The 115,343-nt window shown below is 61.1% G+C and carries 105 protein-coding genes and 1 pseudogene (2 of these 106 cut by a window edge); 50 read left to right on the top strand and 56 right to left on the bottom strand.

Features of this window, described 5'->3' with window-relative positions; translation table 11 throughout:
• A protein-coding gene (locus PSH86_RS06810; RefSeq protein WP_116831644.1) for a hypothetical protein crosses the window boundary here: on the top strand, positions 1-364 show its 3' portion. The gene continues 263 nt to the left of window position 1, outside the view; the window shows 364 of its 627 coding nt (coding positions 264-627); its start codon lies beyond the left edge, outside the window; its stop codon occupies positions 362-364.
• A gap of 210 nt (positions 365-574) precedes the next feature.
• On the opposite strand, the gene PSH86_RS06805 is transcribed toward PSH86_RS06810, so the two are convergent.
• Complete coding sequence (locus PSH86_RS06805; protein ID WP_109755944.1) at positions 575-1,207, bottom strand: TetR family transcriptional regulator; 633 nt, start codon at positions 1,205-1,207, stop codon at positions 575-577.
• Positions 1,208-1,475: 268 nt separating this feature from the next.
• On the opposite strand from PSH86_RS06805, the gene PSH86_RS06800 reads away from it, so the two are divergent.
• Genes PSH86_RS06800 through adeC form a run of 3 tightly spaced genes read left to right on the top strand, consistent with a single transcriptional unit; the run spans position 1,476 to position 7,255 of the window.
• Positions 1,476-2,633, top strand: a complete 1,158-nt coding sequence (locus PSH86_RS06800) for an efflux RND transporter periplasmic adaptor subunit (protein ID WP_109755945.1) — start codon at positions 1,476-1,478, stop codon at positions 2,631-2,633.
• 3 nt (positions 2,634-2,636) lie between these two features.
• Positions 2,637-5,801 carry an efflux RND transporter permease subunit EmhB gene (emhB, locus tag PSH86_RS06795; protein WP_109755946.1) on the top strand — a complete coding sequence of 1,055 codons (3,165 nt, stop codon included), beginning with the start codon at positions 2,637-2,639 and terminating at the stop codon, positions 5,799-5,801.
• Positions 5,798-7,255: an AdeC/AdeK/OprM family multidrug efflux complex outer membrane factor gene (gene adeC / locus PSH86_RS06790; RefSeq protein ID WP_109755947.1), complete on the top strand. Its 1,458-nt coding sequence runs from the start codon at positions 5,798-5,800 to the stop codon at positions 7,253-7,255. The genes emhB and adeC overlap by 4 nt, the downstream gene beginning before the upstream one ends.
• Positions 7,256-7,466: 211 nt before the next feature.
• Here adeC and PSH86_RS06785 read toward each other — a convergent pair.
• Positions 7,467-7,816: pseudogene (locus tag PSH86_RS06785) on the bottom strand (DUF6124 family protein).
• A 674-nt stretch (positions 7,817-8,490) separates the two neighbouring features.
• Between PSH86_RS06785 and PSH86_RS06780 the strand changes: the two are divergent.
• Complete coding sequence (locus PSH86_RS06780; protein WP_232200742.1) at positions 8,491-9,744, top strand: OprD family porin; 1,254 nt, start codon at positions 8,491-8,493, stop codon at positions 9,742-9,744.
• 272 nt (positions 9,745-10,016) lie between these two features.
• On the opposite strand, the gene pcaC is transcribed toward PSH86_RS06780, so the two are convergent.
• The 11 genes from pcaC to pcaR all read right to left on the bottom strand — a co-directional run bounded on the left by pcaC (position 10,017) and on the right by pcaR (position 20,919).
• The gene (gene pcaC, locus PSH86_RS06775) at positions 10,017-10,409 is read right to left on the bottom strand and encodes a 4-carboxymuconolactone decarboxylase (RefSeq protein ID WP_109755800.1); all 393 of its coding nucleotides are present in this window, start codon (positions 10,407-10,409) and stop codon (positions 10,017-10,019) included.
• 10 nt (positions 10,410-10,419) lie between these two features.
• Complete coding sequence (pcaD, locus tag PSH86_RS06770; RefSeq protein ID WP_305488779.1) at positions 10,420-11,220, bottom strand: 3-oxoadipate enol-lactonase; 801 nt, start codon at positions 11,218-11,220, stop codon at positions 10,420-10,422.
• Between the two features lie 12 nt (positions 11,221-11,232).
• Positions 11,233-12,597 (bottom strand): 3-carboxy-cis,cis-muconate cycloisomerase, encoded by a 1,365-nt coding sequence (locus tag PSH86_RS06765; RefSeq protein ID WP_305488776.1) that lies wholly within the window; start codon positions 12,595-12,597, stop codon positions 11,233-11,235.
• Between the two features lie 45 nt (positions 12,598-12,642).
• Positions 12,643-13,938, bottom strand: a complete 1,296-nt coding sequence (locus PSH86_RS06760; RefSeq protein ID WP_109755792.1) for an MFS family transporter — start codon at positions 13,936-13,938, stop codon at positions 12,643-12,645.
• 192 nt (positions 13,939-14,130) lie between these two features.
• Positions 14,131-14,697: a protocatechuate 3,4-dioxygenase subunit alpha gene (gene pcaG, locus PSH86_RS06755; RefSeq protein WP_109755791.1), complete on the bottom strand. Its 567-nt coding sequence runs from the start codon at positions 14,695-14,697 to the stop codon at positions 14,131-14,133.
• Position 14,698: 1 nt separating this feature from the next.
• The gene (gene pcaH / locus PSH86_RS06750; RefSeq protein WP_116831638.1) at positions 14,699-15,403 is read right to left on the bottom strand and encodes a protocatechuate 3,4-dioxygenase subunit beta; all 705 of its coding nucleotides are present in this window, start codon (positions 15,401-15,403) and stop codon (positions 14,699-14,701) included.
• Between the two features lie 37 nt (positions 15,404-15,440).
• Positions 15,441-16,646, bottom strand: coding sequence for a 3-oxoadipyl-CoA thiolase (gene pcaF, locus PSH86_RS06745; RefSeq protein ID WP_176689583.1), 1,206 nt, complete (start codon positions 16,644-16,646; stop codon positions 15,441-15,443).
• On the bottom strand, positions 16,643-17,425 hold the full coding sequence (locus PSH86_RS06740) for a CoA-transferase subunit beta (protein ID WP_176689584.1): 783 nt from the start codon (positions 17,423-17,425) through the stop codon (positions 16,643-16,645). Before PSH86_RS06740 ends, pcaF begins: the two co-directional genes overlap by 4 nt.
• On the bottom strand, positions 17,419-18,279 hold the full coding sequence (locus PSH86_RS06735; RefSeq protein ID WP_109755787.1) for a CoA transferase subunit A: 861 nt from the start codon (positions 18,277-18,279) through the stop codon (positions 17,419-17,421). Before PSH86_RS06735 ends, PSH86_RS06740 begins: the two co-directional genes overlap by 7 nt.
• Before the next feature lie 310 nt (positions 18,280-18,589).
• Positions 18,590-19,936 carry an MFS transporter gene (locus PSH86_RS06730; protein WP_163855045.1) on the bottom strand — a complete coding sequence of 449 codons (1,347 nt, stop codon included), beginning with the start codon at positions 19,934-19,936 and terminating at the stop codon, positions 18,590-18,592.
• A gap of 140 nt (positions 19,937-20,076) precedes the next feature.
• Entirely contained in the window at positions 20,077-20,919 is an 843-nt protein-coding gene (gene pcaR, locus PSH86_RS06725) for a pca regulon transcriptional regulator PcaR (RefSeq protein WP_003184507.1), read from the bottom strand.
• 564 nt (positions 20,920-21,483) lie between these two features.
• Between pcaR and PSH86_RS06720 the strand changes: the two genes are divergently transcribed.
• Together PSH86_RS06720 and PSH86_RS06715 are read left to right on the top strand one after the other, a co-directional pair.
• Positions 21,484-21,684 carry a hypothetical protein gene (locus tag PSH86_RS06720; RefSeq protein WP_003198635.1) on the top strand — a complete coding sequence of 67 codons (201 nt, stop codon included), beginning with the start codon at positions 21,484-21,486 and terminating at the stop codon, positions 21,682-21,684.
• A gap of 366 nt (positions 21,685-22,050) precedes the next feature.
• A complete protein-coding gene (locus tag PSH86_RS06715) occupies positions 22,051-23,526 on the top strand; it encodes an inorganic phosphate transporter (RefSeq protein ID WP_109755785.1) in 1,476 nt (491 codons plus the stop codon).
• A gap of 253 nt (positions 23,527-23,779) precedes the next feature.
• Here the strand turns inward: PSH86_RS06715 and ccoM are convergent, their stop codons facing one another.
• From ccoM to PSH86_RS06700, 3 genes are all read right to left on the bottom strand, one after another.
• Positions 23,780-23,896 (bottom strand): cytochrome c oxidase subunit CcoM, encoded by a 117-nt coding sequence (ccoM, locus tag PSH86_RS06710; RefSeq protein ID WP_025212288.1) that lies wholly within the window; start codon positions 23,894-23,896, stop codon positions 23,780-23,782.
• Positions 23,897-24,041: 145 nt separating this feature from the next.
• On the bottom strand, positions 24,042-24,203 hold the full coding sequence (locus PSH86_RS06705) for a hypothetical protein (RefSeq protein ID WP_003184513.1): 162 nt from the start codon (positions 24,201-24,203) through the stop codon (positions 24,042-24,044).
• Between the two features lie 93 nt (positions 24,204-24,296).
• Positions 24,297-24,638, bottom strand: a complete 342-nt coding sequence (locus PSH86_RS06700; protein WP_109755784.1) for an aspartate-semialdehyde dehydrogenase — start codon at positions 24,636-24,638, stop codon at positions 24,297-24,299.
• A 229-nt stretch (positions 24,639-24,867) separates the two neighbouring features.
• On the opposite strand from PSH86_RS06700, the gene rapA reads away from it, so the two are divergent.
• Positions 24,868-27,714 carry an RNA polymerase-associated protein RapA gene (gene rapA / locus PSH86_RS06695; protein ID WP_109755783.1) on the top strand — a complete coding sequence of 949 codons (2,847 nt, stop codon included), beginning with the start codon at positions 24,868-24,870 and terminating at the stop codon, positions 27,712-27,714.
• 245 nt (positions 27,715-27,959) lie between these two features.
• On the opposite strand, the gene PSH86_RS06690 is transcribed toward rapA, so the two are convergent.
• The 4 genes from PSH86_RS06690 to PSH86_RS06675 form a co-directional block, all read right to left on the bottom strand.
• The gene (locus PSH86_RS06690) at positions 27,960-28,802 is read right to left on the bottom strand and encodes a cache domain-containing protein (protein ID WP_305488761.1); all 843 of its coding nucleotides are present in this window, start codon (positions 28,800-28,802) and stop codon (positions 27,960-27,962) included.
• A gap of 246 nt (positions 28,803-29,048) precedes the next feature.
• The gene (locus tag PSH86_RS06685; RefSeq protein ID WP_163855047.1) at positions 29,049-29,924 is read right to left on the bottom strand and encodes an ATPase; all 876 of its coding nucleotides are present in this window, start codon (positions 29,922-29,924) and stop codon (positions 29,049-29,051) included.
• Positions 29,925-30,031: 107 nt separating this feature from the next.
• A complete protein-coding gene (locus PSH86_RS06680) occupies positions 30,032-31,024 on the bottom strand; it encodes an NAD(P)-dependent oxidoreductase (protein ID WP_305488758.1) in 993 nt (330 codons plus the stop codon).
• A gap of 87 nt (positions 31,025-31,111) precedes the next feature.
• The gene (locus PSH86_RS06675; protein ID WP_109755779.1) at positions 31,112-32,011 is read right to left on the bottom strand and encodes a LysR family transcriptional regulator ArgP; all 900 of its coding nucleotides are present in this window, start codon (positions 32,009-32,011) and stop codon (positions 31,112-31,114) included.
• 98 nt (positions 32,012-32,109) lie between these two features.
• Between PSH86_RS06675 and PSH86_RS06670 the strand changes: the two genes are divergently transcribed.
• From PSH86_RS06670 to PSH86_RS06655, 4 genes are all read left to right on the top strand, one after another.
• Positions 32,110-32,712, top strand: a complete 603-nt coding sequence (locus PSH86_RS06670; RefSeq protein ID WP_109755778.1) for a LysE/ArgO family amino acid transporter — start codon at positions 32,110-32,112, stop codon at positions 32,710-32,712.
• A gap of 175 nt (positions 32,713-32,887) precedes the next feature.
• Positions 32,888-33,484 carry a superoxide dismutase gene (locus PSH86_RS06665; protein WP_116831632.1) on the top strand — a complete coding sequence of 199 codons (597 nt, stop codon included), beginning with the start codon at positions 32,888-32,890 and terminating at the stop codon, positions 33,482-33,484.
• A 294-nt stretch (positions 33,485-33,778) separates the two neighbouring features.
• Positions 33,779-35,830 carry a bifunctional diguanylate cyclase/phosphodiesterase gene (locus tag PSH86_RS06660; RefSeq protein ID WP_116831631.1) on the top strand — a complete coding sequence of 684 codons (2,052 nt, stop codon included), beginning with the start codon at positions 33,779-33,781 and terminating at the stop codon, positions 35,828-35,830.
• Positions 35,831-36,003: 173 nt separating this feature from the next.
• Entirely contained in the window at positions 36,004-37,347 is a 1,344-nt protein-coding gene (locus PSH86_RS06655; protein ID WP_109755775.1) for an imelysin family protein, read from the top strand.
• A 263-nt stretch (positions 37,348-37,610) separates the two neighbouring features.
• Here PSH86_RS06655 and PSH86_RS06650 read toward each other — a convergent pair whose 3' ends face one another.
• The 4 genes from PSH86_RS06650 to PSH86_RS06635 all read right to left on the bottom strand — a co-directional run bounded on the left by PSH86_RS06650 (position 37,611) and on the right by PSH86_RS06635 (position 40,199).
• Positions 37,611-38,849, bottom strand: coding sequence for an RNA polymerase sigma factor (locus PSH86_RS06650; protein ID WP_232200737.1), 1,239 nt, complete (start codon positions 38,847-38,849; stop codon positions 37,611-37,613).
• A complete protein-coding gene (locus PSH86_RS06645) occupies positions 38,849-39,325 on the bottom strand; it encodes an SRPBCC family protein (protein WP_116831629.1) in 477 nt (158 codons plus the stop codon). Before PSH86_RS06645 ends, PSH86_RS06650 begins: the two co-directional genes overlap by 1 nt.
• Positions 39,326-39,352: 27 nt before the next feature.
• Positions 39,353-39,697, bottom strand: coding sequence for a YciI family protein (locus tag PSH86_RS06640; RefSeq protein ID WP_003198606.1), 345 nt, complete (start codon positions 39,695-39,697; stop codon positions 39,353-39,355).
• Positions 39,698-39,764: 67 nt separating this feature from the next.
• The gene (locus tag PSH86_RS06635) at positions 39,765-40,199 is read right to left on the bottom strand and encodes a nuclear transport factor 2 family protein (RefSeq protein ID WP_212801981.1); all 435 of its coding nucleotides are present in this window, start codon (positions 40,197-40,199) and stop codon (positions 39,765-39,767) included.
• A gap of 141 nt (positions 40,200-40,340) precedes the next feature.
• Between PSH86_RS06635 and PSH86_RS06630 the strand changes: the two genes are divergently transcribed.
• On the top strand, positions 40,341-40,826 hold the full coding sequence (locus PSH86_RS06630; protein WP_116831628.1) for an N-acetyltransferase: 486 nt from the start codon (positions 40,341-40,343) through the stop codon (positions 40,824-40,826).
• Positions 40,827-40,955: 129 nt separating this feature from the next.
• On the opposite strand, the gene PSH86_RS06625 is transcribed toward PSH86_RS06630, so the two are convergent.
• Entirely contained in the window at positions 40,956-41,444 is a 489-nt protein-coding gene (locus PSH86_RS06625) for a GyrI-like domain-containing protein (protein WP_109755770.1), read from the bottom strand.
• An 80-nt stretch (positions 41,445-41,524) separates the two neighbouring features.
• Positions 41,525-42,187, bottom strand: coding sequence for a LysE family translocator (locus tag PSH86_RS06620; protein ID WP_109755769.1), 663 nt, complete (start codon positions 42,185-42,187; stop codon positions 41,525-41,527).
• A 206-nt stretch (positions 42,188-42,393) separates the two neighbouring features.
• Between PSH86_RS06620 and alaC the strand changes: the two genes are divergently transcribed.
• Positions 42,394-43,611: an alanine transaminase gene (alaC, locus tag PSH86_RS06615; protein WP_109755768.1), complete on the top strand. Its 1,218-nt coding sequence runs from the start codon at positions 42,394-42,396 to the stop codon at positions 43,609-43,611.
• Between the two features lie 119 nt (positions 43,612-43,730).
• Here the strand turns inward: alaC and PSH86_RS06610 are convergent, their stop codons facing one another.
• Complete coding sequence (locus PSH86_RS06610) at positions 43,731-45,083, bottom strand: GntP family permease (RefSeq protein ID WP_109755767.1); 1,353 nt, start codon at positions 45,081-45,083, stop codon at positions 43,731-43,733.
• A gap of 91 nt (positions 45,084-45,174) precedes the next feature.
• Entirely contained in the window at positions 45,175-45,708 is a 534-nt protein-coding gene (locus tag PSH86_RS06605) for a gluconokinase (protein ID WP_109755766.1), read from the bottom strand.
• A 215-nt stretch (positions 45,709-45,923) separates the two neighbouring features.
• Between PSH86_RS06605 and PSH86_RS06600 the strand changes: the two genes are divergently transcribed.
• The 3 genes from PSH86_RS06600 (at position 45,924) to PSH86_RS06590 (ending at position 48,379) form a co-directional block, all read left to right on the top strand.
• Positions 45,924-46,955 (top strand): LacI family DNA-binding transcriptional regulator, encoded by a 1,032-nt coding sequence (locus PSH86_RS06600; RefSeq protein ID WP_109755765.1) that lies wholly within the window; start codon positions 45,924-45,926, stop codon positions 46,953-46,955.
• Between the two features lie 156 nt (positions 46,956-47,111).
• Positions 47,112-47,666, top strand: a complete 555-nt coding sequence (locus tag PSH86_RS06595; protein ID WP_212801980.1) for a hypothetical protein — start codon at positions 47,112-47,114, stop codon at positions 47,664-47,666.
• 290 nt (positions 47,667-47,956) lie between these two features.
• Positions 47,957-48,379, top strand: coding sequence for a GNAT family N-acetyltransferase (locus PSH86_RS06590; protein ID WP_109755763.1), 423 nt, complete (start codon positions 47,957-47,959; stop codon positions 48,377-48,379).
• A 129-nt stretch (positions 48,380-48,508) separates the two neighbouring features.
• Here PSH86_RS06590 and def read toward each other — a convergent pair whose 3' ends face one another.
• The 3 genes from def to PSH86_RS06575 form a co-directional block, all read right to left on the bottom strand.
• Positions 48,509-49,048, bottom strand: coding sequence for a peptide deformylase (gene def / locus PSH86_RS06585; protein WP_109755762.1), 540 nt, complete (start codon positions 49,046-49,048; stop codon positions 48,509-48,511).
• Positions 49,045-49,995: a YihY/virulence factor BrkB family protein gene (locus PSH86_RS06580; RefSeq protein WP_116831625.1), complete on the bottom strand. Its 951-nt coding sequence runs from the start codon at positions 49,993-49,995 to the stop codon at positions 49,045-49,047. Before PSH86_RS06580 ends, def begins: the two co-directional genes overlap by 4 nt.
• A gap of 175 nt (positions 49,996-50,170) precedes the next feature.
• Positions 50,171-50,362, bottom strand: a complete 192-nt coding sequence (locus PSH86_RS06575; protein WP_058545733.1) for a CsbD family protein — start codon at positions 50,360-50,362, stop codon at positions 50,171-50,173.
• A 195-nt stretch (positions 50,363-50,557) separates the two neighbouring features.
• On the opposite strand from PSH86_RS06575, the gene PSH86_RS06570 reads away from it, so the two are divergent.
• From PSH86_RS06570 to PSH86_RS06560, 3 genes are all read left to right on the top strand, one after another.
• A complete protein-coding gene (locus PSH86_RS06570; protein ID WP_030139341.1) occupies positions 50,558-50,935 on the top strand; it encodes a hypothetical protein in 378 nt (125 codons plus the stop codon).
• A gap of 338 nt (positions 50,936-51,273) precedes the next feature.
• Entirely contained in the window at positions 51,274-53,172 is a 1,899-nt protein-coding gene (locus tag PSH86_RS06565) for an MAC/perforin domain-containing protein (RefSeq protein ID WP_109755760.1), read from the top strand.
• A 36-nt stretch (positions 53,173-53,208) separates the two neighbouring features.
• Positions 53,209-53,409 (top strand): hypothetical protein, encoded by a 201-nt coding sequence (locus PSH86_RS06560; RefSeq protein ID WP_109755759.1) that lies wholly within the window; start codon positions 53,209-53,211, stop codon positions 53,407-53,409.
• Positions 53,410-53,561: 152 nt separating this feature from the next.
• Here the strand turns inward: PSH86_RS06560 and fadD1 are convergent, their stop codons facing one another.
• Together fadD1 and fadD2 are read right to left on the bottom strand one after the other, a co-directional pair.
• On the bottom strand, positions 53,562-55,253 hold the full coding sequence (gene fadD1 / locus PSH86_RS06555) for a long-chain-fatty-acid--CoA ligase FadD1 (RefSeq protein WP_109755758.1): 1,692 nt from the start codon (positions 55,251-55,253) through the stop codon (positions 53,562-53,564).
• A gap of 367 nt (positions 55,254-55,620) precedes the next feature.
• Positions 55,621-57,309 carry a long-chain-fatty-acid--CoA ligase FadD2 gene (fadD2, locus tag PSH86_RS06550; protein WP_109755757.1) on the bottom strand — a complete coding sequence of 563 codons (1,689 nt, stop codon included), beginning with the start codon at positions 57,307-57,309 and terminating at the stop codon, positions 55,621-55,623.
• Between the two features lie 215 nt (positions 57,310-57,524).
• On the opposite strand from fadD2, the gene PSH86_RS06545 reads away from it, so the two are divergent.
• Positions 57,525-58,469: an alpha/beta hydrolase gene (locus PSH86_RS06545; protein WP_305488729.1), complete on the top strand. Its 945-nt coding sequence runs from the start codon at positions 57,525-57,527 to the stop codon at positions 58,467-58,469.
• A gap of 44 nt (positions 58,470-58,513) precedes the next feature.
• Positions 58,514-58,984 carry a MaoC family dehydratase gene (locus tag PSH86_RS06540; protein ID WP_092166033.1) on the top strand — a complete coding sequence of 157 codons (471 nt, stop codon included), beginning with the start codon at positions 58,514-58,516 and terminating at the stop codon, positions 58,982-58,984.
• Between the two features lie 129 nt (positions 58,985-59,113).
• Here PSH86_RS06540 and PSH86_RS06535 read toward each other — a convergent pair whose 3' ends face one another.
• The 4 genes from PSH86_RS06535 to PSH86_RS06520 all read right to left on the bottom strand — a co-directional run bounded on the left by PSH86_RS06535 (position 59,114) and on the right by PSH86_RS06520 (position 62,868).
• Positions 59,114-59,977, bottom strand: a complete 864-nt coding sequence (locus PSH86_RS06535; RefSeq protein ID WP_109755755.1) for an HlyD family secretion protein — start codon at positions 59,975-59,977, stop codon at positions 59,114-59,116.
• Between the two features lie 9 nt (positions 59,978-59,986).
• Positions 59,987-60,193 (bottom strand): DUF1656 domain-containing protein, encoded by a 207-nt coding sequence (locus tag PSH86_RS06530; RefSeq protein ID WP_003198565.1) that lies wholly within the window; start codon positions 60,191-60,193, stop codon positions 59,987-59,989.
• Positions 60,180-62,180 carry an FUSC family protein gene (locus PSH86_RS06525; RefSeq protein WP_109755754.1) on the bottom strand — a complete coding sequence of 667 codons (2,001 nt, stop codon included), beginning with the start codon at positions 62,178-62,180 and terminating at the stop codon, positions 60,180-60,182. The genes PSH86_RS06530 and PSH86_RS06525 overlap by 14 nt, the downstream gene beginning before the upstream one ends.
• Before the next feature lie 223 nt (positions 62,181-62,403).
• Positions 62,404-62,868: a PA2169 family four-helix-bundle protein gene (locus PSH86_RS06520; protein WP_109755753.1), complete on the bottom strand. Its 465-nt coding sequence runs from the start codon at positions 62,866-62,868 to the stop codon at positions 62,404-62,406.
• 206 nt (positions 62,869-63,074) lie between these two features.
• Between PSH86_RS06520 and PSH86_RS06515 the strand changes: the two genes are divergently transcribed.
• Both PSH86_RS06515 and PSH86_RS06510 read left to right on the top strand, forming a co-directional pair.
• Positions 63,075-63,311 (top strand): DUF3820 family protein, encoded by a 237-nt coding sequence (locus PSH86_RS06515; protein WP_027912035.1) that lies wholly within the window; start codon positions 63,075-63,077, stop codon positions 63,309-63,311.
• 17 nt (positions 63,312-63,328) lie between these two features.
• Positions 63,329-64,516: an aminotransferase class V-fold PLP-dependent enzyme gene (locus tag PSH86_RS06510; RefSeq protein ID WP_109755752.1), complete on the top strand. Its 1,188-nt coding sequence runs from the start codon at positions 63,329-63,331 to the stop codon at positions 64,514-64,516.
• Positions 64,517-64,751: 235 nt separating this feature from the next.
• On the opposite strand, the gene PSH86_RS06505 is transcribed toward PSH86_RS06510, so the two are convergent.
• Genes PSH86_RS06505 through zwf form a run of 3 tightly spaced genes read right to left on the bottom strand, consistent with a single transcriptional unit; the run spans position 64,752 to position 67,604 of the window.
• A complete protein-coding gene (locus tag PSH86_RS06505; protein ID WP_109755751.1) occupies positions 64,752-65,417 on the bottom strand; it encodes a bifunctional 4-hydroxy-2-oxoglutarate aldolase/2-dehydro-3-deoxy-phosphogluconate aldolase in 666 nt (221 codons plus the stop codon).
• Between the two features lie 17 nt (positions 65,418-65,434).
• On the bottom strand, positions 65,435-66,148 hold the full coding sequence (pgl, locus tag PSH86_RS06500) for a 6-phosphogluconolactonase (RefSeq protein ID WP_163855071.1): 714 nt from the start codon (positions 66,146-66,148) through the stop codon (positions 65,435-65,437).
• On the bottom strand, positions 66,135-67,604 hold the full coding sequence (zwf, locus tag PSH86_RS06495; RefSeq protein WP_305488718.1) for a glucose-6-phosphate dehydrogenase: 1,470 nt from the start codon (positions 67,602-67,604) through the stop codon (positions 66,135-66,137). The genes pgl and zwf overlap by 14 nt, the downstream gene beginning before the upstream one ends.
• A gap of 196 nt (positions 67,605-67,800) precedes the next feature.
• Between zwf and PSH86_RS06490 the strand changes: the two genes are divergently transcribed.
• Positions 67,801-68,661 carry a MurR/RpiR family transcriptional regulator gene (locus PSH86_RS06490; RefSeq protein WP_170842276.1) on the top strand — a complete coding sequence of 287 codons (861 nt, stop codon included), beginning with the start codon at positions 67,801-67,803 and terminating at the stop codon, positions 68,659-68,661.
• Positions 68,662-68,802: 141 nt separating this feature from the next.
• Here PSH86_RS06490 and PSH86_RS06485 read toward each other — a convergent pair whose 3' ends face one another.
• From PSH86_RS06485 to edd, 11 genes are all read right to left on the bottom strand, one after another.
• Positions 68,803-69,657 carry a D-hexose-6-phosphate mutarotase gene (locus tag PSH86_RS06485; protein WP_109755748.1) on the bottom strand — a complete coding sequence of 285 codons (855 nt, stop codon included), beginning with the start codon at positions 69,655-69,657 and terminating at the stop codon, positions 68,803-68,805.
• 283 nt (positions 69,658-69,940) lie between these two features.
• The gene (locus PSH86_RS06480) at positions 69,941-71,287 is read right to left on the bottom strand and encodes a carbohydrate porin (protein ID WP_305488715.1); all 1,347 of its coding nucleotides are present in this window, start codon (positions 71,285-71,287) and stop codon (positions 69,941-69,943) included.
• 130 nt (positions 71,288-71,417) lie between these two features.
• A complete protein-coding gene (locus PSH86_RS06475) occupies positions 71,418-72,578 on the bottom strand; it encodes an ABC transporter ATP-binding protein (RefSeq protein ID WP_109755746.1) in 1,161 nt (386 codons plus the stop codon).
• 2 nt (positions 72,579-72,580) lie between these two features.
• Positions 72,581-73,426, bottom strand: coding sequence for a carbohydrate ABC transporter permease (locus tag PSH86_RS06470; protein ID WP_003198539.1), 846 nt, complete (start codon positions 73,424-73,426; stop codon positions 72,581-72,583).
• Complete coding sequence (locus PSH86_RS06465; protein ID WP_060738869.1) at positions 73,419-74,327, bottom strand: carbohydrate ABC transporter permease; 909 nt, start codon at positions 74,325-74,327, stop codon at positions 73,419-73,421. Before PSH86_RS06465 ends, PSH86_RS06470 begins: the two co-directional genes overlap by 8 nt.
• 90 nt (positions 74,328-74,417) lie before the next feature.
• Entirely contained in the window at positions 74,418-75,719 is a 1,302-nt protein-coding gene (locus tag PSH86_RS06460) for an ABC transporter substrate-binding protein (protein ID WP_109755745.1), read from the bottom strand.
• 116 nt (positions 75,720-75,835) lie between these two features.
• Complete coding sequence (locus tag PSH86_RS06455) at positions 75,836-77,095, bottom strand: AGE family epimerase/isomerase (protein WP_163855075.1); 1,260 nt, start codon at positions 77,093-77,095, stop codon at positions 75,836-75,838.
• Between the two features lie 247 nt (positions 77,096-77,342).
• Positions 77,343-78,812 (bottom strand): ATP-binding protein, encoded by a 1,470-nt coding sequence (locus PSH86_RS06450; protein ID WP_109755743.1) that lies wholly within the window; start codon positions 78,810-78,812, stop codon positions 77,343-77,345.
• On the bottom strand, positions 78,802-79,533 hold the full coding sequence (locus PSH86_RS06445; RefSeq protein WP_109755742.1) for a response regulator: 732 nt from the start codon (positions 79,531-79,533) through the stop codon (positions 78,802-78,804). Before PSH86_RS06445 ends, PSH86_RS06450 begins: the two co-directional genes overlap by 11 nt.
• 182 nt (positions 79,534-79,715) lie before the next feature.
• Positions 79,716-80,675, bottom strand: coding sequence for a glucokinase (locus tag PSH86_RS06440; protein ID WP_305488705.1), 960 nt, complete (start codon positions 80,673-80,675; stop codon positions 79,716-79,718).
• Positions 80,672-82,498 (bottom strand): phosphogluconate dehydratase, encoded by a 1,827-nt coding sequence (gene edd, locus PSH86_RS06435; protein ID WP_305488702.1) that lies wholly within the window; start codon positions 82,496-82,498, stop codon positions 80,672-80,674. Before edd ends, PSH86_RS06440 begins: the two co-directional genes overlap by 4 nt.
• Before the next feature lie 230 nt (positions 82,499-82,728).
• On the opposite strand from edd, the gene gap reads away from it, so the two are divergent.
• From gap to PSH86_RS06400, 7 genes are all read left to right on the top strand, one after another.
• Positions 82,729-83,730, top strand: coding sequence for a type I glyceraldehyde-3-phosphate dehydrogenase (gene gap, locus PSH86_RS06430; protein ID WP_109755739.1), 1,002 nt, complete (start codon positions 82,729-82,731; stop codon positions 83,728-83,730).
• A 203-nt stretch (positions 83,731-83,933) separates the two neighbouring features.
• On the top strand, positions 83,934-84,455 hold the full coding sequence (locus PSH86_RS06425; protein WP_109755738.1) for an RNA polymerase sigma factor: 522 nt from the start codon (positions 83,934-83,936) through the stop codon (positions 84,453-84,455).
• A 98-nt stretch (positions 84,456-84,553) separates the two neighbouring features.
• Positions 84,554-85,516: a FecR domain-containing protein gene (locus PSH86_RS06420; protein WP_116831619.1), complete on the top strand. Its 963-nt coding sequence runs from the start codon at positions 84,554-84,556 to the stop codon at positions 85,514-85,516.
• Positions 85,517-85,635: 119 nt separating this feature from the next.
• Entirely contained in the window at positions 85,636-88,230 is a 2,595-nt protein-coding gene (locus PSH86_RS06415; RefSeq protein WP_305488695.1) for a TonB-dependent receptor, read from the top strand.
• Positions 88,231-88,399: 169 nt separating this feature from the next.
• Positions 88,400-88,990 (top strand): biliverdin-producing heme oxygenase, encoded by a 591-nt coding sequence (locus PSH86_RS06410; protein WP_305488693.1) that lies wholly within the window; start codon positions 88,400-88,402, stop codon positions 88,988-88,990.
• A gap of 135 nt (positions 88,991-89,125) precedes the next feature.
• Positions 89,126-89,551, top strand: coding sequence for a YbaN family protein (locus PSH86_RS06405; RefSeq protein ID WP_305488690.1), 426 nt, complete (start codon positions 89,126-89,128; stop codon positions 89,549-89,551).
• A 34-nt stretch (positions 89,552-89,585) separates the two neighbouring features.
• Complete coding sequence (locus PSH86_RS06400; protein ID WP_305488687.1) at positions 89,586-90,932, top strand: CoA transferase; 1,347 nt, start codon at positions 89,586-89,588, stop codon at positions 90,930-90,932.
• A gap of 92 nt (positions 90,933-91,024) precedes the next feature.
• Here the strand turns inward: PSH86_RS06400 and arcD (PSH86_RS06395) are convergent, their stop codons facing one another.
• Positions 91,025-92,452 (bottom strand): arginine-ornithine antiporter, encoded by a 1,428-nt coding sequence (gene arcD, locus PSH86_RS06395; protein ID WP_305488684.1) that lies wholly within the window; start codon positions 92,450-92,452, stop codon positions 91,025-91,027.
• A gap of 392 nt (positions 92,453-92,844) precedes the next feature.
• Between arcD (PSH86_RS06395) and arcD (PSH86_RS06390) the strand changes: the two genes are divergently transcribed.
• The 6 genes from arcD (PSH86_RS06390) to PSH86_RS06365 all read left to right on the top strand — a co-directional run bounded on the left by arcD (PSH86_RS06390) (position 92,845) and on the right by PSH86_RS06365 (position 98,604).
• On the top strand, positions 92,845-94,272 hold the full coding sequence (gene arcD / locus PSH86_RS06390; RefSeq protein WP_116831614.1) for an arginine-ornithine antiporter: 1,428 nt from the start codon (positions 92,845-92,847) through the stop codon (positions 94,270-94,272).
• 31 nt (positions 94,273-94,303) lie between these two features.
• On the top strand, positions 94,304-95,560 hold the full coding sequence (gene arcA, locus PSH86_RS06385; RefSeq protein ID WP_305488678.1) for an arginine deiminase: 1,257 nt from the start codon (positions 94,304-94,306) through the stop codon (positions 95,558-95,560).
• Positions 95,561-95,643: 83 nt separating this feature from the next.
• Positions 95,644-96,654 carry an ornithine carbamoyltransferase gene (locus tag PSH86_RS06380; RefSeq protein WP_305488676.1) on the top strand — a complete coding sequence of 337 codons (1,011 nt, stop codon included), beginning with the start codon at positions 95,644-95,646 and terminating at the stop codon, positions 96,652-96,654.
• A gap of 158 nt (positions 96,655-96,812) precedes the next feature.
• Positions 96,813-97,742: a carbamate kinase gene (arcC, locus tag PSH86_RS06375; protein ID WP_305488673.1), complete on the top strand. Its 930-nt coding sequence runs from the start codon at positions 96,813-96,815 to the stop codon at positions 97,740-97,742.
• 64 nt (positions 97,743-97,806) lie between these two features.
• Positions 97,807-98,166, top strand: a complete 360-nt coding sequence (locus PSH86_RS06370) for a DUF5064 family protein (RefSeq protein ID WP_116831612.1) — start codon at positions 97,807-97,809, stop codon at positions 98,164-98,166.
• Between the two features lie 261 nt (positions 98,167-98,427).
• Positions 98,428-98,604, top strand: coding sequence for a hypothetical protein (locus PSH86_RS06365; RefSeq protein WP_162843733.1), 177 nt, complete (start codon positions 98,428-98,430; stop codon positions 98,602-98,604).
• A 7-nt stretch (positions 98,605-98,611) separates the two neighbouring features.
• On the opposite strand, the gene PSH86_RS06360 is transcribed toward PSH86_RS06365, so the two are convergent.
• The gene (locus PSH86_RS06360; RefSeq protein ID WP_003198494.1) at positions 98,612-99,505 is read right to left on the bottom strand and encodes a helix-turn-helix domain-containing protein; all 894 of its coding nucleotides are present in this window, start codon (positions 99,503-99,505) and stop codon (positions 98,612-98,614) included.
• A 175-nt stretch (positions 99,506-99,680) separates the two neighbouring features.
• Here PSH86_RS06360 and pobA point away from each other — a divergent pair, with 175 nt between their 5' ends.
• The gene (gene pobA / locus PSH86_RS06355; protein ID WP_305488669.1) at positions 99,681-100,871 is read left to right on the top strand and encodes a 4-hydroxybenzoate 3-monooxygenase; all 1,191 of its coding nucleotides are present in this window, start codon (positions 99,681-99,683) and stop codon (positions 100,869-100,871) included.
• 62 nt (positions 100,872-100,933) lie between these two features.
• Positions 100,934-102,451, top strand: coding sequence for an MDR family MFS transporter (locus PSH86_RS06350; protein WP_305488666.1), 1,518 nt, complete (start codon positions 100,934-100,936; stop codon positions 102,449-102,451).
• A 136-nt stretch (positions 102,452-102,587) separates the two neighbouring features.
• Here PSH86_RS06350 and PSH86_RS06345 read toward each other — a convergent pair whose 3' ends face one another.
• Positions 102,588-103,937: an MFS transporter gene (locus PSH86_RS06345; RefSeq protein WP_109755724.1), complete on the bottom strand. Its 1,350-nt coding sequence runs from the start codon at positions 103,935-103,937 to the stop codon at positions 102,588-102,590.
• Positions 103,938-104,302: 365 nt separating this feature from the next.
• Between PSH86_RS06345 and PSH86_RS06340 the strand changes: the two genes are divergently transcribed.
• Positions 104,303-106,480, top strand: a complete 2,178-nt coding sequence (locus PSH86_RS06340) for a hypothetical protein (protein WP_109755723.1) — start codon at positions 104,303-104,305, stop codon at positions 106,478-106,480.
• Between the two features lie 298 nt (positions 106,481-106,778).
• On the opposite strand, the gene PSH86_RS06335 is transcribed toward PSH86_RS06340, so the two are convergent.
• On the bottom strand, positions 106,779-107,084 hold the full coding sequence (locus tag PSH86_RS06335) for a DUF2288 domain-containing protein (protein WP_053119051.1): 306 nt from the start codon (positions 107,082-107,084) through the stop codon (positions 106,779-106,781).
• 338 nt (positions 107,085-107,422) lie between these two features.
• Here PSH86_RS06335 and PSH86_RS06330 point away from each other — a divergent pair, with 338 nt between their 5' ends.
• From PSH86_RS06330 to PSH86_RS06290, 9 genes are all read left to right on the top strand, one after another.
• Positions 107,423-108,550, top strand: a complete 1,128-nt coding sequence (locus PSH86_RS06330; protein WP_109755721.1) for a branched-chain amino acid ABC transporter substrate-binding protein — start codon at positions 107,423-107,425, stop codon at positions 108,548-108,550.
• A 228-nt stretch (positions 108,551-108,778) separates the two neighbouring features.
• On the top strand, positions 108,779-109,702 hold the full coding sequence (gene livH / locus PSH86_RS06325) for a high-affinity branched-chain amino acid ABC transporter permease LivH (protein ID WP_109755720.1): 924 nt from the start codon (positions 108,779-108,781) through the stop codon (positions 109,700-109,702).
• Positions 109,699-110,952 carry a high-affinity branched-chain amino acid ABC transporter permease LivM gene (locus PSH86_RS06320; RefSeq protein ID WP_109755719.1) on the top strand — a complete coding sequence of 418 codons (1,254 nt, stop codon included), beginning with the start codon at positions 109,699-109,701 and terminating at the stop codon, positions 110,950-110,952. The genes livH and PSH86_RS06320 overlap by 4 nt, the downstream gene beginning before the upstream one ends.
• Positions 110,949-111,716, top strand: a complete 768-nt coding sequence (livG, locus tag PSH86_RS06315; protein ID WP_014336890.1) for a high-affinity branched-chain amino acid ABC transporter ATP-binding protein LivG — start codon at positions 110,949-110,951, stop codon at positions 111,714-111,716. Before PSH86_RS06320 ends, livG begins: the two co-directional genes overlap by 4 nt.
• Positions 111,717-112,418, top strand: a complete 702-nt coding sequence (locus PSH86_RS06310) for an ABC transporter ATP-binding protein (protein ID WP_109755718.1) — start codon at positions 111,717-111,719, stop codon at positions 112,416-112,418.
• Positions 112,419-112,615: 197 nt separating this feature from the next.
• A complete protein-coding gene (locus tag PSH86_RS06305) occupies positions 112,616-112,921 on the top strand; it encodes a DUF2282 domain-containing protein (RefSeq protein WP_109755717.1) in 306 nt (101 codons plus the stop codon).
• Between the two features lie 25 nt (positions 112,922-112,946).
• Positions 112,947-113,816, top strand: a complete 870-nt coding sequence (locus tag PSH86_RS06300) for a DUF692 domain-containing protein (RefSeq protein ID WP_109755716.1) — start codon at positions 112,947-112,949, stop codon at positions 113,814-113,816.
• The gene (locus PSH86_RS06295; RefSeq protein ID WP_116831609.1) at positions 113,813-114,571 is read left to right on the top strand and encodes a DUF2063 domain-containing protein; all 759 of its coding nucleotides are present in this window, start codon (positions 113,813-113,815) and stop codon (positions 114,569-114,571) included. The genes PSH86_RS06300 and PSH86_RS06295 overlap by 4 nt, the downstream gene beginning before the upstream one ends.
• Entirely contained in the window at positions 114,568-115,044 is a 477-nt protein-coding gene (locus PSH86_RS06290) for a DoxX family protein (protein WP_163855092.1), read from the top strand. The genes PSH86_RS06295 and PSH86_RS06290 overlap by 4 nt, the downstream gene beginning before the upstream one ends.
• 35 nt (positions 115,045-115,079) lie before the next feature.
• Here PSH86_RS06290 and PSH86_RS06285 read toward each other — a convergent pair whose 3' ends face one another.
• Positions 115,080-115,343, bottom strand: partial view of a LysR family transcriptional regulator gene (locus tag PSH86_RS06285; protein ID WP_176688524.1) — the final stretch only. The gene runs 651 nt beyond the window's last position; the window shows 264 of its 915 coding nt (coding positions 652-915); its start codon lies beyond the right edge, outside the window; the stop codon is at positions 115,080-115,082.

The raw sequence follows: 115,343 nt of genomic DNA, 5'->3' as shown, positions 1-115,343 counted from the left end.
CTTGGATTTTGAAATCGGTGAACGCACGCTGCAGTTGAATGCGGACGAACAACACGCCACACAGATTCGTCCCTGGGATATCCAAGCCTGGAAGTTCGACCTCGCATATACCCGACGCCTGGGCAGTCGCAGTAAAGAGATGTTCAAACACTTCATTGTGTTCGGCGATGAAGAGTTTGGTTTTCGCTTTGACTTCGGTCTGCGCGTCAATACGTCCTTCGGTGTTATATCACCGACGCTGACACCCGTCCGGAGCCACACACTGACCTCGATTGGAATGAGCCCAATCCAATGCACGACACGAATCACTCGCACAGCCAGTGAAGAGCCCTATGGTTTTACCGTGGAACTCACGCTGAGCTGAAAATCCGGCCTCGCCAGGGCAGTCTGGCGAGGCATCGGCCGATCCGTTCGGATGACCCTGCCGAGCGGATTTTTCCCGCCCTTCACCAGAGCGAAACAAATTTCCTACAAAATTCGCCGCCGATTGCCTATCAACCGCGCCAGTGTCGGTTTATAAAAGCATCCTTACGCGCTCGTATTGACACAAACCGACGCAATTACGCATTTTGTTTCATTTGCGCAGGCTGGGGCTCAGGCGCAGCATGTCCAGCCCGATCTCCACCCAGCGCTCGGCCTCACCCGCCAGGGCGAAGCTGTCGGGGGCCAGCAGCCACTGGTACAAAATGCCATCGATGTAGGCATGAATGGCGACTGCGGCCCTTTCAGGGTCCAGATCATCCGGCAACTGGCCGCGTTTCATCGCATTGCGCAACGACAGGGCGATGCGCACATTGCAGTCGAGGCTGACCTCGCGCCGCTGCTGGCGCAGATCGCACATTTCATCGGTGAATTCACACTTATGGAACAGAATCTCATTAATGCGGCGGGTTTTCGGGTCCAGGGCCACCTGCTGGAACAACTGGACCAGCAGTTTGCGAATACAGCCCAGCGGATCAAGCTCCTCTTCACTCTCACTGGCACGGGCCAACTCGTCGAGCGGCTCGTGCAGGGTGTCGAGCATGGCCTGGAGCAGGTCTGCCTTGTTACTGAAATGCCAATAGATGGCACCCCGCGTCACACCCGCCAGTGTCGCGATGTCGGCCAGGGTCGTACGCGCCACGCCACGCTCGAAAAAGGCCTTTTCGGCCGCTTCGAGGATCTGGCTGCGAGTCTCCTGGGCTTCCTCTTTGGTACGACGGACCATGGCAGTAAACACCTCAATCAGGATGCGGTCAGCAATGCGTAAGAATCAGCTGAACAAAATATGAGGCGACGTCTCTTTGGAACGCGTCCCCGATCTACGCTGGCCTTTGTCAGGCTTTTGTAAATCCGGATGTTACGCAATCTGGCTGTTTACAAACAACCGTGTACGTAAGTATATTTCTTAGCATCCTACTAATTGAAAAAATGCTCCTTTTTTACCCTTCCACCTTTCAAGTGCGCCAGTTACGCGCCTGGACCCGAGGATTTCCATGCAATTCAAGCCAGCTGTTACTGCTCTGGTCACTGCCATCGCCCTGGCATCGCTGCTCAGCGGATGCAAAAAGGAAGAGGCTGCACCCGCTCCTCCCCCTCCTCAGGTCGGCGTCGTAACCCTCAAGACCCAGCCCTTCACCCTGACCTCGGAGCTTCCGGGGCGCACCAGCGCATTCCGTGTCGCCGAAGTTCGCCCACAGGTCAACGGCATCATCCTCAAGCGCCTGTTCAAAGAAGGCGCTGACGTCAAGGCCGGCCAGCAGCTGTATCAGATCGACCCGGCCGTCTATGAAGCGACCCTCAAGAGCGCCGAGGCCAACCTGCGCTCCACCAAGTCGATTGCCGACCGCTACAAGCAACTGGTGGATGAACAGGCGGTGAGCCGTCAGGAATACGACACCGCCGTGGCCAATCGCCTGGAGTCGGAGGCCAACCTGCAGACTGCCCAGATCAACGTGCGCTACACCAAGGTCTATGCACCGATTTCCGGTCGCATCGGCCGCTCCTCGGTCACTGAGGGAGCATTGGTGAGCAACGGCCAGGCCGACGCGCTGGCGACCATCCAGCAACTGGACCCGATCTATGTCGACGTGACGCAGAGCTCGGTCGAACTGCTGCAACTGCGCCGCGAACTGGAAAGCGGCCGCTTGCAAAAGGCCGGCGAAAACGCCGCCATGGTCAAGCTGACCCTGGAAGACGGCAGCCTGTATCCACACGAAGGCAAGCTGGAGTTCTCCGAAGTGTCGGTCGACCAGACCACCGGTTCCGTGACCTTGCGCGCCGTGTTCCCCAACCCTGACCACACCCTGTTGCCGGGCATGTTCGTCCACGCGCAATTGCAAGCTGGTGTGAACAGCGCGGCGATCCTGGCACCACAGCAAGGCGTGACCCGCGACCTGAAGGGTACGCCGACCGCCCTGGTCGTTGGCGCTGACAACAAGGTCGAACTGCGTCAGCTCAAGGCCAGCCGCACCGTCGGCAGCCAATGGCTGATCGAAGACGGGCTCAAGGCCGGCGATCGCCTGATCACCGAAGGGTTGCAGTTCGTACGCCCTGGCGTGGAAGTCAAAGCCACCGAAGCCACCAACGTTGGCACCAAGAACCCGGTCCCCGCACAGGCAGCTGATAAAGCCGCCGGCGGCAAAGGGGAGTAAACCATGTCGAAATTCTTTATCGACCGTCCGATTTTCGCCTGGGTGATCGCCCTGGTGATCATGCTGGTCGGGGCTCTCTCGATCCTCAAGTTGCCGATCAACCAGTACCCGAGCATTGCACCGCCGGCCATCGCGATCCAAGTGACCTACCCGGGCGCGTCCGCGCAAACCGTGCAGGACACCGTGGTACAGGTGATCGAGCAGCAGCTCAACGGCATCGACAACCTGCGTTATGTGTCCTCGGAAAGTAACTCCGATGGCAGCATGACCATCACGGCCACCTTCGAGCAAGGCACCAACTCCGATACCGCGCAGGTCCAGGTCCAGAACAAACTGAACCTGGCCACCCCGCTGCTGCCGCAAGAAGTGCAGCAACAGGGCATCCGCGTGACCAAGTCAGTGAGAAACTTCCTGATGGTGATCGGCGTGGTGTCGCGCGACGGCAGCATGACTCGGGAAGACTTGTCCAACTACATCGTCTCCAACATGCAGGACCCGATCTCGCGCACCGCTGGTGTCGGTGACTTCCAGGTCTTCGGCGCCCAATACGCGATGCGGATCTGGCTCGACCCGGCCAAGCTGAACAACTTCAACCTGACCCCGGTGGATGTGAGCACGGCCATTTCCGCGCAGAACGTCCAGATCGCGTCCGGCCAGCTCGGCGGCCTGCCGGCCATGCCCGGCCAACAACTGAACGCCACCATCATCGGCAAGACCCGCCTGCAGACCGCCGAGCAGTTCAAGGCGATCCTGCTCAAGGTCAACCCGGACGGCTCGCAAGTGCGTGTCGGCGATGTGGCCGATGTCGCCCTGGGTGGCGAGAACTACAGCATCAATGCCCAGTTCAACGGCGCTCCGGCCTCCGGCCTGGCCGTGCGGCTGGCAACTGGCGCCAACGCCCTCGATACCGCCAAGGCCCTGCGCAAGACCGTCGACGACCTCAAGCCGTTCTTCCCCCAAGGCCTGGAAGTAGTGTTCCCCTACGACACCACCCCGGTAGTGAGCGAATCGATCAAAGGTGTGGTTGAAACCCTGGTCGAGGCGGTCGCCCTGGTGTTCCTGGTGATGTTCCTGTTCCTGCAAAACTTCCGCGCCACCATCATCACCACGATGACCGTGCCGGTGGTACTGCTGGGCACCTTCGGGATCCTCGCGGCGTTCGGCTTCAGCATCAACACCCTGACCATGTTCGGCATGGTGCTGGCCATCGGCTTGCTGGTGGACGACGCCATCGTCGTGGTGGAAAACGTCGAACGGGTGATGAGCGAAGAAGGCCTGTCGCCCAAGGAAGCCACCAAGAAATCCATGGGCCAGATCCAGGGCGCCCTGGTGGGCATCGCCCTGGTGCTCTCGGCGGTACTGCTGCCGATGGCATTCTTCGGCGGCTCCACCGGTGTGATCTACAAGCAGTTCTCCATCACCATCGTTTCGGCCATGGCCCTGTCGGTCATGGTGGCATTGATCTTTACGCCGGCCCTGTGCGCCACCATGCTCAAGCCAATCCCCAAGGGTGAGCACGGCACACCGAAACGCGGCTTCTTCGGCTGGTTCAACCGCACCTTCGACCGTGGTGTCAGGAGCTACGAACGGGGCGTGGGCAACATGCTCAAACACAAGGCCCCGTATCTGCTGGCCTATATCATCATCGTGGTTGGCATGGTCTGGCTGTTCACCCGCATCCCGACGGCGTTCCTGCCGGAAGAAGACCAGGGCGTATTGTTTGCCCAGGTACAGACACCGGCGGGTTCCAGCGCCGAACGTACCCAGGTGGTGGTGGACAAGATGCGTGAGTTCCTGCTGCGACCCAGCAAGGACGGCGGCGAAGGCGATGGCGTGGCCTCGGTGTTCACCGTGACCGGCTTCAACTTTGCCGGCCGTGGCCAGAGCTCCGGCCTGGCGTTCATCATGCTCAAGCCGTGGGAAGAACGTAACGCTGACAACAGCGTGTTCAAGATCGCCGGTCGGGCCCAGCAACACTTCTTCACCTTCCGCGACGCGATGGTGTTCGCCTTCGCACCGCCAGCGGTGATGGAACTGGGTAACGCCACCGGTTTCGACGTGTTCCTGCAGGACCGTGCCGGTATCGGCCACGACAAGCTGATGGAAGCCCGCAACCAGTTCCTGGGCATGGCGTCCCAGAGCAAGATACTGGCCCAGGTGCGTCCGAACGGTCTGAACGATGAACCGCAATACCAGTTGGAAATCGATGACGAGAAGGCCAGTGCCCTGGGCATTACCCTTTCGGAAATCAACAACACCCTGTCGATTGCCTTGGGCAGTAGCTATGTGAACGACTTCATCGACCGTGGTCGAGTGAAACGGGTGTACGTCCAGGGCCAGCCGAATGCGCGCATGAGTCCCGAAGACCTGAAGAAGTGGTACGTGCGCAACAGCGCCGGAACCATGGTGCCGTTCACTGCGTTCGCCAAGGGTGAGTGGGTCTACGGCTCGCCGAAACTGGCCCGTTACAACGGCGTGGAAGCCATGGAAATCCTCGGCACCCCGGCGCCTGGATACTCCACCGGTGAAGCCATGGCCGAGGTTGAGGCCATCGCCAAGAAGCTGCCGGCCGGTGTCGGTATTTCCTGGACGGGCCTGTCCTACGAGGAACGTCTGTCGGGCTCCCAGGCGCCAGCGCTGTACGCCCTGTCGCTGCTGATGGTCTTCCTGTGCCTGGCGGCACTGTATGAAAGCTGGTCGATTCCGATCGCGGTCATGCTCGTGGTGCCACTGGGGATCATCGGTGCCTTGATGGCGACCAGCCTGCGTGGCCTGTCCAACGACGTGTACTTCCAGGTGGGCTTGCTGACAACCATCGGTTTGGCGGCGAAAAACGCCATTCTGATTGTAGAGTTCGCCAAGGAGCTCCATGAACAGGGCCGAACCTTGGTGGAGGCCGCCATTGAAGCCTGTAGGATGCGTCTGAGACCGATCATCATGACGTCCCTGGCGTTCGTCCTCGGCGTGGTTCCGCTGGCGATTTCCACGGGGGCAGGTTCAGGCAGCCAGCACGCCATCGGTACCGGCGTGATTGGCGGTATGCTCACCGCGACCATCCTGGCAATCTTCTGGGTGCCACTGTTCTTCGTGACCGTGTCGTCGATAGGCCGTCGCAAAAATACCGATGGGCACGACACTCCTGAAACTTCCAAAGAGGCTGGCCAATGAGCAAGTCGCTACTCTCCCTGACCATCGCCGCCGTCGTGCTCAGCGGTTGCTCGCTGATCCCCGACTATCAGCGGCCCGAAGCACCGGTCGCGGCGCAATACCCGCAAGGGCTGGCCTACGACTCGGCCAATGCGCCCGGCCAGGCCGCCGCCGAGCAAGGCTGGAAACAGTTTTTCCATGACCCGGCGTTGCAACAGCTGATCCAGGTTGCCCTGGAAAACAACCGCGACCTGCGTGTCGCGGCGCTGAACATCGATGCCTATGCCGCGCAATATCGCATCCAGCGCGCAGACCTGTTCCCGGCGGTCTCGGCCACCGGTTCCGCCAGTCGCCAGCGCGTGCCGGCACGGGCCTCGCAAACTGGTGAAGCGGCCATCAGCAGCTCCTACTCGGCCACCCTGGGCATCAGCGCCTACGAGCTGGACCTGTTCGGCCGGGTTCGCAGCCTGAGCGAGCAAGCGCTGCAGAGCTACTTCGCCACCGAAGAAGCCCGTCGCAGCACCCAGATCAGCCTGGTGGCCAACGTCGCCAATGCCTACCTGACCTGGCAGGCCGACAAGGAACTGCTCAAGCTGACCCAGGAAACCCTCGGGGCCTACGAGCAAAGCTTCAAGCTGACCTCACGCAGCGCCGAAGTCGGCGTGGCCTCGGCCCTGGACCTGAGCCAGGCGCGCACCGCGGTAGAAAATGCCCGCGTGCAACTGGCGCGCTACACCCGCCAGGTCGCCCAGGACGAAAACAGCCTGACCCTGCTGCTGGGCACCGGCCTGCCGGCCAACCTGAACACGCAACCGCTGAGCGATGACCTGCTCAGCGAAGTGCCGCCCGGGTTGCCGTCGGACTTGCTGCAACGTCGTCCGGACATTCTCCAGGCCGAACGCAACCTGCTGGCTGCCAATGCCAACATCGGCGCCGCGCGGGCCGCGTTCTTCCCGAGCATCAGCCTGACGGCCAACGCCGGCACCTTGAGCCCGGACCTGTCCGGCTTGTTCAAGGGCGGTTCGGGCACCTGGACCTTCGCTCCGCAAATCAACCTGCCGATCTTCAACGCCGGCAGCCTGCGGGCGAGCCTGGATTACGCGAAGATCCAGAAAGACATCAACGTTGCCAATTACGAGAAGGCCATTCAGACGGGGTTCCAGGAAGTCTCCGATGGCTTGGCCGCACGCCGGACCTACAACGAACAGTTGCAGGCCCAGACCGCCTACGTTGCTTCCAACCAGGACTACTACCGCCTGGCCGAGCGGCGCTACCGCATTGGTGTCGACAGCAACCTGACCTTCCTCGACGCCCAACGCCAACTGTTCAGCGCGCAACAATCGCTGATCACCGACCGCCTGGCGCAACTGACCAGCGAGGTCAATTTGTACAAGGCACTGGGCGGTGGCTGGAACGCCGAGACGGGCAAGAACGAACCGGTGAAAGAAGAAGCGCCGAAGATGAAGCTGTTCTGATTGATGTTTGAACGCTGAACATGAAGCCCACCGAAAGGTGGGCTTTTTGTTTGTGTGCGCTTTAACGCTGGCCTATGTGGGAGCAAGGCTTGCCCGCGATGGAGGCGATGCGGTCTTTCAGGAACCGAGGCGCCTGTTTCGCGAGCAAGCTTTGCTCCCACAGCCCAGCGGGGCGATGCGACGCTTCGCTAAATCCCCTCGCCATACTTGGTTAACGCGGGTCGACGAGATCCAGCGCTCGATTGGCCAACAACTCACTCAAGTCAATCATCTGCACCACGCCGAGCGCGACATGCCGCCGAGAGCCTTTCAGGTCGAACGCCAGGTCGTTGACCATCGCACTGGCCGAGGCCAGGGTTTCGCTGAGATTTGCTAGTAGGCACTCGGTGTCGAGGGTATCGATGACGGTGAAAACTTGAGTTGAGGTTTGGGTTTGGGATCAGGGTGGGTGCCCAGATGGTAATCGAGTGCTCGGTCTGCGGCCTCTTGGAGCTTTTCTGGATCGGGGTCGTTGTAGGGGAAGGTGCTCTCTGATGGCGAAGAAGGATGGTGTTTGTTCATAACGGCGCTCCTGCATCAATTGGAGCCCGAGACGTTGGGTCCGGGCGCTGGCGCCTAACGAATTCGGCGGGCTTGCAGTCCCGGTCGCTGGATTGGCAGCGACATGAACAAGCTAGAGATGCCGCTTCCGAACAGCAACCTTAAAACCTCGTCGGAAAAGTCACCGCGTCTGTCAGACCGACCACGAATTCTGTGGGAGCGAGCTTGCTCGCGATGGCGGTAGACCAGACTGCATCAGCGTTGGATGTACCGCCGTATTCGCGAGCAAGCCCGCTCCCACATTGGGTCAGTGGCGACCTATGAATTTGCGGCCACCGCAAATCCCTGTGGGAGCGAGCCTGCTCGCGATAGCGGTGGATCAGCCTGCATCAGTGTTGGATGTACTGCCGTGTTCGCGAGCAGGCTCGCTCCCACAGGTTCTTCATCCAGCCAATCGGCCCTTTTTTGCTGTTCGATAATCGCCCAAAACCCGCAAACGCCAATTGAAGCGATCCCAGGCAGCCCTTCACCATCCCTCGCACAAAACCAATAACAACAGGTTCGACGCCATGCCCCTACGCTCCGCCTCACCCGGCTGATCCCTCGATCGCCTAAACACCCAAGTTACACCACACCGTCTGCAACCCAAGGTTGCGGCAACGACCCGTTTTGCCCATAAAAATCAGAGACACGCCATGAAACCCACACAGCACTTGCTCCCCAGCCTCATTGCCGTAGCCCTGACCACTACCGCCCTGCCCGTCCTGGCCGCAGAATCGGGGTTCGTCGAAGATGCCAAGGCCACGCTGAACCTGCGCAACTTCTACTTCAACCGCAACTTCACCAACCCGAACAATGCCCAAGGCAAAGCCGAGGAATGGACGCAGAGTTTCATCCTCGACGCCAAGTCCGGTTTCACCCAGGGCGTGGTCGGTTTTGGCGTGGATGTGCTGGGCACGTACTCGCTCAAGCTCGACGGCGGCCGTGGCACGGCGGGTACGCAGTTGCTGCCGGTGCACGATGACGGCCGCCCGGCCGACGACTTCGGTCGCCTGGGCGTGGCTCTCAAGGCCAAGGTGTCGAAGACCGAACTGAAGGTCGGCGAATGGATGCCAGTGCTGCCAATCCTGCGCTCCGACGACGGCCGCTCCCTGCCGCAAACCTTCCGTGGCGGCCAGGTGACCTCCACCGAAATCAGCGGTTTGACCCTCTACGGCGGCCAGTTCCGCGCCAACAGCCCGCGCAACGACGCGAGCATGGAAGACATGTCCATGAACGGCCGCGGCGCCTTCACGTCCGACCGCTTCAACTTCGGCGGCGGCGAATACGCCTTCAACGAAAAACGCACCCAGGTCGGCGTCTGGTACGCGGAACTGTCCGACATCTACCAGCAGCAATATTTCAACCTGACCCACAGCCAGCCCATCGGCGACTGGACCCTGGGTGCCAACCTCGGCTACTTCACCGGCAAGGAAAACGGCAGCGCGCTGGCCGGCGACCTGGACAACAAGACCGCGTTCGCCATGCTCTCGGCCAAATACGGCGGCAACACCTTCTACGTCGGCCTGCAGAAAGTCGGCGGCGATGATGCCTGGATGCGCGTCAACGGCACCAGCGGCGGCACCCTGGCCAACGACAGCTACAACTCCAGTTACGACAACGCCAAGGAAAAATCCTGGCAGTTGCGTCACGACTTCAACTTCGCCGCCGTCGGCGTGCCGGGCCTGACCCTGATGAACCGCTACATCAGCGGCGACAATGTGCACACCGCCACGGTCGACGATGGCAAGGAATGGGGCCGGGAAAGTGAGCTGGCCTACACCGTACAGAGCGGCGCGCTCAAGAGTCTGAATGTGAAATGGCGTAACTCGACGATGCGTCGGGACTACAGCACTAATGAGTTCGATGAAAACCGGTTGATTGTCAGCTATCCGATCAGCTTGCTGTAAGAGCCAACATGGGGTGGAGGCTGTACCGGTGTGGGAGCGAGCTTGCTCGCGATGGCGTCATCTCATTCAAGATCGATGCAAGCTGACCCGCCGCTATCGCGGGCAAGCTCGCTCCCACAGGGGGATCAGTGTCGGGCACAAAATTTGTACTCACTGAAGATCCAGTGTGGGAGCGGGCTTGCTCGCGAAGGCGGTGGTCCATCCAACATCATCGCCAACTGGCCCACCGCTTTCGCGAGCAAGCCCGCTCCCACAGGAATTAGCGGTGGATGTTAAGACCGGGATTCGACACCCAGCTCATCCCACACCGACTCGGCCAGGTGGAAGGTGGCGTTGGCCGCCGGGATGCCGCAGTAGATGGCGCTCTGCATGATCACTTCCTTGATCTCGCTGCGGCTCACGCCGTTGTTGGCGGCGGCGCGCAGGTGCAGCTTGAGTTCCTCATTACGGTTCATGCCGATCAGCATGGCGATGGTGATCAGGCTGCGGGTGTGGCGCGGCAGGCCCGGGCGGGTCCAGATGTCGCCCCAGGCGTGACGGGTGATCATCTCCTGGAATTCGCTGTTGAACTCGGTCAAGGCATTGAGGCTGCGGTCGACATGGGCATCGCCCAGCACCGCGCGGCGTACCTGCATGCCTTCGTCGTAACGTTGTTTCTCGTCCACAAAAAACTCCTCAGGCTCGGCCAGAATCAAGCAGGAAATCCAGCACCCGGGCGCTGAACGCAGCGCCGGCCTGGACGTTGGACAGGTGCGCGGCATAAAACTCGGCGTACTCGGCGCCACTGACCCGCTCCTGGATAAAGTGCCCACCCGACGGCGGCGTCACAGCATCTTCAGTGCCGGCAATCACCAGCAGCGGCACCTGGATCGACGACAGTTGCTCGCGAAAATCGGCATCGCGCACCGCCGCACAGTTGGCCGCATAGCCCTGGGGCGAAGTGGCGGCGAGCATGTCAGTGATTTGTTTCACCGTCGCAGGCTGCGCCTCGGCGAAGTCTGGGGTAAACCAACGGGCAATCGAGGCATCGCGCAACGCCACCATCGCCGCCTTGCCATCACGCAGCACGGTTTCGATGCGCGGGTTCCATACCGAGGGGTCACCGATCTTCGCGGCAGTGTTGCACACCACCAGTTTATGTAGCCGCTCACCGGCATTGATCCCCAACCATTGGCCGATCAACCCGCCCATGGACAAGCCACAGAAATGCACCTTGTCGATGCCCAACTGATCAAGCATCGCCAGCACATCGCGGCCCAGTTGTTCGATGCTATAGGGCCCTTCGGTGACCAGCGACTGGCCATGGCCACGGGTGTCAAAACGCAATACGCGAAAGTGTTCGCTGAAAGCCGGGACCTGCGCATCCCACATGTGCAGGTCAGTGCCGAGAGAGTTTGAAAGCACCAGCACCGGGGCGTCTTGCGGCCCGTCCAATCGGTAATTCAGATCGCCCTCGGCGAGTTTGACGAATCCCACAACAATCTCCTTTCAGGCGTTCAAGGCAAGGTGTTCGGCCACCGCTCGGGCGACCCAGGTCTGGGCCTGGCCGAGGTAGTGAGCGGGGTTGAGTAGATGATCGATTTCAGCAGCGGACAACTGTGCAGTGACCTGGGGTTCGTCCCCCAACACATCGCGCAGATGCCGTTGTTCGGCCACGGCACGCTTGCAACATTGCTCCAGCAGATGATGCGCCGTGTCGCGCCCCACCCGCTGGGCCAGGACGATGCTCACCGCTTCGGCCAGCACCAGCCCCTGGGTCAGTTCCAGGTTGCGGGCCATGCGCGCCGCGTCGACTTCCAGCCCCTCGGCCAGCAATCGCGCCTGTTGCAAGGCACCGGACACCAGGCAGCAGATCTCCGGCAGGGTTTCCCATTCGGCGTGCCACAGGCCCAGGCTGCGCTCATGTTCCTGGGGCATGGCGCTGAACAATGTCGACAACAGGCCAGGCACTCGCGTCGCTGCGCTAATCAGCACCGCCGCGCCCACCGGATTGCGTTTGTGGGGCATGGTGGACGAACCGCCCTTGCCCGGCGCCGACGGTTCGAACGCTTCGCCAGCCTCGGTCTGCATCAACAGGCTGATGTCGCGGCCCAGCTTGCCCAGGCTGCCGGCGATCAAACCCAACACCGAGCCGAACTCCACCAGGCGGTCGCGCTGGGTGTGCCACGGTTGTTCCGGCAGGTTCAGTTGTAGCTCGGCAGCCAAGGCTTCGGCGATGGGTAAGGCGTGTTCGCCCAAGGCGGCGAGCGTTCCAGAGGCGCCGCCAAATTGCAGCACCAGCAAGCGCGGCTTGAGTTCTTTCAGACGTTGCCGACTGCGGGTGATCGCCCCCAGCCAACCGGCGATTTTCATACCCAGGGTCACCGGCGTGGCATGCTGCAACCAGGTACGCCCGGCCAGCGGAGTGGCGGCGTAGCGTTCGGCTTGGCGGGCCAGGGTGCCGGCCAGCTGGGCCAGTTCTGCCTCGATCAAGCCCAACGCCTGGCGCAGTTGCAGCACCAGCCCGCTGTCCATCACGTCCTGGCTGGTTGCCCCCAGGTGCACGTAGCGTTCGGCTTCAGCATCCTCGGCGGCGATGCGTTTGCCCAACGCCTTGACCAGCGGGATCGCCGAATTGCCGGCACCGGCGATCGCTTCGCTCAAGGCCGAAAAATCGTAAAGCTGGGCACGGCAGGCCTGCTCGATTGGCGCCACCGCGCTCTGGGGAATCAAACCCACCCGCGCTTCGGCCCGGGCCAATGCCGCCTCGACGTCGAGCATGGCCTGGAGCCGGCCCGCATCGCAGAACACCTCGCGCATGTCGCGGGCGGTGAAGTAGGCATCGAACAGTTGATTGCCCAGTCGGTCGCTCATAAACAGTCCTTGGGAGCGCCGGCCTCAAGGGCCGGCGCAGTTGAGTCAAAGGTCGTGATGCAAGTATGCCGGTTGCTTGGGCAGGCGCAGGCTGAACAGGAACGCCACCACCATCATCACCGTGACATACCAGTAAAAGGCGTTCTCCATGCCCTGTGCCTTCAGGCTCAAGGCGACGTACTCGGCCGAACCGCCAAAAATCGCATTGGCCACCGCGTACGCCAACCCTACTCCCAGCGCCCGCACTTCAGGGGGAAACATTTCCGCTTTCACCAGGCCACTGATCGACGTGTAGAAACTGACGATCGCCAGCGCCAACGTAATCAGGACGAACGCCAGGAACGGGCTGCTGATGCTTTTGAGGGTCAGCAGGATCGGCACCGTGCACAACGCCCCCAGGCCACCGAACCAGAGCATGGAATTACGCCGGCCGATCTTGTCCGCCAGCATGCCGAACAGCGGCTGCATGCACATATAGAGGAACAACGCACCAGTCATGATGTAGCTGGCGGTCTTGGCGTGCAGGCCGGCGGTGTTCACCAGGTATTTCTGCATGTAGGTGGTGAAGGTATAGAAAATCAGCGAGCCGCCAGCGGTGTAGCCCAGCACGGTGATGAACGCGGCCTTGTGGTCGCGAAACAGCGCCGCGATGCTGCCGGCGTCCTTGTTCTCGCGCATTTCCTTGCTGCTGGTTTCCTTCAGGGAGCGCCGCAGGAACAGGGAGATCAACGCAGCCAGGGCGCCCACCACGAACGGGATCCGCCAACCGTAGGCGCGCAGTTCGTCCTCGTTGAGAAACTGCTGCAGGATCACCACCAACGACACCGCCAGCAGTTGCCCGCCGATCAGCGTCACGTACTGGAACGAAGCAAAAAAACCACGCTGGCCCTTAAGGGCGACTTCGCTCATGTAAGTAGCGGTGGTGCCGTACTCGCCACCCACCGACAAACCTTGTAGCAAGCGCGCGAACAACAGCAGCACCGGCGCCCAGACGCCGATGTCTTTATAGGTGGGCAGGCACGCGATGAGCAACGAGCCGAAGCACATCATCAGCACCGAAATCATCATCGAATTCTTGCGCCCGTGACGGTCCGCCACCCGGCCGAAAATCCAGCCACCGATGGGTCGCATCAGGAACCCGGCGGCGAACACACCTGCCGTGTTGACCAGTTGCACCGTGGGGTTGTCCGACGGAAAAAACGCCGGCGCGAAATAAATCGCACAAAACGCATAGACATAGAAGTCGAACCATTCGACCAGGTTGCCGGATGAGGCACCGACGATGGCGAAGATGCGCTTGCTGCGTTCTTCACCGGTGTAGTGGCTGATTGGGATGGTCATGGGCTATTCACTCGTTGGGGACTGGACAGAGTCTAGACACACTTCGTAACAGTCCCGTTCCACAGTATTGCATTGCCTGTGCCGCCGCCATGTGGGAGCGAGCCTGCTCGCGATGAGGGCGGCACATTCAATAATGGATGCAAGCTGACCCACCGCTATCGCGAGCAGGCTCGCTCCCACAGGTGTAATCACTCAATAATCGAAGAACACCGTCTCGGCATCCGTGCCCTGCAGGATCACGTTCCACTGATACACACCCGAGGCATCGGGTTTGCTCACAATGGTGGCACGACGTTCCTCGGGCACGCAGGCCAACAGCGGGTCGGTTTCGTTGGTCGGCTCGCCATCGAAGTAGATGCGCGTCAGCAAATGCTTGACCAACCCGCGGGCGAACACCAGCACTACCAGGTGCGGTGCCTGGGTCGTGCCGCTCAACCCTGGCACTGTGCCCGGCTTGATGGTGGTGAAGCGAAAGCGCCCTTCAGCGTCCACCGGCACCCGACCGAAGCCTTCGAAATGCGGGTCCAGGGGCTTGTCCTGGTCGTCTTCGGGGTGGGCGTATTTACCGGCGGCGTTGGCCTGCCAGACTTCCAGCATGGCGTCGTTGACGAATTCACCATTGCCGTCGACCACCTGCCCGGTGATCGCCACGCGTTGGCCAAGGGTTTGGGCAACAGTCAGGTCTTCACGGTTCAGCCAGGTCAGGCCGATATGGTAGTAAGGGCCAACGGTGTGGGATGTGGTGGCGGTGAGCGTCATCTTATTTCTCCATCGGCGTGGCATCGCGGCCGCGCAAGACGATGTCCCAGCGGTAACCGAGGGCGTAGTGAGGGACGGTTTTTTCCAGGTCGAAACTGGCGATCAGGCGTTCCTTGGCGCTGGTGTCCGGCACGCAGTTATAGATCGGGTCGTAGGCCAGCAACGGATCGCCGGGGAAATACATCTGCGTCACCAGGCGCGTCAGAATGCTCGGCCCGAACAGTGAGAAATGGATATGCGCCGGGCGCCAGGCATTGTGGTGGTTGCCCCACGGATAAGCACCGGGCTTGATGGTCTGGAACTGATACCAGCCGTCGGCGTCGGTAATGGTGCGACCGGTGCCGGTGAAGTTCGGGTCCAGCGGCGCGTCATGGTTGTCACGGTCATGGTTGTAGCGACCGGCGGCGTTGGCCTGCCAGATCTCCACCAGGATGCCCGGCACCGGCTGGCCGTGCTCATCCAGCACCCGTCCGTGAATGATGATCCGTTCCCCCAACGGCTCGCCGGCATGCTGGGCGGTCAGGTCGTTGTCCTTCTCCTGCACGCGGTCGGCGCCTATGGTCGGACCGGTGATCTCCGACAGCGAGTGAGGCAAATACACCAACGGCTTGGATGGCGAGCGCAGGTTGGTGGACTGGTACGGCGGGTGCAGATACTCCGGCTGGGTGCCCGCTTGAGGGCGACGATAACCAGGCTTGTCAGTCATGTAGCATTCCTCGGTTTCTTATTAGTAGAACGACGCGTCAGACGCGTTCGATTGCCAATGCCAGACCCTGGCCGACGCCGACGCACATGGTCGCCAGGCCTTTCTTGCCACCGGTCTTTTCCAGGTGGTGCAGCGCCGTCATCACCAAGCGCGCCCCGCTCATGCCCAACGGATGGCCCAGGGCAATGGCGCCGCCGTTAGGGTTGACCTGCGGCGCATCGTCCGCCAGCCCCAGTTCGCGCAGCACCGCCAGGCCCTGGCTGGCGAAGGCTTCATTGAGTTCGATCACATCGAAATCGGCGACCGCCAGGCCCAGGCGCTCAGTGAGCTTGCGCACCGCCGGCACCGGGCCGATGCCCATCACCCGTGGCGCCACGCCGGCACTGGCCATGCCCAGCACTTTGCCCCGTGGCGTCAGGCCGTGTTTCTTCACCGCTTCGGCCGACGCCAGGATCAACGCCGCCGCGCCATCGTTCACACCCGAGGCGTTGCCAGCGGTGACGGTCTTGTCCGGGCCATTGACCGGTTTGAGTTTGCTCAAGGTTTCCAGCGTGGTGTCGGCGCGAGGGTGCTCGTCCTGCTCGACCACAGTTTCGCCTTTCTTATGGGCAATGCGCACCGCAACGATTTCCTCGGCGAAAAATCCTGCGGCCTGGGCCGCTGCCGTGCGTTGTTGGCTGCGCAGGGCGAAAGCATCCTGGTCGGCGCGCGACACGGCGTAATCGTCGGCCACGTTGTCCGCCGTCTGTGGCATCGCGTCCACACCGTACTGGGCTTTCATCAATGGGTTGATGAAGCGCCAGCCGATGGTGGTGTCTTCCAGTTTCATGTTGCGCGAGAACGCCGAGTCGGCCTTGCCCATCACGAACGGTGCGCGGGACATCGACTCCACGCCGCCAGCGATGGCCAATTCCATTTCCCCGCTGGCAATGGCGCGAAACGCCGTGCCGACGGCGTCCATGCCCGAGGCACAGAGGCGGTTGAGGGTCACCCCGGGAATGCTCTCTGGCAGACCTGCCAGCAACAGCGCCATGCGCGCCACGTTGCGGTTGTCTTCACCCGCCTGGTTGGCGCAGCCCAGGAACACCTCGTCCACCGAGCTCCAGTCCACCGATGGGTTGCGCTCCATCAGCGCCTTGATCGGCACGGCCGCCAGGTCATCGGCGCGCACGGCGGACAAGCCGCCGCCGAACCGGCCGATAGGGGTTCGAATCGCATCACAGATATACACGTCGCGCATCAGGCTTCTCCCGGTGCCTGGCCGTGGGCCGCCGCGGTACGAGCTTCAAGATCGCGCAATGCGCGCAGCTCCACCTCGGTCGGTTCGGCGGTGGTTTGCACCTGGTCGGCGAAACGGATCGCCCACCCGGTGGCGGCAATGACTTGCTCGCGGGTCACGCCGGGGTGCAGCGCGGTGACCACGAACTCATGGCTGCCGGCTTCCGGCTCCATGATGCACAGGTCGGTGATGATCCCCACGGGACCGGCACCTGGCAGGCCCAAGCGCTTGCGCGAATCGCCACCCTCGCCATGACCGACCGAGGTGATGAAGTCCAGCTTGTCGACAAACGAACGTGCCGACTGCTTGAGGATGATCAACACGCTCTTGGCCGAACCGGCGATTTCCGGTGCGCCACCAGCACCCGGCAGGCGGACTTTCGGCTGATGATAGTCGCCCACCACCGTGGTGTTGATGTTGCCGAAGCGGTCGACCTGGGCAGCGCCGAGGAAACCGACGTCAATACGCCCGCCCTGCAACCAGTAGCGGAAAATCTCCCCGGTCGGGACGACGGTATCGGCGGTTTCCGCCAGCTCACCGTCGCCAATGGACAACGGCAGCACGCTGGGCTTGGCACCGATCGGACCGGACTCGTAGATCAGCACTACATCCGGCGACGAGGTCAGCCGCGCCAGGTTGGCCGCTTTCGACGGCAGGCCGATGCCAACGAAGCATACGGCGTTGTTCTGCAAGCGACGCGCCGCGGCGACGGTCATCATTTCATTGGTGGAGTAAGTCATGATTTCACCTGCGAAGCGGCTGCCAGTCTGGCCTGGAACTCACTGAAATCCTTGGTGCCATGGATGTATTCATCGATCCATGCAGTAAACGTCTCACGATCCCGGGCGATCGGATCCCACGCCTGGTAGAAACGATTGTCACGTTCGGTGTAGCCATGGGCGTAGGACGGATGGGCCCCGCCCGGTACCAGGCACACGGCGCTCAACGCCCAGGTCGGCAGGACACAGGCGTTCATCGGCGCATTCAGGTCGTCGACGATTTCCTCCACGGTGACGATGCAACGCTTGGCGGCCAGGGCGGCTTCTTTCTGCACACCGAGAATGCCCCACAGCAACACATTGCCCTTGCGGTCGGCTTTCTGGGCGTGGATCACCGTGATGTCCGGGCGCACCGAAGGTACGGCGGCCAGGACTTCACCGGTGAAGGGACAGGTCACGCTCTTGATCAACGGGTTGACCTTCGGCAGGTCGGAGCCGGCGTAGGCCCGCAACACCGCGAACGGTAGGCCGGAGGCGCCAGCGACGTAGGCGTTGGCCAGGTCGGCATGGCTGTGTTCCTCGATCTCCAGCGGGTGCGGCCATTGTTTCTCCACTGCATCGCGCAGGCGGTGCAACGACCCGACGCCAGGGTTGCCGCCCCAGGAAAAAATCAACTTGCGAGCACAGCCGGCGCCGATCAACTGGTCGTAGATCAGGTCAGGCGTCATGCGCACCAGGGTCAGGTCTTTCTTGCCCTGACGAATGATTTCATGACCCGCCGCCGTCGGAATCAGATGAGTGAAGCCTTCGAGCGCGACGGTATCGCCGTCGTTGACGAATTGCTTCACCGCGTCGTGCAGCGAAAGGATTTCAGCCATGGGGCAGGCTCCCGTTTTCCAGTAGACCGACATGAAGAAAAAGGCGCGAGGTTAGGCGCCGGAGTGACTGAAGATTAAGCTGCGGGAAAAGGCCGAACAATCCGATAATCGACTGAGTGTTCGTTTATCGAACAGATTGTTGTTTGGCTATCTATTTACTCTCACGTCGAAAACATACAGAGACCGTGGCGAGGGAGCTTGCTCCCGCTGGGGCGCGAAGCGACCCTGACTTTAGGGCTGCTACGCAGCCCAGCGGGAGCAAGCTCCCTCGCCACAGGTATGGACTCAGGGTTTCGTGCAGGTGAATAACTCAGGTCGCATCCGCATGGCTGACCATGCCCTTGATCACCACCGCCGTGGTCGCCAGGGCCGCCGGGATCACCAAGGCGGTCAGGACCTGTTCGAAATTCCAGCCCAGGCCCAGCAGGGTCGCGCCCATCCAGGCGCCGAGGATTGCACCGAAACGACCGATACCCAGCATCCACGACACACCGGTGGCACGGCCCTGGGTCGGGTAGAAACGCGCGGCCAGGGATGGCATCGCCGATTGCGCGCCGTTGACACACATGCCCGCCACCAGCACTAGCGTGGCGAGCAAGGTGATGTTGCCCAGGCTCTGCCCCACCGCGTAGGCAAACAGCCCGGCCATCAGATAGAAAAGGCCGATGACCTTGTGCGGATTGAACCGGTCCATCGCCCAGCCCACCCCGACAGCGCTCAACACGCCGCCAAACTGAAACAACGCACCGATAAACGCAGCTTGTTCCATGCTCGCGCCGCTGTCGCGCATCAGGGTCGGCAACCAACTGGTCAACAGGTAGACGATCACCAGGCCCATGAAATAGGTCAGCCACAGCAATAACGTACCGACGCTGTAGGTGCCGGAGAAAATCACCGCCAGCACGTTGCGGGCCTTCACGGTTTTCTGTTCCGGCACACTGAAGCTCGCCGCTTGGGCGACGATGGCCGGATCGATCGGCGCCAAGGTCTTGCGCACTTTGTCGCTGCCGCGATTGCGCACCACCAGGTAACGCGCCGACTCCGGCAGCCACAACAGCAGGACGACCGTCAGGATCAATGGCAGGATCCCGCCGATCAGCAACAGGCTGTGCCAGCCGAACGCCGGGATCAGCTTGGCGGAGATGAACCCGCCGCCGGCCATGCCCAGGTTGAAGCCGCAGAACATGCTGGTCACCAACAGGGATTTCTTGCGCTCCGGGGTGTATTCCGAGAGCAAGGTGGTAGCGTTCGGCATCCCGGCGCCTAATCCCAGGCCAGTGAGGAAGCGCAACACCAACAATTGATCGACGCTGGTGCTGTAGGCCGACGCCAGGCTGAATGCGCCAAACAGCAGGACCGCGCCCACCAATACGACTTTTCGCCCGAAGCGGTCAGCCAATGGCCCGGAACCCAGCGCGCCGAAGACCATGCCGATCAGCGCGGCACTCATCACCGGGCCAAGGCTGGCGCGATCGATCCCCCAATCCTGGGACAGGGCCGGGGCGATGAAACCCATGGCCGCCGTATCGAGGCCGTCGAGGAAGACAATCAGGAAACAGAGAATCACCACCCGCCATTGGTAGCGCGAAATGGGCTGGGCATTGATGAAGGACTGCACATCGAGGCAGGAGCCTACGGAGGTCTGGGGCTGGTTCATTTTATTTTTATTCCACGCAAGAAACGCAGGCGAACGGACAGAGACCGGCGAAACTCGCCGGATGACGCTGCGCGACATTAATGAGGCCAGGCAAAGACCGTCAATTCATCGCCGCTGACTGTGTGCGTTTATCGAACAGCTTAAGTGAACAGCTGCGCGCTCAAGTCGCGACTGGCCCCCAACAGACCGGGCAGGAAGCGTTGTTCCAACTCATTGCGGCTGACCCGTCCGGCGTGGGTACTGACATTCAGTGCCGCTACCACCTGGCCGGAAGCGTCGTAGACCGGCACGGCAATCGAACGCAGGCCCTGCTCCAGTTCCTGGTCAACGATGCACCAGCCCTGCTGCCGTACCTGTTGCAGGCACTCAAGCAACGCTTCGGGGGTGTGCAAGGTCCGGCTGGTCTTGGCTTGCAGGTCGGCGTGGTCGAGGTAGTCACGCAACGATGCATCATCCAGGGCGGCCAGGAGAATCCTGCCCATTGAAGTGCAATAGGCTGGCAGACGCCCGCCAACCGATAGATCGACCGAAATCAGGCGCTGGGTGGTGGCGGACCGGGCGATATAGAGGATGTCGTCGCCTTCGAGCGTCGCCATGTTGCAGGCTTCGTGCAATTGTTCGCTCATGCGGTCCAGGTACGGCTGGGCGGAAACGGCCAGGGGCGTCGAGGACAGATAGGCGTGCCCCAGGGTCAGCACTTTGGGCAGCAGCGAATAGGTGCGCCCGTCCGTGGTGGCGTAGCCAAGCTTGATCAAGGTATGCAGGCAACGCCGGACGGCGGCGCGAGGAATTTCCGTGCGGTGGCTGATCTGGGCGATCGTCAGGTGCCGCTTGCGCTCCTGGAAGGCCTGGACTACGGCCAACCCGCGGGCCAGGGACGTCATGAAGTCGGGATCACCGGTCAGGGCCTGGATCCGTTTGGCCGGCGAGGCGACGATCGGTGGCGCGACTGAAGTGAAGGCATTGCGCAATTGGTCGTTCATGTCTGGTCCTTCCCCGGGAATGACGGCTATTACAAGCGGCTGCCTGACGGATCGACAAGAGCCGGACCGCCAACAGCGTTCGATTATCGAACCAACGACCGATAATCGCAATCCTGTCGCCAGCCGGCGAACTCGCGATAACAAGTTGAGCGACAGTGGCAGCGGTTTGAGGTGAAGAATGCGGGCGATATTGAACTTGTCGCCTTGAACGGTATCAGGATACCGGCACTCGCCAGCATCTTCTGAAACCTCATTGACACAAGTTTGGACATACAAACATCGACTCACACAACAGCAGGCCCTTTAAATTTTTCCCGATAGTGTTATTCAGCTAGACCGCTATAATGCAATTCAGCGACGGTGCGGCCAATCGACCGCTCCCATACGCAGGCGCCGTGGTTTATACCGTGGTGCCCGAAGCATCTTCAAGGATCGCTTCCCCTGTATTGGCAACAACACGAAGCCCTGATGCTACGTCAGCTGTCAGCTCTGGTGCCGTGGCCGTCTGCATGTCTACATGCAGTGCGTATCACCAGATTCAATTTCAATTAATTAGGTAGAACTGTGACGAAAGACGAACTGCGCGCGGAACTTGAGCGCCAGGAACAACGTTACAAGGAAGTTTACGGCGGGGAAATCACCACCTACGCCGCGCAACCTGAACCGGAACGCAAACCCTGGCGTAAGCGCGCCACCGTTCAGGACCAGGCCTTCACCCAGGAACTCCAGAAGATGGAAAAAGAACTCAAAGCCGAAGAGCAGTGACGCTCTGGGCCAGATGTTCTTGTGAAGAGGTCTCCGGTCGCCACCCAGGCTGGAAACCGTAGTGCACGCCCGCCATGAGCGGGCCGCCATCCTTTCCCCGCCCGACGGCTGGGAAGCGTCTATGGCCGACCTTCTTTCAGATATTTCATACAACCGCGTGAGGCGCTCGTCAGCTTGCGACGATCCTGTTCGGGTGCGCTTTGCGCCCCTGAATCAAAGGGTTACGTACCCCGCGGAAAACCTGGCACCAGAGGCTTTCCTACAAATTATTTCGTTGAAGAATGTTACCGATGAGCAGGCAATGCATCGATTGCCAAGGTTTTCTGGCATAATCGCGCCCCCTTACGACCGGGTCAGAAAACCTTCATGATCGATTTATTCAGCGGACTGGATGCTTGGGTGCTTGTGAGCCTCTTGCTCGCCCTGGCTTTTGTCCTCGCCTTCGAGTTCATCAACGGCTTTCATGACACCGCTAACGCGGTTGCCACTGTTATCTACACCAAAGCCATGCCGCCCCATCTGGCGGTGTTCTTTTCCGGTGTGTTCAATTTCCTCGGTGTACTGCTGGGCGGCGTGGGGGTGGCGTACGCCATCGTTCACCTGCTGCCCGTGGAGCTGCTGATCAATGTGAACACCGGACACGGGCTGGCCATGGTGTTTTCGCTGCTCGCAGCGGCCATCACCTGGAACCTGGGCACCTGGTACTTCGGTATCCCGGCGTCCAGCTCCCATACCTTGATCGGCTCGATCCTCGGCGTGGGCCTGGCCAACGCGTTGATCAACGATATCCCGTTGGCCGACGGGGTGAACTGGCAGAAGGCGATCGATATCGGCGCCTCCCTGGTGTTCTCGCCCATGGCCGGCTTCCTGATCGCCGCCCTGGTGCTGATCGGCCTGAAGTGGTGGCGTCCGCTGTCGAAGATGCACAAGACGCCGGAGCAGCGCCGCAAGATCGACGACAAGAAACACCCGCCGTTCTGGAACCGCCTGGTGCTGGTGATCTCGGCCATGGCCGTCAGCTTTGTCCACGGCTCCAACGATGGTCAAAAAGGTATCGGCTTGATCATGCTGGTGCTGATCGGCATCGTGCCTTCGCAGTTCGTCCTCGACCTGAGCAGCACTACCTATCAGATCGAACGGACCCGCGATGCGACCTTGCACCTGAGCCAGTTCTACCAGCGCAACAGCGAATCCCTGGGGGAATTCCTGGCTCTGGGTAAAAGCGTGGAAGGCGATCTGCCGGAGAAATTCCGCTGCAACCCGCAACAGACCGAACCCACCATCGACGCGCTGCTCAGCACCCTCAAAGGTGTGGCGGACTACCATTCGCTGCCGTCTGAAAGCCGTATCGAAGTACGTCGCTACCTGCTCTGCCTGGATGACACGGCGAAGAAGGTCGGCAAGTTGCCTGGCTTGGCCGCCCGTGAAAAAGACGACCTGAACAAGCTGCGCAAGGACCTGACCGGTACCACCGAATACGCCCCGTTCTGGGTGATCCTGGCGGTCGCCCTGGCGCTGGGCCTGGGTACCATGGTCGGCTGGAAGCGTGTGGTGCTCACCATCGGTGAGAAGATCGGCAAACAAGGCATGACCTACGCCCAGGGTATGTCGGCCCAGATCACCACCGCGTGCATGATTGGCATGGCGAACATCTTCAGCCTGCCGGTCTCCACCACTCACGTACTGTCCTCGGGCGTGGCTGGCACCATGGTCGCGAACAAGAGCGGCCTGCAAGGTGGCACCGTGCGCAACATCCTGCTGGCCTGGGTATTGACCCTGCCGGCAACGGTGGCGCTGTCGGCCGGGTTGTTCTGGCTGGCGTCCAAGGCCTTGGGTAGCTGATTCCCGCGGCTTACAAAAAAGGTGCGATCCTTGCGGGTCGCACCTTTTTTTATGCCCAAAACCACCACTTTCCTTGTGGGAGCGGGCTTGCTCGCGAAGGCGTTGGGTCAGCTACCTGTACAGTGGTTGACACACCGTTTTCGCGAGCAAGCCCGCTCCCACAGGAGTTCGGTGTAGGCCTGAAAAATCGCCAAAAAAAAGGGCGACCGAAGTCGCCCAAAATGCCTTGCGTGCTCGTTGTAGCCGGAAAGACCTACGGTTTTTTCCGCTTGTGTGCGTCTTTCCAGATGAATAATCCAAAGCCTGCGAAAAATACGAACATGAGGCCGACCGTCAACACCCCGGCAAACACCACATTATCGAAAAACATGACCGACCTCCTGGTCTTGCCCCTGTTGCGATGGGTTCAAGTTAACCAATCAGGCCTGGATGAAAATTGACCGGGGTCAATAACGCCCGCAACGGGGCGCGAAGGTGGGAAAACAACTGATCTGCATCAATAAATCGAGGGGGGTTCAGCGCTTTTTCGGTTTGTTTTTCGGCTTTTTCTTGGGCTTGCCCAAAGGCATGGCCTGTTCGAAAGCCTGACGGACTTCGTTGAGGCGTTTTTCATTGAGGTCGTGAACGCGCTTGGCGCGCTCGGCACTGAGGTCGATCAGCTTGTCGTCTTGGCTCATGGCGTGTGGGCATCGTGCAGTGAATTGCGGTGTGCCCATGATGCGTGCTGTTGGCGGCGTTGACCAGCCTGTGCGGGAGGGCAAACGCCTGAATCAGATCTGGATATCGACCCACAGGCCCTGGCGGGACTCTTCGTCTATCAGCGGCACCACCGGCACGGTGTTGTCGGCATTGAGTTCGGTACCCGGTACGGCTAGGTGTTCTTCAGGGTCTTGATCGGCCTCGCGGCGGCGCCTTTGGCGCTCCTGCTGGCGACGCTGTTCTTCGCGCAACAGCAGCGCGGCCTCTTCCGGGTCGCGATTTTGCAGGTCGATGGTGCTTTCGTTAGAGCTCTGCTGCACCGGGACCACGGGCGGTATGTCCGGTCGCTGGCGAACCGGATCCTGTTGAGCGGTGATGGGTACGGCGCTCAAAGGGAGCATGGGTGGCAACATAAAGGTCTCCTGTCTTCAGGTTGTCGGCTAGGATAGTGGCAGCTTGAACCGCCGGTCTGAAACTTGTGACCCAGTTGGCATTGCTGCAATCCCCGGGGCGGAGCTTGTTTGATCGCAGGGCAAGCTTAAGTTCCGTGTCGTCGGTAATGAATCAGCGTGCGTAAATCCTTTGGTCTGAAGGTTCCTTCCGTTAAGATAACCGGCTTTTTCAAGGCGGGAGTCAGGCAGCATGGCGCAGCAGTATCAACCGGGGCAACGCTGGATCAGTGACAGCGAAGCCGAGCTGGGTTTAGGCACCGTTCTGGCACAGGACGGCCGCTTGTTGACCGTGCTCTATCCGGCCACTGGCGACACCCGCCAGTACGCGCTACGGAATGCGCCGCTCACCCGTGTACGGTTTTCCCCGGGCGATGTGATCACTCACTTCGAAGGCTGGAAAATGACCGTGCGCGAAGTCGATGATGTCGATGGGCTGCTGGTCTACCACGGCCTCAATGGGCAGAACGAAGTCGTCACCCTGCCGGAAACCCAGCTCTCGAATTTCATCCAGTTCCGCCTGGCCAGCGACCGTCTGTTCGCCGGTCAGATCGACCCACTGGCCTGGTTCTCCCTGCGCTACCACACCCTGGAGCACACCAGTCGCCAGTTGCAGTCTTCGCTCTGGGGCCTGGGCGGCGTACGCGCACAGCCAATCGCCCACCAGTTGCACATTGCCCGTGAAGTGGCCGACCGCATCGCACCACGGGTGTTGCTGGCGGACGAAGTCGGCCTGGGCAAGACCATCGAAGCCGGACTGGTGATCCACCGTCAACTGCTCTCCGGCCGTGCCAATCGCGTACTGATCCTGGTGCCGGAAAACCTCCAGCATCAGTGGCTGGTGGAAATGCGTCGGCGTTTCAACCTGCAAGTCGCGCTGTTCGACGAAGAACGCTTCATCGAAAGCGATGCCAGCAACCCGTTCGAAGACACCCAGTTGGCCCTGGTGGCGCTGGAGTGGCTGGTGGACGACGAGAAGGCCCAGGACGCGCTGTTCGCCGCCGGCTGGGACCTGATGGTGGTCGACGAAGCTCACCATCTGGTTTGGCACGAAGACCAGGTCAGCCCGCAGTACGCCTTGGTCGAACAGCTCGCCGAGACGATCCCGGGCGTGCTGCTGCTGACCGCGACCCCGGAACAACTGGGCCAGGACAGCCACTTCGCCCGCCTGCGCCTGCTGGACCCCAATCGCTTCCATGACCTGAAGGCCTTCCGCGCCGAGAGCGAAAACTATCGCCCGGTGGCCGAAGCCGTGCAGGAATTGCTGGACAAGGGCCGTCTCTCGCCCGAAGCCCACAAGACCATCCACGGCTTCCTGGGCAACGAAGGCGAAGCCTTGCTGACCGCCGTCAATGACGGCGATGTCGAAGCCAGTGCCCGCCTGGTCCGCGAATTGCTGGACCGCCACGGCACCGGCCGCGTGCTGTTCCGCAATACTCGCGCCGCGGTGCAGGGCTTCCCGGAGCGCAAGCTACACGCCTACCCGCTGCCCTGCCCGGACGAATACCTCGAGCTGCCGTTGGGCGATCATGCCGAGCTGTACCCGGAAGTCAGCTTCCAGGCCCAGCCGGACGCCAGCGAAGAAGAGCGCTGGTGGCGTTTCGACCCGCGGGTCGAGTGGCTGATCGACACGCTGAAAATGCTCAAGCGCACTAAAGTGCTGGTGATCTGCGCCCACGCCGAAACCGCCATGGACCTGGAAGACGCCCTGCGCGTGCGTTCCGGCATCCCGGCCACGGTGTTCCACGAAGGCATGAACATCCTGGAGCGCGACCGCGCGGCAGCCTATTTCGCCGACGAAGAATTCGGCGCCCAGGTGCTGATCTGCTCGGAAATCGGCAGTGAAGGCCGTAACTTCCAATTCGCCCATCATTTGGTGCTGTTCGACCTGCCGTCCCACCCGGACTTGCTGGAGCAGCGCATCGGCCGTCTGGACCGGATCGGCCAGAAACACACCATCGAGCTGCATGTGCCGTACCTGGAAACCAGCCCGCAAGCGCGCTTGTTCCAGTGGTATCACGAAGCCCTGAATGCCTTCCTCAACACCTGCCCGACCGGTAACGCCTTGCAGCATCAGTTCGGCCCGCGCCTGCTGCCCTTGCTGGAAGAAGCCGACGATGGCCAGTGGCAAGCGCTGATTGACGAGGCCCGCGCCGAACGCGAGCGCCTGGAGGCTGAGCTGCACACCGGCCGCGACCGTTTGCTGGAGCTCAACTCCGGCGGCGCGGGTGAAGGCGATGCGCTGGTGGAAGCCATTCTCGAGCAGGACGACCAGTTCACCCTGCCGATCTACATGGAAACCCTGTTCGACGCGTTCGGCATCGACAGCGAGGACCACTCGGAAAACGCCCTGATCCTCAAGCCAAGTGAAAAGATGCTCGACGCCAGCTTCCCGCTGGGCGACGACGAAGGCGTGACCATCACCTACGACCGCAACCAGGCGCTGTCTCGCGAAGACATGCAATTCATCACCTGGGAGCATCCGATGGTGCAAGGCGGCATGGACCTGGTGTTGTCCGGCTCCATGGGCAACACCGCCGTGGCGCTGATCAAGAACAAGGCCCTCAAGCCTGGCACCGTGTTGCTGGAATTGCTCTACGTCAGTGAAGTGGTAGCCCCACGCTCACTGCAACTGGGCCGTTACCTGCCACCGGCCGCCCTGCGCTGCCTGCTGGACGCCAACGGCAACGACCTGGCCGCCCGGGTCTCGTTCGAAACCCTGAACGACCAGCTCGAAAGCGTGCCCCGTGCCAGCGCCAACAAGTTCATCCAGGCCCAGCGCGACCAACTGACGCCACGGATCAACGCCGGTGAAGAGAAAATCGCCCCGCGTCATGCCGAACGCGTGGCCGAGGCCCAGCGCCGCCTGGCCGCCGATACCGACGAGGAACTGGCGCGCCTGACCGCCCTGCAAGCGGTCAACCCGACCGTGCGCGACAGCGAACTGGTGGCCCTGCGCCAACAGCGTGAGCAGGGCCTGGCGATGCTTGAGAAGGCCGCGTTGCGCCTGGAGGCGATTCGGGTGTTGGTAGCGGGCTGATTGCCGCAGCAACCCGAAAAAAGGCCCGCAGCGATGCGGGCCTTTTTTTGTGGAACCTGCCATACACAGAACTGTTTAGACCGGAGACATGATCACTGTGGCGAGGGGATTTATCCCCGCTGGGTTGCGCAGCAACCCTCTGCGTTCTAACTGATGATCGTGTTGGTTGATGGATTATGGGGCTGCTGCGCAGCCCAACGGGGATAAATCCCCTCGCCACATATACACGCGCCTCGGTGCCAGCCTCAAGGACTGTAATACCCCACCGCCACCAGGAAATGCCCGACCTTCTTCAGGTACGCGTGCTTGTCCTCGACCTTGCCGGTCACCGGGTTCTTCCAGCGATATTCATACTCCCCCACGTCCTGCTTGCCGATCATGGCCAGGATCGGTTCCCCCACTGGCTTGCCATCGGGGTCCTTGACCTTGGCGAAGTCGGTATTGATCAATCGCAGGTTGGTGCCGTGGCCGACATAGCGCCGGGTATTGAGATCGACGACAAAGACATACAAGTCATCCTGCAGATAACCGCCCTTAAGGGAGTTAACCGCCGTCAGCGTGGCTTTTTCGTTTTTCAGTAAATCGCTCGAAGCCTTGTCGAGCAAGGCCCTGGCCTGCTCGGCAGAGGCCCGTGGCAGGTAGTAGCCGACGGCCAGGATTCGCTCGCCGACGCGTTGGAAATACACATGCTTGCGCTCGACCTTGCCATCCGCCCAGTTCTGCCAACGGTACTCGGCTTGCTGGATGCCACTGGCCTCGGGGGTTTTCAAGGCGTCCTTGAAGGCTTTGCGCAGATCCGGTCCCAACACTTCGGAAACGTCTCGCCCGATCAGCGCCGAGGAAGGCCCGCCGCTGGCGAGCATCACACCCTGGGTGTCCACCACGAAGACGTAGCGATCCTTGTCGACGAATTCCCCTTGACGACTGAAGGCGGCAAGCGCTTTGTCACCGTTGTCATGGTAGTAAGCCAAGGCCTTTTCCAGCAGTGTCCGGGCCGCCTGGCCATCGTCGGGCGGTGCGGCGTGAACCGGTGCCAACCCCAGCACAAGCATTGCGCCCAGCCAGGCCATCCTGTGAAAAAAACCCATACGCATGCCCCTCGTTCTTGTTGGTGTTTCAAGAGCGTAGACGGCGTGGGGTGATGTACGAGTATTCAGGGGATTGCTGGGGGAAATCAGTGGATATGGACATTGACTGAGATGGCGCTATCGCGAGCAAGCTCGCTCCCACACTGGACCGCGTTGGTGGGGGCGAGCTTGCTCGCGATGGCGGTGGCACATTCACCCATGATGCCACTGGCCTGCGCTATCGCAGGCACGCTCACTTTCACTGGCTCACTGAGCCCGAGCGTTGAGCTGCTGCTGCAAATGCTGGATCTGCGCTTGCAAAGTGTTGATGTTACGGGTGACCTGGCCGCGAAAGGCGTCGAACTCGGCGGTGTTGCCACCCTTATCCTGCTGGCTCTTGAGCACGATCACGTCCTGTTCCAGACGGTCGATGGCAGAATTGGAGGTGGCTCTTTTCAGGGCGGTGATGTCGGCGCCGATGCTCTTGAGCTGGGCATCCAGGGCACCGCCCTCGCCCTGGCTTTTCAGGGCGGTAACTTCAGTCGCCAGCGTCTTGACCTGGGCCTGGAGCTCCTTGTTGGCCGCTTGCAGTTGAGTGTTGGTGTTCTGCTGTTCAGAGGCCTGGGCAATGAGCTGGGCCAGTTCCTTGTCCAGGTCGGCGGACGGGCCGAAGGTGGCTTGCTGTTGCTTGTACTGCTCCAGCAGTTTGTTGTCGAATTGCTTGCCCTGATCCTGCAACTTGCTTTCCAACTGCTTGATCTGCAGTTTCAAGGCCTCACTGTCGCTCATCACATTGGACTGACCGGCGACGACCTTGCCGGAAAACTCCTGCAGGCGCCCCGCCGCATCTTCACTGATCCGGGCGAAGCTTTCCTGGGTAGCCACCAATTGCTGCTCCATCATGGAAATCTGCTGGAAGCTCCACCAGGCCAGGAAACCGAACGCACACAGCAGCGCGCCGACCAATGCCCACAGCGGCCCGGTGCTGGGACCCTTGACCTTGGCCGCAGCCACGGGCGCCGGGCGCGCTTGCACGTGGGGCTGGCGGTTGGGCAGGAAATCATCGTCATCGGGAATGTCGGCCCGCATCCGCAGGCTCGGTACATCATCGAAGTCGTCGTTGGCATCGTTACGCATGGGCATGGATTCAACCTTTGAGAAACCGGTGATGGCGTGATGCGGCGAGTATAACCCCCTCGCCCGCCGCACCGATTGACCCCGAACATGACACTCGGTTCATGACGGGCCGATCAGCGGGCATTTTGGACCCTCCACCAAGCGCAAAATTCATCGAGGGCGGTCCACAGGCTGACTTGCGGATCGTAATCCAGATAATGCCGCGCCCGGCTGATGTCCAGGGTGAAACTTTTGTTCATGACCTGCATGCCCAGGCGCGACAGCGTCGGTTCGGGGCGGCCCGGCCACAGCTTGCAGAAACCTTCATTCAAGGCCGCGACACTGTAAGCCAAGCCGTAGGAACGATAACGCCGGACCTGTGGGACTTCCATCTGACGCATCACATAATTGACCGCGTCCCACAGCGGAACCGGTGCCCCGTTGCTGATGTTGTAGGCCTTGCCCAAGGCTGAATCGGTCGCCAGCAGGCTGCTGAGCAACGCTTCATTGAGGTTTTGCACGCTGGTGAAATCCACCCTGTTCAACCCGTTGCCAACAATGGCCAGGCGCCCCTTGCGCTGCATTTTCAACAGGCGCGGGAAAATGCTCATATCACCGGCGCCGGTCACGAAACGCGGGCGCAGGGCCAGCACTTCGAGGCCGAATTCCTGGGCGCCGAAGACCTTCTGCTCGGCCAGGTACTTGGTGGCGGCGTAGGGGTGCTTGAAGCGCTTGGGCACTTGTTCTTCGGTCAGCCCGAGGTGATCACGGCCGTCGAAGTAGATGGACGGCGAGGACAGATGAACCAGGCGGCGAACCTTCTGCTTGAGGCAGGCCTCGACGACATTTTCCGTCACCTGGACATTGCCCTGGTGAAAATCCTGGTAGCGGCCCCAAAGCCCCACGGAGCCGGCGCAATGCACGACGGCCTCGACATCCAGGCACAAATCGCGGGCCAGCAGCGGGTCGCTCAGATCCCCTTGGACAAACTGTGCACCGCGCCGCACCAGGTGCTCCACGCTCTCGGCCCGGCGACCGTTGACCCGTACATCCAGGCCTTGCTCCAGGGCGAAACGCGCAAAGCGCCCGCCGATGAAGCCGCTCGCGCCGGTGACCAGAATTTTCATGAATGCTCCTAAGAAATGCGGTTACGAGCCTCGAGCTACAACCTGCAAATTAATCTGTGCGCTGCTTATTTAGTTGCAGCTTGACGTCTATTGCGGCTCCCAAGGCACCAGCCATTGCCGGGAGGATTGAATCAACTGTTCGGTCAATGAACCGAGCAACTGCCCGCCGTTGCGCCAATAATGCCAGTACAGCGGCACATCGATCGGTTTATCTGCCAACAGCTCCACCAGCTCGCCTCGTTCCAGTTGCCCACGCACTTGCAGCTCCGGCGCCAGCCCCCAGCCGAGGCCGGCCTCGGCAAGACGGATGAATCCTTCGGACGACGGGCACAGATGGTGTTCGAAACCGCCCTCCACCCCCAGGGACGCGAGGTAGCGGTGTTGCAGGAAATCGTCCGGGCCAAACACCAGTGCCGGCGTATGGGCCAACTGATCAGCGCGCGCGCCATCGGGGAAATGCCTGGCTATGAACGCCGGACTGGCCAGGGCCCGATAACGCATGGCCCCCAGCAATACGCTGCGGGCGCCAGCCACAGGACGCTCACTGGCGCAAACACACGCCGCCACTTCGCCAGCGCGCATGCGCTTGAGGCCGACGGTCTGGTCTTCTACCACCAAGTCGAGCAACAGATGATGCCGGGCGCAGAAATCGCCCACAGCCGCTGCCCACCACGTCGCCAGGCTGTCGGCATTCAAGGCGATGCGCAGGCGTTCGGGCAGGCCCTCTTCATCCAGTGCCGGTACCAAACTTTGCAGGTCACGCTCTAACAGACGCACCTGTTGCACATGGTTGAGCAAGCGGCGACCGATCTCGGTCGGCGCAGGCGGCGTGGCACGCACCAGTACGGGCTGGCCGACCCGCGCCTCGAGCAGTTTGATGCGCTGGGAAATCGCCGATTGCGACAGCCCCAGTACCTGGGCGGCCCGCTCGAAACCGGCTTGCTCGACGACCGCCGCCAGGGCGGAAAGCAATTTGTAATCGAACATCAGTTTTCCTAATGAGCAATCAGCAAGATTGGTTTTTCTTATACAGCTTGCCACCGGAGAATGGCCAGCATTCAAGCATCGACGGGGGAGTAAAAATCATGTGGCAAAGCTACGTTAACGGACTGCTGGTGGCACTTGGGCTGATCATGGCCATTGGCGCGCAGAACGCGTTTGTGCTGGCCCAGAGCCTGCGTCGCGAGCATCACTTGCCGGTAGCGGCGCTGTGTATCACCTGCGATGCGTTGCTGGTCGCCGCCGGCGTGTTCGGGCTGGCGACCTTGCTGGCTCAAAGCCCGTTGCTGCTGTCGATCGCTCGCTGGGGCGGCGCGATATTCCTGCTCTGGTACGGCAGCCAGGCGTTGCGTCGGGCCTGCTCGAAACAGAGCCTGCAACAAGGGGAAAAACAGGCCGTGCGCTCGCTACGGGCCGTACTGCTCAGCGCGCTGGCGGTGACGCTGCTCAATCCCCACGTGTACCTCGATACCGTGTTGCTGATCGGCTCCCTCGGTGCCCAGCAAAGTGTCCCCGGTGCCTATGTGGTGGGGGCGGCCAGTGCCTCACTGCTGTGGTTCTTCACCCTGGCCTTCGGTGCCGCGTGGCTGGCACCCTGGCTGGCTCGTCCAAGCACCTGGCGGATTCTCGACCTGCTGGTGGCGGCGATGATGTTTACCGTGGCGGTGCAATTGATCGTCAACGGCTGATTATTCCAAACCGCTCTGGAACCTCTATCCCACACAGTTGTTGCGTGGTTATGCCGCACCCCCGGTGCTATGATCCGACTCCTGCGCCGCAAAGAGTACAAACTCCCCGGCGCTAGTCTGGCCGCCCGTGATCGGCCTTGCGCTCACCGCAACTGACCTGATTAGGAGAATCACCATGGCTTTCGAATTGCCGCCGCTGCCCTATCCACACGACGCACTGGCGCCGCACATCTCCAAAGAAACTCTGGAATTCCACCACGACAAGCACCACAACACCTACGTCGTGAACCTGAACAACCTGGTGCCAGGCACCGAGTTCGAAGGCAAGTCTCTGGAAGAAATCGTCAAGACTTCCTCGGGCGGTATCTTCAACAACGCCGCTCAGGTCTGGAACCACACCTTCTACTGGAACTGCCTGGCGCCAAACGCCGGCGGTCAACCAACCGGCGAACTGGCCGAAGCCATCAACAAGGCCTTCGGTTCGTTCGACAAGTTCAAGGAAGAGTTCAGCAAGACTTCCATCGGCACCTTCGGTTCCGGCTGGGGCTGGCTGGTGAAAAAGGCTGACGGTTCCCTGGCCCTGGCCAGCACCATCGGCGCCGGCAACCCGCTGACCAGCGGCGACACCCCGCTGCTGACTTGCGACGTCTGGGAACACGCCTACTACATCGACTACCGTAACCTTCGTCCGAAATACGTCGAAGCGTTCTGGAACCTGGTCAACTGGAAATTCGTCGCAGAGCAATTCGAAGGCAAAGCCTTCACTGCCTAAGCGTCAATGCCAGACAAAAGAACCCGGCACCGCGCCGGGTTTTTTTCGCCGGGTAAAAATGTCCGCAGGCAAAATACCTCGCGTCTGGAACCCAAGAAAAAATCCCTGGAGGCCTCAAGTTGCGGCCCCTTCCAACCGACACAATGGTCATAGAGCAAACACTCTGGAAAAAACGTACATCGGTCAGGTTTCAAGCGAAAACCCTTGTGTTTGATTGTCCCTTTGACTGCCATCACAGGATTGCCAATACTCATGGCAACTTGACGCTACCCGCACGGAACAAGGAACCACTCTTTGAAGCTGGAACTCAAGAACAGCTTGTCTGTGAAGTTGCTCCGGGTCGTGCTCCTCTCGGCATTGATCGTTGGCATGATCTTGAGCTGCGCCCAGATCGTGTTCGATGCCTATAAAACCAACCAGGCTGTCGCCAGTGACGCCCACCGTATCCTCGATATGTTCCGCGATCCTTCGACCCAGGCCGTCTACAGCCTGGACCGGGAAATGGGCATGCAAGTGATCGAGGGCCTGTTCCAGGACAAAGCCGTGCGCATGGCTTCCATCGGCCATCCCCGCGAAACCATGCTCGCCGAAAAAACCCGGCCCTTGCAGCACTCCGAAAGCCGCTGGCTGACCGACCTGATCCTGGGCAAGGAGCGCACTTACACCACGCAACTGGTAGGACGCGGGCCCTACAGTGAATATTACGGCGACCTGAGCATTACGCTCGACACCGCCACCTACGGCGAGGGTTTCATCGTCAACTCGGTGATCATCTTCATTTCCGGGATGCTGCGGGCCCTGGCCATGGGCCTGGTGTTGTACCTGGTCTATCACTGGCTGCTGACCAAACCGTTGTCGCGGATCATCGAGCACCTGACTGAAATCAACCCGGATCGCCCCAGCGAGCACAAGATCCCGCAGTTGCGAGGCCACGAGCAAAACGAGCTGGGCCTGTGGATCAATACGGCCAACCAATTGCTCGAATCCATCGAGCGCAACACGCACCTGCGCCACGAAGCGGAAAACAGCCTGCTGCGAATGGCCCAGTACGACTTTCTCACCGGCCTGCCCAACCGTCAGCAGCTTCAACAGCAACTGGACAAGATCCTGGTGGATGCCGGGCGCCTGCAACGCCGGGTAGCGGTGCTGTGTGTGGGGCTGGATGATTTCAAGGGTATCAACGAACAGTTCAGCTACCAGACCGGCGACCAGTTGCTGCTGGCCTTGGCCGATCGGCTGCGGGCCCACAGTGGCCGGCTCGGCGCCCTGGCGCGACTGGGGGGCGACCAGTTCGCCCTGGTCCAGGCCGACATCGAACAGCCCTACGAGGCCGCCGAGCTGGCCCAGAGCATCCTCGATGACCTGGAAGCGCCGTTCGTCATCGACGACCAGCAAATCCGCCTGCGGGCCACCATCGGTATCACCCTCTTCCCCGAAGATGGCGACAGCACCGAGAAACTGTTGCAGAAAGCCGAGCAGACCATGACCCTGGCCAAGAGTCGCTCACGCAATCGCTACCAGTTCTACATCGCCAGCGTCGACAGCGAAATGCGCCGCCGGCGTGAACTGGAAAAAGACTTGCGCGAGGCCCTGGCCCGCGAGCAGTTCTCCCTGGTGTACCAGCCACAGATCAGTTACCGCGACCTGCGCGTGGTGGGCACCGAAGCCCTGATCCGCTGGCACCATCCCGAGCACGGCCTGGTGCCGCCGGACCTGTTCATTCCCCTGGCCGAGCAGAACGGCACCATCATCGCCATTGGCGAATGGGTACTGGACCAGGCTTGCAGTCAATTGCGCGAATGGCACGACCAGGGCTTCGTCGACCTGCGCATGGCGGTCAACCTGTCGACGGTGCAACTGCACCACGCCGAATTGCCACGGGTGGTGAACAATCTCCTGCAAATGTACCGGCTGCCGCCGCGCAGCCTGGAGCTGGAAGTCACCGAAACCGGCCTGATGGAAGACATCACCACCGCTGCCCAGCATTTGCTGAGCCTGCGCCGTTCCGGGGCGCTGATTGCCATCGATGACTTCGGGACCGGCTATTCGTCCCTGAGCTACCTCAAGAGCCTGCCGCTGGACAAGATCAAGATCGACAAGAGCTTCGTCCAGGACCTGCTCGACGACGAGGACGACGCTACCATCGTCCGGGCCATCATCCAATTGGGCAAGAGCCTGGGGATGCAGGTCATTGCCGAGGGCGTCGAGACAGTCGAGCAGGAAGCCTACATCATCGCCGAGGGCTGCCACGAAGGTCAGGGGTATTACTACAGCAAACCACTGCCGGCACGGGAATTGGGCGCTTATCTGAAGCAGGCCGAGCGCAGCAAGGTTTCCATCATCTGATTTCCCCCTCCCAGGCGCCTACAGACGCTGCCGAAAGGCAGCGATCCGCATCATTAAATAAGAAATATTTACAACCATAACCCTTTACACATAATGCAAATCTTTCGCATTATGTCGCAGTTTTTGCGCACCCTCGCGCCTGTCCCATCCATCACCGAAGCAGGATGTTCGCCATGATTCGTATGCCCCTGGCTACCGCCAGTCTGCTGGCCATCGCTATTTCCCTCGCCGGTTGCGGCGAAGGCAAAGACAAGGCCGCCGCGCCGCAAGCGCCAACGCCTGCCGCCAGCACCGCGGCACCGGTCGCCCCTGCTGCTGCCGGCAAAGTCGACGAAGCCGCCGCCAAGGCCGTTGTCGCGCACTATGCCGACATCGTCTATGCCGTCTACAGCGATGCCGAATCCACTGCGAAGACCCTGCAAACCGCCGTCGACGCGTTCCTGGCCAAGCCGAACGCCGAGACCCTGAAAGCCGCCAGGGCTGCCTGGGTTGCCGCACGCGTGCCGTACCTGCAAAGCGAAGTGTTCCGCTTCGGCAACACCATCATCGACGACTGGGAAGGCCAGGTGAACGCCTGGCCCCTGGACGAAGGCCTGATCGACTACGTCGACAAGTCCTACGAGCACGCCCTGGGCAACCCGGGCGCCACCGCCAACATCATCGCCAACACTGAAGTCCAGGTGGGCGAAGACAAGGTCGACGTGAAAGACATCACCCCGGAAAAACTCGCCAGCCTCAACGAGCTGGGCGGTTCCGAGGCGAACGTCGCCACCGGCTACCACGCCATCGAATTCCTGCTGTGGGGCCAGGACCTCAACGGCACCGGCCCTGGCGCGGGCAACCGTCCGGCTTCGGACTACCTGCAAGGTGCCGGCGCCACGGGCGGCCACAACGACCGTCGCCGTGCCTACCTCAAGTCCGTGACCCAATTGCTGGTCAGCGACCTGGAAGAAATGGTCGGCAACTGGAAGCCGAACGTGACCGACAACTACCGCGCCACCTTGGAAGCCGAACCAGCCGAAAGCGGCCTGCGCAAGATGCTGTTCGGCATGGGCAGCCTGTCCCTGGGCGAACTGGCGGGCGAGCGCATGAAGGTGTCCCTGGAGGCCAACTCGCCAGAAGACGAGCAGGATTGCTTCAGCGACAACACCCACAACTCGCACTTCTACGATGCCAAGGGCGTGCGCAACGTGTACCTGGGCGAATACACCCGCGTCGACGGTACCAAGATGACCGGTGCCAGCCTTTCGTCCCTGGTGGCCAAGGCCGACCCGGCCGCCGACACCGCGCTTAAGGCCGACCTGGCGGATACCGAGGCCAAGATCCAGGTCATGGTCGATCACGCCAACAAGGGTGAGCACTACGACCAACTGATCGCCGCAGGCAACACTGCCGGCAATCAGATCGTGCGCGACGCCATCGCCGCACTGGTCAAGCAGACCGGTTCGATCGAACAGGCTGCGGGCAAGCTGGGCATCAGCGACCTGAACCCGGACAACGCTGATCACGAGTTCTGATCAACGCGAGAAACAAAACCTGTGGGAGCGAGCCTGCTCGCGATGAGGGCATATCAGTCGACATCACGGTTGGCTGATCCACCGCTATCGCGAGCAGGCTCGCTCCCACAGTTGATTTCAGCTGTTCACAAAAGTGATGCCAGCCACAGACCCTGTGGGAGCGGGCTTGCTCGCGAAGACGTCGGCACAGTCGACATTGATGTAGCCTGACACTCAGCCTTCGCGAGCAAGCCCGCTCCCACAGGAACTTCGTTGTTTGTGGTTCATCGCTGCAATCCAGCAAGCCGCCCTTCGATAAATCGCCGTTCGGGCAGTTGCTGCGTCAGTTCGAGCGCACGTCGGTACGCGGCCCTGGCCTCGTCCACTTGCCCCAACTGCCGACAGAACTCCGCCCGTGCCGAATAGGCCAGGTGATAGTCAGTCAAATCCCCCCTGGCGAGTATCCCGTCAACGAGGCGCAAGCCTGCTTCCGGTCCGTCGCGCTTGGCCAGGGCGGCGGCGCGATTGAGCTCGATTACCGGCGACGGCACAGCCCGCAACAAAACATCATAAAGCCCGACGATCTGCGGCCAGTCGGTCTGCTCCGCCGTCGGCGCTTCGGCATGCACCGCCGCAATCGCCGCTTGCAGGCAGTACGGCCCGAACCGCCGGGTCTTCAGCGCGGTTTCCACCAGCCCACAGCCCTCGGCGATCAACTCGGCGTCCCACAAAGATCGCTCCTGCTCATCCAGCAAGATCAGTTCACCGGTCGACGACGTTCGCGCCGGTCGCCGGGACTCGTGCAGCAACATCAACGCCAGCAACCCCATGACCTCGGCCTCGGGCAGCAACTCCATCAACAAACGCCCAAGGCGGATGGCTTCGCGGGTCAGGTCTTCGCGAGTCAACTCAGCGCCCATCGACGCCGAATAACCTTCGTTGAACACCAGGTAGATCACCCGCAGCACACTGTCCAACCGTTCCGGCAGCTCCGCACGAGACGGCACCTGGTAAGGGATCCCGGCATCGCGGATTTTCGCCTTGGCCCGCACGATGCGTTGGGCTATGGCCGCCGGAGCGGCGAGGAAAGCCCGGGCGATTTGCTCGGTTGTCAGGTCACAGACCTCTCGCAGTGTCAGAGGCACCTGAGCATCAGCTGCCAGGGCCGGGTGGCAACAGGTGAAAATCAGCCGCAGGCGATCGTCTTCCACGTCTTCCTCACTCCACTGGCCCTGCTCCAGCTCTTCGAGCTGGGCGATCAACATCGGCCGGGACGCGGCGAAACGCGCGCGCCTGCGCAAACTGTCGATGGCCTTGAAACGCCCGGCAGAAACCAGCCAGGCCCGCGGATTTTCCGGCACACCGTCGCGCTGCCAGCGCTCGACCGCAATGAAGAAGGCCTCGTGCAAGGCTTCTTCGGCGAGGTCGAAGTCCCCCAGCAGGCGAATCAGTGTCGCCAGGATCCGCCGCGAGTCTTGCCGATAAACCTGCTCGACGCGCGCCTTGACCGTTTCGGCCGACATCAGTCGGGCATGCCTTGGGTAACCAGTGCCTCGAGCCGGTCCAGGCTCTGGCCCCACCCCTCATGGAAGCCCATGGCTTCGTGCGCCTGACGGTCCTCCTCGCTCCAGTGCAGCGCACGGGCGGTGTAATGGGTTTTGCCGTCCACCTCCTCGAGCAGCACCTCTGCGGTCATGAAGGCCTTGCCGGAGGGGATCCAACCGGGCACGAACGCATCGGTGAACACCAGGCGCCGCGGGGCGAGGATTTCCAGGAACACACCCATGGTAGGGTATTCACTGCCGTCGGGCGCACGCATCAGGGTGCGAAACTGGCCGCCGACCCATAGGTCCATTTCGCACTCTGGCGTGGTCATGCCATGGGGTCCCCACCATTGGACCAGCAAGGCCGGCTCGGTCCAGGCGCGGAAAATCTTCTGGCGCGGGGCATCGATCACCCGGCTGATGGATAACGCGTAAGCGGCAGCTGCAAGGTTCATGAATGAAATCCTGTTTGTGCTTGTTGTTCAGGGGTTCAGTTGGCGAACCGGTCGTACTTCGACGCAGCCGACCCGGGCCGCCGGAATATTGCCGGCGACCTGGATAGCTTCGTTGAGGTCCTTGGCATCGATCAGGTAGAAGCCCGCCAGTTGCTCCTTGGTTTCGGCGAACGGACCGTCGGTGATCGACAGCTTGCCGCCGCGCATGCGCACCGTGGTAGCGGTCTGCACCGACTCCAGGGCCTCGGCGGCGAGCATGCGCCCACTGCCTTGGATCGATTCGGCATAGGCCATGCACTCGGCGTCCTCCGGGCTGTCGGGCGAGTTATGCAGCGTGTGTTCGTTGCTATACACCAGGCATAGGTACTTCATGGAAGGCTCCGTGATCGAACTGATCAACTATGAACGGCTGGAAGACACTCGGCGAAAAAACCGACGATCAGGGTTGCAGGTCGAACAGCGCCGTACCGGCCATCGGATCGAACGGCGCGGACCAATGCTCATGGACGATCCGCCATTGCCCGGCTGCACGCTGGTAGCAGGCCGTCACACGCATCCAGCAGGCCTGTTCTTCGCCTTTGTCGTTGGTGCCGCCGCAATAGGCCAGCCAGTGGGCGAAGGCGATGTTCTCAGCCGAGGTGATCTTGACCTGGTGGAAATCGAACTTGTGCGGGCCGGGGCACATTTCCATGCAGGCTTGCCAATGGGCCCGGTAAGCGGCCTTACCCTTGAATTGCAAGGCCTGGATGGCGTCGAACGAGACAATGTTCTCGTCGTAGAGCGCCATGACCTTGTCAACGTCCTTGGCCATGACGGCTTGGCGATAGGTGTCGATCAGGGCCTGGATCTGGGTTTCAGTGGCTTGGGTATTCATGGTGATTCTCCGCAGGTTTTTATTGAAGACACCCTTTGTCGTTTGGAGAAACAGCGAATCGACAACCCAACAAAAATAATTCAAGGAAAAAAATTCGCTAGAATCCAAATCCAATTCTGCCGGCAGACAACGGACGTTTTTGTGACCGTTCAGCTCGTACCCTACGAAGACCTGACCCCGCTTCAACGCGAACAGGTCAGCGCCATCGAAATCCACCCCGAACAGATCAAGTTCGCCGGCGATATCCACGGTGCCCTGCACACGCTGCTGTCCAAGCCCGGCCCCGGGGTCAGGGGCTTTGCACTATTGGCTGAGCAGGTGCCGGTGGCCTTCCTGCTGCTCAAGCGCCCGCCGGTACTGCCCGCCTGGGCCAATGAACACAGCGCCACCCTGCATGCCCTGCAAGTCGACTATCGGGCCCAGGGCAAAGGTTATGGCAAGGCCTGCCTGCAGGCGCTACCCGCCGTGGCGCGAGCCGCCTGGCCGGAAATCCGCGGGCTGGAACTCTCGGTGGACGCCGACAACGACTCGGCCATCGGCCTGTACACCCGGCTGGGCTGGGTCGACAGTGGCGAGGCCTACAGAGGCCGCATCGGTTATGAGCGGCGGATGGGGTTGGTGTTTTGACCAAGGCATGACTCTTCTGTGGCAGCGAGCGCGATAGCGGTGGCACATCCAACCTCAATGCAAGCTGGCCCACCCCAATCGCGAGCAGGCTCGCTCCCACAGGTTTCCCATTGCGCAAAAAGGGTGATATCAGCTCGGCTTGAGCGGGATCCAGATCTCCAGGGTGCCTTGGCCGGTCCTGGGGTTGAAGTCTTCGCTGTAGCGTTCGAATTCCGGTGTGCAGGCCCCTTCGTGGCCGGACTGCGGTAACCACTCGCTCCAGATGTACTGGAAAGTTTGCGGCAGTGTCTTCAACGGGCCCCGATGTTCGAACACGGCGTAGCGCCCGGGCGGGATTTCGATCCAATGGTATTGTTCCGGCAGATCGTCGAGCCGGCTGATTTCCACGCCGGCAATGTATTCGAACCCGCCCTCCTCGTCCGGGTTGCAACACACACCGTAGGTCACTTCATCTTTCTGCCCTGGCACCTTGCCGAGCCAGGGCAGGAACTTTTCCCAAAGCAAAGGGATATCTTGGGCAGTGTCCTGGGTAAAACGAGCACCGAAGCCGGCGATGAGCTGGAAACGTCCCTGTTCAAAGCGTGGTTCGGCTGTGTAATCGCGTTTATGCTTTTCCATGCGGCAACACTCCAGCAAAACTTGAAGTCGGGCTTGGCAGTATAGAAGCCAAACGGTGATTGCCAGGGCCGTTTCGCTTATCAGATGCCAGGCAAGGCGCCGGCGACGGTTTTTCCTACAAACTCGTTGTAGCCAGAAACAATCACATACACCGCAAAATAACAGAAGATCGCAGCGGATGCCCAATAGGAGTAACGCAACAGTTTATCCCCCAACAGTCTGCCGCCCTGGGTCGCTGCCAGGCACAGAGCCGCACACCACAGCAGCCCGGCGCAGAGAAAACCGCTGAGAAACAGCGCCGAACTGAGCAAGGTCCCGCCACCCGAACGAGCGATCAACGTACCACCCACCGCCGCGAACCAGAGAATGGCACTGGGCGATGACATGGCCAGGAAAATCCCGCGAAAAAACTCCTGGCGCGAGGAGTTGCCCTGCACCTCGCCAGCCTCGGCCAGCACTGCGCTGTGATAGATCGCCGAATGGATCATCTTCGCCGCGAAATACAGCAACAGCACCGAGCCACCGAGCCACAACACCCAACGCACCGCTTCGTATTGCAGCAGCACGGTCATGCCGGCCAGGGCCAGGACCGCATAGACCAGGTCGCCCACGCAGGTGCCCAGGCCCAGGGCGAAACCCTGGAAATAGCCGCGCTGCATCGCCAGGGTGATCATCGCGATATTGGCCACGCCAATGTCCAGGCACAGGGAGAGACTCAGCAGGAAACCGCTGGAAAATTCCATCATTCATTCCGTTCGATCGAGGGCGGCGCATTCAACTGCCCGCAGCCGTCATTGATGGCCGCGCGCGAGGTCGACAGTGTCGTCGAAAATAGTTGCGCGCCGCTACTGGACAATTGGCCATCAGCGCCATTATCTTCCGCCACAGGCCACCGCAGTGGCCAACGTCGCTCGGACGGTTCCGGGCGCTCACGTATCTCGAGGCAACAATGGCCGAACAAGGTTCGCCGCGCCGCTTTGCGCGCATCGATCGACTCCCCCCCTATGTATTCAATATCACTGCCGAGCTGAAGATGGCTGCGCGTCGGCGCGGCGAAGACATCATCGACTTGAGCATGGGTAACCCCGACGGCGCCACGCCCCCGCACATCGTGGAAAAGCTGGTCACCGTCGCCCAGCGTGAAGATACCCACGGTTATTCCACCTCCAAAGGCATCCCGCGCCTGCGCCGCGCCATTTCGCGCTGGTACAAGGACCGCTATGAGGTGGACATCGACCCGGAAACCGAAGCCATTGTCACCATCGGCTCCAAGGAGGGCCTGGCCCACCTGATGCTGGCGACCCTGGACCAGGGCGACACGGTACTGGTACCCAACCCCAGCTATCCGATCCACATCTACGGTGCGGTGATCGCCGGCGCCCAGGTGCGTTCAGTGCCGCTGGTGCCGGGCGTGGATTTCTTCGACGAACTGGAACGGGCCATTCGCGGCTCGATTCCCAAGCCGAAAATGATGATCCTGGGTTTTCCGTCCAACCCGACCGCGCAGTGCGTGGAGCTGGACTTTTTCGAACGGGTCATCGCCCTGGCCAAGCAATACGACGTGCTGGTGATCCACGACCTGGCCTACGCCGACATCGTCTATGACGGCTGGAAAGCTCCGTCGATCATGCAGGTGCCTGGCGCGAAAGATATCGCGGTGGAATTCTTCACCCTGTCCAAGAGCTACAACATGGCCGGCTGGCGCATCGGTTTCATGGTGGGCAACCCGGAACTGGTCAGCGCCCTGGCGCGGATCAAGAGCTACCACGACTACGGCACCTTCACGCCGCTGCAAGTGGCCGCCATCGCCGCCCTTGAAGGCGACCAGCAATGTGTGCGCGACATCGCCGAGCAATACCGCCAGCGCCGCAATGTGCTGGTCAAGGGCCTGCATGAACTGGGCTGGATGGTGGAAAACCCCAAGGCGTCGATGTATGTCTGGGCCAAGATCCCCGAGGCTTATGCACATCTGGGTTCACTGGAGTTCGCCAAGAAGCTGTTGGCCGAAGCCAAGGTCTGCGTCTCGCCGGGGGTGGGGTTCGGGGAATATGGGGATGATCACGTGCGCTTTGCGCTGATCGAAAACCAGGACCGGATTCGCCAGGCTGTCCGTGGCATCCGTGGGATGTTCCGGGCGGATGGCTTGATAAACAAACCTGGCGCCTGACACTAAACCAATGTGGGAGCGGGCTTGCTCGCGAAGGCGATGTAACATTCAACATCTCTGTTGACTGATACTGCGCTTTCGCGAGCAAGCCCGCTCCCACAGTTGTTATGCGCTGTTAGTTAGACCACCAGCGACAGCAACAGGATAAAGATCAAGCCCACCACGGACAGGATGGTTTCCATCGCGGTCCAGGTCTTGAAGGTTTCGGCCACGGTCATGTTGAAGTACTGCTTGACCAGCCAGAAGCCCGCATCGTTGACGTGAGACAGGATCAACGAACCGGCACCGGTCGCCAGGACCAGCAGCTCACGGTTCACGCCCGGAATCATCCCCACCACCGGCACCACGATCCCGGCACCGGTAATGGTCGCCACCGTCGCCGAGCCCGTCGCAATACGGATCACCGCTGCCACCAGCCAAGCCAGCAGGATCGGGGAAATCTGCGCACTCACCGCCATGTGACCGATCACATCGCCCACGCCGCTGGTGACCAGCATCTGCTTGAAGCCACCACCGGCACCAATGATCAGGATGATCGCAGCGGTCGGCGCAAGGCTGGCGTCCAGCCATTTGAGCATCTGGCTGGAACCGATGCCTTGTTTGTAGCCGAAGGTGTACAGCGACAGCAACAGCGCCAGCAGCAAGGCCGAGATCGGGTGGCCGATCATGTCCATCCAGGCGCGGAAGAGGTTGCCGTCCGGCAGCGCCACGTCAGCGAAAGTCTTGAGCAGCATCAGGAATACCGGCGACAGCACGGTGATCAGGGTGATGCTGAAGCTTGGCAGCTCGGCGGAGTTCGTCTCGCGAGCCAGTTGGTCCACCAGTTCCTGATTCGGGTGACCGGGGATGTGCTTGGCAATGAACGTACCGAAGATCGGCCCGGCAATGATGGCGGTTGGCAGCGCGACGATCAGGCCATAGAGAATGGTCTTGCCGATGTCGGCGCCAAACACGCCAATCGCCAGCAGCGGCCCCGGGTGCGGTGGCACCAGGCCGTGGACCGCGGAAAGACCGGCCAGCAGCGGGATACCGATCTTGATGATCGACACGCCGGTGCGGCGCGCGACGATGAACACCAGCGGGATCAGCAACACGAAGCCGATTTCGAAGAACAGTGGGATGCCCACCAGAAACGCGGCGAACATCATGGCCCACTGCACCTTGTCCTTGCCGAAGGCGCGGATCAGGGTCTGGGCGATCTGATCGGCCCCGCCCGACTCGGCCATCATTTTGCCGAGCATCGTGCCCAGCGCCAGGATGATGCCGACAAAGCCCAGCACGCCACCGAAGCCGTCCTGGAACGCCTTGATGATGGTGCCGGTCGGCATGCCCGACGTCAGGCCGAGGAACGCGGCAGCGATGGTCAGGGCAATGAACGGGTGGAACTTGAACTTGGTGATGAGGATGATGAGTCCGATCACCGTGACCACTGCATCGAGCAGCAGGAACGTCTCGTGGGACATGCCGAACATGGGAGGTGTCTCCTGATTTGTTGTTGTTATTGAAGCAGTTATTGGTTAGCCGTCGGGGTAGCGCTATCTTTCTGACGCAAACTTTTGAAACTCAGCTGGCAAGCTTCAAACCATGGTCCAACCACCAGACGTAAGCCTGATGCGCCAGTTCATCCACACTGTGGCTGGACGCATCCAGAGCCAGGGTCAGGGGCTCGCCGACAGGGGATTGAAGGGTGGCAAACTGGCTGTCGATCAGGGTCGACGGCATGAAATGGCCGGGACGATGGGAAACGCGATCGGCGGCCACTTCGGGGGTCAATTCAAGGAATACGAAGCCCAGGCCTGGCAAAGCGCTGCGCAGACGCTCGCGATAACTGTGCTTGAGGGCCGAGCAGGTCAGCACCGGGCGCTCGCCCAAGGCATCGACACGGCGCAACTCGTCGCAGAGGCTGTCGAGCCAGCCGGCACGGTCGTCGTCGTTCAAGGGGATACCGGCGCTCATCTTCTGGATGTTGGCCGCGGGGTGGAACGTGTCGCCTTCGATGGCGGTGGCGCCGCTCAACTGGCACAGGGCCTGGCTGACGCAGGTTTTGCCGCAACCGGCAACGCCCATGATGACCAGGGCGGAGATGGGATTATTCATGTAACACCTCAGCGCGCAGACAGCGCTACCTTTGCCAGTTATGACACCGCAGCAAAAGCAGAAGTTGCCGACGCCTTCTTGTCATTTTTGTGGTTGCAGCATGTTCGTTCACGACGCCAACGGACGGGGCTCAGGCAAACCCCACTCACGCATTTGCAGACGCGTCGAGACAGCGCTACCTTAGTGCCTTGATTTTTGTTTGGCAAGCCGCCCTGATGACCGCCCCTAAAAACGATAAGAATACACGCACCACTGGTCGCCCTACGCTCAACGAAGTCGCACGCCTGGCCGGTGTCAGCCCGATCACCGCCTCCCGTGCCCTGCGTGGCGTCAGCACCGTCGCCACTGAGCTGGTGGAAAAAGTCCGCCAGGCCGCCGTGGAGCTCAACTACGTCGTCAACCCCGCCGCCCGAGCCCTGGCTTCGGCCCAGAGCCATTCGGTGGTGGTGCTGGTGCCGTCGTTGTCCAACCTGTTGTTCATCGACACCCTGGAAGCCATTCATCGGGTGCTGCGACCCAAGGGCTTCGAAGTGGTGATCGGCAATTACCACTATTCCCGGGACGAAGAAGAAGACCTGCTGCGCAACTACATGGCCTATCAGCCGCGTGGTTTGCTGTTGACCGGTTTCGACCGCACCGAAAGCGCCCGACGCATGATCGAGGCCAGCAATATCCCGTGCGTGTACATGATGGAGCTGGATCCTGGCGCGGGGCTCAACTGCGTCGGTTTTTCCCAGCTCAAGGCCGGCGAAACGGCGGCCGAGCACTTGATTTCCAAAGGGCGCAAGCGCCTGGCCTACATCGGCGCGCAACTGGATCAGCGCACCCTGCTGCGCGGCGAAGGCTTTCGTCGCGCCCTGCAGAGCGCCGGGTTGTATGACCCGGACCTGGAAGTGCTGACGCCGCGCCCGTCCTCGGTGGGCCTGGGCGGCGAGCTGTTCCTGCAACTGCTGGCCAGTCATCCGGACGTCGATGCGATCTTCTTCGGCAACGACGACCTGGCCCACGGCGCCTTGTTCGAGGCACTTCGCTGCGGCATCAAGATTCCCGAGCAGGTCTCGGTCCTGGGTTTCAACGACCTGCCCGCCTCGGCCCACATGGTGCCGCGCCTGAGCAGCATCAGCACCCCACGGGAAGCCATCGGCCGCCGCGCCGCCGAACAAATGCTGACGTTGATGGCTGGCAACCGCATCACGCAGCCGGTGGTGGACATGGGCTTTGAGCTCAAGGTCCGCGAAAGCACCTGATACCCACAAACGCGGTCGATCCATGCCGTCCGCCGGCAAGGGTTGGCCGCCCCGCCCGCCGACCGCCTGCGCACAACCCATGACACAGAGGCCTTGCGGCGACGGCACGGGAATTGCTCCTGCCCATCGCTCAGCCATTACCCACAGGTGTTCATCATGTTGGTCAGTGCAAAACAGCAAGCGATGGTCTTGCCGCTCAAACGCCCGGGCGAAGACCCTACCGCCGAAGCCGCCAGCGGCCTGCAAAGCGCCGCGTTGCAGGCGTTGCGCGATAACGTCCAGGCCCAGGCGAGCCAGGGCAGTGCCCAGGTCCAGGACTCCTTCACCCGACAAGCCACGCAACAGGTCAACGCAGCCACCGCCATCAGCGACAAGGTGGACGAGGCCTTCGCCAAGACCCGCGTACAATTGCAGACCGTGGCTTCGCCAACGGCCGAAGAAACCAAGGCGCTTGGCGGCTCCGCGACAGCTGCATTCAAGGACTACATGAGCAAGACGCCCGAAGAGCGCCTGCGCGACAGCATCCTGGAAGAAATGGGCATTACCGAGGAAGAGTTCGAGGCAATGCCGCCCGAGAAGCAGATGGCGGTCAGCCAGGAAATTGCCCAGCGTATGCAGGACAAGTCGGCGATGGCGCAAGTGGAAAAGGCCCAGGAAAGCCGCACCGACGACAAAATCTCGGCCACGGACATGTTTCTGGCTTCGCTTTGAGCCTCGACGCATTGCATAGCGTTTGAGCTGGGGTTAGCGCCCCAGCTCATCCTGAGGTCAATCAAGACGGTAGCGGTTCAATGACCGAACAGGTTCACCTTCTTGGTTTTTTTGTCGGCGCGTTTTTCATCGGCGGTCTTCGCCGGTTTTTTCTTTGCCGCTTTTTTTGAATCCATGCCTTTGGCCATGATACGTACTCCAGTCATACGGGATGTGAAGTCAGGTATACACCTATCGCCGCACTCGCGTTCTTTTATAATCGCCCTCCCCTTATCGCCCTCGACCCTGCCATGTCCGAAATCCACTACACACAGCTCCAAGAGCCGCTGTGGCCGCTGATGAACAAGTTTTACCGCACCCACCAATCCTCAATGAAAGCGGTTCGGGAAGCGCAGCTATGGGTGGCGCGGCGGGATGAAATCGTCGCCGCACTGTGCTTGCGACCGGTGTCGGGCGGGCATTGGTTGACGGGGTTGTTGGTCGACCCGGCGTATCGCGAACAAGGGATTGCGGCGCGGTTGATCGCTGAAGCGGTGAAGGGTGTCGAAGGACCGGTGTGGCTGTTCTGCCACCCGGATTTGCGCGGCTTTTATGAGCGACGTGGTTTCAGCTTCGACCCTGAACTGCCCTATGCGATGGCTGAGCGTCTGAGCCGGTATGCGCGCAGCAAGCCGATGATTGCGATGGGGCTTGAGTCAAAAGTACTCTTCTGAAATTCAATACAATCCATTGTGGGAGCGAGCCTGCTCGCGATTCCGGTTTAACATCCAGCAGATGAGCTGACAGGTACACCGCTATCGCGAGCAGGCTCGCTCCCACAGGGGATGTGTTTGGTGATTTCGTCAGTCGTCCGCAGTCGGATCCAGGTCGGGAAACATCACCTCGGTAAACCCGAACTTGCTGAAGTCCGTAATCCGCGAGGGGTACAAGCGCCCGATCAGGTGATCGCACTCATGCTGCACCACGCGCGCATGAAAACCTGAAGCGGTGCGCACGATCGGCTCGCCCTTCGGATCAAAACCTTCGTAGCGAATGTGCTGGTAGCGATCCACCGCCCCACGCAAGCCAGGCACCGAAAGGCAGCCTTCGAAGCCCTCCTCCATCAGTGGACTCAGCGGGGTAATCAACGGATTGATCAGGATGGTCTGTGGCACTGCCTCGGCGTCGGGGTAACGCTCGCTGTGCTCGAAGCCGAAGATCACCAGTTGCAGGTCGACGCCGATCTGCGGCGCCGCCAGGCCGACACCGCCAACGCTTTCCATGGTCTGGAACATATCGTCGATCAATTGCCACAACTCTGGGCTGTCGAACATTTCGACAGGCACCGGCGGGGCGATGCGCAGTAGGCGTTCGTCGCCCATTTTCAGGATTTCACGGATCATGGTCGGGCTTCGTCAGGATGGGTGAGAGGAATGGAATGGTCGCGGCCCAGGCCCGACACATGCTGTTTTTCGTGCTCGCCCGCGCTCTTTTCGCCCGGGTTCTTGCCCTCGCTAGACATGTGTTCGATCACCGCATTCATCTCCGCGCCAAGCAACAGCACCGCCGCAGAAATATAGAAATACAGCAACAACACGATGATCGCGCCGATGCTGCCGTACATGGCGTTGTAGTTGGCAAAGGTCTTGACGTAAAACGCGAAGCCCAGGGAAGCGATGATCCACACCACCACCGCCAGCACCGACCCCGGCGTGATGAAGCGAAACTCCTGCTTGACGTCGGGCATCACGTAATAGATCAGGGCCACGGCCACCATCAGCAAGATCACGATCACCGGCCAGCGCACGATGGTCCAGAGCGTGACGATGAACTCCTCCAGGCCGACCTGGGCCGCGATCCAGCCCATCACTTGCGGCCCGAGCACCATCAGCGCCGCAGCCGCCAGCAGCATGCCGGCGATGCCGACCGTGTAGAAGATCGATAGCGGAAAGCGTTTCCAGGCCGGGCGGCCTTCCACCACATCGTAGGCGGCGTTCATCGCGCTCATCATCAGCCGCACGCCCGCCGAGGCGGTCCACAGGGCAATGACGATACCCACCGACAACAACCCGCCCTTGGATTGCTGGAGCTGGTCGATCACCGGGTTGACCTGCTCCAGGGCCTGGGGTGGCAGCACCAGCTCCGATTGCAGGCGCAGCCAGGAGAAGAAGTCCGGCAGGTGCAGGAAGCCGATCAACGCGATCAAAAAGAGAATGAACGGAAACAGCGAGAACAGCATCTGGTACGCCAATGCCGAGGCGTAGGTCGACATCTCGTCGTCGAGAAACTCGGTCACGGTACGCATCATCACACGATGCAAGGGCAAGCCTTTCAAGGCCGGGAACATCATGTGCGTCTCCTTTCGCCGCAAAAAAGGAAGGTCGCCTGGCGACTCACGGGTTTGCTATCCAAGACAAAAGTAACCTGTTTGGCGACTTTGGAACAATTTCCCCGGTGCAAGTTCGAGCCGACATGAAAACGGCCACCCGCAGATGGCCGTTTCAATCGATTTTTCAACAGGCCGGTTATGCCTCGTCAACGCCTTTCTTGACTGCATCCTTGGCCTTGCCCACGGTTTGCTGGGCTTCACCTTTTTTCTCCTGGACCACGCCCTCGGCGCGCATGCGGTCATTGTCGGTGGCCTTGCCGACGCCTTGCTTGATGTTGCCGACGGCTTCGTTGGCAACGCCCTTCACTTTATCGCTCGTGCTACCCATGATGTTTCTCCTGTGAACAACTGTACGAAAAGTCATTACATAAGGGTTGACCGAGGCCGTTTGCGGGGAGTTTCATTTTTTCAGCAGCGCATTTCATCGTCAGATGCAGGTTGCGCTTTATGTTTGCCGATCCACCCCCGAGAATGCCCCACGTATTCAGGCTGCGCCCTGAAGCTCCAATCTCGTAGGAACGTTATGAAACTCGATAAAAAGCAGGCCATCGCCCGCAGAAACCAGGAACTGGGCGGCGCCGTACTGGGCGTCAATAACTGCCACTTCAGCGAATTGAACCGCAATCGCAACATCTTCTGGTTCGATATCCCGGTGGCGCGCCTGGCCATCGGTCAATACGAATGGATTCATCTGTTGCTACACACGCCAGCCACCGATGAGCTGCTGCACCTGAAGGTGCCGACCGTGTTCCTGCGCGAGAAGATGGAAGGCCTGGAAGTGCGCAACCAGGGCAAGCGCAAGGCAGCCCTGAGCCTGGAACTGAGTGCCGACAAGGATTCCTACCTGCAAGACATGCGGCCCGGTGGCACCAACCTGGATTTTGCGCAGTTCCGGTTGTAGCGGGTAGCGGCGCAGGGGCTTAATCCCCTCCTCACAGGTTTTGTGCTTTGCAAGAAAAATCCGATACCTGACCAGGTGTCGGATTTTTTTATGCGTCTCGCTTGGGCACTGGAACTGCCCAACACCCTCGAACAGGCCCTTGAACAACCCTGCACCAGCAACGCGGTTCCCGCGCTGCGGCTCGTTCATTTCTCATCGTTGCGTCTGATACCAAACTGATACCGAGCTGATACCGCCGTGGCCTGTCGCCATGAGCGTCGTCGCCTCATATTGGCTCCACCCGATAAGGCCAAGACAAGGCATACATCTATCAATCCATTATTGGGCAGGAGCAAACCATGAATAACAAAATGGATATACCAGGCGTCCTCCAAGCCGCGGATTACAACAAGCTCAACGGCGATCTCGGCTATGGTCGAAACCGCCTCAGCGCAGCCCGGGCACCGGATGAACGCGTATTTGACCCGACCTCCGGCGCCGGCATCAAACGGCACACGGATACCCGACGCGAAGATTACTCATCGTTCTTCCAATCGATTCTGGACTATCGCCACACAACAAAGGCCGAATTCAATTCGAGTGCCAGCTACGGTGAATTTTCCGCCGAATTTCACCTCAACTTTGAAAAGAAATATACCTCTCACCAAGACAATACGGCCGCCGTGCGGACCCTGCGCCTCATCTTCGGCGGCGCGAAACTCGATGCGGTCTCGGACGCGGCGCTCTCGCCCAGGTTCAGCGAAGAAGTCGCCCGCCTGCCGACGGCGTTCACCCCCCAGGACGCGCATGAGTTCTATCGGTTCTTCGACCTGTTCGGGACCGACGTGGTGACCTCGATCACCCTGGGCGGCAATCTGTACTTCCAGGCCCTGGTGCAGAAATCCAAAGTGACGGAACTCGAAAAGATCAAGGTCGAACTGGAGGCCGAGTACGGCATCTTCTTCACGGCCGACGGTTCGATCGACGATACGGTCGAGCGCAAGCAATACATGGAGAGCCGCGACGCCTCGGTCACCACTGAGGGCGGCGACAACGACATCTTCTCCGACGTCATCTTCACCAAGCCGAAAAAGTATGACGGCAAGACGAACCAATGGATCGCTTCGGTGGGGAAAAAACCGGTAGTCGTCGGGCGAGAATTCAAGCCTGTCTACGCCTTCATTGCCGACAAGCAGCGGCGCATCGCGGCACAGACGGCCTTGGAACACTATAGGGGCCGCTCGCTGAGCGTCCATTCGACCTGGCGCTACAGCAGCCTCGACGTCGGCAACGTGACACGGCAAGCGCTTGCGAGCGGAGCCGTCGGCACGCCCGGGATCAAGGTGCGGGTGGTTGATCGCAAGACATTGCAGGGCCGGGAAGAGCATTTCGCAGCCCCCGCCATCGGTAGCGCCGTGTCCGACATCAACCAGTTCTGGAATACGTTCAAGTCCGGTGTCGAGTCCATGGGACTTGAGCACGCCATCGTACTGCTGGCGACGCAATTCTGGCCGCGGGAAAGCCGCTATAGCCCGCCGGATCACATCATCGCGTTCCTGAAGAATAAATGCGGCGGCTCGGAGGCGACACTGCATCGCTGGCGCGACGATTCCCTTCGCTGCGTGCCATGCCCCTATGCCGGAGCCAGCTATGGGCTGATCGGCTACGGCAACGGCACATCCCATGACAAAGGTGGGGATGTCTACGTGATCGGCTTCGGCGATCCGGAACGAACACTGCGCACGGAGCTGGAGATTGACGCCGACCTCTATACCACTGAAGACGGTACGGCGAAGTTCACTTGCAACGACATCTTCAAGGGGCAAGCCATCCCCTTCGTGAAGTTCCGCAGCCACCATTGGAACACCTGGCAGATCGCCGTCGACCCCCATGTCCCGGAGCGCATCACATTGGAAGACGATAGCGCGGGCGATGGCGCCAAGGCGCTGTGGTACGCGCAGCCGGCGGGGCCAAAATACGGCATGCACCCCTTCTATCTGATCAACGCCCAGACCTGCGGGGTTCTGCAATGGGACAGTGGCGGCGCGGCCCAGGAGAAGGAAGCCGTGTTGCGCCCCTTCGTGCCCAATCTCGATATCAACCTGTGGGACCTGCGCTACCCCTACATTTTGTGCCTGTCTTACCAGCCGAATTGGGACCTGCGCGCCTTTGGAGATCGGCGCGTGAAAGTGGCGTCTTACCGTGGCCAGGACACGGAAATGCGCTGGTCGCCAAGTAACGTCAGTCGTGTGCTCTGACCCCTATCTGAAACTCTATCTGAAAGGAGTATTGAAATGCCTAAGGGATACCAGTCGTTTCTGCAGAAATCGACCCGCACTACCTACTGCAGCAAAGAGAAATATGCCAATCACGACCTCTCTGCAGTATGGGTCGCCGCTGCATTGAAGCACTTTAAAATCGAGGCCTCGGACACCAAGGACTATAAATTCCCTCTCGACAGCCAGCCGGCCCGAGCCAAGATCTGGCCAGCCTGAACGCAAGTGTTCCAGGTGCCGTGAAGGAGGGAGCTGACCCGCCACTTCGTTCACCGGCGGGAATGTAAAAAACCCGGTTCTTGGCGGCAATGCCAGTCAGTCAAGTTGACTGGCATTGCCGCCAAGAACCGGGCTTTTCATTGGCAACGGTCTTACTTCTTCAGCCCCAGCTTCCTGAGCTCTTCGTCACGCAATTCGCGCCGCAGGATCTTGCCCACGTTGGTGGTCGGCAACGCGTCGCGGAACTCCACGGCCTTGGGCACCTTGTAGCCGGTGACGTTGGCGCGCATGTGTTCCATCACCTGCTCCTTGGTCAACGTGACACCCGGCCGTGCGACGATGAAGATCTTGATCGCCTCGCCGGACTTCTCGTCCGGGATGCCGATGGCCGCGCATTGCAGCACGCCCGGCAGGGTTGCCAACACATCTTCCAGCTCATTGGGGTACACGTTGAAGCCGGAGATCAGGATCATGTCTTTCTTGCGATCGACGATGCGCATGTAGCCGTCTGGCTGGATCACCGCGATATCGCCGGTCTTGAGCCAGCCTTCGCTGTCGAGGATCTCGTCGGTGGCTTCCTGGCGCTGCCAGTAGCCCTTCATGACCTGCGGACCTTTCACACACAATTCGCCGATTTCGCCCAATGGCTGTTCGACGCCCGCGTCATTGATCACCTTGCACAGCGTCGACGGCACCGGAATGCCGATGGTGCCGACCTGGATGTTCTGGATCGGGTTGACGGTAGCCACCGGGCTGGTTTCGGTCATGCCATAGCCTTCGCAGATCGGGCAGCCGGTCACCGCTTTCCAACGTTCAGCCGCTGCCAGTTGCAGGGCCATACCGCCGGACAGGGTGACTTTCAGTGCCGAGAAGTCCAGCTTGCGGAAGGCTTCGTTGTTGCACAGGGCGACGAACAGCGTATTGAGGCCGACGAAACCGCTGAACTTCCACTTCGACAACTCCTTGACCATCGCCGAAAGGTCGCGCGGGTTGCTGATCAGGATGTTGTGGTTGCCGATCAGCATCATCGCCATGCAATGAAAGGTGAAGGCATAGATGTGGTACAGCGGCAGCGGCGTGATCAGCACTTCGCAACCTTCATTGAGGTTGGAGCCCATCAGCGCCTTGCACTGCAACATGTTCGCCACCAGGTTGCGGTGGCTGAGCATCGCGCCCTTGGCCACGCCGGTGGTGCCGCCGGTGTATTGCAGCACAGCCACATCGTCGCTGGTGGGGTTGGCTTCGTTCACGGGTTGGCCATGACCTTTGCTCAGCACGTCGTTGAACTTGACGGCCTTGGGCAAGTGGTAGGCCGGGACCATCTTCTTGACGTACTTGATCACGCTGTTGATCAACAGGCGCTTGAGCGGCGGCAGCAGGTCGGCGACTTCGGTGACGATGACGTGCTTGACGCCCGTCTTGGGCACCACAGTCTCGGCCAGGTGCGCCATGTTCGCCAGGCACACCAGCGCCTTGGCCCCGGAGTCGTTGAACTGGTGTTCCATTTCCCGCGCGGTGTACAGCGGGTTGGTATTGACCACGATCAGCCCGGCGCGAATAGCACCGAACACGGCCACCGGATACTGGAGAACGTTGGGCAGTTGCACAGCGATTCGATCGCCCGGCTGTAAATCGGTATGCTGTTGCAGGTATGCGGCAAAGGCCCCGGACAACTCGTAGAGTTCACCGTAGGTGATCGTCTTGCCGAGGTTGCTGAATGCCGGCTTGTCGGCAAAGCGTTGGCAGGACTGCTTCAACACCGCCTGAATATTCGGATACTCATCTGGATTGATGTCGGCAGCAATCCCAGCTGGGTACTTATCCTTCCAAAAGTCTTCGATCATGGAAGCCCACTCCTCAGCAACGCGAATTCTCACCGCATTTGATGCGATTATTATTGGTGTGTTTATTGGTGAATCTGGCTTGAATCAAGGCCGAGAAGTCACAAAAGCGCGCCGAGAGTAGCAGCTTTGCCAAGGGTCGCCTAGAGCCAAAAGTGGGCCTAACGGTCATAAACATGACTCAAGAATGTGCAATGGTCACTTTTAGAGTAAAAATTCCAAAACTCACTAAATCGCTCTGAATACACAAACAGCTGTGGGAGCGAGCCTGCTCGCGATTGCGGTGTACCAGTCAACATCTCTGTCACTGATATACCGCAATCGCGAGCAGGCTCGCTCCCACAGGGTCTTCTACGGGACCTCTCTGGCGTCAGGCGATATCCCGCAACTCCCGCCGCAGAATCTTGCCCACCGGCGTCATCGGCAGCGACTCTCGCAACACGATGTGCTTGGGAATCTTGTAGCCGGTGAAATTCTCCTTGCAGTAGGCCTTGAGCTCTTCAAGGCTGACCCCGCTTTCGCGCGCCACCACGAACAGTTTCACTGCCTCCCCCGAACGCTCGTCCGGCACACCGATCACCGCACAGTTGGCCACCTTGGGGTGGGCCATCACCACGTCTTCGATCTCGTTGGGGTACACATTGAAACCCGAGACGATGATCATGTCCTTCTTGCGGTCGACGATGCGCACGAAACCGTCCGGGTCGATCACCGCGATATCGCCTGACTTGAACCAGCCCTCACTGTCCAGCACTTCGGCCGTGGCCTCGGGCTTGTTCCAGTAGCCTTTCATGATCTGCGGGCCCTTGATACACAGCTCGCCGCGCTCGCCCAGGGGCTGTTCGACACCTGCGTCGTCGATCACTTTCATCAGCGTGCCTGGCACCGGCATTCCCACGGTACCTAGCCGGGACTTGCCGCCATAGGGATTGGCACAGGCTACCGGCGAGGTTTCGGTCAGGCCATAACCTTCGGTAATGCCGCAACCGGTGATCTGCTCCCAGCGTTCGGCGGTGGCCTTGATCAGCGCAGTGCCGCCAGAGTTGGTGACCTTGAGGTGGGAAAAATCCAGGGTTTTGAAATCCGGATGATCCATCAGCGCCACGAACAGCGTGTTGAGCCCCAGCAGCAACGAGAAACGCCAGTTCTTCAGTTCCTTGATGAAGCCGCCGATGTCCCGCGGATTGGTGATCAGCACGTTGTGGTTGCCGGTCACCATCATGCACATGCAGTTCGCCGTGAACGCATAGATATGATAAAGCGGCAGCGGCGCGATCATGACTTCCTGGCCTTCGCGCAGCAGTGGATGACCGTCATCGCCGAGCTGCCCCAGGCAAGCCCGCGCCTGTTGCATGTTGGCCACCAGGTTGCCGTGGGTCAGCATCGCGCCCTTGGCCAACCCGGTGGTGCCGCCGGTGTATTGCAGCACTGCAATATCATCAAGACCGACTTTCAGTGGCTTGATGCCCTGGCCGCGTCCCAGGCGCAAGGCGCTCTTGAAGGAAATGGCCTGAGGCAGCGAATAGGCCGGGACCATTTTCTTGACCTTGCTCACCATCGTGTTGACCAACCAGCCCTTGGCGCCGGGCATCAGGTCGCCCATCTTCGCTTCGATCAGGTACTGCAGGTCCGTATCGGGCAGCACCTCCTGGACCTTCTGCCCGAACATGTTCAGGTACACCAGCGCGCGAGCACCGGAGTCCTTGAACTGATGACGCATTTCCCGCGCGGTGTACAGCGGGTTGGTATTGACCACGATCAGCCCGGCGCGCAAGGCACCGAACACGGCGATCGGGTATTGCAGGATGTTGGGCATCTGTACCGCGATACGATCGCCCGGTGCCAGGTCGGTATGGGCTTGCAGGTAACCGGCGAAGGCCGCGCTGTAGCGTTCGAGCTCGGCATACGTGAGGGTTACCCCCATGTTGCTGAACGCCGGACGGTCGGCGAATTTCTTGCAGGAACGCTCGAACACCTCGACCACCGACTTGTAGCCCCCAAGGTCAACATCCAGGGGCACGCCGGCCGGGCGTTTGTCATTCCAGAAATCAGGCTGCATTGTTTTTGTCCTCTTTACCTGAGCGTATCCGGGCCGCTTCTGTGTCGCTTGCAGAGGCGGAGCTCTTGGGACACTAGCAGCTATGGCCAATCAGGCAAATATGGCGACCTGCGTCATAGATTGTGTGAATCTTCCTGCCTCGGTTCAGACGAGACGCAACGGATGCGCTATACAATGCTGCGACGCTGCGTCTGACCTTGTGCAAAGGAATCGCCATGATCCACCAAACGTTCTGGCTGACAGCAACCGACCATAGCCGCCTGTTCGTCAACCAGTGGTTGCCCGACACCGCCCCATTGGCGGTGATCATGCTGACCCACGGCATGGCCGAACACAGCGGTCGCTACGCACGCCTGGCCCAGGCGCTGTGCGACGCCGGCTACGGCGTCTGCGCCATGGATCTGCGCGGCCACGGCAAGACCGGCGAGCAAGCGACTCTCGGCCATTTTGCCGACGAGGACGGCTGGGCCAAGGTCGTGGGCGACCTGGCCAGCCTCAACCACCATATCGTCCAGCAATACCCCGATACCCCCATCCTGCTGCTGGGCCACAGCATGGGCAGCTACATCGCCCAGGGTTACCTGTTACATCACAGCGCCAGCCTGCACGGGGCGATCCTCAGCGGCTCGAACTTTCAGCCGGTGGCGCTTTACCGCAGCGCTCGCCTGATCGCCCGCTTCGAACGCTGCCGCCAGGGTGCCACGGGGCGCAGTGCCCTGATCGAGTGGCTGTCGTTCGGCAGTTTCAACAAGAAATTCAAACCCACGCGTACCCCCTTCGACTGGCTCAGTCGCGATCCGGCCGAAGTCGACAAGTATGTCCACGATCCGCTGTGCGGCTTTCGCTGCACCAATCAACTGTGGGTCGATCTGCTCGGCGGGTTGCAGCAAATCAGCAAAGCGTCCAATCTCGCCCAGATCGATCCGGGCCTGCCCCTGCTGGTGATCGGTGGCGAATGTGATCCGGTGAGCGAAGGCAAGCGTCTGAAGGATCTGGCTGACGCTCTGCGTGACGCCGGCAGCCAGCACCTGCAATTGACGATTTACCCGCAGGCCCGGCACGAATTGTTCAATGAAACCAACCGCGATGAAGTGACCGCCGATGTGCTGGCCTGGATAGCCCAGGCCCTGAGCCACAAACGGCCGCCACGCAGCGAGTAGGCTTGCAGCATTTTTCCTTTACTCTGTCACAGGATCTGAAACAGATGACCCAGGTTACCAACACCCCTTACGAAGCCCTCGAAATCGGCCAGACCGCCAGCTACAGCAAGACCGTCGAAGAGCGTGACATCCAACTGTTCGCGGCGATGTCGGGCGATCACAACCCGGTGCACCTGGACGCCGAGTTCGCCGCAGCGAGCATGTTCAAGGAGCGCATCGCCCATGGCATGTTCAGCGGTGCGCTGATCAGCGCGGCGGTGGCCTGCGAGTTGCCTGGGCCGGGCACCATCTATATCGGCCAGCAAATGAGCTTCCAGAAACCGGTAAAGATCGGCGACACCCTGACCGTGCGCCTGGAAATCCTGGAGAAAATGCCGAAGTTCCGTGTGCGCATCGCCACGCGCGTATTCAACCAGCGCGATGAACTGGTGGTGGACGGCGAAGCCGAAATCCTCGCCCCGCGCAAACAGCAGACCGTGACCTTGCCGACGTTGCCGGCGATCACAGTCGGCTGATTACCACCCTCTAAAGTGAATGAACTGTGGCGAGCCACTGTGTGGGAGCAAAGCTTGCTCGCGATGCAAGCGCCTCGGTTCCCTGAGAGACCGAGTCATCTTCATCGCGGGCAAGCCTTGCTCCCACATTTATGGCTGGTCTTCGCGCACCTGCACGCTCGCCGTCATCCCGGCACTCAGATTCACCCCTTCCGGCACCTTGTCCAGCTTGATCCGCACCGGTATCCGCTGGGCCAGGCGCACCCAATTGAAGGTCGGCTCGACCTCTGCCAGCAACTGCGCATCGGGGTTGGTGTTGCGGTCGGTAATGCCACGGCTGATGCTTTCGACATGGCCTTCCAAGGCATGGCCGGCACTCATCAGCCAGATCTTGACCGGATCGCCCACACGAATCCTGGGTAATTTGGTTTCTTCGAAATAGGCCTGCACATAGAACGTCGAGTCATCGATCAGCGCCATGACCGGCTGCCCGGCATTCACGTAGTTGCCTTCGGCCAGGCGAAGGTTGGTGATGTGGCCGTTGCGTGGGGCCAGGACCTGGCTGCGGGCCAGGTTGAGCTCGGCCACCTTGGCCTCGGCCTGGGCTTCGCGCAGTTCGCCTCGGGCGATGCCAGCGTTGATCTGGGCGTTTTCCCGCAGTTCGGCACTGATGGCCTGAGGCCCCAGGGCCGCGCGGCGACTGGCTTCGTGTTCGCGCAGGCTCAGTTGCTGCTGGCGCGTCTGGACCACCGCCCGGGCTTTCTCCAGCGCCGCCTCGAAACGCTCACGGTCGATACTCAGCAACACATCGCCGGCCTTGACCTGCTGGTTGTCCACAGCCTTGAGTTCGCGCACCCAACCCGACACATCGGGTGCAATCACCACCACGTCGGCACGGATCCGCGCATCACGGGTCCAGGGCGTGAGCATGTAGTACTGCCACAGGTGAAACCCGGCGAAGATCGCCACGGCCACCATGCACAGCGTGACGGCAACACGTACGGAGGTACGCATGTTCAACTCCTATAGCGGCCCGAGGACCACGGTAATAACGGTCAGGACACAGACATACAGGGCGCAGTCGAACAAGGCTTCATGCCAGATCCAGCGCCCGGCCGGCACCAGGCTGAGCAACAGGCGCAACGCGCCGGTCACCAGCAACGCCAGCACCACATAAATCAGGAACGGGCTGAGCAACACCCCGCCAATCGACCACTCACGCAAGCCCATGGCTGTGCTCCCGTCGTTCAGGTTCGTGCTGGTGGCACCAGGCGCGCCAGCTGTTTTGCAATTGCACCACCGCGCCCTGGGCCAGCTTCAAGGCGTCACCGGGTGGTTGGGTCGACAACACGTTCAGGAACTCCGTGCTCGCCGCAGCCAACGCATCGGCCTGGTCACCGGCCGGGCCGCGTTCGAGCACCTGCTCCAGCGCTTCGAAATAACGCCGCTGCGCCCGGGTATCGGGTACTTGGGCGACGGCCAGGCTCAGGCGCAGATGCAACAGCTCATCGCCAATGTCCAGGCCAAGCAAACCATCATCCCAACGGCTGCGCGCCTGCACAGGCAACTCAGGGTAATGCCGCGCCAACTGCAACAGCCGGTCGGCCATGCGCCCGCCGAACCAGCTCTCGGCACCACGCAGGCTGCGACGGGTCAGGCGCACCAGATCGTGGAGGGTCGCGGCCAGCAGACGGCGGCTGTGCCAGGCCGGATTGCGCAAAATCAGCAGGTTGAAAGCCAGCACCGCCGCGCCTACGCCAATCATCATTGCCTGGGCATTGTTGAAGAACGCCGCAACGTCGTATTTCATGGTATTGAGTGGTGAAACCAGCACGACAAAATGCAGGCAGAACGATGTCGCGGTGGCGAAGATCTGCGGCTTGGCCATACCCAGCGCACCGAAAAACAACGGCACGCCCATGGCCATGCAGAGCATCGCAAAACTGCTCCATTGCGGTAGCACGAGCTCACCGATCACAAATGCCGTCGGCACGGCCAACAGGATGCCCCGCAGAAAACTCATGCCAATCTGCGCGCCGTTTTCGCGACTGGCAAACAGGCTGCACACCACGCACGTCAGCACCAGCGCACCCGATGCGGCGGGCCAGGCGGTCGCCAGCCAGAAACAGGCGACCGCCAGGAATGCCAGGGCGCTGCGAGCACCGAAGACCATAGCAAGGGACAGATCACGATGGGGCGCCAGGGTTCGCGGCGGATCCGCCGCTTCCCTGCCCTCCTGTACCGCCGTCAAGGCGGCGCAGGCGGCCAGGGCGGTATCGAGCAACAAGGCGAACCGTGCCAGGCAGTAACTTTGCGCCGAGCTCATCTGGGGGTCGTGAGACGCATCCCATACCCGGGGGCGCAAGGCTTGCAAGGTCGCACTGTCGGCGTCGAGGGCTTGCCGCACCTCGTTCATCCACGGCTGGAGGGCCTGCGCCTCCTCGGGCTCAAGCTGTTTCCACTGCCGGCGCACCGAACGCGAAAGGCGCAGCAGCATCAGCAATTTCTGGCTCAAGCCGCTGATGGCCCGGGCTCGCTGTCGGCCACGGCTACCTTCGAACCAGGCATGCTCGCGCTGGGCATCCACCGCGACAATCCTGCCAAGAATTTCCAGCAAGCCTTTACGGGCCTGGGCATCGCCAGCCAGGGTGGCACGGGCGGCCTGCATGCCACTCTGCCAGGCAGCAAAAGCCTGGCCGGCCAACTGGCGCTCGACCCGCAACGGCCAGAGCAAGGCACTGGCCGCCGTGGCGCAGACGATGCCCAGGCTGATCTCAGTGCAGCGCGCCACCGCCTGGTCGAACACACTCAGCGGATGGGAAATGGCCGGCAGCGCAATAATCGCCACCGTGTAACCGGCCAACACGAATGAGTACGACCAGGCACTGCGCAGCAGCGTCGAACAGGCGGTGCACAACCCCAGCCAGAGCGCCAGGGCCAGCAGGAACAGCCACGGCGCCTGGGCAAACAGGCCCATGAACAGCACCGACATGACGGTGCCCACCAGCGTGCCGACCAATCGCGCCAAGCCCTTCTGTACCACCATCCCGGACAGGGGCTGAGCGACGATGATCGCGGTCATCAGCGCCCATGACGGCTGCTCCAGACCCCAGCGCAACGCCAGCCACAACGCCAGCCCAGCGCCAAGCACGGTCTTGGTGGCGAACTGCAAAGCGAGGCGGTCAGGGGCAAACAAGGCCTGGAAGGTTATGGGCACGCGAAAAACTCTTTGGGGGGACGCCAGTAACAATAGATGCAATGCGGGGAGATAGCCGATGCAATTATTAGCTAGCTACCTATTAAGAGTCCACAGCTGATTATTGTGGATTCAACAACACACTGTTTCTATCTGGCGCCACAACAGTGGTCACCTTGAGCCTGAGTCGTCCCCATAAAAAAACGCCAGGCAAGCTGGCGTTTTCTGGATCAGGACGCGTTATTTAGCTGGCACGTGCCTGGTTGCGCAGAGCCTTGACCTGGTCATGGTTGCGTTGCACACCGTGGTACTGACGCTCAACCAGGTCACGAATACCGACCAGGTTGTGCTTGGTGATTTTCTCCAGTGCTTCCTTGTAGGCCTTGAGCGCATGGTCCTCGCCACGCTCGGCTTCGTTGAGCACCGCTTCTTCATCCTTGCCGGTGAACATGGACTTCACGTCCACCCAACGACGGTGCAGGTCACCGGCGACGCTGGTGGAGGTTTCCGGATCGCCACCCAGCGAGCGAACGGCAGCTTGCAACTCGGCCGCCGCGGTTGCGCAATCAGCGGCACGTTGAACGAACAGAGACTTGAGTTCAGGATGCTTGATGTCTTCAGCGCAGGTCTTGAACCCTTCCTGGCCATCTTTACTGGTCTCGATCAGGTCGTTCAAGACGGAGATGGATTCTTTGTTGATGTCAGTCATTTTTCAGTTCCTTTGCTTGGTGAATAGAAAACCTGCAAGGGATATTGCATCGGCCGTGCCAGCCGAATAATCGATATAATTCTGTTTAAAATCAATCAGTTATCAAAAAAGAAGAAATCTGTATCCGCGTTATTTGCATGATCTGTCATTTGGCCTGCATGCAGAATGCCTGTATTTTCCAAGCTGTTTGAATCAAGACGATTGCCATGAACCCGGAAAAGCTCGAACTGCTGGTCACGCGCCAGATGCCCTTCGGTAAATACAAGGGTCGAATCCTGGCTGACCTGCCTGGTCAATACCTGAACTGGTTCGCCCGCGAGGGTTTCCCTCACGGTGAACTGGGTGGTTTGCTGGCACTGATGCAGGAAATCGATCATAACGGACTGTCGGACCTGCTCGATCCATTGCGCGCCAAACACGGCAAACCCAAGCCTCGCCCCTGACCAGTTGAGCCCCCGTCATGCCCGAAAACACGCTACGCGCCCACGATGAAGCTTTCTGGCAGACGTTTGTCGGTCGCTACGACGTCGATCCCGCCGGGCCACTCAATCTGGAGAACGGCTACTTCGGCCGCATGTCCCGTACCGTGGTGGAGGAATACCAGCGCCATATCGAATTCATCAATCGGGGCAATTCGGTGTACGTGCGCCAGCATTTCGACCGTGGACACGGTGAAGCCATTCGTCAGCAGATCGCCCGGCTGATCCACGCTTCCCCCCAGAGCGTGGCGTTGGCCGGCAGCGCGGTGGATGCCTTGCAGACGCTGATTCGCAACTACAACGGTCTGAAGCCGGGCGACCAAGTGCTGATCTGCGATCTGGAATATGCCTCGGTCAAAAGCGCAATGCGCTGGCTGGCTCGCCAGCGGGGCGTGGAGGTGATCGAAATCGTCCACCAGCACCCTGCCAGTTTCGAAAGCCTGGTGGGCACTTATCGCGAAGCGTTCATTCGCTACCCGCGTCTCAGGCTGATGACACTGACCTACGTTAACCACCTCACCGGCCTGGTCATGCCGGTCCAGGCCATTGCCGAGAGCGCCCGGGAATTTGCCGTCGATATCATTCTCGACGGTGCCCACGCCCTGGGCCAGATTGATTTCGACCTGAGGAAGCTGGGGATCGAATTTGCCGGGTTCAACCTGCAGAAATGGATCGGCGGCCCTCTCTCCCAGGGCTTCCTGTACATCGCGCCGCAGCGGTTGGCCGACATCGCCCCGGACATGGACGAAGACAGCTACCCCTCCACCGACGTCCGCTCGCGCACGCCCCACAGCACGCCCAACATCCCTGCCTTGCTCACCCTGCCCCTGGTCTTCGAAGAACACCGGAGCCTGGGCGGCGCCTTGGCCAAAGGCGCGCGCCTGTGCTACCTGCGCGACCTGTGGGTGAATGCCGTGCGCGATGTGCCGGGCATCGAAGTCATGACCCCGGATGACCGGCGTCTCTATTGCGGCATCACGGCGATGCGCTTCACCGCCCATGTCGATCAACAGGCGATGGCCGATCGACTGCTCAATGAGCACGGGATCTTCACCGTGGTGCGCAATACCAGCGTCGGGCCGTGCATCCGCATAACCCCGGGGCTGATTACCTTGGCCAGTGATATCGAGCGGTTGACTGCGGCGCTGATCAGCCTGAGCCAGACATAGTTGTGGCGAGGGAGCTTGCTCCCGCTGGGCTGCGCAGCAGCCCCAAAAAGGCACGATGAGATTGACCTGGCGGACCGTGGTGACAGGTTTCAGGACTGCTTCGCAGCCCAGCGGGAGCAAGCTCCCTCGCCACAGGAAATCTGTGCCGGCACAAAAACCCGGGCAAAAAAAAACGGCGCGCCGACCAAGCGCACCGTAAAGCCGTAGAACACCCAACGAGGTTTCGGTAAAGCAATCAGTCCAGCAGCGCCAGGGCCTCGGCGGTGCATTCCTGGATGCGAGCCCAGTCGCCGTTCTTGATCCACTCCGGATCAAGCATCCAGCTTCCGCCCACACACATCACGTTCTTCAACGCCATGTAGCTCTTGATGTTGGCCGGGCTCACGCCGCCGGTCGGGCAGAACTTCACTTCGCCGAACGGGCCGCCCAAGGCCTTGATGGCCGCGACACCGCCGCTGACTTCGGCCGGGAACAGTTTGAAGCGACGATAGCCCAGGCCGTAGCCCTCCATGATGCCCGAAGCGTTGCTGATACCTGGCAGCAACGGGATCGAGCTATGGACGCTGGCCTCAAGCAAATCACGGGTGATGCCTGGGGTGACGATGAACTGCGAGCCCGCGACCTCGGCGGCCTCCAACATGTGACGGTCAAGCACCGTGCCCGCGCCGGTCACCAGTTCCGGACGCTGCTCGCGCAGCACCTGGATGGCCTTGAGGCCGTATTGGGAGCGCAGCGTCACTTCCAGCGCCGTCAGGCCACCGGCGGCCAGGGCATCGGCCAGTGGCAGGATGTCCTGTTCGCGGGCGATGGTGATCACCGGCAGGATCCGCGCCTTGGCGCAGAGGCTGTCGATCAGGGCAACTTTGTCCGCCATGGAAACGGTCGGGGATGGGTTTGTCATAGCGGCTGATCCTTGGTTCATGGGCACCAGTAAATCTCTAACGTAGGTTGCAAAAACGCGCGGATTGGCATTTCGGCGACATCGTCACCCGCCACCGCGGCGTTCAGAGTGGTCAATTTCGACTGACCGGAAATCGACAGCACTTTGTGTTGCGCCGAAGCCAGCAAGGCGCGGCTCATGGTCAAGCGCTGGTGCGGCACGGTCGGTGCCAGCATCGGCCAGCAACGGCGCGTGCCGTTGGCATCCAGGGCTTGCGCCAGGTTCGGGCTGTCAGGGAACAGCGAGGCGGTGTGCCCGTCATCGCCCATGCCTAGTACCAGTACATCGATAGGCGGCAGCTCGGCCAGCAAACGATCGGCCTGCTCGGCAGCCGCTTCCAGGTTGGCGCTGGCGCTGTAGAGGCTGAGGAACTGGGCCTTGGCCGCGGCGCCTTGCAGCAGGTAACGCTTGAGCAGGCCGGCGTTGCTGTCAGCGTGTTCAACCGGTACCCAGCGCTCGTCGGCCAGGCTGACCACCACTTTGGACCAGTCCAATGCCTGTTTGGCCAGGTGCTGGAAGAACGCCACCGGGCTGCGGCCACCGGACACCACCAGGGTCGCCGTACCGCGCGCGTCGATCGCGTTGCGCAACTGCTCGGCCACGTTCAGCGCCAGGCCTTCGGCCAGCAGCACCGGGTTCTTGAATTCATGGGCGCTGACGCCCTGGGGCAGTTTCACTTCAGATATCGCCATACCACGACCTCCCATCCCGCGTGATCAGTGCAATGGAGCTCATCGGCCCCCAGGACCCGGCCGCATAGGGCTTGGGCGCATCGCCGGATTTTTTCCACCCGGCGATCAACTGGTCACACCACGTCCACGCGGCTTCAATTTCGTCTTTACGGACAAACAGGTTCTGATTGCCGTTCATGACTTCCAGCAACAACCGCTCGTAGGCATCGGGAATCCGAGCGCTGCGATAAGTGTCGGAGAAGTTGAGTTGCAGCGGACCGCTGCGCAATTGCATGCCCTTGTCCAGGCCCTGCTCCTTGGTCATCACCCGCAAGGAAATCCCTTCGTCCGGTTGCAGGCGGATGATCAGCTTGTTGCTGATCTGCAAACGCTGCTCGGGGGCGAAGATGTAGTGGGACGGTTCCTTGAAGTGGATGACGATCTGCGACAGCTTCTGCGGCATGCGCTTGCCGGTACGCAGGTAAAACGGCACCCCGGCCCAACGCCAGTTGCGGATGTCGGCACGCAGCGCGACGAACGTCTCGGTGTCGCTCTGGGTGTTGGAGTTGGGTTCTTCGAGGTAGCCCGGCACCGCCTTGCCCTCGCTGTGACCCGCGATGTACTGGCCGCGCACCACCTGGGTGGTCAGGCCTTCCGGGCTGATCGGCGCCAAAGCCTTGAGCACCTTGACCTTCTCGTCACGGATGCTGTCGGCGGACAAATCGGCCGGTGGGTCCATGGCGATCAGGCAAAGCAGCTGCAGCAAGTGGTTCTGGATCATGTCCCGCAGTTGGCCGGCCTTGTCGAAATAGCCCCAGCGGCCTTCAATGCCGACCTTCTCGGCCACGGTGATTTCCACGTGGGAAATGTAATTCTGGTTCCACTGGGTTTCGAACAGGCTGTTGGCGAAGCGCAGCGCGATCAGGTTCTGGACCGTCTCTTTGCCCAGGTAATGGTCAATGCGATAGGTGCGGTTTTCCGGGAAGAACTGCGCCACGGCATCGTTGACCTTGCGCGAGGACTCCAGGTCCGAGCCGATGGGTTTTTCCAGCACGACCCGAGTGTTTTCGCTCAAACCGACCTTCGCCAGGTTCTCGCAGATCGCCCCATACACCGCCGCAGGGGTGGCGAAATAGGCAATGACCTGCTGGGTCGAACCGACCGCTTCGGCCAGGGCGACATAATCGTCGGCCTTGAGGAAATCCACGTGCAGGTAGGTCAATCGTGCCAGGAAGCGCTCGAGTACGGCTTCGTCCAGGTCTTTTTCACCCACGTAACGACGCAGCTCGGCAGCGATGAATGTCAGGTGCTGCTGCTCGCTACCGGGTTCACGGGCCAGCGCAATGATCCGCGTGTCCTCGTGCAACAATTGGGCGCCATCGAGCTGATACAGGGCAGGAAAAAGCTTGCGCAAGGCCAGATCGCCCAACGCGCCGAACAAGGCAAAGGTGCACAGTTCAACCGTAATCGAAGGCATGATGTTTGTTCTTTTATCAAGTTAAACTACAAATACCTTTTTTCAAGGTATCACTCAAGGAAAAATGTAGTAATAACCACAACATTTTTCGAAAATACCGATTCCGAGTGGTGGTCCGCCGGAGCCATCAGTAGGATAGGCCACCGCAAAGGGTCGTATCAAAGACCCGTCTTTCTAGGAATCTTGTATGGACCGCGTGCGAAATTTACTGGAACAGATCCAGAGTCGCCTTGAAGACCTGAACAAGGCTGAACGCAAGGTGGCCGAGATCATCCTGCTCAACCCGCAGCAGGCGACCCGCTTCAGCATCGCCGCCCTCGCCCAGGCCGCTTCGGTCAGCGAACCGACCGTCAACCGTTTCTGCCGCTCGTTCGGCGTCAGCGGCTACCCGGAGCTCAAGCTGCAACTGGCCCAAAGCCTGGCCAGCGGCGCCGCTTATGTCAGCCGTGCGGTGGAAGCCGACGACAACCCGGAAGCCTATACCCGGAAAATCTTTGGCAGTGCCATTGCCTCGTTGGACAGCGCCTGCCAGGCCCTTGATCCCAATTTGATCAGTCGTGCCGTGGACCTGCTGATCCAGGCCCGGCAGATCCACTTCTTCGGCCTCGGCGCCTCCGCCCCGGTGGCGCTGGATGCCCAGCACAAGTTTTTCCGCTTCAATCTGGCGGTGACCGCCCACGCCGACGTGCTGATGCAGCGCATGATCGCCTCGGTGGCCCATACCGGCGAACTGTTCGTGATCATTTCCTACACTGGCCGCACCCGTGAGCTGGTGGAAGTGGCGCGCATCGCTCGGGAAAACGGCGCTTCGGTGCTGGGCCTGACCGCCGAAGGCTCGCCCTTGGCCAAGGCCAGTACCCTGAGCCTGAACATTCCGTTGCCCGAGGACACCGACATCTATATGCCGATGACCTCACGGATCATCCAGCTCACCGTGCTGGACGTGCTCGCCACCGGTATGACCTTGCGCCGAGGCGTGGACTTCCAGCCACACCTGCGCAAGATCAAGGAAAGCCTGAATGCCAGCCGGTATCCGGTGGGGGATGAGTTCAACTGATCGGACCTGAGTGCTTTATTGCCTGACAGGCCGTCATCGCGAGCAGGCTCGCTCCCACAACTGGATCTTTGGCGTTCACAAAACCCCTGTGGGAGCGGGCTTGCTCGCGAAGGGGCCAGCCGCCACACCAGAGATCCTGAGCTAAGCCCCCACCCACGCCTGCAAACTCAGATGCGCCCGCTCCCCCGGCGCCAGGCACAGGCTGTCGGTGCCGCCACTGGCGGCTTCGACGCAGACGAATTCGCTGACCTCATCCCAACTCACCCCCAGCAACGGCCGCGCGCCGGGATGCCAGACCACGGTGTCGGCGCTGTCACCGGTGTCGATGCACAATTCGCGCTGCCAAGCGTGGTCCTTGAGCTGCAATTCGCCCTCATGCTGAAACACCCGCTGACAACCGCCCTCGACGCGCAACTCGCCTTCCTGCTGACAAGCCGCACGGTTCAACTGGTCGTAACCCTGTGCACCTTCGAGCCCAGACAGCGCTACCTCACCAACGTCACCAATACGCCAGTAGGCATGCAAAGCCTGGCTCAACTGGCACGGCAGGCTGTCCTGGTGCTCGGTGCTCAAGCGCAGTTCCATGCGTTCACCCAGGTCCGCATGCAGGTCAACCTGCCAGTCGCACAACTGCAATTGCCAATGCAGGTGCACACCCTCTTCGTCACTACGGCTGTCGAGCAGCTTCCAATCGATCAACCGCGCCCAACCGTGGGACGGCCAGGCGTTTTCGCTCGGATGGCGGCCATACCACGGCCAGCACACCGGCACCCCGCCGCGGATCGCCCCGACTTGCGGCCACTTGGCCGCGCACCACAACCAGGGCTTCTGGCCCTTGGGCTGAAAATGCAGCAACTGTGCGCCCTGACGACTGAACACCGCCTGGCACAACGGGTGATCGATCACCAACACGTCGCGCTGTCGATAGCGCTCCCAGGCGAACACCGGGCGCTCGCGCAAGGATCTGAAAAAGCGTTGTAGCGGATGCTCATGCATGGGCCGCAGTCCTGGAAATCATTGAGTTGCTCATCTGGTTGCAACGCGTTCTTTTTGTGGCGAGGGAGCTCGCTCCCGCTCGGCTGCGAAGCAGTCGTAACAAGGCAAATGCGGTCAGGCTAAGGCACCGCAGTGAATGGCTTTGGGGTCGCTTCGCAACCCAGCGGGAGCAAGCTCCCTCGCCACAGGTTCTGCGCTAGCCAAACGCACACCCCAAAAAAAAGCGGACAGCCTTGGCCATCCGCAAATATGCGCACATAGAGAGGAGCTTATCGCAACAGCGTTAGAACACCGACTGAATTTTCAGGCCGGCCACCAGCGCGTTGTCCACTTCATCCACACCGCCTGGATGAGTGATGTATTGCAGGTTAGGACGTACGGTCAGCCAGTTGGTGACATGGATGCCGTAATTGAGCTCGTAGTTGTACTCAGTGCTACGCAACGGCGCGAACAGTGGATCGTTGTAGTCAGACACACCATTGGCAGCGTTGGTCAGCTCAGCGTTTTTCTTCACGTCTTCGTTGACATGGATGCGGGCGAAGCCAATCCCGATGTCATCCTTGGGACGTGCGTCGAACGGCCCCTTGTACACGAACATCAGCGACTGGTAGTTGTCGACGACGTTGGTGTCCTTGTCGTGGAAGGTCGCATTGGCTGCGATGTTCAGGCCGCGGGAAGCGTCACCGTTGTGGGTCGTGAGTTGTTGCTGCGCCACGAACCAGTAGCCGTGCTTGCTGCTGTGACTGCGATAGGCGTTACCGGTGGTCGCCGCATCGTCGCCGTTGTCGTCCTCACGGACGTCATCAGCCTTGGCCGTGCTCTTGTAGTAGCCGACACGGTATTCGCCCGGCAGGTTGTTGACCTTCGGCGACCAGACCAACTCGACCGGAATGACGGTGCCCTTGGTACCACTGCCGCTGAGCTTGAAGCCGTTGCCGTGTTCCAGTTGCGAAGGGTTCTGGTTGTACGCACCGATCTGCGCATAGAACTCAGGCGTGATGTTGTATTTCACGCGGATCGCGGCCTGGCTAACCGGCCAGTTGTACCAGATACCGGTCGCCCAGTTACCCACTTGGGAGCCGCAGAAGGCCAGGTTCTGGAATTCGCAAGGGAAGGTGTTGAAGTCTTCGCCCTCGCCGAAGTAACCGGCCTTGACGTCCAGTTTGTTATCGAGGAACTGGTGCTTGATCCACAACTGGGTCAGACGGACCATGTGACCCCGGCCATAGACTTCCTGAGAGGAACTCAAGGTCCCGGCACGCGGATCGCCGACACGGTCGTTGGAGATGTTCTCGCCATTACGATTGGTCAGCTGGATCTTGGCCTGGGTGTTATCCCAACCCCACAGCTTTTCCAGGTCCAGCGCTACGCCCAGGCCAAACTGGTCGGAGTAACGCGCGGTCTTGTCGTTGTTGTAGCCGCCATGCAGGTTGGCGCCCATTTCGCCGACGTAGTCGGCCTTGATGTCGATACCCTGCTCGATCAGCTTGGTCCGTTCGCCACCCCAGTCACCCGTCATCCACTGCGAATCGGCGCTGAACGCGTCGGCTGCGTGTGCGCTACCGGCCAGCATCATCGCCGCAACGGCTGACAACTGGCAGATAAGCTGGGCGTTATTTTTCTTCTTCATCCCTACATCCTCGTCTTTATTGTTATTAACTGTTTTTATCTAACGCGGTTTACAACGATTGCGATGGGTGGTCCCCCACTCACCGCATACTCCTTTTCCTGTTGGAGCGGCTTGCTCCCACACAGGCCTCTCATCGGCCTTTGAACTGCGCGACGTTTGCGCTCCGGGCATCTGTTTGCGCCTGGCCGGCCACGCCCAGGCGCTCGCCGGACTGGGCATCGAACAGCAGCACTTTCGACGGATCGAATTGCAGCGTCAGGGTTTCTCCAACCTGCGGCGCCACGTCCGGCGCCAAACGGCAGCAGACCTTGGTGTCGTTGAGGTTGACGAACACCAGGGTGTCCGGCCCGGTGGGCTCGGTGACCTGGACTTCGGCGCGGATGGTCGGCAAGCCATTGGGCTCGCTGCCCGCCAGCATGATCTGCTCCGGGCGCATGCCCAGGATCACTTCGCGGTCTTCCAGGCCGGCGTCCTGCATGCCCATCGGCAGCTCGCAACGGGCCTGGCCGCTGTCGAGCAGCGCCAGCAGGCGACCGTCCTTGCGTTGCAGGCGCAACGGGATGAAGTTCATCGGAGGCGAACCGATGAAGCTCGCCACGAACAGGTTGGCCGGGTTGGTATAGATCTCTTTCGGCGTGCCGAACTGCTGGATGATCCCGTCCTTCATCACCGCCACTTTGTCGCCCAGGGTCATGGCTTCGATCTGGTCGTGGGTCACGTAGACCGTGGTGGTCTTCAGGCGTTGGTGCATCAGCTTCATTTCAGTACGCATCTCGACCCGCAGCTTGGCGTCGAGGTTGGACAGCGGTTCGTCGAACAGGTAGATCTTCGGCCGCCGCGCCAGCGCCCGGCCCATGGCCACACGTTGTTGCTGGCCGCCGGAAAGCTGGCCGGGCTTGCGGTTGAGCAGGTGTTCGATCTGGAGCAGCTTGGCCACGCGCGCGACTTCTTCGTCGATGGCAGCCTGGTTCATCTTGCGGATTTTCAGACCGAACTCGATGTTCTCGCGCACGCTCATGGTCGGGTACAGCGCGTAGGACTGGAACACCATGGCGATGTCACGATCCTTCGGGCTCATGCCGCTGACATCCTGGTCACCGATCATGATCGCGCCGCCGGTGATGGTCTCAAGGCCGGCGATGCAATTCATCAGCGTGGACTTGCCGCAGCCCGAAGGTCCGACGAGGATCAGGAACTCACCGTCCTTGATCGACAACTCGATGTTCTTCAGGGTGTCCGGCAGGCCGGCACCATAGGTCTTGTTTACGTTGCGAAGTTCAAGCGTTGCCATGATTACCCCTTGACTGCGCCGGCCGTCAGACCGCGCACGAAATACTTGCCTGCGACCACATAGACCAGCAGGGTCGGCAGCCCGGCGATCATCGCCGCCGCCATGTCCACGTTGTATTCCTTGGCCCCGGTACTGGTGTTGACCAAGTTGTTCAGCGCCACCGTGATGGGCTGCGAATCACCACTGGAGAACACCACGCCGAACAGGAAGTCGTTCCAGATCTGGGTGAACTGCCAGATCAGGCAGACCATGATGATCGGGGTGGACATCGGCAGGATGATCCGCCGGAAAATGGTGAAGAACCCCGCACCGTCCAGTCGCGCCGCCTTCACCAGCGCATCGGGAATGCTGACGTAGTAGTTGCGGAAGAACAGCGTGGTGAACGCCAGGCCGTAGACCACATGCACGAACACCAGGCCCGTGGTGGTACTGGCCAGGCCCATCTTGCCGAGGGTGAACGAGGCCGGCAGCAGGACGGTCTGGAACGGCAGGAAGCAACCGAACAGCAACAGGCCGAAGAACAACTGCGAACCGCGAAAACGCCACATCGACAACACGTAGCCGTTCAAGGCACCGATGGCGGTAGAGATCAGCACCGCCGGGACGGTGATCTTGATCGAGTTCCAGAAGTAGCCGTCCACCGTGGCCCAGGCCTTGACCCAGCCGATGCCGCTGACCACGGTCGGCCAGCTCAGCAGGTTGCCGGTGCTGATGTCTTCCGGCGTCTTGAAGCTGGTCAACAGCATGACCACCAACGGCACCAGGTAAAGCAGTACGGCGAGGATCAGCACCGCGTAGATCGCGATGCGGCTCAGGCTGATGGAAGGTTTGGCAGCGAGACTAGTCATGACGCTTGGTCCTCAGCTCGGAGTACAGGTAAGGCACGATGATTGCGAGAATCGCACCGAGCATCAGGATTGCACTGGCCGAGCCCATGCCCATCTGGCCGCGACTGAAGGTGAAGGAATACATGAACATGGCTGGCAGGTCGGAGGAGTAACCCGGGCCGCCGGCCGTCATCGCCGCCACCAGGTCGAAGCTCTTGATCGCGATGTGCGCCAGGATCATCACCGCACTGAAGAACACCGGACGCAGGCTCGGCAGCACCACTTTCCAGTAGATGCGCGGCATGCTCGCGCCATCGATCTGCGCGGCCCGGATGATCGATTGATCGACACCCCGCAGGCCGGCCAGGAACATCGCCATGATGAAGCCCGAGGCCTGCCACACTGCCGCGATCACCAGGCAGTACACCACGCGATCCGGGTCGATCAGCCAATCGAGGCGGAAGCCTTCCCAGCCCCAGTCCCGCAATAATTTGTCCAGGCCCATGCCCGGGTTGAGCAACCATTTCCAGGCCGTACCGGTAACGATCATCGAAAGCGCCATCGGGTACAGGTAGATGGTGCGGATGAAACCTTCGCGACGAATGCGCTGGTCAAGAAACACCGCCAGCAGCACGCCGATCACCAGGGTGATACCGATGAACATGCCGCCAAAGAGCACCAGGTTCTTGCTCGCCACCCACCAGCGATCGTTGTCCATCAGCCGCGCATACTGCGCCAGGCCTGCCCACTTGTAGTTCGGCAAGAAGGTCGAGGTGGTGAACGACAGGACGAACGTCCACAAGATATAGCCATAGAAGCCCACCAGAACGATGAACATGCTCGGCGCCAGCACCAGTTTTGGGAGCCAGCGCTGCAATGCATCGAACGGCGAGGCCTTGCTGAACACAGCAACAGAACTCATGGGAAGATCCAGTACAAGAGAAAAAGACTACAAAACATTCCCTTTGTGGGAGCGAGCTTGCTCACTCCCACAAAGGGACCGCGGCGCTAATTACTTGGCAGCCTGCACCGCTGCGCCCAGTTTCTTGGCGGCATCGGCAGGGTCGGCTTTCGGGTCGTTGATGTAGTTGGTCACCACGTCAAAGAACGCACCTTGTACCGCCAGCGTGGTCGCCATGTTGTGCGCCATGCTCGGCTGCAGGCCGCCGGACTTGGCGTCCGCCAGGAAGTCCTTGGCAGCGGTCTGGGCGCAGGAATCGAACCCATACTTGGCCATGTCGCCGAGCATGTCGTTGCGCACCGGGATCGAGCCCTTGTTGATGCTGAAGACTTTCTGGAAGTTCTCACCCAGCACGACCTTGGCGATATCCTGCTGACCAGCCGCAGTGCCTTTGTCTTTCTGCTTGAACACCGCCAGGGAGTCGATGTTGTAGGTGAACGCCTTGTCGGTCCCCGGGAACGCTACGCACTCGTAGTCCTTGCCGGCGACTTTCTTCGCGGCGGTCCACTCGCTCTTGGCCCAGTCACCCATGATCTGCATGCCGGCCTTGCCGTTGATGACCTTGGCCGCTTCCAGGTTCCAGTCCTGGCCCTTGCCGTCGGCGTCCATGTAGGTCGCGACTTTCTTCAACTCGGTCAAAGCCTTGACCATTTCCGGACCGGTCAGCGCCTTGTTGTCCAGATCGACCAGGGCCTTCTTGTAACCATCGGCGCCCATGACCGAGAGCACCACGGCTTCGAACACGGTGCTGTCCTGCCAAGGTTGACCACCGTGGGCAAGCGCAATGAAGCCCGCGGCCTTGAGCTTGTCACCGGCGGCGTAGAACTCTTCGAGGGTGGTCGGGTTCTTGGTGATACCGGCTTTCTTGAAGACTTCCGGGTTGATCCACAGCCAGTTGACGCGGTGGATGTTCACCGGCACGGCGACGTAGTCACCGTCGTACTTCACGGTATCGGAGACTTTCTTGTCGAGCAGGCTGTCCCACTTCTCTTCTTTGGCGACGTCTTTCAGGATGTCGGTGTCGAGCAGCCCGGTGGACGCCCACTCCTGGATGTCCGGGCCCTTGATCTGGGCGACACCCGGTGGGTTGCCAGCCACGGCGCGGCTCTTGAGCACGGTCATGGCAGTGGAACCACCACCGCCGGCGACAGCGCCGTCCTTCCAGGTAAAGCCGTCTTTCTCTACCTGAGCCTTGAGCACATCGACCGCGGCTTTTTCGCCACCCGACGTCCACCAGTGGACGACTTCCACGGAACCTTTGGATTCGGCGGCAAGGGTGCTGACAGGGAATGCTGCGACGGGAAGCAGGGAAGCAAGAGAAATGACAGTAGCGAGGCGAGAAATCGCATTCATCTAGAAGTACCTTTCTTGTTGTTATGCATGCAAGTCTGGTGCTTGCGCTGCATGGATTCTAAACAGGGGAAATCCCTTCGCAGGTAACGAAGGGACGCGTAAATGTCACGACATGGTTACACAGGCGCGGGACTGGAAAGTTTCGCCAGGGCCGTGGCCATGCTCGGTGCCAGGGGCAAGCGCGGAATCAGCACCGCCTGCCAGGCGTGATACAGGTCCGGCTTGCCTGGCCAGATGTCGGCGCTGGGGCGGTTTTGCGGGTCGAGTTCGTGATGCCAACTGCCATTGCAGCGGTCGATGAAGTGTTTGTCACAGAACTCCCAGAAGCGCCGATACCAGGCTTCGTATTTTGCCTCGTCGGTACGCTTGAGCAAGGCGCTGGCGGCCGCCGCCGCTTCAGCGTGAACCCAATGCAGGCGATGGCGAACCACGGCGCGGTTGTCCCAGTCCAGGGTGTAGACGATGCCTGGCGCACCATCGACGTCCCAGCCATGGCGGCAGTTCTGGTCGAAGAGTTTCTGCGCGTCCTGGGCCAGCCAACCCGGGGTCAGCATGCCGATCTGCACCCGGGCAGCTTCAAGGTGCAACAGCAGCCGCGCCCATTCGAAACCGTGGCCGGGGGTGGTGCCGTAGGGGCGGAAACCGTCGGCGGGATTGTCCTGGTTGTACTCGCGCAAAGGCTGCCAATGGCGATCGAAATGCTCCACCACCAGGTAATCGTTGGCGGCGGCATGGCCGTGGATGACCCGTTCGACGATGTGCAGGGCGCGGGCCAGCCAGCGAGGATCATCGGTGGCATCGGCCAGGGCCAGGAAGGCTTCGGTGGCGTGCATGTTGCTGTTGGCACCGCGATAGGGCTCTTCGACGCTCCAGTCGCGACTGAAGGACTCGCGCAGGGCGCCCTCTTCTTCACTCCAGAAATGTGTGTCGATGATCCGCACCGCTTCGTCCAGCAACGCTGGCGCGCCGGGACGCTGGGCCACCACCGCGGAACTGGCGGCCAGGGCGACGAAGGCATGCAGGTAGGCAGCCTTGTCGGCGCCGTCTTCATCGGGTCGCGTCGTGGCAAACCAGCCACCGTGCTCGGCGTCGCGCAACGGGCCGCTGAGGGCCTGAATACCGTGATCCACCAGCTCGGCGAAGCCCGGCAGGCCCTGAATGTGGGCCATGGCGAAGCTGTGGGTCATGCGCGCGGTGTTCATGGTTTCGGCCCGGGCGTCGGCCGGCAGATGGCCGTGCTCGTCCAGGTTGCCAAAGCCGTCCGGCAGCTTCGAGGCCTTGGCGAACGCCAGCAGCCGCAAGCCTTCGTCGGCGAGCCAGCGCTGGTGGGCAGGCGCGTTCAGCCAACTGCTGAAGGCCGGTTGGAAGGTGTCCATCGGGAGGTACCTTTTTTGTTGTTTTGACGCAGGGAGTCTAAACAAGGGATGACGGGCGGCAGGTAACGAAAGGGACGAGTTATGTCACCGACTTGTGACATTTCCCTGGAGAGATGTATTGAGGTTCATGGCGCCATCGCGAGCAGGCTCGTTCCTACATTGAGCGCCATGGTGTACACAATTTTTGTGTCCACCACTGAACCCTGTGGGAGCGAGCCTGCTCGCGATGAACGATAACGCAGTCCAATCAATCCACACTGCGCGGCAACTGCAACGTCACCCGCAACCCACCCTCGCGCAGGTTCTGCAAGCTCACTTCACCACCATGGCTGTGGGCGATGTTGCGAGCGATGCCCAGGCCCAGGCCATAGCCCTGCTGTTGCCCGGCGAGGCGAAAGTGCGGCTCGAAGACTTGCTCCAGGCGCTGTTCCGGTACGCCCGGACCTTCGTCGTCGACGTGCAGGATGAACGCGGTTTCATCGTCATCGATATGCAGGTGGGCGTTCTGCCCGTATTTCAACGCGTTGTCGATCAGGTTGCCTATGCAACGTTTGAGGGCCAGCGGCTTGCCGGGATACGGTGCCAGCGCCCGGCCATCCTGGGTAACCCGGCCGTTGCCGTTGGGCGCCAGGTAAGGTTCGACCAGGCAATCGAGCACATGGTTGAGATCCACCGGCTCGATGTTCTCGTGAATGTCGGTGTCCTTGACGCATTGCAGCGCGCCTTTGACCAACAATTCCAGTTCGTCCAGGTCGCGGCCGAACTTGGCTTGCAGGTTTTCGTCCTCCAGCAGTTCGACCCGCAAGCGCAGCCGCGTGATCGGCGTGCGCAAGTCGTGGGAAATCGCGCTGAACAACTGGCTGCGTTCAGTGAGGTAACGGCTGATGCGTTCGCGCATGGCATTGAACGCCCGCCCCACCTCCACCACTTCGCTGCCGCCGCCCTCGGCCACCGGCTCCACTTCGGCGCCCAGGGACATGTCCCGCGCCGCCCGCGCCAAACGCTTGAGGGGCCGGCTCTGCCAATGCACCAGCAAACCAATGAACAGCAGCAACAAGCTACTGGTGAGCACGATGAAACCGACCTGTTGCTTGGGCAAGTCTTGTTCTTCAAGGCTGGTGTAGGGCTCGGGCAGCAACGAAGCGATGTACAGCCATTCGCCTGGCGCCATCTGGATCTGCGTGACCAGCACCGGGGGGTTCACGGGCTCCAGGGTCAGGGCATAGTGAGCCCACGAGCGGGGCAATTCATCGAGCTTGAGCCCGGCGTTGAAAATCCGCAGGTCGTCGGGGCTGACAAAATTCACCGAGATATCGGCGTTACTGCCCAATGAGCGCCGCAGCACATCGTCCACTGCCTTGAGCACCGCCAGCTTGCGCGGCGTGACCGGCAGCACGTCCATGCCCAGGGGCTTATCGTTGAGCGTCACGACAAACCGCGTACCGCCCATGCTGCGCAGCTGGTCCAGCACCAACGGCCGGTACGCCACGGGTAGCGAACGCAAGTAACTGACGCTGGCAGTCATCGAATGGGCCAGGCTGCGGGCGCTGGTGACCAGGCCTTCGAGCTGGGTAGCGCGCAGTTGCGAGACCCAGATCAGGCTGGACAGGGTCTGGGCGAACAGCACCACCAGCAAGGTCAGCAGTAGCATCCGTCCCAGCAATGAGCGCGGTAACGGCACCCGCCGAGCGACTTTCTTGACCCAATCAATGACCATTGCTGGCAACCACACTGGCCGCCAGTTGATAGCCGCTGCCACGCACCGTGCGAATCAGCCGCGGCGGCTTTTCGGTGTCACGCAGGCGCTGGCGCAGGCGACTGACCGCCATGTCGACGATCCGATCCAGAGGCATCAGGTCACGCCCACGGGTCGCATTGCCGATGGTGTCGCGATCGAGGATTTCCTGGGGATGGTCGAGAAACAACTTGAGCAGGGCGAAGTCGGCACCGGAGAGAATCACCTCTTCACCGTCAGTGTGGAACAGCCGATGGCTGACCATGTCCAGCCGCCATTCATCGAAGGCCAGCACTTCGCTGCCGGAGCGCTCCTGGCCGAACTGCGCCCGGCGCAGCAGAGCCTTGATGCGTGCCTGTAATTCACGCGGGCTGAAAGGCTTGCCCAAGTAATCATCGGCGCCCAATTCAAGACCGATGACCCGATCGGCCTCGTCGGAACTGGCGGTGAGCATGATGATCGGCACATGGGCCTGGCGTGGGTGCTGGCGAACCCAGCGACAAAGGCTGAAGCCGTCTTCATCGGGCAGCATCACATCGAGGATTACCAGGTCGCTCGGCGCCTCGTTCAGCGCCTGGCGAAACCCGGCGCCGTCGGGCGTGGTACGCACGTGGAAACCCGCACGACTGAGGTAAGTGTCCAGCAGTTCGCGAATCTCCTGGTCGTCGTCGACCAACAAAATCGATTTGTTCACTGAACTCACGGGGCCTCGTCCTTGTTGTTTGGATTGCGGCGATTATGCCTGATGGATGAGGACTACAAACATCGCTAAACCATTGTGGGAGCGGGCTTGCTCGCGAAGGCAGTGTGTCAGACAACGAAAATATTGAATGACACACCGCCTTCGCGAGCAAGCCCGCTCCCACAGGAGACCACATTTCAACTTTAAACGGGGGTCGATTGCTCCAACGCCACGCCCGCTCCCATCAGGCCGGAGTACGGCGCAGTCACCAGCCAGACCGGAATGCCCTTGAAGTAGTCGCTCATGCAACCCTTGTCGGCGAAGCAGCGGGCGAAGCCGCTTTCGAGGAAGAAATCGGCGAACCGCGGGACCACGCCACCGACGATGTAGACGCCGCCGCGCCCGCCCAGCGTCAATACGTTGTTGCCGGCCACGCGCCCCAGCCAGCGGCAGAACTGCTCGAGCACTTCCAGGGCAATGGGATCGCCAGCCAGGCCAGCTGCGGTGATGGACTCGGGAGTGTCGAGCACCGGCACATGGCCGTCCACCGCGCAAATGGCCCGGTACACCCGTGGCAAACCGCTGCCGCTCAGGGCAGTTTCGGCGCTGACGTGGCCGATCTCGTCGTAGATGTGCTGCCACAGCTGGGTTTCCCGCGGGCTGCTCATGGGCAGGTCGACATGGCCACCCTCCCCCGGCAACGCCGCGAAACGGCCTTCCCCCAGATCCAACAGCGTACCGACGCCCAGCCCGGTGCCCGGCCCGATCACCACCGCCGGACGCATCGGCTCCGGGGTACCTTCGCAGACGACCCGGTATTCATCGGGACGCAAACGGGTCATGCCCAGGGCCATGGCCGAGAAGTCGTTGACCAGCAACAGCTTCTCCACCTGCAGGGTCTTGCAGAACGCCAGGTTGCTCAGGCGCCAGTGATTGTTGGTGAACCGAAACTCATCGCCGCTCACGGGACCGGCCACCGACAGGCACACCGAACCGATGGCGCCCGGTTTCAAGCCCAAGCCGCTCAGGTAAACCTGGATGGCATCTTCAGGGCAGGCGTAATCCGCCGTCGCCAGCACCTGGATGTTTTCCAGGTTGTGGTTCTTCCACAACGCGAAACGTGCGTTGGTCCCACCGATATCACCGACCAAAGCCAGTTTCAATTAAGCGTCTCCAGGGCAGAAGTGAAGGCGCTGGCGCCCTGCTCCGCCGAGCTGAAGGCCATGCGCATGAAACCGAACAGCTCACGACCGGTGCCGATGTTGTTGCCCAACAGGCCCTTGGCCGGCGTGCGCGCGGCGAATTCCTCGGCGTCCACCTTCAATTCCAAGGTGCCTTTGACGCCATCGACGCGGATGATATCGCCCTCCTGCACCCGGGCCAACGCACCGCCGACATAAGCTTCGGGGCTGACGTGAATGGCCGCCGGGATTTTCCCCGACGCGCCGGACATGCGCCCATCGGTCACCAGCGCCACTTTGAAGCCACGGTCCTGCAACACACCGAGGAATGGCGTCATCTTGTGCAGCTCCGGCATGCCGTTGGAGCGCGGGCCCTGGAAGCGCATCACCGCGACGAAATCCTTCTCCAGCAAACCGGCCTTGAATGCATCGGCCAGGTCCTGCTGATCCTGGAACACCATCGCCGGCGCCTCGACAATCTGGTTTTCCAGGGCCACGGCCGAGACCTTCATCACCCCACGCCCCAGGTTGCCTTCCATCACCCGCAGGCCACCTTCAGGCGAGAACGCGCGGGCCACCGGGCGCAGGATGTTTTCGTCGAGGCTTTCTATCGGGCCGTCGCGCCACACCAGCTCGCCATCCTCCAGGAACGGTTCCTGGGTATAGCGACTCAAGCCATGACCGAGCACGGTGTTGACGTTTTCGTGGAGCAAACCGGCTTCCAGCAGTTCACGGATCAGGAACGACATACCGCCCGCAGCCTGGAAGTGGTTGATGTCGGCCTTGCCGTTCGGGTAGACGTGGCTCAGGGTCGGCACCACCTCGGAAAGGTCGGCCATGTCCTGCCAGGTCAACTGGATGCCTGCCGCCATGGCGATGGCCGGCATGTGCAGGGTGTGGTTGGTGGAGCCGCCGGTGGCGTGCAGCGCAACGATGGAGTTGACCAGCGAGCGCTCGTCGACGATTTCGCCGATGGGCATGAAGTTGCCGCTTTGCTTGGTCAGGCGCGTGACCTGGAACGCCGCTTCGCGGGTCAGGGCATCGCGCAACGGCGTGTTCGGGTTGACGAACGAGGCGCCAGGCAAGTGCAGGCCCATCACTTCCATCAGCAACTGGTTGGTGTTGGCGGTGCCGTAGAAGGTGCAGGTGCCAGGGCTGTGGTAGGACTTCATCTCCGATTCCAGCAGCTCTTCGCGGGTGGCCTTGCCTTCGGCATAGCGCTGGCGCACGTCGGCTTTTTCCTTGTTGGAAATGCCCGAGACCATCGGCCCGCCCGGCACGAAGATGGTCGGCAAGTGACCGAAGCGCAGCGCGCCCATCATCAGGCCCGGCACGATCTTGTCGCAGATGCCAAGCATCAGCGCGCCATCAAACATGTTGTGGGACAGCGCCACCGCCGTGGAGAGCGCGATCACTTCGCGGCTCGGCAGGCTCAGTTCCATCCCCGCCTCGCCCTGGGTCACGCCGTCGCACATCGCTGGCGTACCGCCGGCAAACTGGCCGACCGAGCCGATTTCGCGCAGGGCTTTCTTGATTTGTTCCGGGAAGGTTTCGTAGGGCTGGTGGGCCGAGAGCATGTCGTTATAGGACGACACGATGGCGATGTTGGCGGCGTTCATCATCCGCAGGTGGTGTTTGTCTTCGGTGCCGCAACCGGCCACACCGTGAGCGAAGTTGGCGCACTGCAGCTTGCCGCGCATCGGGCCGTCGCTGGCTGCACCGTGGATCAATGCAAGGTAAGCCTGACGCGTGGCGCGGCTGCGGGCGATAAGCCGTTCGGTGACCTCAAGAACGCGGGGATGCATGTGTAGAACTCCAGGCTAACGGGTGTGGCGACCTGATTGTCTATGCTGGTCAAAAGCCCGCCGCACGCTGTGTAAAGGCGAGGCGGCAGACTGTTTATTGACCGTTCGGACCAGTTGATTCAGGTCACTCGTTGTAGATAAAACAAAATATTGCCACTAAAAAGGCTTGTTTTCTATTTTTATGCGAATAATCTTGTAATTCCAACAACAAATCGACGGCGGCGCAGTTAATGACTCTTCGAATCGCAATCAATGGTTTTGGCCGCATCGGCCGCAACGTCCTCCGAGCACTGTATACCCAAGGCTATCGTCGCGACTTGCAGATCGTCGCCATCAACGATCTGGGCGACAGTGCGATCAATGCCCATCTGCTCAAGTTCGACACCGTCCACGGCACCTTCGATGCCGAGGTACAGCATGATCACGAAAGCCTGACGGTCAATGGCGACCGCATCTCGGTCAGCGCCATCCGCAACCCGGCCGAACTGCCTTGGGCCGCTGAAAAAATCGACGTTGTGTTCGAATGCACCGGCCTGTTCACCGATCGTTCCAAAGCGGCGGCCCATATCAGCGCCGGCGCGCGCAAGGTGATCATCTCGGCCCCGGCCAAGGGCGCCGATGCCACCGTGGTGTATGGCGTGAACCACGACATCCTGCGCCAGTCCCACCAGATCATCTCCAACGCTTCGTGCACCACCAACTGCCTGGCCCCGGTGGCCCAGGTGCTGCACCGCGAACTGGGCATCGAAAGCGGCCTGATGACCACCATTCATGCCTACACCAACGACCAGAACCTGACCGACGTCTACCACAGCGACCCGTACCGCGCCCGTTCGGCCACCCAGAACATGATCCCGAGCAAGACCGGCGCCGCCGAAGCGGTGGGCCTGGTGCTGCCGGAACTGGCGGGCAAGTTGACCGGCATGGCGGTACGTGTACCGGTGATCAACGTGTCCCTGGTCGACCTCACCGTGCAGCTCAAGCGCGAAGCATCGGCCGAAGACGTCAACGAACTGCTGCGCCACGCCAGCCAGCATTCCAAGATCCTCGGCTACAACACCCTGCCGCTGGTCTCCAGTGACTTCAACCACAACCCGCTGTCGTCGATCTTCGACGCCAACCACACCAAGGTCAGCGGCAAGCTGCTCAAGGTACTGGCCTGGTATGACAACGAATGGGGCTTCTCCAACCGCATGCTCGATAACTGCCTGGCGTTGTGTAACGCCGAGTAATCCTCGCAGAGCCGGCCGCGCCTTGTAGTGTGGGAGCGAGCCTGCTCGCGATAGCGGTCTATCAGTCAACACTGTGCTGGCTGATACGACGCTATCGCGAGCAGGCTCGCTCCCACATTTGCTTCGGCGCCAATGAATGAACGCTTGACCCGCTCCGTAGATGATAAGCATTATCATCTACTCAAACCGGATCGGGCCCTACCGTGAGTCAATCGCGCTTTCATCACGTCTTCCTCGCCCAGCGCACGCCGCTGCTGCGCACCCTTGAGCGCATGGTCAGCAACCCCAGCACCGCCGAAGACCTGCTTCAGGAAACCTACCTGCGCGTGACCCGCGCACTGGGCGAACGCACGGTCGAACACCTCGAACCCTTTGTTTTCCAGACCGCCCGCAACCTGGCGCGGGACCATCTGCGTGCCCGGCGTATCCAGTCACGGACCTTGCTCGATGACGTGCCGCTGGAAGTCGTCCACAACGTCGTCGCCCCCCAGAGCAGTGCCGAGGACGCCGCCCACGCCCAGCAACTGCTCGAGCGCCTGAATGTCAGCCTGCAAGCCCTGAGCTCGCGACAGCAGCAGATCTTCATCCTCAGCCGCCTGCATGGCCACAGTTATCAGGAAATCGCCGAACGGCTGGGCGTGTCCCTGAGTACCGTGCAAAAGGAACTGAAACTGATCATGGCGATCTGTGTGGGTGTGGCGGAACGCAGCCACGGTGAGCAGTGACCTGCCTCACGCTTCAGGCCATGAACTGCCTACAGACTTGCCACTTGCTGCGTCCAACTTGTAGCTTGGGCCCGTGCCGCTAATACCGAGATCCCACTGTGACGGACAATCACCGCTCTGCTGAGCCGACTGCGACGCAGGAAACCGCCCATGCCATGGAACAGGCGCTGGACTGGCTGATCCTGCTGGACAACCCCAGCGAGGAACAGACGCGGCAGTTCCACGCCTGGCTGGCGGCCGATCCACGCCATGGCGAGGCGTTCGCCCGGGCCCAGGCGATCTGGAACGGCCCGCAGGTGATGGAAAGTGCCCGTCGACTCGACGCCACGCCCAGGGTCACCGCGCTGTCGCGCCTGCGTGCCCACTGGAAGCCCCTGGCCACCGCCGCCGTGCTGCTTCTCGGCCTGTTCAATTTCAGCGACCTGCCCCTGCGCTTGCAGGCCGACCACCTGACCGTGGTCGGTGAGCGCCAGCGCCTGCAATTGGAGGACGGCTCCCAGGTCCTGCTCAACACCGACTCGGCCTTCTCCAGCACGTTCAATGAACAACGGCACGTGGCGCGCCTGTACAAGGGCGAGGCGTTTTTCGAAGTGCCGGGCAACCGCAACTTGCCGCTGCAAATCGATGCCGGCCCCGTCACGGCCAGCGTCAGCGACACCACCTTCGCCGTGCGTTACCTCGACGGCGTGGCCCAGGTCCAGGTTCAGCGCGGCGATGTGGACCTGCGGGCCAACCGCAACGACACCCATGTACGGCTGTCCGCTGGCGAAAGCATCCGCATAGGTCCCAACGGCTTCGACCGCCCGGCCCGGCTCGATGCCAACACGGACCTGGCCTGGGTCCAGGGTCGGCTGGTGTTCGAGAACCGGCCACTGAGCCAGGTACTGGCCGAGCTGCGCCGTTACTACCCCGGCTGGATCATCAACAGCAACGAACAGTTGGCCAACGTTGCCGTGACCGGCAATTACCGCCTCGACCAGCCGTTGGACGTGGTCCGCTCGCTGGCCCATATCACCTCGGCGCGGCTCCAGGAGTTCCCGGCGCTGGTGATCCTGAACTGAATGAGAATTATTTTTACTCGATAGGCTTCGCTGGTTCGTCTCGTTATAGCCAATGCAATTGATTCGCATCCACGGATGTGAGTCTGCACCTATAACAGATGCGACACGGAGCGCTATCGATGTCCTCTCGCCTTACTTGCCGGTTTCTTGCCCCCTCTTGCACGTTGTCACTGCTCACCGCCGCCATCCTGATGGCCGGCACCGCACCGCTCGCCCTGGCCGCCGCCACGGTGCAACCCCCCGCACGCAACACGGGCGACTACACCTTTGCCATTGCCCGGCAGCCATTGGTCTCGGCCCTGAATGCATTCACCGCTGTCACAGGCTGGCAAGTCGGCATGCCGGCGGAACTGGCCGAAGGCGTCGCCTCGCCAGGGGTGAGCGGCTCGCTGCCACCAGACAAAGCCCTGGAGCGCCTGTTGGTGGGGACCAACCTGAGCTACCGCAAGCTGGGCGACAACAGCATCATCCTGCAAAAGCGCAGTACCGGCAGCACGCTGGAGTTGCAACAGGTAACCATCAGCGCCACCCGCCAGGAACAGGACATCACCAGCGTACCGAGCACGGTCACTGTCCACGACCGCCAGGAACTGGACCGCAACAACGTCAACACCCTCAAGGACCTGGTGCGCTATGAACCGGGCGTATCGGTGGGCGGCGCGGGCCAGCGCGGCGGCATCAGCGGCTACAACATCCGCGGCATCGACGGCAACCGGATCCTGACCCAGGTCGACGGCGTGGAAGTACCCGATGGTTTTTTCAACGGTCCCTATGCCAAGACCCAGCGCAACTACGTCGACCCGGAAATCGTCAAGCGTGTGGAAATCCTGCGCGGCCCGGCCTCGGTGCTGTACGGCAGCAATGCCATTGGCGGTGCCGTCAGCTACTTCACCCTCGATCCGGATGACATCATCAAACCAGGCCAGGACGTTGGCGCTCGCCTGAAGACCGGCTACAGCTCCGCCGACGAGAGCTGGCTCAAGTCCGCCACCGTCGCCGGTCGCAGCGGGCCGTTCGACGGCCTGTTGCACTACAGCCAACGCGACGGTCACGAAACCGAATCCTACGGCAGCCACAACGGCACCGGCCTGGACCGTACCGCCGCCAACCCGGAAGACGTGCGCGCCAACAACGTGCTGGCCAAGCTCGGCTGGAACTACAACGACGACGCGCGCCTGGGCCTGGTCTACGAGAAATACAAGGACGACCGCGACACCGATCTGAAAAGCGCCTATGGCGGCCCCTACTCCAACGGCCGCCCCACAATCCCCACCTCCATGCTGCCCGGCGGCATGTACCAGTGGCGCACCGGCAACGACACCATCAGCCGCGAGCGTTTCGGCCTGGAGCACAGCTTCGCCCTCGACAGCCTGCTGGCCGACCACGTCAAGTGGAGCCTGAACTACCAGATCGCCAAGACCGACCAGAGCACCGCCGAGTTCTACTTCCCCATCACCCGCCAGGTGCTGCGCACCCGGGACACCCTCTACGAAGAAAAACAGTGGGTCTTCGACGCGCAACTGGACAAGGCCTTCAACGTCGCCGACACCGATCACGCCCTGACCTACGGCACCACGATCAAGCAACAGAAAGTCACCGGTTCGCGCAGTGGCAATGGCGTGTGCCTGGCGGTAGGCGTGGGTTGTTCAGCAGTGGGCGCCATCAGCACCCGGGACGTGCTGGCAAAAGCCAGTGATTTCCCGGATCCGACCATCGACACCTACAGCCTGTTCGCCCAGGACCAGATCAGTTGGGACCGCTGGACCTTCACACCCGGCCTGCGCTACGACTACACCCGCCTCAAACCCCACCTGACCGAGGAGTTCCTCAACACCGTGGACCCAACCAGTGGCGGTGAAGTCAGCGACAAGAACAAGACCTGGCACCGCGTCTCGCCCAAGTTCGGCATGACCTATGCCCTGACCGACCAGTACACCTGGTACGGACAGTACGCCGAGGGTTTCCGCACCCCGACCGCCAAGGCCTTGTACGGGCGTTTCGACAACCCCGGCGCTGGCTACAGCGTGGAGCCCAACCCCGACCTGGAGCCGGAAAAAAGCAAAAGCTACGAGACAGGCCTGCGCGGCCGTTTCGACGCCGGCTCGTTCGACGTGGCGGTGTTCTACAACAAGTACCGCGACTTCATCAACGAGGACGCCATCACCCCCGGCGCCAACCAGTTGACCTTCCAGAGCAACAACATCAAGCACGCCACCATCAAGGGCGTCGAAGCCAGGGGACGCCTGGAACTGGACGTGCTGGGCGCGCCAAAGGGCCTGTACACCCAAGGCTCGGTGGCTTACGCCTACGGACGCAACGCCGACACCGGCGAACCGCTCAACAGCGTCAACCCGCTGACCGGCGTGTTCGGCCTGGGTTACGACCAGGACCACTACGGCACCTTGCTCAGCTGGACCCTGGTCAAGAAAAAGGACCGCGTCGACGACAGCAACTTCAACTCGCCCGATGGCGTGAGCAGCCAGTTCAAGACCCCGGGTTTCGGCATTCTCGACCTGAGCGGCTTCTACAAGGTGACCGACGACATCACCGTCAGCGGCGGTCTCTACAACCTCACCGACAAGAAGTACTGGCTGTGGGATGACGTGCGCGGCTACGACAGCGTCGGCGAAGCGGCGGTGCTGAACCCCGCCAACCTCGATCGCCTGACGGCGCCCGGGCGTAACTTCGCGGTGAACCTGATCTGGGATATCTGACTCGGTTGCCCAGGCCAAACAAATCCCCGTAGTGAGGAGGGTCATGTGGGAGCAAGGCTTGCCCGCGATGAAGGCCATGCGGTCTTTTCAGAGATCGAGGCGCCTGTTCGCGAGCAAGCTTTGCTCCCACAGCCCCTCGCCACACCGTTCTAATTCGAAGGAGTTTTCCATGACCACACAACATCCCACTTCACGCTCCCAACGCCTGAACCAGATCACCCACGAGCCCCACAGCAAGCTCGACGCACTGGTCAAGGCCCACGCCCCCTTCGAAACCCCGGCCAGCTTCGCCCGCTTCGTCGTGGCCCAGTACCTGTTCCAATCGGAACTGATGGCGCTGTACAACGATGCCGAACTGTCCACCCTGATCCCCGACCTGCCGGCCCGTTGCCGGGCAGAAGCGGCCAAGGCGGATCTGGCAGACCTGGACACCGAAGTCCCCACGCCAGTGACCGGAGCGGTGAAAAACCCGACCCCGGCCGAAGCCCTGGGCTGGCTGTTCGTCTCCGAAGGCTCCAAGCTCGGCGCCGCATTCTTGATCAAGCGTGCCGTGGGCCTGGGGCTGAGCGAAACCTTCGGCGCCCGGCACCTGGCGGAACCCGCTGGCGGGCGCGCCGAAGGCTGGAAAACCTTCACCCGCACCCTCGATGGCCTGGCCTTCACCGAGCAGCAGGAAGCCGAGGCGGACCAAGGCGCGCTGGATGCCTTCAACCGCTTTACGGTGTTGCTAGAGCATGCCTATGCGGTCGAGTTGGCCTGAAAATTCACCGCTGTCCCTTGTGGGAGCGAGCCTGCTCGCGATTGCAGTGTGTCAGCTCCAATGATGGCGCCTGACACACCGCTATCGCGAGCAGGCTCGCTCCCACGAGGACATGCGTATGCGTGAAAGATACTGATGAACCGTCCCACGAAACTCACCCAACTGCTCTTCGCCCTGCTCGCCTACACCAGCCTGGCCATCGGCCTGGTCGCCATCGTCGTGCCCGGCCTGCCGACGACCGAGTTCATCCTGTTGGCCGCCTGGGCCGCAACCCGCAGTTCGCCGCGCCTGAGCGCCTGGCTGGAGAACCATCGGTTGTTCGGGCCGATGCTGCACAACTGGCGCAACGGAAAAATCATCCCGCGCCGGGCCAAGCTCGGTGCCACCGCCAGCATGCTGTTCTGCGCCGGATTGATGCTGGTGATGCTTGACCACGGCTGGCCGGTTTATCTGGCACTCCTGGGCATGGGCCTGGGCAACCTGTGGATCTGGTCGCGACCGGAACAGGTACAGGGCACTTGTTCCCGCTGGGCCGCAAAGCAGCCCCCAACGGGATTTTGAACTATGATCGCCCTCTCGTACCGGAGGGCTTTCGATGTCAGTTCTGCTCACGTCCATGCAAGCCGCGCTTGGTTTGCCCACGACCCCGATCACCTTCACCGGCGACGGTGCCCTGCCCTCGGCGTTCGCCGTCACGGAGCTGGCTTGCGCCAGCATCGCCGCGGCCGGCCAGGCCGCCGCCGAGCTCATCCACCAGCAAACCGGCCGCCTGCCGCCTGTGGAGGTCGATCGGCGCCTGGCGTCGTTCTGGTTCTCCACCTCCCTGCGCCCCGTCGGCTGGAGCGTGCCGCCGATGTGGGACCCGGTGGCCGGCGACTATGCCAGCGCCGACGGCTGGATTCGCCTGCACACCAACGCGCCGCATCATCGCCTGGCCGCGGAAAAAGTCCTCGGCACCTGCACCGACCGCGCCGACATGGCGGCCAGGGTGGCCCGCTGGAACAAGGCCGAGCTGGAGCAGGCGGTGGTCGACGCGGGCGGTTGCGCCGCCGAGATGCGTTCATGGCAGGCATGGCAAACCCACCCTCAAGGCCTGGCAGTCAATGCCGAGCCGCTGGTGCACCTGAGTGAAACGCCTGGAGAGCAGCGCAAGCCCTGGCTCGGTTCCGTGACCCAGCCACTGGCGGGCCTCAAGGTACTGGACCTGACCCGCGTACTGGCCGGCCCCGTCGCCAGTCGCTTCCTCGCGGGCCTGGGGGCCGACGTGCTGCGCATCGACCCACCGACCTGGAACGAACCCGGCGTAGTGCCGGAAGTCACCCTGGGCAAACGCTGCGCTCGCCTGGATTTGCACCAAGCTGAAGATCGCGTGGCATTCGAGGCTCTGCTCAAGGACACCGACATTCTCCTGCATGGCTACCGTGCCGACGCCCTGGAACGCCTGGGCTATGGCGCCGAGCAGCGCCGGCAGATAGCCTCGGGCCTGATCGACGTCAGCCTCAACGCCTACGGCTGGAGCGGCCCGTGGCAGAACCGGCGCGGCTTCGACAGTCTGGTGCAGATGAGCAGCGGCATTGCCGACGCCGGCATGGGCTGGACACACACCGACAAACCGACACCGCTGCCGGTGCAAGCGCTGGATCACGGCACCGGCTATCTGCTGGCGGCCAGCGTCCTAGTGTTGTTGTCCCGGCGCCTGGCAAGCGGTCACGGCGGCTCGGCACGCTTGTCACTCGCGCGTACGGCGAAGCTGTTGATCGAGCATGGCGCAGGGGACACAACCCCATTGCGCGCCGAGGCCGCCGATGATCAGGGACTGCTGGTCGAGCAGACACCCTGGGGACCGGCCCATCGCCTGCAGGTGCCCTTGAAAATTACCGGGACACCGCTGCAATGGACCTTGCCGGCGGCTGAACTGGGTGCACATCGCGCGCAGTGGTGATAGCCGCCAATGCGAGCAAGACATTGTGGCGAGGGGATTTATCCCCTCGCCACAACGGCCGCCTCTAACCCGCCGCAAAGGTGACCTTCGCCTCACAGTGTCAAAAACCCACTGTACAACCCATAAGCCGCCAAGCCCGCCCCGGACATCACACACGCAAAGACGCCCTTCTCCATGTGAGTGAACAACGGCTGCCGCTGCTCACGCTTGGCCTGGGCAAACAGGATCACCCCCGGCGCATACAACAGCGCCGACAGCAGCAGGTATTTCACCCCACCGGCATACAGCAGCCACACCGCATAGCACAGCGCAACGCCACCGATGCACAGGTCTTTCATGCGCCGGGCCGAGGCCTGTTCATAGGTTTCCCCGCGGGCGCACAGCAGCACCGCATAGGCCGCCGACCACAGGTACGGCACCAGGATCATCGACGAGGCGAGATAGATCAGGCTGGTGTAGGTGCCTGCGGAAAACAGGGTGATCAACAAAAACAGCTGGATCATGCCATTGGTCAGCCACAGCGCATTGACCGGAGCATGGTTGGCATTCTCCTTGGTCAGGAACGCGGGCATGGTCTTGTCCCGGGCGGTGGCGTAGAGAATTTCCGCGCACAGCAACGCCCAGGACAGCAGAGCGCCGAGCAGTGACACCGCCAATCCGACACTGATCAGCAAGGCGCCCCACGGCCCGACAATGTGCTCCAGGACGCCGGCCAGGGACGGGTTCTGCAACTGCGCCAGTTCAGGCTGGCTCATGACCCCCAGGGACAACACATTCACCAGTACCAGCAGCGCCAATACCCCGAGGAACCCGATCACCGTCGCACGCCCTACGTCCGCACGTTTTTCTGCCCGTGCCGAATACACGCTGGCGCCTTCGATACCGATGAACACGAACACCGTGACCAGCATCATGTGCCGCACCTGGTCCATCACACTGCCCAGGTCCGGGCTCAGCACGCCCCAGATATCGCGGGTGAAAATCTCTGCCTTGAAGGCCACGGCGGCCATGACGATGAACATCAACAGCGGCACGACCTTGGCCACCGTGGTCACCAGGTTGATGAACGCCGCCTCCTTGATCCCACGCAGCACCAGGAAATGCACCGCCCACAGCAGCAACGATGCACACCCGATAGCCACCGGCGTATTGCCTTGACCGAACACCGGGAAGAAATAGCCCAAGGTACTGAACAACAATACGAAGTAACCGACGTTGCCCATCCAGGCGCTGATCCAGTAGCCCCAGGCCGACGAGAAGCCCATGTAGTCACCGAACCCGGCCTTGGCATAGGCATACACGCCCGAGTCCAATTCCGGCTTGCGGTTGGCCAGGGTCTGGAACACGAAGGCCAGGGTCAGCATGCCGACGGCGGTAATGGCCCAGCCGATCAGCACCGCACCGACGTCGGCCCGAGCCGCCATGTTTTGCGGCAGGGAAAAGATCCCACCTCCGATCATCGACCCCACCACCAGGGCGACCAGGGCGCCAAGTGGCAACTTTTCAATCGGCTGCGACATGTTCTCTCACTATTAAATAAGTAAATAAAGCGACATAACGTTTTTGAATAACGTCACCCCCGCAAAGTCCACAAGCTTATGTCCTGTCCATTATCCAAGACGTTAATTTAAAAGACCATGCGGCACGATTATTTCTGTCATGCAGGCAGCCTACAAAATAGTTGCGACTCAGTGAAAATCAACTAGCGTGAATAATCCTAAGGCGAGGAAAACTTCCAACACCCTCGCCGAAGCCGCACGAAACGGGCCTTCCAAGCACTACAGACACCCACGGACGCTGTTAACTTCTTCATTAACAATGGAATGTTGCCATGCACTGATCCAGATCAGCTATTCAACTTTCAAATCGACTTAGTCTGTTGACTCTCTTCTCCTGCGCTGGAGTCTCGCAAATGTCTGATACCCCCGCAAAACTTCGATTGGGTGCATTGGTTGCACTGGTGGTCGGCTCGATGATCGGTGGCGGGATCTTTTCCTTGCCACAAAACATGGCGGCCAGTGCCGATGTCGGTGCGGTGCTGATCGGCTGGGCCATCACCGCCGTCGGCATGCTGACCCTGGCTTTCGTGTTCCAGACCCTGGCTAACCGCAAACCCGATCTGGACAGCGGTGTGTATGCCTATGCCAAGGCCGGGTTCGGCGACTACATGGGTTTCTCGTCGGCCTGGGGCTACTGGATCAGCGCCTGGTTGGGCAACGTCGGTTACTTCGTACTGTTGTTCAGCACCCTGGGCTACTTCTTCCCGATTTTTGGTGAGGGCAACACCGTCGCCGCGGTGATTGGCGCCTCGGTGTTGTTATGGGCGGTGCATTGGCTGGTGCTGCGCGGCATCAAGGAAGCGGCGTTCATCAACCTGGTGACCACCGTCGCCAAGATCGTACCGCTGGTGCTGTTCGTGCTGATCGCGGTGTTCGCCTTCAAGCTCGATATTTTCACCGCCGACATCTGGGGCCTGAAGAACCCGGATCTGGGCAGTGTGATGAACCAGGTGCGCAACATGATGCTGGTCACCGTGTGGGTGTTCATCGGCATCGAAGGTGCGAGTATTTTTTCCGCCCGGGCCGAGAAACGTACCGACGTGGGCAAGGCCACCGTGATCGGTTTCATCACCGTGCTGCTGTTCCTGGTGCTGGTGAACGTATTGTCCCTGGGCATCATGACCCAGCCTGAATTGGCAAAATTGCAGAACCCGTCCATGGCTGCCGTGCTGGAGCATGTGGTGGGGCACTGGGGCGCGGTGCTGATCAGCGTCGGCCTGATCATCTCGCTGCTCGGCGCCCTGCTGTCCTGGGTGTTGCTGTGCGCCGAGATCATGTTCGCCGCCGCCAAGGACCACACCATGCCCGAGTTCCTGCGCCGGGAGAACGCCAACCACGTACCGGCCAACGCCCTGTGGCTGACCAATGCGATGGTCCAGCTGTTTTTGGTCATCACCCTGTTCTCGGCCAGCACTTACCTGTCTCTGATCTATCTCGCCACCTCGATGATCCTGGTGCCCTACCTGTGGTCGGCGGCTTACGCAGTGCTGCTGGCGGTACGCGGCGAGACCTACGAAAACGCCCTGGCCGAACGCCGCAAGGACCTGATCATCGGCGCCATCGCCCTGATTTACGCGATGTGGTTGCTGTATGCCGGTGGGGTCAAGTACTTGCTGCTCTCCGCCCTGCTCTACGCCCCCGGCGCGATCCTGTTCGCCAAAGCCAAGCACGAGCTGGGCAAACCGGTTTTCACCTCTGTCGAGAAGCTGATTTTCGCCGCAGTGATCGCAGGCGCCCTGGTGGCTGCCTATGGGCTCTACGACGGCTTCCTGACCTTGTAGCTGGCTGATTGTTTTAACTGGAGGATTTGTAATGACCACGGAAAAAGTGAAATACGGCGTTCATTCCGAAGCCGGTAAATTACGTAAAGTCATGGTGTGTTCCCCAGGCCTGGCCCATCAGCGGTTGACCCCGAACAACTGTGACGAGCTGCTGTTCGATGACGTGATCTGGGTCAACCAGGCCAAGCGCGATCATTTCGATTTCGTCACCAAGATGCGCGAGCGTGACATCGACGTGCTGGAAATGCACAACCTGCTGACCGACATCGTCGCCATCCCCGAAGCCCTCGACTGGATCCTGCAGCGCAAGATCACCGCCGACTCGGTGGGCCTGGGCCTGGTGAATGAAGTCGGTTCGTGGCTGCGCAGCCTGGAGCCGCGCCATATCGCCGAATTCCTGATCGGTGGCGTCTCGGCCGATGACCTGCCGGACAGCTTCGGTGGCAAGACCATCCAGATGTTCCGCGACTTCCTCGGGCACTCCAGCTTCATCCTGCCACCGCTGCCCAACACCCAGTTCACCCGCGATACCACTTGCTGGATCTACGGCGGCGTGACGCTGAACCCGATGTACTGGCCGGCGCGCCGCCAGGAAACCCTGCTGGCCAGCGCCATCTACAAATTCCACCCCGAGTTCACCCAGGCTGACTTCCAGATCTGGTACGGCGACCCGGACCAGGATCACGGCAACGCGACCCTCGAAGGCGGCGACGTGATGCCCATCGGCAACGGCGTGGTGCTGATCGGCATGGGCGAACGTTCGTCCCGCCAGGCCATCGGCCAACTGGCGCTGAACCTGTTCAAGCACAAGGCCGTGGAACGGGTGATCGTCGCCGGCTTGCCGAAATCCCGCGCCGCCATGCACCTGGACACCGTGTTCAGCTTCTGCGATCGCGACCTGGTGACGGTTTTCCCGGAAGTGGTGAGCCAGATCGTCGCCTTCTCCCTGCGCCCAGACGAAAGCAAGCCCGGCGGTATCGATATACGTCGCGAGGAAGGCAGCTTCCTCGACACCGTCGCCTCGGCCCTCAGGCTGAAGGCGCTGCGAGTAGTGGAAACCGGCGGCAACAGCTTCGCCGCCGAGCGCGAGCAATGGGATGACGGCAACAACGTGGTGGCCGTGGAGCCGGGCGTGGTGATCGGCTACGACCGCAACACCTACACCAACACCCTGCTGCGCAAGGCCGGTGTGGAAGTCATCACCATCAGCGCCAGCGAACTGGGCCGGGGCCGGGGCGGTGGTCACTGCATGACCTGCCCGATCATCCGCGACCCAATCGACTACTGACCTTTGAGCCTGGACCGGCACCGCTCTCCATCCCACGGCAGAGACCGGCCCAGGGGATAACCGAACCCAAGGAGATCCAAATCATGGCTTTCAACATGCGCAACCGCAGCCTGCTGAGCTTGATGCACCACACCAATCGCGAGCTGCACTATCTGCTGGACCTGTCCCGCGACCTCAAGCGTGCCAAGTACACCGGCACCGAACAGCCGCACCTCAAGGGCAAGAACATCGCGCTGATCTTCGAGAAAACCTCGACCCGCACCCGCTGCGCCTTCGAAGTCGCGGCCCATGACCAGGGCGCCCACGTCACCTACATCGACCCGGTGTCGTCGCAGATCGGCCACAAGGAAAGCATGAAAGACACCGCCCGGGTGCTGGGGCGGATGTTCGACGCCATCGAATACCGTGGCTTCGAACAGGAGATCGTCGAGGAACTGGCCAAGTTCGCCGGGGTGCCGGTGTTCAACGGCCTGACCGCCGAATTCCACCCCACCCAGATGATCGCCGACACCCTGACCATGCGCGAGCACAGCGACAAGCCGTTGCATGACATCAGCTACGCGTACCTGGGCGACGCACGCTACAACATGGGCAATTCGCTGCTGATGATCGGCGCCAAGCTGGGCATGGACGTACGCATCGGCGCACCGAAAGCACTCTGGCCGCATCAGGACTTCATCGACCAGTGCCAGGCCTTCGCCGCCGAAAGTGGCGGGCTCATCACCATCACCGAGGACCCGAAGGAAGCGGTCAAGGGCGTGGACTTCATCCACACCGACATCTGGGTGTCCATGGGCGAGCCAGTGGAAGCCTGGGATGAGCGCATCGAGCAATTGCTGCCCTACCAGGTCAACGCGCAAATGATGAAGGCCTCGGGCAACCCGCGGGTGAAATTCATGCACTGCCTGCCGGCGTTCCATAACAGCGAAACCAAGGTCGGCAAGGACATCGCCGCCCGCTATCCGAACCTGGCCAACGGTGTGGAAGTGACCGAAGAGGTCTTCGAATCGCCGGCCAACATCGCCTTCGAGCAAGCGGAAAACCGCATGCACACCATCAAGGCGATCCTGGTGTCGGCGCTGGCGGATATCTAGAACCTCATGCAGTTGTGGGAGCAAGGCTTGCCCGCGATGGCATCGCCCCGGTCCATCAGTTACACCGAGGTGTTTGCATCGCGGGCAAGCCTTGCTCCCACAGGCCAGCTTCCACAAGGGAACAGCATTGTTCGATCCATTTTTGAAAGGACAGCATCATGCGTATCGTCGTTGCCCTGGGCGGTAACGCCCTCCTGCGTCGGGGTGAACCCATGACCGCAGACAACCAGCGCATCAATATCCGTACCGCGACCGAACAGATCGCGAAGATCCACCCCGGCAACCAACTGGTCATCGCCCACGGCAACGGCCCGCAGGTCGGCCTGCTGTCGTTACAGGCGGCAGCCTACACCTCGGTCACACCGTATCCGCTGGACGTGCTCGGCGCCGAAACCGAAGGCATGATCGGCTACATCATCGAACAGGAACTGGGCAACCTGCTGGACTTCGAAGTGCCCTTCGCAACGCTGCTGACCCAAGTCGAAGTCGACGCCAACGATCCGGCTTTCAAGAACCCGACCAAACCGATCGGCCCAGTCTACGACAAGGTCGAAGCCGAAAAACTGGCCGCCGAGAAAGGCTGGGCCATCGCCCCGGATGGCGACAAGTTCCGCCGCGTGGTCGCAAGCCCCAGGCCCAAGCACATCTTTGAAATCCGCCCGATCAAATGGCTGCTGGAAAAGGGCAGCATCGTGATCTGCGCCGGCGGTGGCGGCATCCCGACGATGTATGACGCCGACGGCAAGCTGCAAGGCGTGGAAGCGGTGATCGACAAGGACCTGTGCTCGGCGCTGCTGGCCGAACAACTGGAAAGCGATCTGCTGGTGATCGCCACCGACGTCAATGCCGCGTTCATCGACTTCGGCAAGCCAACCCAGAAAGCCATCGCCCAGGCCCACCCCGACGAAATGGAAAAACTCGGCTTCGCCGCCGGCTCCATGGGGCCGAAGGTGCAAGCGGCCTGCGAGTTTGCGCGCAACACTGGCAAGGTCGCGGTGATCGGTTCACTCTCGGACATCGACGCGATCGTCCAGGGCACGGCCGGCACCCGCATCAGCACGGCGACACCGGGCATCGCTTATCGATAACAGGAAACTTGTCGGGCAGATCCAGGGTCTGCCCTACTCCCATGCCTTCGAAGGAGAGTCGCTTATGGCCATGTTCGAACCCGGTCACCTGCACATGGAACGCCATGCACTGAACAAGGATGATTTCAGCTACAACCTGTGCATCGACTACAAGGTCGACCAGGACGGCAAGGAGGGCACGGGCATGTCGTTCCGGGTGCATGGCACCGTCGAAGACAAGCCCCTGGACGAGACGTTCTTCCTGGCCAAGGACCAGGCCTTCGACTTCGCCCGTCATGCCACGCGCATCGCCCAGAAATACGGCTTGCCCAAGACCGCCAGCATCGGCTCGATGCACAAGTACTACGACGAAATGTTCGAAGACGTGCGCAAGCAACTGGACGTCAAGCCAGGGGATCCGATGAAGCCTGAACACCTGGAATAACCCGGTTAAAAGACCACCCCAGTCCCCTGTGGAACTGATCTGTGGGAGCAAGGCTTGCCTGCGATGGCATCGCCTCGGTTTATCCGCTACACCGAGGTGTCTGCATCGCGGGCAAGCCTTGCTCCCACAAGCTCGCTTCCACAGGGGAGTATCAGCGATCTGAATATCGGGTTAAATGCAACACCTGCCTGGCTGGCATCCCACCACGGCTGACCTATGCTCAATGTAGTACCCCCGGGTATTCGTTCAGAGGTCACCGCCATGAACATCAAAACAAGAAGACGCCTCGCCATCTTCGTCACCTGCGCCGCCACGCTTGCGCTATATGGCACTGCGGCCTACCGGGTCGAGCAGGCCAGGCAACTGCCCCGTGAATACGCCAGTTGCAACTTCGAACGTTGCATCCCCCACAGTGCGACCCTGAACGCCCTGCGCTAAGGCGTGGTCAGTCGTCCTGTTGATCGGTCTTGAGCCGGTCCCGGAACGCCTTGGGCGAGATGCCGACGCGCCGGCGGAATAGCCGGGTGAAGTTGGTCGGGTCGGAAAACCCGAGCATTTCGGAAATCTCGTAGATGGTCATGCCGGTGTAGGTCAGCAGCCGCTTGGCTTCCAGCAACTGACGCTCGTGCATGATCTGCAACGCCGGTTGCCCCGCCAATTCCCGACAGGTGCCATTGAGGTGCGACACGGAAATGCCCAGGCGATGGGCCAGGTCTTCGACCTTGACGTGCTCGCGATAGGTTTCTTCCACCAACTGAATGAACCCGTTGAGGTATTCCCGGGCCCGTTGCGGGCGCTGGGCCTGGGTGTGGCGCTGCATCACCTGGCGGCTGACCCAGACCATGATCACGCTGACCAGTGCATGCATCAGCATTTCCCGGGCCGGTTGATGCCCCACGTACTCATTCTGCAAGGCGCTGAACAGGCTATTGAGGTACTCGGCATTCTCAAGGGCGGGGTAGCTTTCGGCCTGGGCCAGGACATTGACCGAATGCCCCAGTTGCGCTTGCAGGTGCGTGACCAGCGGTGCAGCCAGGGTCACCACGTAACCTTCCACATCCTCGGAAAAACGAAAGCCATGGACCGACAACGGCGGCAGGATCTGCACCGCCGGTTCGGTGAGTAGCGTGCGCCGGCCTTCGATTTCCAGTTCCGCCTGGCCCTTGAAGACAAACAGCAACTGGCACAGATCCGCATGCCGATGGGGTTTGATTTCCCATTGATGCTCGCGGCTGCGCTTGGAGATGGTTTCGCAATGCAACAGGTCCGGCGTCGGCCATTCCTGGCTTTCACCGTAGAGCTTGAACACCGGGATCGAAGGCAGGTCAGGTTTTTTCATAACGTGGATCCGGGCCTGGGGTGGCGGGCGATAATCGCACCAATTGGCGAAAAGAACAGGTATCGGCTCAGTTTTCCCCTTCAACTGACAGGTCCGCAAGCGAAAAATGTAGGCACTCGATTTCTAATAATCAACACCGACCCTGGTCGCGTGCTTCGTGCGAGTCATAAGAACAATGAAAACCCTCAAGACCCAAGTCGCTATTATCGGCGCCGGCCCCTCTGGCCTGCTGCTCGGCCAGTTGCTGCACAACGCCGGGATCGACACTGTCATCCTCGAACGCCAAACCCCGGAATACGTACTGAGCCGCATCCGCGCCGGTGTGCTGGAGCAAGGCATGGTCGAGCTGCTGCGCCAGGCCGGCGTTGGCCAACGCATGGACGCCGAAGGCCTGCCCCATGACGGCTTTGAACTGGTGCTCAACGATCGGCGGGTACACATCGACCTCAAGGGCCTGACCGGTGGCAAAAACGTCATGGTCTACGGCCAGACCGAAGTCACCCGAGACTTGATGGCCGCCCGCGAAGCCGCCGGCGCCCGGACCCTGTACCTGGTCAGCAACGCCCAGCCCCACGACATGCAAACCGAACAGCCCTTCGTGACCTTTGAGCATGAAGGGCAATCCTGGCGCCTGGACTGCGACTACATTGCCGGTTGCGACGGTTTCCACGGCGTGGCGCGACAGTCCATTCCTGCGGAAAAACTCAAGGTCTTCGAGCGCGTCTACCCGTTTGGCTGGCTCGGCGTGCTGGCCGACACGCCGCCGGTCCACGAAGAACTGGTCTACGCTCGTCACACCCGCGGTTTTGCCCTGTGCAGCATGCGCTCCAAGACCCGCACCCGTTATTACCTGCAAGTACCCGCCGAGGAGCAATTGGCCGACTGGCCGGACGAGCGCTTCTGGCAGGAGCTGAAAAACCGCCTGCCCCTTGATCTGGCCGAAGCCCTGGTGACCGGCCCTTCCATCGAGAAAAGCATCGCACCGCTGCGCAGCTTCGTGGTCGAGCCGATGCAATACGGACGCATGTTCCTGGTGGGCGATGCCGCCCATATTGTCCCGCCCACCGGCGCCAAGGGGCTGAACCTGGCGGCCAGCGATGTCAGCACGCTGTTCAACATCCTGCTCAAGGTCTATCGCGACGGGCGGGTGGATTTGCTTGAAAAGTATTCGGCCATCTGCCTGCGCCGCGTCTGGAAAGCCGAACGGTTCTCCTGGTGGATGACCTCGATGCTGCACCGCTTCGACGACGATGCCTTCAACCAGCGCATCAGCGAAGCCGAGCTGGAATATTTCGTCGACTCCGAGGCCGGGCGCAAAACCATCGCGGAAAATTACGTCGGCCTTCCTTACGAGGCTATCGAATAGCCGGCTACCGATTTAAACTGCGGGCCTTGTCTCATTCGCCTCTACGGCCCGCAGGTTCTGCCGTGACTCAGTTCAATACGCTCCAAGCCCCGAAGCCGGCCATCCGCAGCGTGCTGGTGGCGCTGATGCTGGCGATTTTCCTGGGTGCACTGGACCAGACCATCGTCGCCGTTTCGATGCCGGCCATCTCCGCCCAATTTGCCGACGTCAGCCTGCTGGCCTGGGTGATTTCCGGCTACATGGTCGCCATGACCGTGGCGGTGCCGATCTACGGCAAGCTCGGCGACCTCTATGGGCGTCGGCCGCTGATGCTGTTCGGCATGGGCCTGTTCACCCTGGCCTCGCTGTTCTGTGGCCTGGCGCAAAACATGGAACAACTGGTGCTGGCGCGGATTTTCCAGGGCATCGGCGCCGGCGGGATGATTTCGGTGAGCCAGGCGATCATCGGCGACATCATCCCGCCCCGCGAGCGTGGCCGCTACCAGGGCTATTTCAGCAGCATGTACGCGGTGGCCAGCGTGGCCGGGCCGGTGCTCGGCGGCTACATGACCGAATACCTGTCGTGGCGCTGGGTGTTCTGGATCAACCTGCCGCTGGGGCTCGCGGCCTGGTGGGTGGCCCGGCGCACCCTGGTCGGGCTGCCGGTGCCGCAACGCACGCCGATCATCGACTACTTGGGCACCGTGTTGCTGATCATCGGTCTGACGGCGCTGTTGCTGGGGATCACCCAGGTCGGCCAGGGCCATGCCTGGCACAGCCAGGAAGTACTGGGGTTACTCGGTTGTGCGGGGGTAACGCTGGGGGTGTTCGCCTGGCACGAGCGCCGGGCTCGGGAACCGTTGCTGCCAATGCACCTGTTCGCCAACCGCAGCGCGGTGCTGTGTTGGTGCACGGTGTTCTTCACCAGTTTCCAGGCGATTTCCCTGATCGTGCTGGTACCGTTGCGCTTCCAGAGCGTGACCGGCGCGGGTGCCGATAGCGCGGCGTTGCACTTGTTGCCGCTGGCGATAGGGCTGCCGATAGGTGCGTACTTCGCTGGACGCCGGACCTCAATCACAGGGCGCTACAAACCGATGATCCTGAGCGGTGCCCTGCTCTTCCCGCTCGCCATCCTCGGCATGGCCTTCACCCCGCCCGCCGCGTTCTGGCTCAGCAGCCTGTTCATGCTGCTCTCTGGCATCGCCTCCGGCATGCAATTCCCCACTTCGTTGGTGGGTTCGCAAAACTCCGTAGACCAACAGGACATCGGCGTCGCCACCAGCACCACCAACCTGTTCCGCTCCCTCGGCGGTGCGGTGGGCGTGGCACTGATGTCGGCGTTGCTGCTGGCGTTGCTGCAGGATTCAAGCTTCGCCCAGATCGCCAGCTCGTCGCTGATCGGCGAAGGGCATTCCGGCAATGTCTTGCTGGACGGCCTGAACGCCGCCCCGGGCGAGGCCCAGAGTGCCTTGCGCCAGGCATTGCAGGCGACGTTCCGGGACTTGCTGTTGATCAGCGCGGCGGTGTCGCTGTTGGGGCTGGCAGCGGCGGTGGCGATGCCTGATCGCTTGCTGCGGGGACGGGATGAAAAGGTTGGATAACCTGTAAGACACGATCTGTGGCGAGGGAGCTTGCTCCCGTTGGGGCGCGAAGCGGCCCCAAAAATGTTGCGGTCGCTGCGCAACCGAGCGGGAGCAAGCTCCCTCGCCACAAAAGCATTGTTGTCACAAAATCTCTTCAGGCCGTCGCCGCGACACCCTCCGGCATCACCTCCGCGCTCATCCCGTCCTTCATCCGCTTGGCATCGCGCACGAAGCAGCGTGACGCCAGGAACAGGAACACCATGGTCAGGAGCAGCGCCACCGGGATCAGGTACATCGCGTCGTGCAGGCCGATGGCCTTGAACGCTTCGGTCATCTGGTCGACACCCGCGGTTGCCATGGCCGTGCGGGCAAAGTAGTCGGACAAGCCGCCCACCACCACCGGCCCCAAACCGCCACCGAGCAAATACAGCCCGGCAAAGTACAACGCCATCGCCGTGGCGCGCAGGCGCGGTTCCACCACGTCCTGGATCGCAGTGTAGACACAGGTGTAGAAGTTATAGGCAAACAGCCAACCAACACTGAACACCGCCACGAACACGCCGATTTCAATGCGCCCGGCATGCAGGGCCCACGCTGTGGTGACCGTCGAGATCGCCAGGCTGAACGCTGCGAACAGCAGCCGGCCGTTGGGCACGCGCTGGTGGATCTTGTCCGCGACCCAGCCACCCAGGGTGAGCCCGAACAGCCCCGTCACACCCACCATGATCCCGGTGGCCACGGCCGCCTCGTGCAGCGGCATCAGGAAATAACGTTGCAGCATCGGCACCAGGAACGAGTTGCAAGCATAGGTGGCGAAGTTGAAGCACAGCCCGGCCAGCACCAGCCATAGGAAAGTGGGAATCGCCAGTACCCGGCGAACCGGCCTGTCGATCTTTTCCTGGGACACCTGCACGGTTTCCGCCGCGCCGCGCTTGGGTTCCTTGATGAAAAACATGAACACCGCCAGCACCAGCCCCGGCACCGCCGCAATGAAGAACGGCGCACGCCAGCTGTCGAACGCCTTGACCATCGCGCCAATGGTGAAAAACGCCAACAGCAGGCCCAGCGGCAGCCCCAGCATGAAGATGCCCATGGCCCGCGCCCGACGGTGGGCAGGGAACAGATCGCCAATCAGTGAGTTGGCGGCTGGCGCGTAGCTGGCCTCGCCGATGCCGACGCCCATGCGCACCACCAGGAACGCCCAGAAACTGCCCACCAGGCCGTTCACCGCGGTCAGTCCGCTCCAGGCTGCCAGGCCCCAGCCCATCAACTTGCTGCGCGAACCGGTATCGGCCATGCGCCCCAGCGGCAATCCCGCAATGGCATAAACGATGGTGAAGGCGGTGCCGATGATGCCGATCTGGAAGTCGCTGAGGCTCCACTCCATACGGATCGGCTCGATGATGATCGCCGGGATGGTGCGGTCGAAGAAGTTGAACAGGTTGGCAAGGAACAGCAGGAACAGAATGCGCCAGGCATTCGCCGCTTGGGTCGAGTTCTGCATGGGTCCGTCTCTTTATTGTTATGGGGGCAACGGCGAGGCATCCGAGCCCGAAGTCTGCAATCTAGACAGCGGCGCGTGGACTGTCTCCAATCATTCGCAAGGTTGATACCCGCCCATGGCGAGGGGCGTGTTTATTGATAGCGGTCAATTTCCTGTAACAATTGCCATCATTTTGCCCGTTCTTGATTAAAGATCGTCTCCAGGTGGCCGATTCAACCTATCAGGAAAGAATCTCCCGAGCGGCGCTCAGGCACAGTCCTGAACGCTCGGGCCGACCTTCGCGCCATCCAAGGACGCGAGCTCCCATCCGCGACGGTTCGATGACAGCGCTCGTCGAACCAACCAGTTCAGGCATATGGCGCACAATGACTTCCAAAAAAACAGCCACTGCGGTATCCGATCTGACCCTGAGCCCGGCCGCCAACGGCCCTGAAGTCTCGAAACCCTCGAGCAGCTCGCGTCCCCTGTCGACTCAGCAGTATCTGTATTTCACCGAAACCAACACCGATCGGATCCTCGACAACCTCGATGGCCTGCGCGACGCGGTGTTCCCGCGTCCGCCCCATCTGGTAGAAGACGAGAGCGACCGTACCCAGCAGGAATTCCCGTCGGTGTGCCTGATCGGCCTGGGGCGCTGCGGCTCCAACATTGCCCTGGACGTGGCCGAGCTGGTGTACAACGCCCGCAAGTTCTACCTCAACGAATTCAACGCCGAAGACAAGGCCTACAGCGACAAGGGCTACAGCCCCGCGCAGTGGATCCGCAACAATCTGCGCCTGGGCACCAGCAAGGCCAGCAAACCGGTGTTCCTGGTGGAACCGCTGGTAATGCTCGGCGACCTGGACAAGGACATCGCCGGGCGCATCCGCTTCTCGCGCAAGGGTGAGAAAAGCGGCTTTTTGCGCGACTACAGCAAAATGAAAATCATGGACCTGTCGGAAGTCCACGCCGGTGGTGCCGGTAACGCGCCGATCCTGGGCCAGTACCTGGCCAAGATCATCCTGAACAAGGACACCCAGCGCTTCTCCAGCCCTGACTGGAAAATGATCCACTCGTACCTGATCGACAGCTGCGGCATCAAGGCCAACCAGTCGCGCCTGTACTTCTCGATCTTCAGTGCCGGCGGCGGTACCGGTTCGGGCATGGCCTCGGAGTTCGGCCTGGCCCAGCAATACTCGTACATGAACAAGACGTTCGACACCAAGCCGATGGACGAACACGACAGCAAGAGCGGTCATTCCTTCGTCTTCGAACCGATCTTCACCAGCGGCATCTGCGTGCTGCCGAACATTTCCGACCACCGCAGCGAAATGTCCGAGGCCCTGCACATCAACGCCGGACGCCTGCTGTGCAAGTACCTGTCGGAAGAATGGGATTTCTCGTACAACTTCGCCAACGAAGACAGCAGCGAAGCCAGCGTCATGGGCCGTATCCGCCCGTGGAACGCGATGATGCTGATTTCCAACGACATCATGCGCTACGCCGAAGAAAGCGATGACGGCAACATCCAGAACATTGATGTCAATGCCATGGAGAAGCACGCCAACCAGTACATCTCCCAACAGATCTTCAACATCCTGACGGCCCAGGCGGTCACGACCGATTACGACCAGAACTACTTCAGGCGTGCCGGCATCGACATCGGCGAAACCATTCGCCTGGACGCCAACGACCTGTTCATGAGCCTGGCCGGGCCGGTAGCGATTGCCTACGCCGAATCCGTGGTCCCGGAAACCCCGGCGCCAAGCGGCGACAAGTTCAAGGTGTTCGAGAAAGAGCCACCACGCCTGAACATCGACGACCTGTTCTTCCGCTCCATCGACCTGCCGCACTTCAACAAAGTCACCCAGGCCATCGAAGGCATCAGCCTGTTGCCGATCGAATCCAAGCGCTACCGCGCCTCGCTGGAGCAGTACAAGAATTCCGGCTACGACGCAGCCGCCCTGCACGACCTGCACTTCTTCAAGAACTGCTCGTCGGTGGTGTCCATCGTCTCGTTGCCCAAGGACTACAAGCTGTCCTACATGGACCTGAACCGGCTCAAGACCCATCTCAACAGCCTGTTCCCCAACACGACCCTCAAGCGTTACGCGTTGGTGATCGGCGCCTCGGCCAACCTGTCGCTGACCACCCTGATCGCCAAGAGCCCGTGCCTGTCGGACGACTTCCTGACCCTGATCGTGGCCTTCATCAAACGCTGCTTCGCCCGCACCCCGTACCGTTTCGACGACACCCTGGACAACTCGATCCTGGACTTCATCATCAATGAAGACTTCGACGAAGAACGGATCGACGATCTGCTCAACGAATTCGAGAACCCGGCGAAGATCCTCGACACCAACTGGTACGCGATCAAGCCGATGTACGAGAAGAAATACCGCGAGCTGATCAATGACAAGGACAAGTTCGTCTCGATCAACGATATCCGCCTGTCCCGTGACTGCGTGAAGAAGTCCATCAAGTACCTGCGCGAGATCTACCGTCACCGCATTGGCAAGACCAAGGTTATTTCCCTTAATAACCATACTGGCAGGACTTATTGAGGTAGGCGCAAGAGCGCGTCACCCCGAATCGCGAGCAGGCTCGCTCCCACATTTGATCGCGTTCTTCCTGAAGAAACTCGGTCTACTGTGGGAGCGAGCCTGCTCGCGATGGCGATCTCAAATACACTACACAACAACATCCAGAAACAATTAACCAGCCCCATGGCTGGTCCAGAAACTGTTCCCGTTACGTATACGTCACCCTCTCCTGTGGCGTTTCGCCACGGCAGGACGCCATCACGCTACTCACCTACACACTTTCATCCGACAGAAATCACGAACCAAGTTGGTGCACTGATCAGTTTGACGCCCTTTCCTGGATCATAATCCAGGGCGAAACCACCACCGCCCAAAGCTGCGGATCACGCTCCAGAAAATCCAGCGCCCGCGTTTCAGACAGCTTGGCGAGCTGGTCGGCGGCCAGCCAGGCAGCGACTTTGGTACCTTCGTCCTGGGCAACGGCTTCGGCGGCGGCGATCAAATCCAGTGCCGGATCGACCCACAATAGGGCACCCTTGGCAAAGAACGGCTCCAGCTCTTTCCAGGTGATGGATGCGGTTTCACCAAGCAGCTTGGCATAGAGGGTGCTAGGTTCTTGATTCATGGGACCTGTCCGGAAAAGAAATCGGCGCGAATGATAACGTCGGTGGTCTGGCAGAAAAACCCGGTAGTAATTGCAGCACCGATTGAAAAGCGCAGGAAAGCCAAGGATTGCCGATATGACCGGACAACCCCCGCCGCCATTCTGTCTTTTTCTTTCAATTAAGCGACACCCTCAGGTTTTGCCCCCAAGCGCCAGCTTCCCTTGCCAACAACCGGCGCTCTACACTGTACCGGTACAGTTGCCGGGGGCATTTCCGCGAGGGTATCCAAGATATCTGACCCGGTTCTGCTGCTACGGCGCCAGGACTATAAAAACTACAACAGCATGAGTGGAGCACTATGACTAAGGCTACTAAGCAGATTTCCAAACTGTTTGCCGCTATGGTTCTGGCCGGGGTTGCCAGCCATTCGTTCGCCGCCGACACCATCACCATCGGCATTGCCGGTCCGAAAACCGGTCCGGTCACCCAGTACGGCGACATGCAATTCATTGGCGCGAAACAAGCCATCAAGGACATCAACGCCAAGGGCGGCGTCGACGGCAAGATGCTCGAAGTCAAGGAATACGATGACGCTTGCGATCCTAAACAGGCCGTTGCCGTGGCCAACAAAGTGGTCAACGATGGCGTCAAGTTCGTCGTCGGCCACCTGTGCTCCAGCTCCACCCAGCCAGCTTCGGACATCTATGAAGACGAAGGCGTGATCATGATCACTCCGGCAGCCACCAGCCCGGACATCACCACTCGTGGCTACAAGATGATTTTCCGCACCATCGGCCTGGACAGCGCCCAGGGCCCTGCCGCCGGCAACTACATCGCCGACCACGTCAAGCCGAAAGTCGTCGCTGTACTGCACGACAAACAGCAGTACGGTGAAGGCATCGCCAGCGCCGTGAAGAAAACCCTCGAGGCCAAAGGCGTCAAAGTAGCCGTATTCGAAGGCCTGAACGCTGGCGACAAGGACTTCTCCTCGATCATCCAGCGCCTCAAGCAAAACAACGTCGACTTCGTCTACTACGGCGGCTACCACCCTGAACTGGGTCTGATCCTGCGTCAGTCCAAGGAAAAAGGCCTGAAAGCCAAGTTCATGGGCCCGGAAGGTGTCGGCAACGACTCCATCTCGCAAATCGCCCAGGACGCCTCCGAAGGCCTGCTGGTCACCCTGCCGAAGTCCTTCGATGCCGATCCGGCGAACAAGGCCGTCGTCGACGCCATCAAGGCCGACGGCAAGGATCCGAGCGGTCCGTTCGTGTTCCCGGCCTACTCCGCGGTCCAACTGATCGCCGAAGGCATCAAGGCCGCCAAGAGCGAAGACACTGCCAAGGTCGCCGAGGCCATCCACAAAGGCACCTTCAAGACCCCGACCGGCGACCTGTCGTTCGACGCGAAGGGCGACCTGAAGGACTTCCAGTTCGTGGTCTACGAATGGCACTTCAACAAACCGAAGACTGAAGTCTCCCCTCAGTAAGCCAGGCCTTACTGGTCAACAAGCCCACTGTGCGAGCAGTGGGCTTTGTTTTACGAGGTTTATGGGCCAGGCACCCGCGATCCGGGAGCTGGTTCACCTGAAAATCTTAAAACCGTCACCAGCGGTTCGCTGGCAAACGCTCGGGGCGAATGTGATCAGAGAACACAGCACCGGGCCGGAACATGACTCCACCAGTGAAATGCGTATCGGGTTTTTAGGAGCGCTGTAATGCCTGAGATCTATCATTTTTTCCAACAGCTGGTTAATGGCCTGACCATTGGCAGCACCTATGCCTTGATAGCCATTGGCTACACAATGGTCTACGGCATCATTGGAATGATTAACTTCGCCCATGGCGAGGTCTACATGATCGGTTCCTACGTGGCTTTCATCGCCCTTGCCGGGCTGGCCATGATGGGTATCGATTCACTGCCGCTGTTAATGACCGCCGCGTTCGTGGCGTCGATCATCGTAACCAGTGCCTATGGCTACAGTATCGAGCGCGTTGCCTACCGCCCCTTGCGTAGCAGCAACCGATTGATCCCGCTGATCTCCGCCATCGGCATGTCGATCTTCCTGCAGAACACCGTATTGCTGTCCCAGGACTCCAAGGACAAGTCGATTCCCAACCTGATCCCGGGGAGCTTCTCCTTCGGCCCGGGCGGCGCCGAAGAAGTACTGGTTTCCTACATGCAGATCCTGGTGTTCATCGTGACCCTGGTCGCCATGCTCGGGCTGACGCTGTTCATCTCCCGTTCCCGCCTTGGCCGCGCCTGCCGCGCCTGCGCCGAGGACATCAAGATGGCCAACCTGCTGGGCATCAACACCAATAACATCATCGCCCTCACCTTCGTCATCGGTGCCGCGCTGGCGGCTGTCGCCGCGGTGCTGCTGAGCATGCAGTACGGCGTGATCAACCCCAACGCCGGTTTCCTGGTGGGCCTGAAGGCCTTTACCGCAGCGGTACTGGGTGGCATCGGCAGCATTCCGGGCGCGATGCTCGGCGGGCTGGTGCTTGGGGTGGCCGAAGCGTTCGGTGCCGATATCTTTGGCGACCAGTACAAGGACGTCGTGGCGTTCGGTCTCCTGGTCCTGGTCCTGTTGTTCCGGCCGACCGGCATCCTGGGCCGTCCGGAGGTTGAGAAAGTATGAACAAATATCTTAAACAGGCGCTGTTCAGCGCCGCGCTGGTCTGGGCCGTGGCCTTCCCTGTGCTGGGCCTCAAGCTGAGCATCGTCGGGGTCAACCTTGAAGTGCATGGCACCGGTCCCCTGACATTGAGCGTGATTGCCCTGTGCTCGGTGCTGATGTTCCTGCGGGTGCTGTTCAGCCAACAGGTCGGCACGCTGTTGCGCTCCAACCGCGGCCCGCTGGTTTCGCCCAAGGTCAGCCAGTTCCTGTCCCTGCCTCGCACCCAGCGCCAGATCATCATCGCGTTGATCGTGGTTGCGCTGGTCTGGCCGTTCTTCGGCTCCCGCGGCGCGGTGGACATCGCCACGCTGATCCTGATCTATGTCCTGCTGGGACTGGGCCTGAACATCGTGGTCGGCCTGGCCGGCCTGCTCGACCTGGGTTATGTGGGCTTCTACGCCGTCGGTGCCTACAGCTATGCGCTGCTGTCCCATTACTTTGGCCTGAGCTTCTGGATCTGCCTGCCCATCGCCGGGATGATGGCGGCCACCTTCGGCTTCCTGCTGGGCTTCCCGGTGCTGCGGCTGCGGGGCGACTACCTGGCCATCGTGACCCTGGGCTTCGGCGAGATCATCCGGTTGTTCCTGCGTAACCTCACCGACCTCACCGGCGGCCCCAACGGCATCAGCAACATTCCCAAGCCGACGTTCTTCGGGCTGAGCTTCGACCGCACCGCGGCCGAGGGCATGCAGACCTTCCACCAGTTCTTCGGGCTGACCTACAACCCCGTCAGCAAGGTGGTGTTCCTCTACCTGGTCGCGCTGTTGCTGGCCCTGGCCGCGCTGTTCGTCATCAACCGCCTGTTGCGCATGCCAATCGGCCGTGCATGGGAAGCGTTGCGTGAAGACGAAATCGCCTGCCGTGCCCTGGGTCTCAACCCAACCGTGATCAAGCTGTCGGCCTTCACCCTCGGTGCCGCCTTCGCTGGTTTTGCCGGTAGCTTCTTCGCCGCCCGCCAGGGCCTGGTGACGCCGGAATCCTTCACCTTCATCGAATCGGCGATCATCCTCGCCATCGTGGTACTGGGTGGGATGGGCTCGCAGCTGGGCGTGATCCTGGCAGCCATCGTGATGATCCTGCTGCCCGAAATGATGCGTGAATTCAGTGAATACCGCATGTTGATGTTCGGCGCCTTGATGGTGCTGATGATGATTTGGCGTCCTCAAGGTCTGTTGCCTATGCAACGCCCCCACATGGAGCTGCGCAAATGAGCCGCGAGATCCTCAAAGTCGAAAACTTGAGCATGCGCTTCGGCGGCTTGCTGGCGGTCAACGGCGTGGCCCTGACCGTGAAAGAGAAACAAGTGGTTGCGCTGATCGGACCGAACGGCGCGGGCAAGACCACCGTGTTCAACTGCCTGACCGGCTTCTACCAGCCCACCGGCGGCACCATCGTGCTGGACGGCGAGCCGATCCAGGGCCTGCCCGGCCATCAGATCGCCCGCAAGGGTGTAGTGCGCACCTTTCAGAACGTGCGGCTGTTCAAGGACATGACGGCGGTCGAGAACCTGTTGATCGCCCAGCATCGTCACCTGAACACCAACTTCTTTGCCGGCCTGTTCAAGACCCCGGCGTTCCGCAAAAGCGAACGCGAGGCCATGGAGTACGCCGAGTACTGGCTGGAGAAGGTCAACCTCAAGGAGTTCGCCAACCGTACCGCCGGGACCCTGGCCTACGGTCAGCAACGGCGCCTGGAAATTGCCCGCTGCATGATGACCCGTCCGCGGATCCTCATGCTCGACGAGCCGGCCGCCGGCCTGAACCCCAAGGAAACCGAAGACCTCAAAGCCCTGATCGGCGTGTTGCGTGAAGAGCACAATGTCACCGTGCTGCTGATCGAGCACGACATGAAGCTGGTCATGAGCATTTCCGACCACATCGTCGTGATCAACCAGGGCACGCCCCTGGCCAACGGCTCGCCGGAACAGATCCGCGACAATCCTGAAGTGATCAAAGCCTACCTGGGGGAAGCGTAAATGCTGCAGTTCGAAAACGTTTCCACCTTCTATGGCAAGATCCAGGCCCTGCACAGCGTCAACGTGGAGGTCCGCCAGGGCGAAATCGTGACGCTGATCGGAGCCAACGGCGCCGGCAAGTCCACCCTGCTGATGACGCTCTGCGGTTCGCCCCAGGCCCACAGCGGCAGCATCCGCTACATGGGTGAGGAACTGGTGGGCCAGGACTCGTCACACATCATGCGCAAGAGCATCGCGGTGGTGCCGGAAGGCCGTCGGGTCTTTGCCCGCCTGACCGTGGAAGAAAACCTCGCCATGGGCGGGTTCTTCACCGACAAGGGCGACTATCAGGAGCAAATGGACAAGGTGCTGCACCTTTTCCCCCGCCTGAAAGAACGCTTTACCCAGCGCGGCGGCACCATGTCCGGCGGCGAACAGCAAATGCTCGCCATCGGCCGCGCACTGATGAGCAAGCCCAAGCTGCTGCTGCTCGACGAGCCTTCGTTGGGCCTGGCGCCGATCATCATCCAGCAGATCTTCGACATCATCGAACAACTGCGCAAGGATGGCGTGACGGTGTTCCTGGTGGAGCAGAACGCCAACCAGGCGCTGAAAATCGCCGACCGGGCGTACGTGCTGGAGAACGGTCGCGTGGTGATGCAAGGCACCGGTGAAGCGCTGCTGATCGACCCGAAAGTGCGCGAGGCGTACTTGGGCGGTTGAGTCTGTCGCAATGAAAAAACGGCCTTCGGGCCGTTTTTTTTTGGGGCAAGCCTTGCTCCCACAAAAACCTACCCTCACCCCATTGGGTTTCGAAATAAAAAATCGAGAACCGCTGTAACACTTCCCCACGCCCCTTCTCTAGTTCAGCAGACCGGCGCTAACGCCGGTTCATTTCCCTGAAGAACTGGAGAATCACCATGACTGCTTCGACTCGCACCCTGTCCGCCACCGCCCTGATCCTGGCCCTGGGTTCTGCCCTGAGCATGACGGCCGTCTCGTCCGCCCACGCAGCCGACGACAACATGGAAAAATGCTTCGGCGTCGCCCTCAAAGGCATGAACAACTGCGCCGCCGGTGCCGGCACCACCTGCGCCGGCACCGCGAAAATGGACTATCAAGGCAACGCGTGGAAATCGGTCCCTAAAGGCACTTGCACCACCCTTGAAAGCAAGACCTCCCCCACCGGCTTCGGCCAACTCCAAGCGTTCAAAGCCAAGTCCTGATCGCATCTGCCTGAGGCCCACTGCCATGTCCACTGCGCTTTTCCTCGCCACTGATACCCGATTGCCGCCAAGGGCGGGTCTGGGGCTCAAGGCCGAGCATTTCCATGAAGTACTCCAGACCCAACCGGATCTGGGCTTCTTCGAAGTGCATGCGGAAAACTACATGGTGGCTGGTGGGCCGTTTCATCACTACCTGGGGCGGATACGCGAACAGTACCCGCTGTCGCTGCACGGCGTCGGCCTGTCGATCGGTGGCGAAGGGCCGCTGGATGTCACGCATTTGCGGCGCCTGGCCACACTGATCGAACGCTATCAGCCCCAGTCCTTTTCCGAACACCTGGCCTGGTCCAGCCATGGCCCGGTGTTCCTCAATGACCTGCTGCCCCTGGCCTACGACCAGGCGAGCCTCGACCGTGTCTGCGAACACGTCGATCAGGTGCAGTCCAGCCTCAAATGCCGGCTGTTGCTGGAAAACCCGGCCACTTATCTGACGTTCGAGGAATCGACCCTCGACGAACCTCACTTCATTGGCGAAGTCATTCGTCGCACCGGCTGCGGCCTGCTATTGGATGTGAACAACGTCTACGTTTCGTGCATCAACCACAGCCGCGATCCACAGGTCTACCTCGACGCCCTGCCCTTGCAAGCCACCGGCGAGATTCATCTGGCCGGGTTTGCCGAAGACGCCGACAGCCTTGGCGAGCGCCTGCTGATAGACGATCACGGGGCGCCCATCGCCAACGAAGTCTGGCAGCTGTATCGCAAGGCACTGGCGCGAACCGGGCCGGTAGCCACCCTGATCGAGCGAGACAACCACGTCCCTGCATTCGAGGTGCTGCTGGCCGAAGCGCGCCAGGCCGAGCGACTGCTAAGCGCCGCCGGAGCCCGGCCATGAGCCGCCAGAGCGAATTTGCCGCGGCCCTGCTCGATCCGCGCCAGGCCTGTCCGCCGGGCCTGATCAGCGCCAATGGCGCCGATTCCGAGAGCCGCTTCGCGGTGTACCGCAACAACGTGCTCAGCTCATTGATCAACGCCCTGGCCGACAACTATCCAGTGGTGACACAACTGGTGGGCGAGGAATTCTTCCGTGGCATGGCCGGTGTCTATGTCCAGTCGGCGGCACCACGGAGCCCGATCATGAGCGACTACGGTGCCGATTTTTCCGGTTTCATCGAACGCTTCGAACCCGCCGCCGGCGTGCCCTATCTCGCGGACGTGGCTCGCCTGGAACGGCTGCAAATCGAGGCCGGGCATGCAGCCGACGCCCAGCCCATGAGCGCGGAACGAGTCGTGGAATTACTGTCCTGCCCCACCCTCGCAGCGCATCTGAAGATCGCCTTCCACCCATCGCTGCGCCTGCTGAAATCACCTTTCGCCGTGGTCACGATCTGGGCTGCCCATCAACAAAAGCCTCTCGTAGCGTTCGAGCCGCGCGCCGCACAAAACGCCCTGGTACTGCGCAATGGCCTCGACGTGGAAGTGCTCGCGATCAGCCATGGTGCCCATGCCTTCATCACCTCCCTGCAGCAAGGCCTACCCCTGACAGCGGCAATCGAGCGCTACACCGACCTCGACCTGGAGCACCTCCTGGGGAGGCTCATCCGCCACCAGGCCATCACTGGCCTCCTATCTGAACAGGTAACCCAATGAACGCCCTGATTACTGGTTTCATTCAATGGCTGGAGAAAATCCCCCACAGCCTGATCGCCTTTATTGCCCGTTTCTCCATCGCCGCGGTGTTCTGGAAGTCCGGCCAGACCAAAATCGAAGGCCTGGCCATCGACCTGTTCGACGGCACCTTCCAGATCGGCCTGCCGCATCTGGCGGACTCGACCATTCCCCTGTTCAAAAGCGAATACGCCCTGCCGTTGCTGTCGCCGGAACTGGCGGCGCATCTGGCGGCCTCTGCTGAACATGTATTCCCGGTGTTGATTCTGTTTGGCCTGGCAACACGTTTCTCGGCGATGGCCTTGCTGGGCATGACCTTGACCATTCAGCTGTTTGTCTACCCGGACGCCTACCCCACCCACGGCACTTGGGCAGCGGTATTGCTCTACCTGATGGCGCGCGGACCGGGGTTGCTGTCCATCGACCACCTGATCGCCAGGCGCTATGCCCGCTGACTAACCCCGCTCCCACAAGAGGCCCAATGGCCGGGCTATCGCTGCAACCGATCCAACGCCTCGCCACTGCGCTTGAACCAATCGATCAAGTAATCGGCCAACACCTGGGTGCGCTTGGGCAATCCGCCCTGGTACGGATGCACCAGGTACATCGGCATACGCCGAGTCTGGTAATCGCGTAGCACCCAGCGCAGGCGCCCGTCAGCCAATTCTTCATGCAGCAGATACGACGGCAGCCGGGCGATTCCGGCGCCGGCCAGGGCGGCTTTTTTCAGCAAGCTGTAGTGATTGCTGGCAAA

This window comes from Pseudomonas sp. FP2300 (genome assembly GCF_030687595.1).
Taxonomy (GTDB): domain Bacteria; phylum Pseudomonadota; class Gammaproteobacteria; order Pseudomonadales; family Pseudomonadaceae; genus Aquipseudomonas; species Aquipseudomonas bijieensis.
This window is presented reverse-complemented; position numbering and strand designations above follow the sequence as displayed.

Bases quoted from the DNA above. Each gene is read 5' to 3' on its own strand.
- PSH86_RS06805 (WP_109755944.1), bottom strand. From the start codon at position 1,207: ATGGTCCGTCGTACCAAAGAGGAAGCCCAGGAGACTCGCAGCCAGATC.
- emhB (WP_109755946.1), top strand. From the start codon at position 2,637: ATGTCGAAATTCTTTATCGACCGTCCGATTTTCGCCTGGGTGATCGCC.
- fadD2 (WP_109755757.1), bottom strand. From the start codon at position 57,309: ATGCAGCCTGATTTCTGGAATGACAAACGCCCGGCCGGCGTGCCCCTG.
- PSH86_RS06330 (WP_109755721.1), top strand. From the start codon at position 107,423: ATGACTAAGGCTACTAAGCAGATTTCCAAACTGTTTGCCGCTATGGTT.
- PSH86_RS06610 (WP_109755767.1), bottom strand. From the start codon at position 45,083: ATGTTCGGCATGTCCCACGAGACGTTCCTGCTGCTCGATGCAGTGGTC.
- def (WP_109755762.1), bottom strand. From the start codon at position 49,048: ATGATCCGTGAAATCCTGAAAATGGGCGACGAACGCCTACTGCGCATC.
- rapA (WP_109755783.1), top strand. From the start codon at position 24,868: ATGGCGCAGCAGTATCAACCGGGGCAACGCTGGATCAGTGACAGCGAA.
- PSH86_RS06670 (WP_109755778.1), top strand. From the start codon at position 32,110: ATGTGGCAAAGCTACGTTAACGGACTGCTGGTGGCACTTGGGCTGATC.
- livH (WP_109755720.1), top strand. From the start codon at position 108,779: ATGCCTGAGATCTATCATTTTTTCCAACAGCTGGTTAATGGCCTGACC.
- pcaR (WP_003184507.1), bottom strand. From the start codon at position 20,919: ATGAACGACCAATTGCGCAATGCCTTCACTTCAGTCGCGCCACCGATC.
- PSH86_RS06595 (WP_212801980.1), top strand. From the start codon at position 47,112: ATGTTGGTCAGTGCAAAACAGCAAGCGATGGTCTTGCCGCTCAAACGC.
- PSH86_RS06635 (WP_212801981.1), bottom strand. From the start codon at position 40,199: ATGAATACCCAAGCCACTGAAACCCAGATCCAGGCCCTGATCGACACC.
- gap (WP_109755739.1), top strand. From the start codon at position 82,729: ATGACTCTTCGAATCGCAATCAATGGTTTTGGCCGCATCGGCCGCAAC.
- arcA (WP_305488678.1), top strand. From the start codon at position 94,304: ATGACCACGGAAAAAGTGAAATACGGCGTTCATTCCGAAGCCGGTAAA.
- PSH86_RS06765 (WP_305488776.1), bottom strand. From the start codon at position 12,597: ATGAGCGACCGACTGGGCAATCAACTGTTCGATGCCTACTTCACCGCC.
- PSH86_RS06450 (WP_109755743.1), bottom strand. From the start codon at position 78,812: ATGGTCATTGATTGGGTCAAGAAAGTCGCTCGGCGGGTGCCGTTACCG.
- pgl (WP_163855071.1), bottom strand. From the start codon at position 66,148: ATGGCGATATCTGAAGTGAAACTGCCCCAGGGCGTCAGCGCCCATGAA.
- PSH86_RS06405 (WP_305488690.1), top strand. From the start codon at position 89,126: ATGAACCGTCCCACGAAACTCACCCAACTGCTCTTCGCCCTGCTCGCC.
- PSH86_RS06345 (WP_109755724.1), bottom strand. From the start codon at position 103,937: ATGCAGAACTCGACCCAAGCGGCGAATGCCTGGCGCATTCTGTTCCTG.
- PSH86_RS06295 (WP_116831609.1), top strand. From the start codon at position 113,813: ATGAGCCGCCAGAGCGAATTTGCCGCGGCCCTGCTCGATCCGCGCCAG.
- adeC (WP_109755947.1), top strand. From the start codon at position 5,798: ATGAGCAAGTCGCTACTCTCCCTGACCATCGCCGCCGTCGTGCTCAGC.
- PSH86_RS06370 (WP_116831612.1), top strand. From the start codon at position 97,807: ATGGCCATGTTCGAACCCGGTCACCTGCACATGGAACGCCATGCACTG.
- PSH86_RS06380 (WP_305488676.1), top strand. From the start codon at position 95,644: ATGGCTTTCAACATGCGCAACCGCAGCCTGCTGAGCTTGATGCACCAC.
- PSH86_RS06780 (WP_232200742.1), top strand. From the start codon at position 8,491: ATGAAACCCACACAGCACTTGCTCCCCAGCCTCATTGCCGTAGCCCTG.
- PSH86_RS06700 (WP_109755784.1), bottom strand. From the start codon at position 24,638: ATGTTGCCACCCATGCTCCCTTTGAGCGCCGTACCCATCACCGCTCAA.
- pcaH (WP_116831638.1), bottom strand. From the start codon at position 15,403: ATGACTGACAAGCCTGGTTATCGTCGCCCTCAAGCGGGCACCCAGCCG.
- PSH86_RS06640 (WP_003198606.1), bottom strand. From the start codon at position 39,697: ATGAAGTACCTATGCCTGGTGTATAGCAACGAACACACGCTGCATAAC.
- PSH86_RS06685 (WP_163855047.1), bottom strand. From the start codon at position 29,924: ATGCCCATGCGTAACGATGCCAACGACGACTTCGATGATGTACCGAGC.
- zwf (WP_305488718.1), bottom strand. From the start codon at position 67,604: ATGCCTTCGATTACGGTTGAACTGTGCACCTTTGCCTTGTTCGGCGCG.
- PSH86_RS06510 (WP_109755752.1), top strand. From the start codon at position 63,329: ATGCCCGAAAACACGCTACGCGCCCACGATGAAGCTTTCTGGCAGACG.
- pobA (WP_305488669.1), top strand. From the start codon at position 99,681: ATGAAAACCCTCAAGACCCAAGTCGCTATTATCGGCGCCGGCCCCTCT.
- PSH86_RS06605 (WP_109755766.1), bottom strand. From the start codon at position 45,708: ATGAATAATCCCATCTCCGCCCTGGTCATCATGGGCGTTGCCGGTTGC.
- PSH86_RS06360 (WP_003198494.1), bottom strand. From the start codon at position 99,505: ATGAAAAAACCTGACCTGCCTTCGATCCCGGTGTTCAAGCTCTACGGT.
- PSH86_RS06400 (WP_305488687.1), top strand. From the start codon at position 89,586: ATGTCAGTTCTGCTCACGTCCATGCAAGCCGCGCTTGGTTTGCCCACG.
- PSH86_RS06645 (WP_116831629.1), bottom strand. From the start codon at position 39,325: ATGAACCTTGCAGCTGCCGCTTACGCGTTATCCATCAGCCGGGTGATC.
- PSH86_RS06760 (WP_109755792.1), bottom strand. From the start codon at position 13,938: ATGACCATCCCAATCAGCCACTACACCGGTGAAGAACGCAGCAAGCGC.
- PSH86_RS06465 (WP_060738869.1), bottom strand. From the start codon at position 74,327: ATGAGTTCTGTTGCTGTGTTCAGCAAGGCCTCGCCGTTCGATGCATTG.
- PSH86_RS06590 (WP_109755763.1), top strand. From the start codon at position 47,957: ATGTCCGAAATCCACTACACACAGCTCCAAGAGCCGCTGTGGCCGCTG.
- PSH86_RS06580 (WP_116831625.1), bottom strand. From the start codon at position 49,995: ATGATGTTCCCGGCCTTGAAAGGCTTGCCCTTGCATCGTGTGATGATG.
- PSH86_RS06470 (WP_003198539.1), bottom strand. From the start codon at position 73,426: ATGACTAGTCTCGCTGCCAAACCTTCCATCAGCCTGAGCCGCATCGCG.
- PSH86_RS06705 (WP_003184513.1), bottom strand. From the start codon at position 24,203: ATGAGCCAAGACGACAAGCTGATCGACCTCAGTGCCGAGCGCGCCAAG.
- PSH86_RS06600 (WP_109755765.1), top strand. From the start codon at position 45,924: ATGACCGCCCCTAAAAACGATAAGAATACACGCACCACTGGTCGCCCT.
- PSH86_RS06620 (WP_109755769.1), bottom strand. From the start codon at position 42,187: ATGGAATTTTCCAGCGGTTTCCTGCTGAGTCTCTCCCTGTGCCTGGAC.
- PSH86_RS06535 (WP_109755755.1), bottom strand. From the start codon at position 59,977: ATGCGTACCTCCGTACGTGTTGCCGTCACGCTGTGCATGGTGGCCGTG.
- PSH86_RS06565 (WP_109755760.1), top strand. From the start codon at position 51,274: ATGAATAACAAAATGGATATACCAGGCGTCCTCCAAGCCGCGGATTAC.
- PSH86_RS06655 (WP_109755775.1), top strand. From the start codon at position 36,004: ATGATTCGTATGCCCCTGGCTACCGCCAGTCTGCTGGCCATCGCTATT.
- PSH86_RS06515 (WP_027912035.1), top strand. From the start codon at position 63,075: ATGAACCCGGAAAAGCTCGAACTGCTGGTCACGCGCCAGATGCCCTTC.
- PSH86_RS06475 (WP_109755746.1), bottom strand. From the start codon at position 72,578: ATGGCAACGCTTGAACTTCGCAACGTAAACAAGACCTATGGTGCCGGC.
- PSH86_RS06540 (WP_092166033.1), top strand. From the start codon at position 58,514: ATGACCCAGGTTACCAACACCCCTTACGAAGCCCTCGAAATCGGCCAG.
- PSH86_RS06730 (WP_163855045.1), bottom strand. From the start codon at position 19,936: ATGAACCAGCCCCAGACCTCCGTAGGCTCCTGCCTCGATGTGCAGTCC.
- PSH86_RS06690 (WP_305488761.1), bottom strand. From the start codon at position 28,802: ATGGGTTTTTTTCACAGGATGGCCTGGCTGGGCGCAATGCTTGTGCTG.
- PSH86_RS06570 (WP_030139341.1), top strand. From the start codon at position 50,558: ATGAAACTCGATAAAAAGCAGGCCATCGCCCGCAGAAACCAGGAACTG.
- PSH86_RS06625 (WP_109755770.1), bottom strand. From the start codon at position 41,444: ATGGAAAAGCATAAACGCGATTACACAGCCGAACCACGCTTTGAACAG.
- alaC (WP_109755768.1), top strand. From the start codon at position 42,394: ATGGCCGAACAAGGTTCGCCGCGCCGCTTTGCGCGCATCGATCGACTC.
- PSH86_RS06530 (WP_003198565.1), bottom strand. From the start codon at position 60,193: ATGGGCTTGCGTGAGTGGTCGATTGGCGGGGTGTTGCTCAGCCCGTTC.
- PSH86_RS06650 (WP_232200737.1), bottom strand. From the start codon at position 38,849: ATGTCGGCCGAAACGGTCAAGGCGCGCGTCGAGCAGGTTTATCGGCAA.
- PSH86_RS06340 (WP_109755723.1), top strand. From the start codon at position 104,303: ATGACTTCCAAAAAAACAGCCACTGCGGTATCCGATCTGACCCTGAGC.
- arcD (WP_305488684.1), bottom strand. From the start codon at position 92,452: ATGTCGCAGCCGATTGAAAAGTTGCCACTTGGCGCCCTGGTCGCCCTG.
- PSH86_RS06715 (WP_109755785.1), top strand. From the start codon at position 22,051: ATGATCGATTTATTCAGCGGACTGGATGCTTGGGTGCTTGTGAGCCTC.
- PSH86_RS06300 (WP_109755716.1), top strand. From the start codon at position 112,947: ATGTCCACTGCGCTTTTCCTCGCCACTGATACCCGATTGCCGCCAAGG.
- PSH86_RS06680 (WP_305488758.1), bottom strand. From the start codon at position 31,024: ATGAAAATTCTGGTCACCGGCGCGAGCGGCTTCATCGGCGGGCGCTTT.
- PSH86_RS06575 (WP_058545733.1), bottom strand. From the start codon at position 50,362: ATGGGTAGCACGAGCGATAAAGTGAAGGGCGTTGCCAACGAAGCCGTC.
- PSH86_RS06415 (WP_305488695.1), top strand. From the start codon at position 85,636: ATGTCCTCTCGCCTTACTTGCCGGTTTCTTGCCCCCTCTTGCACGTTG.
- arcD (WP_116831614.1), top strand. From the start codon at position 92,845: ATGTCTGATACCCCCGCAAAACTTCGATTGGGTGCATTGGTTGCACTG.
- PSH86_RS06335 (WP_053119051.1), bottom strand. From the start codon at position 107,084: ATGAATCAAGAACCTAGCACCCTCTATGCCAAGCTGCTTGGTGAAACC.
- PSH86_RS06480 (WP_305488715.1), bottom strand. From the start codon at position 71,287: ATGAAGAAGAAAAATAACGCCCAGCTTATCTGCCAGTTGTCAGCCGTT.
- pcaG (WP_109755791.1), bottom strand. From the start codon at position 14,697: ATGACGCTCACCGCCACCACATCCCACACCGTTGGCCCTTACTACCAT.
- PSH86_RS06520 (WP_109755753.1), bottom strand. From the start codon at position 62,868: ATGACTGACATCAACAAAGAATCCATCTCCGTCTTGAACGACCTGATC.
- PSH86_RS06545 (WP_305488729.1), top strand. From the start codon at position 57,525: ATGATCCACCAAACGTTCTGGCTGACAGCAACCGACCATAGCCGCCTG.
- PSH86_RS06290 (WP_163855092.1), top strand. From the start codon at position 114,568: ATGAACGCCCTGATTACTGGTTTCATTCAATGGCTGGAGAAAATCCCC.
- edd (WP_305488702.1), bottom strand. From the start codon at position 82,498: ATGCATCCCCGCGTTCTTGAGGTCACCGAACGGCTTATCGCCCGCAGC.
- PSH86_RS06800 (WP_109755945.1), top strand. From the start codon at position 1,476: ATGCAATTCAAGCCAGCTGTTACTGCTCTGGTCACTGCCATCGCCCTG.
- PSH86_RS06665 (WP_116831632.1), top strand. From the start codon at position 32,888: ATGGCTTTCGAATTGCCGCCGCTGCCCTATCCACACGACGCACTGGCG.
- PSH86_RS06735 (WP_109755787.1), bottom strand. From the start codon at position 18,279: ATGGCTGAAATCCTTTCGCTGCACGACGCGGTGAAGCAATTCGTCAAC.
- PSH86_RS06310 (WP_109755718.1), top strand. From the start codon at position 111,717: ATGCTGCAGTTCGAAAACGTTTCCACCTTCTATGGCAAGATCCAGGCC.
- PSH86_RS06320 (WP_109755719.1), top strand. From the start codon at position 109,699: ATGAACAAATATCTTAAACAGGCGCTGTTCAGCGCCGCGCTGGTCTGG.
- PSH86_RS06455 (WP_163855075.1), bottom strand. From the start codon at position 77,095: ATGGACACCTTCCAACCGGCCTTCAGCAGTTGGCTGAACGCGCCTGCC.
- PSH86_RS06365 (WP_162843733.1), top strand. From the start codon at position 98,428: ATGAACATCAAAACAAGAAGACGCCTCGCCATCTTCGTCACCTGCGCC.
- PSH86_RS06485 (WP_109755748.1), bottom strand. From the start codon at position 69,657: ATGCATGAGCATCCGCTACAACGCTTTTTCAGATCCTTGCGCGAGCGC.
- PSH86_RS06460 (WP_109755745.1), bottom strand. From the start codon at position 75,719: ATGAATGCGATTTCTCGCCTCGCTACTGTCATTTCTCTTGCTTCCCTG.
- PSH86_RS06560 (WP_109755759.1), top strand. From the start codon at position 53,209: ATGCCTAAGGGATACCAGTCGTTTCTGCAGAAATCGACCCGCACTACC.
- PSH86_RS06305 (WP_109755717.1), top strand. From the start codon at position 112,616: ATGACTGCTTCGACTCGCACCCTGTCCGCCACCGCCCTGATCCTGGCC.
- PSH86_RS06410 (WP_305488693.1), top strand. From the start codon at position 88,400: ATGACCACACAACATCCCACTTCACGCTCCCAACGCCTGAACCAGATC.
- PSH86_RS06505 (WP_109755751.1), bottom strand. From the start codon at position 65,417: ATGACAAACCCATCCCCGACCGTTTCCATGGCGGACAAAGTTGCCCTG.
- livG (WP_014336890.1), top strand. From the start codon at position 110,949: ATGAGCCGCGAGATCCTCAAAGTCGAAAACTTGAGCATGCGCTTCGGC.
- ccoM (WP_025212288.1), bottom strand. From the start codon at position 23,896: ATGTTTTTCGATAATGTGGTGTTTGCCGGGGTGTTGACGGTCGGCCTC.
- fadD1 (WP_109755758.1), bottom strand. From the start codon at position 55,253: ATGATCGAAGACTTTTGGAAGGATAAGTACCCAGCTGGGATTGCTGCC.
- arcC (WP_305488673.1), top strand. From the start codon at position 96,813: ATGCGTATCGTCGTTGCCCTGGGCGGTAACGCCCTCCTGCGTCGGGGT.
- PSH86_RS06675 (WP_109755779.1), bottom strand. From the start codon at position 32,011: ATGTTCGATTACAAATTGCTTTCCGCCCTGGCGGCGGTCGTCGAGCAA.